Raw genomic sequence first — 115343 nt, 5'->3', positions numbered from 1 at the left:
CAGCTCTTCTTCGGTCGCCTCGTTCCCGAGCGGTCGCTCGTGTTCTTCTACTGCAAGGAGGGGCAGCCGCTCGGCGATACGATCTCGCGCCTGGTCATGGGCGTCGGGCGCATCACGGCCATCGTGCCGCCGAAGTCCTACGATACCGCGAAGAAGAAGCCCTCGTACGGGATGTGGGACCGGTTGATCCAGCACTCGATCCGCCCTGACGGCGACGACGGCTTCTTGCTGCCGTACCACGACTACCTCGAGCCGACCGGCGATCCCGGCGAAGACGCCCGGCGGCTCACGCAGCTCAGGGAGATCGCCGTCCCTGCCGATCCCGCACACCTGCGGGTCTTTTCGTACGCGGCCGAGCTCGCGCCGGCCGACATCGCGCTCTCCACGCTTGTTCGATGCCTCGAAGCCGTACGCCGGATCCGGACGCACGGCATCGCGAAGGGTCCGTGGGAGCGCCGCGAGGAGTGGCTCAACGCTCAGATCGCGACGACCTGGAAGGACCGCGGCGCCTTTCCTGGGCTTGGACCCGCCCTCGAAGCGCTCGGGCTGCGCCTCGGAACGGCGCTCGCGCTCGAGCTCCTCTCCTCGAACGCGGTGGCGCGGGACGCGGATCCGTGGCCCGTCGTCGACGCGATCCTCCGGGGAAAGAAGAAGCCACCGCAGCGCGCCTACGCTCCCGACCTCGAGGCGGTTCGCGAGACCTGGACGAATCTCACCGACGAGCAGCGGGATCTGCTCCGGCTGCTCTCCCGGTTCGCGCTTACGCCCGCGCAGGCGAAGCGCTGGTACGATGTGGCCGAGCGGGCGCGAGGAACCACGGCCAAGGTCTCCGACCGAGAGATCCTCGAGAACCCCTACCGCATGAGCGAGGTCGATCTCGGAAGCTGGGACGACTCGCCCGTGTCCGTTGGCATGATCGATCGCGGCTTGCTCCCCGAGGCGACCATCGCCGCGAAGCATCCGGTGCCGGCGCCCTCAGCGGTGGGGTCACCCAACGATCCCCGGCGCATCCGGGCCGCCATGGTCGCGGTGCTGCGACGGGCGGCCGAGCAAGGCGACTCGCTCCTCGGTACCGCAGACGCACTCCAGGAGGTCGCCAAGGTGGATCTCGCACACCCGTGCGTTGTCGGGAGCAATTGGCCGGCAGCGAACCGCTCGGCGCTCCAGAACGTGATCGAGCTCGTCGATGTCGTGACCGACGACAGGGGCACATCGACCGCTGCCCTCCAGCTCACCGAGCTCAAGGGGCGCGAGGACCGTCTGCGGTCGACGCTGTCGAAACGGGCTGGCAAGCCGATCATGCCCGTGAAGGCGGACTGGAAGACGCTCCTCGTCGAGGCAATCACGGGCGCCGGCGGGAGCTTCGACCCCAAGAACGAACGCCACGCGCTGGCGATCGCCGAGCAGTCTAGCGCGCTCGCGCGTCTCACGTCGCGTCGTCTCAGCGTCCTCATCGGGCGCGCGGGCTCAGGGAAGACGTCGGTCCTGGGCGCACTGATGCTCTGCCCGCCGCTCGCCAAGGACGGGATCTTGTTCCTCGCCCCCACCGGCAAGGCCCGCGTCCGCCTCGCCAAGGCCACGAACGCCGAGGCAATGACGGTGGCGCAGTTCCTCCATCACCTCAAGCGCTACGACGGCGCCCGTCAGCGGCCACGCTTCGAGGGCAAAGAGAAGTACCGCCAGGAGAAGACGATCGTCATCGACGAGTGCTCGATGCTCACGATGGACGATCTCTTCGCCGTGCTCGAAGCTCTCGATCTCGCGCATGTGCAGCGGATCGTCCTCGTGGGCGATCCGAACCAGCTTCCGCCCATCGGTGTAGGGCGCCCGTTCGCGGATCTCGTCGCGTTCCTGGAGACGACGACCGCAGCGGCCGACGATGGAACGCCGCTCGGCGACGCGCTCGCTCGGCTCACCGTGGAGGTGCGTACGCTGGCATCGTCGAGCGAGCCGTCGGACACGCTGCGGCTCGCATCGTGGTTCACCAGGGAGCCGCAGCCCATCGACGCCGACCGCGTCCTCGGCGATCTCGAAGCGGGCACGCCGTTCAACGACCTCGAGGTGGTGCTCTGGAAGACGCCCGACGAGCTGCGGGCGAAGCTGCTCGAGGCCTTCGCGCGACACCTCGGCGTGAAGGACGCGAGCGACGTCGCCGGCTTCGACGGAGCGCTGGGCCTCAACGACAAGGGGAGGGTCCCGTTCGACAAGCCCGACGGCTCGGAGCGGTGGCAGATCCTCTCCCCGGTACGCATGCACCCCCACGGGGTGCATGACCTGAACCGGTGGATCCAGCGGCAGTTTCGCGCGAAGGAGCTCGACGCCGCCGTGAGGCGGTGGGCCCCGAGCCTCGGCGACGAGAACATCGTGGCGAAGGACAAGGTTATCCAGACCGTGAACCAGCGGCGCAAGGCGTACGACTGGAAGGAGCGGAACGCCTGCGAGCTCGACATCGCGAACGGGGAGATGGGGCTCGTCAGCAAGGTGAAGGACAACCTCAAGGTGGCCTTCGCCGGCCGTCCGAACGTCACGTTCGATTACTGGCCCAGCCAGTTCGGCGACGGCCGCGCGCCGCTCGAGCTCGCCTACGCGCTCACGGTCCACAAGGCCCAGGGCAGCGAGTTCAAGAAGGTGTTCGTCGTCCTGCCTAAGGGCTCACGTCTTCTCACGCGCGAGCTCGTCTACACCGCGCTCACGCGCTCGCGCGAGCGGCTGGTGCTCCTCGTCGAGGGGAACGACGCGACGACGCTGTTCGATCTCACCCGCCCGGAGCGCTCCGAGACGGCGCGACGCAACACCAACCTTTTCCAGGGCGCAGTCCGCCAGGGCGCGGACGAGGTGCCCTACGCCGAGCACCTCATCCACCGGACCGCGAAGGGCCACCTTGTGCGCAGCAAGTCCGAGCTCGTCATCGCCAACATCCTGTACGAGCTCGATGTCGACTACCACTACGAGCGCGCCTACGACGGCCAGGCCGAGGCACGTCGCGTCCGCCCGGACTTCTCGTTCATCATGCCCGACGGCGACCTCGTGATCTGGGAGCACCTCGGCATGCTCGACCGCGAGGACTACCGCCGCGGGTGGGACTGGAAGCGCAACTTCTACGAGCGAAACGGGTTCGTGCTGGGGAAGACGCTGTTCACGTCGCAGGAAGGCGAGCGGGGCGCGCTCGATACGCTCGCCCTGAAAGAGATAGCGCGCACCATCAAGAAGCTCCTCGAGTAAGGCCATGGATGCGGAAGAGAGAGCGCAGGTTGAGCAGGTGCTGGCGCGCATCTCGCGCGAGGACTGGGACGGGTTCCTCGCGAGCGACGAGGGCGCGCGGGTGGGCGAGCGGCTCGACGCCGTGCGGGCGGCGCTCCGTGGATCGGGGAACCTGTCGCCCGGAGCACCCTCGCGTCCGATCGCCGAGGTCGTCGATCTCCTGGGCCACCGGCTGCTGTCCGACGGCGCGACCGGGCCGTGGCTCCGGGAGAAGATCCTCCAGAACCTGTCGACGACGAGATACAAGAAGCTCGAGGCCCTCTACCGCGAGGTCGGAGGACGGCGCGCGGCGCCGCTGCACGGCAACATGACGCAGCAGGGCGCAGGCTCGCGCGTGATGGCAGGCTACTGGCACCAGGGCAGCACCTGGGCACGCCGCTTCTGCGAGATCACCGGACTGCCCGAGCTGCTCGCGAAGTGCCGATCGAACCCCCTGCCCGACGACGAGGAGGTCGTGCCGGTCGAACCGTTGCCGCCGCTGCACGACTTCCAGATCGAGGTGTACGCCGCCATCCGGAAGATGCTCCTTGGCGGCACCGGGGAAACGGCGTTGCTGTCGCTCCCCACCGGGGCCGGCAAGACCCGCGTGGCCGTGGAGGCGATCTGCGATCACCTCGCCGAGGAGCGGCAGCGGTGCAATGTCGTGCTCTGGATCGCGCAGACTGACGAGCTCCAGCGGCAGGCGTGGGAGTGCTTCCGGCAAGTCTGGCAGGTGCCGCCGCAGCGCGTGGGGAAGATCATCCGTAGAACGCCGCCGCTCAGCATCGTGCGGCTCTGGGGTGGGCGCGATCCGGATTCGATCGAGATCGGCGACGAGCCCACCGTGCTGGTCGCAGGCATCGATCAACTCGCGAGCTGGGTGGACAACATGCCGGACTTCTTTGAGAGCTTCCCGACCCGGCGGCTCGCGTGCGCCGTCGTGGATGAAGCTCACTCGCTCATCACGCACACGCAGCGCGAAGTGCTCGTAGCGCTTGGGCTTTGCGCGAAGCGTGAATGGCGTGCGCTGCAGGGAGCGGCCCCCGTCATCGGCTTGTCCGCGACGCCGTGGCGCTCGGACGACGAGGAGAGCGCGACGCTCCAGCGGTACTTCCAGAAGCAGCTCCTACGCCCTGACTCGCTCGGCCAGAAACCGATCCAGGCCCTCCAGCGGCGGGGGATCCTCGCTCAGGTCAACGCGGAGCGCCTCCGCGTTGAGGGGACCCGCGCGATGACGGACGCTCAGCTTCGCCGCTTCGAGCAGTTCAGGGACCTTCCCGGCGATTACGTCGCGCAGCTCGGGCTCGAGCACGACCGCAACGCCCGGATCCTCAAGCGCCTCGGCCGGCTCCCGAAGCGCCGGCACGCGCTCGTCTTCGCGTGCTCCGTCGCGCACGCGGAGGTCCTCGCCGTCGCCCTGAACCGCGCCCTTGACGACGACTGCGCCGCGGTGGTGACCGGGCAGACGCCGAGAGCCGAGCGCGCTGCTGTCATCGAGCGCTTCCGTGACGGTGACGGCCTGCGATTCCTCTGCAACGTCGGCGTGCTGACGACGGGCTTCGACGCTCCTCGCGCGGACGTGGTCTGCATCACGCGGCCGACGACGAGCGCGTTGCGGTACGAGCAGATGGTCGGTCGCGGCCTGCGCGGCCCAGAGAACGGGGGGACGGCAGAGTGCCTCGTCGTCGACGTGCAGGACGATGGGCTACCGGAGGGCATCCAGAGCTACAGCCGCGTCGCCCATCTGTGGGATGGGTGATGCATGCCGCTCCCCGGGACAGGACCGGAGAGAGCCCATGACAAGGTTCAATGTGCCGAGCGCTGACACGGAGTCATCAGCACCGACCGTATGGCGGTACCACCTGCTCGAGGATGCAGCGAGGCAGGTGGTGCTCTTTCAGTCAGCAACCCGAACATGCCGGACTCCTCGGGATTTAACCGTGACTTATCCTACACTACTGGGAGCAGACGATGCGACGACCCGTTGCCGCCGTGATTGGAAGCACTCGCGCGACGGCCGACCAGCTCGAGCTTGCCCACAAGCTCGGGACGGCTCTCGTCGACCAAGGATTCCGGGTGCTCACCGGCGGGCTCGGCGGCGTCATGGCCGCGGCGCTCCGGGGCGCGCGCTCGTCGGCGCGTTACCAGTCCGGAGATACCATCGCCATCCTCCCCACGTACCGGGCGGGCGACGCGAGCGACGCCGCGGACGTCGCGATCTGCACGGGGATGAACCACGCCCGCAATGCCGTGCTGATAGCATCCTCTGACGTGGTGCTCGCGGTCGGGGGGCGGACCGGTACACTGGGAGAGCTCGCGCTCGCATGGGAGCTCGGGCGACCCATCGTCTGCGTTGGCAGCTCGGAAGGATGGGCAACGCGTCTCGCCGGCGAGACGCTAGATGACCGGCGCGGCGATCGCGTGCACGGCCCCCTGGCACCTCGCGATGCAGCGCAGCTCGCCCTGACCCTCGCCGAGGCGATCGTTCCTCCGCCCTCGTTCGTATGACGGGCCAGCTCGCGGTCCTCTGCTACCACCGGGTGCTGCCGGATGCGGACCGCACCGGTGATGGGTGGCCGTACTTTTCCCGCGGGACGGCCGTCTCGCTCAGCAGCTTCGCGCGCCAGGTGGAGCAGCTCATGCAGCACGTCACGCTCGTGGGCGAGGCGGCAGTCTCCGCCTGGGCCGACGGTCGCACGGAGCTCGATGTCCCTTCCGTCTGGATCACCTTCGACGACGGCTATGCAGATGTCGTCGAGCACGCAGCGCCGGTGCTCGCAGCGGTGGACGTTGCGGCGAGCGTCTTCGTCACCACGTGCACGCTCGCGACGCCGCCTCGGGCGCTGCCCGCAGATCGCTGGTACTCGGCGCTCGCTCGCGCACGGAGGCGCCGGGGCACGCTCGTGGTGGGTGGGCACCGCTGGGAGTTCGATCTCGACCGTTCCGACGATCGGGCGCGGCTCGTCGATGGTCCCGAGCGGCGGCGTTGCCTCCTGGCTCCCGAGGAGGAGCGGGATGCGATCCTCGCCACGCTGGGCGAGGCGCTGGACGCGCCAGCCGAGCCCTCGCGGCGGTTGTACCTACTGGCCGAAGAGCTTCGTGGCCTCGTGCGGCAAAGCTGGTCGATCGGAGCCCACGGCGCGACGCACAGGCCGTTTCCGGTGCTGGATGCTCCAGCACTCACGGCCGAGCTCGACGACGCGGACCAGGTCTTCGCTCGGCATGGCTTTCCGAAACCGACGACCCTCGCTTACCCCGATGCAGCGTGGAGCGAGGGGTCCGAAGGAGTCGTCGCGGCGCACGGTTACCGTCTCGGCCTTCTCCTCGGCAACCAGGTGACCCCGCGCCAGCCGCTGCGGATCTGCAGGTTCGTGGTGCCGGACGAGCCTCGCTGGGTGGAGCAGACGCTGCTGCCAGCGCTCGGGAGACGTGGATGAGCGCCGCATGGCATCGCGAAGCGGAGTGGCTCGACCGCGTCGGGCGCTGGGTTGCCCTCCACCCCGTGTCCGGAACCGCGTCGGCCTTGGAGGTGGCGACCGAGGTTCACGCTGAGCTGCGCGGTCTCGGCTTCGCCGTGGAAGAGCTGCGGCGCCCCGGGCGTGCTTCACTGCTCATCGCGCGACGTCCCGCGCCGATCGGGATCCCGACGATCGGGCTCTACGGCCACTACGACGTCGAACCCGTGCACGAAAGCTGGCACGGCGACGCGCTGCAGCTCCGGGTCGCCGCGGGGCGCGCCTACGGGCGTGGCATCGCGGACAACCTCGGACCGCTTGCACAGCGTCTCCTGGCGGCGCGAGACGTGCGATCCTGGCCCGGCGTGCTCTGGGTGATCGAGGGAGAGGAAGAGACGGGCTCGCCTGTGCTCGCCGGGCATCTTGCCGCCCTGCGAGAGGACGTGGCGGTGTGGCTCGACGAGACCGGCTACTTCGAGGCCCCGGAACGGCAGCGCATCCTGGCGTTCCGATCGGACAAGCGCCTCGATGATCTTTGCCGCCGCTGGCGGGAGCTCTCCCGCGAGGAATCGGTCTCGGTGGTGCTCGACGCCCGCGCGCTGAACCGCGCCTCAGCGACATCTGCCGGGTCCGTCAGCTCGCTCTTTGGCGAGCGGCCCTATGCGGCCTTCGGGCCCAACGACGCGCGCTCGAACGTCCACAGCGCCGACGAGTCGCTGCCGCTCGCCACGCTCGCGCTGACGGCGCGCCAGCTCGTCGCGACGCTGGAGCACATGGCCTCCGGGGAGCAGTCATGAAGGTCATCGCGTTCCATGTCCAGCACGACGCGGGGCTCGCCGTGGCCCACGACGGCGTGCTCGAGCTCGCACTCGAGCTGGAAAGGTTGTTCGAGGAGCGGTACTTCGCGAGCGCGTGGGATACGGAGATCTTCCGGACGCAGTGGCGGCGGGCGATCGAGGTCGCCGTACGAGCGACGGGGATCGAGCGCTTCGACATGGCCGTGACGAGCTGGGTGATGCCCTCGCTCCGCCGCATCCTCGCCGAGTTGGTCTCGGCCGAGCGCTGGGTAACCGTCGACCATCACCGCGCCCATGCCCTGCACGGGATCCACGACGCGCCCTTTCGGCGCGCCCTCGTCATGTCCTTCGACGGTGGCGGGAACGACGGCACGTGCAACCTGTTCCGCGCGTACGACCGGGCTCTCACGCACCTTCGCCGCGTACCGCTGAACCTCGGCACCCCGTACCGGTTGCTCGCCACCGCCATGCCCGAGGTCACGGGACGGCGCCCTCAGCCGCGCGCCGGGCACCTCTCCCTCGCTGGCAAGCTGATGGCCTATGCGGCCTTGGGGCGCATCCGCGAGGCGTGGCTCGGCCCGGTCGAGGATTACTACCTGAACTTCCAGGAGCCCTTGCAGGCCCTCTACTCGCTCGGCGAGCAGCTCGGCCTGGAGCTCGAGGCCGATGCGGTCGCCGAGGACGAGGCGCGCGATCTCGCGGCGACGAGTCAGGCAGTGTTCGAGAAGCTCGTGCTCCGGATCCTCCAAGAGCATCTCGCGGAGCACGACGAGGGGATCGTGCTCACGGGCGGGTGCGCGCTCAATGTGCGGGCCAATGAGCTCGTCCGCCGGATGTTCGGCCGCCCGGTCCATGTGCCTCCCGCGCCCAACGATGCGGGGATCGCGACCGGCGCGCTGTGGTCCGTCGAGCCGCCGTCAGCGCCGCCGGACGTGTTCGCGGGGCCATGGCTCGTCATGGACGTGGGCGAGGGCGAGCTCGTGCGGCGCGGTGCCGTGCGGACCGGCGTCGAGGCGATCGCGTCGCTGCTGCGCCGCGGCGCCGTGATCGGCGTCGCCCACGGCCGCGCCGAGCTGGGACCACGAGCGCTCGGTCACCGCTCGCTGCTGGCGCTGCCCGGCTCTCGAGAGGTGAAAGAGCGGATCAACGCCCGCATTAAGTCGCGGGAGTGGTACCGGCCCTTGGCCCCGGCCGTCGCGGCGGCGCGGGCAGGAGAGTTCCTCCTGGATGCAGCCCCCTCGCCCTACATGTCCTTTGCCGTCGAGATGCGCCCCGAGGCGCTCGTCCGCTTCCCTGCCGCAGCGCACCTCGACGGTACGGCGCGGGCGCAGATCGTCGCGCCAGAGACTTTCCTGGGGCGGTTGCTCGAAGCGCTCGAGCAGCAGGGTGAGCCGCCCATCGTGCTGAACACGTCCTTCAACACGAAGGGTCGTCCCCTCCTCCAGCGCGCCAGCGCGGCGCTCGACGCGCTCGACGAGACGCACCTGGACTTCGCCTGGATCGAGGGCTGGTTGGTGCCGTGCGACGCGGCAACCATGCAACGGTTCGCAGGAGGAGTGCTCCCGTGACCCAGCGACCGCGCCTCCTCTGCGACGCCAACCCGATGGCCTACGGGTCGAGCTCGGCGCTCCTGGCCATCCTGGAGCACGCCGACGTCGAGGCGGTCGCGCTGGTGCGCGACGTCACGGCCGAGCTGCTCGGCGCCGACCCGGCGATCGCGCGCACCATCGCGGTCGACGTGAAGGATCCCGACGCCGTGGCGAGAGCGCTCGAAGGAGAGCGCTTCGACGCGGCGCTCGTGGTCTCGAACCTGGCCAACATCGAGGTCTACCGCCGGTGCGGGCTGCCGATCTTCTTCGTGGATATCCTGTACTGGTACAGCGCACGCAAGGACCATGCGGTGTGGACGGCTGCGCAGCGCGGCTACGCGCAGGTGTTCCCCGGTGTCCGTGAGCGAGTCGAAGCCCTGCCGCCAGCCCTGCGACCGGTTGTGGTCGGCCCCTTGATCCGGACCTTGCCACCGCGTTCGAAGACGCCGCAGGGCACCCTGATCAATCTGGGCGGGGTGCGCTCGCGCTTCATCGATCCTGGCCGGGCGCCGATGTTCCTCGAGTGGGTCGCCCGCATCCTGCACGAGGTGGAACCGCTGCTACCTCCCGGACCGATCCTCATCGCCGCCGGGAACGATGCCTGCGCCGTGCTTGGTCCCATCCTGCCGCCGCGCGCGAAGGCCATGAGCCTGCCGCAGCCGGCGTACCTGCAGGCGCTGGCCGACGCCGCGCTGTTCCTGACCGCCCCCGGACTCAACGCAGTCTTCGAGGCGCTCTGGCTCGACGTTCCTGTCGTGTTCCTTCCCCCGCAGAACGCCACGCAGGTGCTCCAGCTCGCTCGCTACGAGGCCGTGGAGCTTGTCCCGCCTGGCATCAACCTCCCGGGCCTGGTCCCCGCGCTGGATCTGCCCGAGCGGATCGATGACGAAGGCGCCTACACCGAACGGGTGCTCGCGGCGCTCCGGACGGCCTTGCGCTCCGGCGCGGTGCTGGAGGCGGCCGCACGCCACGTCGCAATGCAGATCCGCGAGGTCGCCTCTCGCGAGGCCGCCCGGCGCCGATTCCGTTCATCGCTGGGCGCGCCGGGCGGGGCGGCCATCGCGAGCGACATCCACGGCTTCTGGCGCGAGCGCGCTCCTTGAGCGACCTGATCGACGCCGCCGTCATCGTGCCCACCACTGGGCGCCGGCCCGTCTTGCTGCGGAGGGCGCTCGCGTCGGTGCTCGCTCAGTCCCTCAGACCACGCGAGATCCTCGTGATCGTCGACGCGGCGGAGGACGCCGTGCCCGGTCTGGCCGCGCAGATCGCGGGGCTCCCCTGCACCGTCCTGGCGGTGGGGGAATCACGAGGCGCTGGAGCCACGCGCAACCACGGGGCCCGCGTGGCGCGCACCCACCATCTGTGCTTCCTCGATGACGACGATGTCTGGAAGCAAGGCTATCTCACCGCGGTCTTCGCGGACGGACCGGGCTTCGATCTCGCGCTGACCGCCTTCGAGAAGCACAACCGCGACGGGGTGCGGCCCGAAAAGGTTCCCCCGGAGACGCTTGATGCGGGGGTGTTCCTGGTGGCCAACCCCGGTCTGCGGGGCAGCAACCTCGTCGTCACGCGGGAGCTCTTCTGGGCAGCCGGGGGCTTCTCCGAGAGCCTGCCGTCGTTCAACGACATGGACTTCGGCCTCCGCCTCGTCGCAGCGCAACCGCGCCGTTATCGGCGAATCCTCACACCCTTGGTCGAGTACCACGCCCACGACGGGGAGCGCCTGTCCCGTCGCGGAGCACAGGCCATCCCGCCCGGGCTCGAAGGGTTCCTGCAGCTGCATGGGCCGAGGATGGATCATCGGCAGGAGGCTGCGTTCCGTGCGCGCGCGATCGACCTCTGGGGTGTAGACCCCTGGGCCCCGGCGGCGCTGGAGCGGCGGCTGAACCAGGCGCTCGCCACGGGCACCATCGCGGCGCACTTCCCAGGGCTGCTGCATGCCGCAGAGACGGCCCTGATCGAGGCCACGTGCCGCAGCGACACGGAGGTCGACGAACGGCAAGCGTTCATCGACGGCCTGTGCGAGGCGTTCGAGCGAGATGGCGCTGCGCCGAGGCTTCGGTCCCTGCGCATCGTCGTCATCACGACGGACACGGCTGGGAGCGTGGCAGGGCTCCTCGCGTCGCTTCAGCACGCGCTCGAGCGTTCACTCTGGCGGGCCAGCGCAGGCGGGCCACTCGTCGAGCTGCTTTTCGTTCGCAACGACCGCGATCCCGAAGTCGACGACGAGCACGGTGCCACGCTGCGGACGTGGACCGACCCTAGGATCGTGGTCGCCGAGGTTCATGTACCGAGGTCGTCCCGCCCGCTCTCCCTGTGCGAGGCCAGGGCCTTCGCGTTTCGGGCCGCGCGCGAATGCGGATGGGAGCCATCCCCCGAGGCGCCCGTGTGGTCCCTCGACGAGGATTTCCGCTTCGAGGTCCTGGTTCCCTCGATCGAGCGCGGCTTCCGGCGCATCGCCGGAGGCGCGCTGCTGCATCGGCTCGAGCTCCTGGCGCTGCGTTGCGGCTCGAGCGGCATCGATGCGCTCGTCGGCGGCAACAGCGGGGCGGCGCCCGTGCCTGCGCTCGGCCTGCTCCGGCGGCAGCTCTTCGATCTGACGTCGACGCAGGCTCCAGGGGTTCAGACCTCAGAGACGGGGCGGAGGCTCGCGGCCTGGCTGCGACGGCGTGATCCCTACTACGATCTGACGACGGATCAGAGCGAAGAGATCTGGATGCCCCTGCGCGTGGCGTGGTGGCGTGCGTCGGGCGCGTGGGTGTGGGACGAGGTGGTCGAACGTCTCATGCTCGGGTTGCCGGTGACGCGGCCGGCGCCGCCGTCGCTCGACGAGATGCCTCCGACCGCATGGGGGCACCTCGATGCAGCGACGGTCGCGGGCGGCAACACGGTGCTCTTGACGCCGCGGGTGCTGCGGCCGGAGGCGTTTGTCCAGGTTCGGTGGGGCTCGGTACGATCACGGCGAGGCGACACCACGTGGTGCATCAACTGCCGGAGGAGCGGGGCGATGATCGCACGCGCATCCATCCCGCTGCTTCACGAGCGGACGCCACGACGGGGCACACCGGCACGCGAGGCCACGGTGCGCGACGCGGTGGCCGATGCGCTTGGGGTCGGCCTCTACGAGACGCTCGGCACTCTGGGGCGCGCTGAGGAGGAGGCGACCAGGCGCGGCGCAAGATGGCGACTGGCTGCCGTGATCGAGAACCTTGCCGCCGCTACGACTCATCTGGAAACGCCGGGGCATCCCATCCCACCGGAACCCCGCACGAGGCTGCTCGCGTTCTTGCGCGACGTTGCGGGCGCCCTGACGGGTGTGCGGCTGGACGAGATTGAGCTCAGCGATGCTCGGAGTCAGTAGCGGAGCTCCCCCTACGGCTGCAGACAGGATCACGGGCGCAGGTTTCGAGAATTCCGTACAATCGGACGAGCAGACGCTTACCTAGCTCTCCGCGAACCGACCGAGCGTGCACCTCGGACGCCGCGCAGCACCACGCGCCGACGTCCTGGTACTGTTCTTGAGCGTAAGGTGGCAGGGGCGACGGTGGTCCACCGACTCCTGTCACGACTATTCTGGCGGCGACCGAAGCCCTGCGAGGTGAACATGGCGACGACCGGAGAGCGATTTGGGAAGGTTCGGCGCGAGCACGTGGAGAAGGCATGCCGAGAGCTCACGGCGAGCGGGGCGTCGACGGGCGGCGGGTCCTATTTCGTCCGCTTCGACGGCCGCGACCTGCCGGCCAAGCGGGTCCTACGCGACGCCTACCGTCACGCCAACGAGCGGGAGATCGAAGCGAAGGCCTTCAGCGGCGGCCAGTTCACGGCACGCATATTGCAGAGACTCGGTTTTGAAGTAGTCGTCCGCTGATCATTCGATCAGATCATTCAGGCGCTCTATGTCCTCGCGGTCGAGGTCCTGTAATTTCCAGAGTTCGCAAAGCTGACCCAGACCGACTCCTTCGAGACAGTGCGGTTTTCAGTGCCACGTTCCGAAGCCGAGTGGCTTGATCGTGCACAAGAGCGGGTGTTGACGGTCAGACTGATTGATGGCGTCGCGCGCCGGCTGGCGGATGACCATTACCGTCTTGCGCGGCCCTTAGGCGCGGCCATGTGCCTCCTCCATCAAGGATGGTTGAGCGAGATGTCGGCCTGAAACCATAGTGCGACTGATCCCGAACAACGCGGGCTTCGGTCTGCGACGCGGGCGGAGATCGCCTCGCCGAGCATCATCCCGTGCCCGCCTCGACCCGAACCGACATTGGGCCTTGGGCCCACGGCGCCCCGCGCCAGCAGCGCGGTCGACCCCGACGAGAGCCGCAAGAGGCCATGCCCGCTGAGAGCTCGGTCGCGGCACCAACCCCAGCCGTGGTGCTGTCACTTACCCAGACGAGGTGCCACATGAAGGTCGGAAGCTCATTACGATTTCCTCTCCGAATTTCTACCTTCACATCCAGATAAGCCTCATTTACCCAGCCCGGACGCCTCAGAAGCGACCCTGAATCCTTACGCTCAGGGAATAATTTTCCAAGTATGCCAACTGATCGCTCCCGCCGGGTCTTGACGTCGCATGACGCTGCGGGATAGGTTGCACCGGAACCTGACGGTTCGTGACAGCTGTTACGCCCTGCAACCTGAACACACGAACAGCATGAGCTTCGTGCTCGACGGAACTACCTATTTTTCTGCCGCCGAGGTAGTCCGCGACATTGGCGTGGCTCGCCAGACTCTCTGGCGTTGGAGACAAGACGGGAAGATTCCGGCAGGTCGGCGCTATCGAGAACATCAGGTAGTGTTTACAGCCGAGGAATTTGCCGCGATACGTGAATTCGCGCACCGAATTGAGCCCATCAACGATGCACCTCCCAACCAGTTGAGATTGTTCAGTGGTCGGCGTGCCCAACGCTGAGGAGGGACTATGTCGAGTGAACCGAAAGCTGTTGTACTTCTGAGCGGCGGACTTGATTCCACGACTACCCTGGCCATCGCGCAGAGCGAGGGGTACCACGTTCATGCCCTCACGTTTCGTTATGGCCAGCGCCACGAGGGCGAAATCGAAGCCGCGCGCCGTGTTGCGCAACGCTTGGGCGTCGCTCAACACGTTGTTGCACAGATCGACCTTCGGACGTTCGGCGGCTCAGCGCTCACAAGCGACATAGCAGTGCCTAAGGGGCGCTCTCTCGATGCTATCGGCACCGGCATCCCTATAACCTACGTCCCTGCCAGGAACACGATCTTCCTGTCGTTCGCCCTCGCATGGGCCGAAGTTCTAGACGCGAGCAACATCTTCCTCGGCGTCAACGCCCTCGACTACAGCGGGTACCCAGACTGCCGTCCAGAATATATCGAGGCCTTCGAGCGGATGGCAAATCTCGCAACGAAGGCAGGTGTCGAAGGTCGGCAGCAGCTCAAGATCCATACCCCGCTGATCCTCCTGACCAAGGCGCAGATCATCCAGCGTGGTTTGGCACTCGGCGTTGAGTATGGGCTGACGCTCACCTGTTACGACCCATCTGCTCAAGGCGAGGCGTGTGGGCGGTGCGATGCCTGCCTCTTGCGCCTGAAGGGTTTCGCGGAGAGCGGACTCGCGGACCCAGCTCCCTACCGCGTCGACGCGCGTGCACTCGCATGACTTACTCAGTCAAAGAGATTTTCTATACCCTGCAGGGTGAGGGAGCCCAAGCTGGCCGGCCTGCCGTCTTTTGCCGCTTCACGGGGTGCAATCTTTGGACAGGGCGCGAGGAGGATCGCCAGCGAGCCATTTGTCGCTTCTGCGATACAGACTTCGTGGGCATGGATGGACCGGGCGGCGGAAAGTTCCAAACCGCCCGAGACCTCGCCCAAGCCGTCGCGAACGTCTGGCCTCATAATCCTGCCCATGTCGGCCCGCGTTACATCGTCTGTACAGGTGGCGAACCGCTCCTTCAACTCGACGACGCACTTGTCGAGGCGTTCCATGCCGAGGGGTTCGAGGTCGCGATCGAGACCAATGGAACCCAGCTCCCGCCAAGGGGGATCGACTGGACGTGCGTGAGCCCCAAGGCAGGTACTGACCTGCTGCTTCGCTCCGGGGATGAGTTGAAACTCGTATTTCCTCAGGAGGGCGCTGAGCCTCACGTCTTCGAATACCTCGATTTCTCGCGCTTCTATCTGCAGCCGATGGATGGCCTGTTGCGGCAACGAAACACCGAACTCGCGCTCCGCTACTGCTTGGAGCATCCGCAGTGGCGGCTCAGCCTTCAAACGCACAAGATGCTCGGTATCCCCTGAGAGGGTGACGAATGGAGATTTTCAAAGAGTTCACCTTCGAAGCTGCGCATCGGTTGCCGAACGTGCCACCCGGTCATAAGTGCAGCCGGCTGCACGGGCACTCCTTCCGCTGCGAGATCCACGTGCGCGGAGACGTAGGGCCGGAGACGGGCTGGGTGCTGGATTTCGCGGACATCAAGGCCGCGTTCGAGCCTGTGCACAAGGTCCTCGATCATAATTTTCTCAACGAGATCGAAGGTTTATCAAATCCGACGAGCGAGAATCTTGCGAGGTGGATCTGGGCGCAACTCGCCCCGTCGCTGCCGGGGATCTCGGCTGTCGTCGTTCGAGAGACATGCACCTCCGGCTGCATTTATCGAGGAGAGGGGTGAGATGGAGGACGTGCAAGGCCGCCGTGATGCACGCGGCATCCCCATCAACCAGGCTGGAGTCAGCGATCTCGCTTACCCGATCGTGGTGCTCGATCGTGCCCGCGAGCGGCAGCACACCATCGCAAAAATATCAATGTCCGTAGGGCTGCCCCATGACTTCAAGGGGACCCACATGAGCCGCTTCATCGAGGTGCTCGAGGAGCACCGCGGTGAGGTGACGGTGCGCACCCTGCCGCGGATCCTGCGCGCCCTGCGCGAACGGCTGCATGCAGAGACCGCACAGATGAAGGTCGTGTTTCCCTATTTCCTTGAGCGGCGCGCCCCGGTGAGCGGCGCCTGCGGCCTGATCGACTACGAGTGCTCACTCACCGGCGAGACGAGCGGCACGAGCGAAGACTTCGTGCTCGGCGTCCGAGTGCCAGTCACGACCCTCTGCCCCTGCAGCAAGGCCATCAGCGACTACGGCGCGCACAACCAGCGGACCTACGTGACCATTGAGGTCCGTGGGACGTCGCCTATGTCCGACTCGTCGAACTTCATCTGGATCGAGGAGCTCGTCGAGGTCGCCGAGTCATCGGCGTCGGCCCCCGTGTACCCCCTCCTGAAGCGTCCGGACGAGCGCCACGTGACCATGCAGGCTTACGACAACCCGGCGTTCGTCGAGGATGTCGTGCGCGAGGTGGCGCTGAAGCTACAGGAGGATCCGCGCGTTGCCTGGTTCAGGGTGCACGCGAAGAGCGACGAAAGTATCCACAACCACAGCGCGTTCGCGCAGGTCGAGCAGGCGCGGGTCAGCAGGCGGGAGCCGCCGCGCCCTCCCCTTGGCAGGGATCCGGCAGAGGTGTAGCGTGCCGCGCCATTTCGGGCAGAATCCAAGGTGATCGTGACTCGTCCCATCGTCCAGATTGTCGCCGGTTGCACCGATCGGAAGCGGCTTCCGATCCCGGCCGATCTGCGCCTTCGCGCCGTCCGCGCGAAGCGGCCGGGGGACCTCTTCGGTGCGTGGTGGCGCGCGCTCGAGCAGCACAACTCGCGGGCAGTTCCGGCGGTCGATCTCTACGGCGGCGATCATTGGACCGTGGTCCGTGACCTGCCGCGCGTTGCACACGATGCGGGACTCGATGCCCGCCTGTGGGTGGCGTCCGCTGGGTACGGACTCGTGCCCGCGGAGGCGCACCTCCGCGCGTACGGCGCGACGTTCACGTCCGGCCACCCCGACTCCATCGCGGAAGGCGGCGCGGGCGATGAGATCGCGCGCCGCTGGTGGCATTCGCTGGCCGGGCGGCCGGGGCCGCACCGGACCGCACCCCGGACGCTGGCGGATCTGGCGCTGGCGTCTGCGGGTGCGAAGCTGCTCGTCGTGGCCTCGCCCCGCTACGTCCGCGCGGTGGCGGACGACTTAGTGCAAGCCGTGTCCGCGCTGCGGGATCGGGACGACCTGCTCATCGTCTCCGGAGATCCAGGGGCTTCCCACGAAACGCTGCGCCGGAACTGGATCCCATCTGTCGCGTCCCTGCAGACGACGGTCGGCGGGAGCCGACTCTCCCTTCATGCACGCATCGCCCGGCGCATCCTCGAGGAAGCCGCTCGACGCGGGATCGCCGCCACCACGGTACGAGATCGCTTCATCGATCTAGCCCGCGCGGCGCCGCCTCCTCAGCAGTACGATCGAACCCCACTCGACGACGAGGCCGTTCGCAGCTTCGTAGCCCAGAACCTTCGAAGCAATCCGGCGGCCACGCACACGCAGTTGCTCAGGGCCCTCCGTGACAGCGGGCGCGCATGCGAACAGTCACGGTTCAGGCAACTTTTTCTCCAGGTAAAGGAACGTTGATGGCGCGCGCCGCGAAGAAGACGACCGCCCACAAGGGGATCATCCGCCGTGCGGTGATCCGTCGCAGAGCACTGCGCATCATGCAGGACCCAGAGCGACCTCTCTATCTCTTCAGCCTCCGCGCTGAAGAGATACTGAAGATCGCGGACATCTCGCGCATCGCACGCGACGCTCAAGGCGAGTTGCTCGGCTACCAACGCCCCGAGGTACGCCAGCACATCCGGAACATCCAGGCCTATCTCGACGGCCGCCAAGGCGGCATGCTGTTCCCGAACTCGATCATCCTGTCCCTCTCCTCGTCCGTACGCTTTCAGCGAGAGCGCGGCCCCGAGGCCGATGACGGCCTCGCCCATGCAGGGACCATCGTGATCCCGATCCCAGGCATCGACGACCCAAAGCCCGCCTGGATCGTCGACGGCCAGCAGCGTGCGATGGCCCTTTCCCGGAGCCAGCGCAACGATTTCCCCGTCGCTGTCAACGCCTTCGTCGCCGACGATATCGCCACGCAGCGAGAGCAATTCCTTCTAGTAAACAGCACCAAGCCGCTGCCACGCGGACTCATCACTGAACTCCTTCCGGACATCGACACGACTCTGCCGGCGAACCTCGCCATCCGGCGTGCCCCCGCAGTCCTCTGCGACCTTCTGAATCGAGATCCGAAATCTCCCTTTTTCGGCCTGATTCGCCGGGCTTCGTCGACGAAGGCGGCGCGAAAGACCGAGGTGCTCGCTGATACGTCTGTCATGCAAATCCTGCAGGAGAGCCTCACAACCCCCTCCGGCTGTCTGTTCGCCTACCGCAACGTGGCCACCGCGCAGACTGACTTCACCGGCATCCGAAAGCTCCTGCTCATTTACTGGAGTGCTGTACGGGACACCTTCCCCGACGCCTGGGGGCAGCCGCCGACCCAGAGCCGCCTGATGCACAGCGCCGGATTGCGTGCGATGGGCCGCTTGATGGACCGGGTGATGGGATCCATCGACATCGACGCTTCCGACGCGCGGCGGCGCGTGCTCCGTGAGCTTGCACCGCTCACCCGCGTCTGTTGCTGGACGTCGGGCTCCTGGAGCGACCTTGGACTGCGGTGGAATGAGGTCCAGAACGTGCCCGCGCACGTCCGCAGTCTGACAGATTTCTTGCTTCGGACCTACCATGATCGAGTGGGGGTGGCGCGGTGAAGTACTTCCTGCCTGACAGCCAGGACCTGGTCGATCCGAGCTTTGACTTCGAGCGGGAGCGAAGGTCCGCGACGCGCCTGCGCCAGCGCGACGACCTCTACGCCCACGAGATTTTCGCGGAGCGGGTGCTCGACGGCATCCTGGTCTCGAAGGGCATCGTCGACGGCTCCGAAAACTCCGGGGGGCGCTACACGCTGGCGCAGCGCCACCGCCTCCTCCGCGTCGGGGCGCGCGAGTTCTTCCGCATCGATCGGAAAGACAACATGCCCATCGCAACGATGGGTGACTGCGGAGCCTTCACGTATGTCAAGGATCAGGTGCCGCCGTACACTGTCGACGAGGTGATCCGATTCTACGTTGATTGCGGCTTCGACTACGGCATCTCAGTCGATCATGTGATTCTGGCGTACAGCACTGAGTGGGACAAGCCGGGCGCCAAGGTGCCGGACGAACTGCGCGAGCGACAGGAAATCACGCTTGAGCTCGCGCAGGAGTTCTTCACACGATGGAAGAACGATCGCCTCCCGTTCCAACCGCTCGGCGTCGCGCAGGGCTGGAGCCCGCGCTCTTACGCACGGGCCGCCCAGCAGCTCCAGAAAATGGGATATCGCCACGTCGCAGTCGGCGGGATGGTTCCCCTCAAGACGCCGGAGATCCTGGCTGGGCTCGAGGCTATCGACGGCGTACGGCGCAAGGATACCCGGCTTCACCTCCTCGGGGTCACACGCACTGAGCAAATGCAGGCCTTCGCGAAAATGGGCGTCGAGAGCTTCGACAGCACCTCGCCGCTTCGGCAGGCATTCAAAGACGATAAGGATAACTATTACACGATGGACCGCACGTATGTCGCTGTGCGTGTCCCCCAAGTGGAGGGGAACCCGAAGCTCCAAAAGCGGATCTCGTCGGGCAACGTGCCGCAGGGAAAGGCCCGCGAGCTCGAGCGTGCCTGTCTCGACGGGATGCGGCGACTCGATGCGGGCGAGGTCAAGGTCGAGGTCGTACTCGACGCCCTCCAGCGATACGACGAGCTGTGCGGCGTTCCGTCGAGCCATCGCGATGTGTATCGCGAGGTGCTTACCGATCGCCCCTGGACGCAATGCCACTGCGACGTCTGCCGCGAGCTCGGCCATCATGTGATCCTGTTCCGTGGCGCGGAGCGGAACCGTCGCCGCGGTTTCCATAATACGTGGGTGTTCTACCGAAAACTCGCGCGGGAGCTCGGCGGTGGCGTCGCCGAGACCACCGCGCGAGAGTCTCCAGGCGGACGTCGCGTGTCCGCCTCTGAGGTATTCTCATGACGACCGAGCTGTGTTTCCCAGCCATCGAGGTGCGCCAGTCGCCTGAGCGCACCCTCTACACCTTCGCGGTGGACGCTAAGCTGGTCCCGAAATTCGCGACGGTGTCCCGCATCCGGCGGAAAGACGGAGACGAGCTCCAGGGCTACCAGCGGCCGGAAGTCCTGGCGCACATCGAGGAGATCCGAGCCTACGTGGAGAGCGAGTCTCCTATGATCCCGAACGCCGTGGTACTGGCGTTCGACTCTCGGGTTCGCTTCGAGCCGCATGCAGGCCCATGCAGCCCCTACGCTCGCCCGGGGACGCTCTTCATCCCGGTCGATGATGAGGCACCTGAGGAGGAGCGGCCCGGCTTTATCGTCGACGGTCAGCAGCGCCTCGCAGCCATCCGGGATGCGACCGTCGATTCATTTCCCATTTGCGTGAGCGCGTTCGTGACGGACGATGTGCGTGAGCAAACGGAGCAGTTCATCCTCGTCAACTCGACGAAGCCGCTCCCGAAGGGGCTCATTTATGAGTTGCTTCCTGGGACCGATACCGCTCTCCCGACGCTCCTCCAGCGCCGGAGGCTACCTGCCTTTCTCATGACGCGGCTGAATCAGGACAAGACCTCTCCTTTCCACGGGATGATCCACACAGTGACGAATCCGTCGGGCACCATCAAGGACAACTCGGTCCTCAAGATGCTGGAGAACAGCCTGAGCGACGGGGTCCTCTACCGCCTACGGGACGGGAGCGGAAGCGAGGTGGATACGGACACCATGCTCGGCGTCCTCTTCGCGTTCTGGAGCGCGGTCAAAGAGGTGTTCGGAGAAGCGTGGGGGCAGCCCCCCAAAAAGTCGCGCCTGATGCATGGCGCCGGGGTCGTGAGCCTCGGGTTTCTAATGGACACGATCTCGGAGCGGTACCGCAGAAAAGGGCTGCCGACCAAAGCAATGTTCGCGAAGGACCTGAGGCCGCTCAAGCCACTCTGTCGCTGGACCGATGGGTACTGGGATTTCGGGCCCGGGCAGCAGCGGAAGTGGAACGAGGTCCAGAACACGACCAAGGACATCCAGATGCTGACCAACTACCTCGTGGTGCAGTATAAATCGCTGGTCTGGAACCGCCCGGGGGCGCCCACAGGGCGTCAGTTGGCTCTCACGACCACTCATTGAGCACAGTCGTAGGACTCTAATCACACAGCTTGACGCGTGCCGAACCCAGCGCGGGTCAGGACGACGATGAAGAGGTCTTATGAAGGTGGTCGCGGATTGCCTCCAGAATACTGGCGCTTCCTCGTCCGCACGCATAAAGCGTTACACTTGTTCGGGAACGGTTCGCCTCGATGAAGTCCGTTGCGGCGTGTTTTGCGACCGCGGCTGCGACGACGAACAGGTCGGCCGTGCTCGCTGCGGTGCGCAACGCCGGCGAACCGCCGACTTTGTCGTGGAAGCAGTGCACAGTGGCGTCGGCGCACAACGCTTGAAGCGTCGACTTCACGCGCCGCAGCACGGATTCCTGCAGAGAGTACACGGCGATTCGGGCACCCCGGAGTGCGGACCAGCATGAGCCTTCCTCCCGAGCCGCGTCGTTCGCGTCTATCCGAGGAACGGCATCAGCAACCCCGAGTTCGTCAGCAAGGTTCCGGAGGAGCGTCCAGTGCGCCGCGTCGATGCGGCGGTACCAGCGTTGGAAGAGCCCGGCGACCTGGATGATGAAGTGCTGTCGAGCCGCCGGATCCAGGCACGGCACGGTGACTAGCAGATCGGCCACTTCGAGCGCGAGATCCGCGCTGGAGGGACTACCGATGGCTTCGATTGCCCGCATGAGCTGCGATATGATTTCACGGTAATCGGCCACAGTGAGGCCGAGCTGGAGCTTGGCGTCAGCCACGCGCACGAGGGCACGCAATTGAGCAATCGAAACGTGGTCATCCACCGCGAGAAGGAGGAACAAGCTATCGTAGACGGGGGCGAGGCGAGTGTCTGGACCTTCGGATAAGAAGAACTCCAGTAAATACGGAAGCGCGTCGCGGAGCGCGGCCTGCCCCCATTCAGGGAGTTCGGCGAGGAGAAGTTCGGCCGTGTACTCAACCTGCTCCGGATCCGCTGCGAAGTGGGCGAAGCTCCACTCGCGGCCGGCAGCGTCGGCAATCGCCACGGCGGTCCGCCAGCGTTCCGCTGCCTGAAGGCCGCGAAGCCAAGCGGGCCACGAGGAAGGCACCTCGCACGACGGTTGCGAGACGACCGTAGTCGTAGGGGGCGCGGACGGCGGGGATGCGGCAGATGCGGCGAGTGCGCCGTGGATCCGCGAGAGAACTGCGTTGTGGTCAAGGCGCTCGCGCTCCGACGTTGAGAGATCTTCGACGGCGGCCAGAGCCACTCGCGTAGTCGCAAGCGTCCCTATCTCCCACGCGCAGCGCAGTAGCAGGGCGCATCGTTCGAAGGACGGAGGAAGAGCGAGCGCGCTCTCATACGCGCCGTCGACGTCGCCGTGGGCGAACACGTCGCGCGCGTACTGCAACGCTCCGGCGACGATCGACGCGGGGGCGCGACCCGGTAGGAGCGCGGCGATCGAAGCGAGGTACGCTCTAGTGGGCGCACTCTCGGGCTGCGCGCTCAGAATGGTGTCCACGAGCTCCGGACGAGGCGGATCCGACGCAATGGCGAGGAGGAGGAAGCTCGCTTCGACCTCGTGGCCGGAGAGACCCGCCCGTGCTCGGTACAGCCCGCGGAACCGCGGCAGCACCTCAGCGCGGAAGCGCTGGACGGCCCCGACTGGGTACGCCCGCATCTCGAACTCGTGCAGCAACCCGTTATAGACGGCTTGCACGAGCGCCTCGGTGACGCGTCGCGGGCGTCTCAATTCGACTAGGACGCCGAGTTCCGGCAATGCAAGGATCGCGTCCCACATGCCAAGCGAAGCGAGCCGCCGAACCTCGAGGAAGAGGAGGTTCGCTGTATCGAGACGCCCGGTCGAACGGAGCTCCGCGATGTGCTCGGAGGCGGCCGCGCCGTCATGCGACAGCAAGGCGTACTCGAAATCGCGCAAGATGCGTCCGGTCGCACGTAACCGCTGACCGTGGCGGCTCGGCCGCTCCGCCCGGAGACGGAGGACGAGGCGCAGCCGCTCGCGCGCCGCGGTGAAGAGTCGTTCATCGGGCACCTCAAGGCGAAAAGCGTTGGACCCACAGCGATCGAGCACCGCGGCTTCAACCGGATCCCGCGCGTCGAGGAAGGTGGGGCGACCTTCGAAGTCCGAGTACGAGGGTCCGAGGAACGCGCGTAACTCGTTGCGGGCGATGCGTGCGACATGCGTTGATGCACAGAGCACGTACCAGGCGACGCTCCCGTCGTCGCGCACACGGGGCAGAATCACCATCTCCGGGTCCCGCCCCAGCTCTTCCAGGAACGGGCCCAGCCGTTCGTACACCTCGGCCGGGAGCGTCTTGCGCTGGATCGCCTCCCAGCGCAGCCGATTGCCGGGCCCAAAGAACTGATGCTCGAAGCTCACGGCCGTCCTCCGTACTCGCCGAGGAACATCATCCGGAGCGCCTCGACCTGTTCGCGCTCGGTCTGGAACACGAGCATCTCGGTCAGGTTCTCGATGCCGTTGAACGTCAGGTTCATTGAACCGGCGAGAGAGTACCGATCACCCACAATACCCTTGGCGTGGAGGTCGGAGCGCTCCAGCGATGTCAGGCGCCGATCGCTCGACCGACTGCCGGGACCGTGCTCCAGGGCCTCGAACACTTGGCGGTTGCCGAGGTCGGGGCGGGTAGCAATCACCACCTCCGTGCCTCGATACAGCAGATTGCGCAGCACACGGCTCAATCGCACTTCGTCGAACGGGAAGTCGGGCCCGAGGTGCTGGAAGGCGCCGGTGGTGTTGTCGATCACCGGTACGTCCCGTAGCCACGGCGACACGATCCACAGGCACCGGCTCGGCGCGAGGAGTTCAGCGGTGAAGATGGACTGCAGCAACTCGCGCACGGCATTGCGTGGGGCGGCGGCGGTCTGCAGTAGTTGCCGCGGAGGAAAGCTCATTGAATGGCCTCCGGCAGCTCAATCGAGGTGATCAGCCGCTCGCCCTCACGCCTCACGCCCGTGACACGCGGATGCACGAGCAGTGTATCGGCGTCGATGGGCTCGCACGCGAGCCGGAGCAGCGCCTCCGCGAGGCGCGCCGGTTGCTCCGCCGCCGTGACGAGTTCGGCGGATCCGCTTCCGAGAAGAGCCTGTGCGAGGCCTTCGAACCAGGGCCCGTCGTCCAGCTCCACCACCGGCGGAGAGCGTCGCAGCGCGGCGAGGACTAGCAGGCGATCGCACTCCGGGATGCTCGCGAACGGGTGATGGGCCCGGAGGCTCTCTGCGCGCACCTGCGCGCCGCGCGGCCAGAGCATCCCCATCAGCACCCCGTAGCGCCACGCGGCCCGCATCCGATCCGAGCTGTCTGGAGGAGCAACCTGGAGAGCTTGCTCGAGTGCGTCGTCGTGGCTTCTGGCAAACGCGAAGACCCTCGCGTCCACGTCGACCCCGAGCAGTACTTCCGCATGGTGCCAATCGCGGACACAGGCGGCGAGGAACGAGTCGGTGCGAGCGTTCGAGCCAGGCCGAAGCAAGCGCGCATGGAGCGATACGAGCAGCGTCGGCGTCGGCGCCACACCGCATCGTGACAGCTCCATCCGCAGTTCGTCGAGGGCGCGCGCGCTCGCGTCGTGGGTCCTCGCGCCTCGAACCGCTGCGAAGATGGGGTGCAAGGGGTGCTGCCCCGGGGATCCCGCCCACGCGACGATCCGAGCGAGCTCGTCGCCTACGTGCTCGAGATCGGACGCACCGAGCGTCGCTTCAAGCAACCGGAGGTAGTGTCTCGGATCCGCGGCGTAGTGCGTCAGGAACTCCTCCACGAAGCCGCCGCCGCCGATGATCGCCTCCGTGAGCCACAGCTCGTCGGTACTGTCGTCCGCGGTAACGGACGGTCGGGGGCGAGCGTCAAGATCGAGGATCAGGGTGCCAGGATCCATGCGCGGGCACAGGTCATAGGCGGCCTCCACCATGGCTGCGCCGAGCGTCGCTTTAAATCGTGCCTGCAGCCAAGGCTCCCATCGGTCATCGATGGGGGCCCACAGCACACTCGCGGCTTCGTGGAGTGCCTCCCGCGTTGTCGAGAGGGCGATGATGTCGAGCAGTTCCTGTAGCCGACGCGGCCGGGCGCCCGGGCCCGCCCCATCGCTCTCGCCGTCATCGTCATCGTCGGCTTCACCGTCTTCCGGCGCCCACTGCAGGATGGTCTCGATCACTTCGGCGACCGACGTCCGCGACGTCCCGTCGTGCACCGCAGCCTCCGCATCCGCGAGGCCCGTCCCCGAGAGCAGTGCTTCGGCGGTCACCGTCGAAAGGTAGGCCTGCGAGAGCCAGTCACGCTGAAACGTGTTCGCGACCCCGTCGAGGTTGGTCGCCGCACGCACGAGTTCGCGGAAGCGCGCGGGTCGCAGCCCGCGAACGAGGCGCACGTCGGCACGGCACTGCTCATGGAGTCGTGGCGGGTACCGGAAGCGAACCTCGATCGCGTCCACGTCGGCGACCAGTCCCAGCGCGGCGGGCTGGGTGCCGCCTCCTGGCGCCTCGCACACGAAACGCAGTCTGCGCTCCAGGGAGGGGGATCCTCGCCGCGCGATCGACGCGCGCGCGCCGGTCGCGAACCGGCGGAGCTCGATCGGGAGCCCAAGATGATGCGTGTGGAAGCGCAGGGGCTGGATGATCGCGCTCCACGACGATGCTGCTGGCAGATCCACCTCGTGGCCTTTCCCGGCCGGTACGATCTCTGCGCGCCAATCGAGAAACGCGTTCGACGATACTTGGATGTCCGCTGGCGGCACTGTCACGTCGAGAGCATGAGGGCGGAACACCGGAACCTGAACGACGTGGGCGCGCTCCTGGTACGAGAACACGCCGAGGTCATGTCGATCCTCACGAGGGCACACGCGATCGATGGACACGTCGTTGCCGCGATCGGGGCTCACCCAGTAGCGCTGAAAGGCGTGAAGGACTCCGAAGCGGCGCGACACGCGTCCCGGCGCGAACTCGCGAAGCGCCTGCGCTAGCGGCATCGGCTCTTCTCGCGCGGGTGTCCTCCCGTGGGCGGGGAGACGCACGGTGACTTCTGGGAGGTTGAGATCGCTGAATAGCGCGCGGGGCACGAACTCGGGAAGCGGCGCATTCCGCGAGTGGCGCTCGGGTCCGCTGCCATCCGCGCGCTTCCAGTTGCGCTCGAGCCGGCGGAGGAGTGTAGGCACAGCCTCGGTGAGCAGCGCCCGCGGCGGCTCCCAGAGCAGCGCCGTGACCGTGTCCGGATCCACGTCGAGGGCCCGAGCCATGAAATTGGTAAACGCGGTCCGCTGCTCGGGCTGGTCGAGGAGCAAACGCAGCAGCTCTGCGTACCGCCGCTGCCGCTCGCGCAGTTGCGTCTCGCGCGAGTCGGCCGGCTGAGCGAGATCGGTCCACGGTTCCGGTGAGTGGCCCTGAGGCAACCCGCGCGCGAGCCAGTCGAGCAGCGCATAGGTCGCCTGCATACGCAGCACGACGCGGTTGCCGAGCGGCAGGCGCCGCGGCGGCAGCGCCGGTGAGAAGGTCCGCTCATAGGCCTGGTACGCGCTGCGATCGCGGCCGTAATCGGAGAGGACGACCACCGTCCATGGGCGCATATCGCGGCGGCGACCGGCGCGACCCTTCCGCTGCATGAAGGCCGCGGCGCTGTGGGGCGCCTTATGCTGAAGCACGGCGCCGACGTCGGGGTCGTCGAAGCCGACCTCGAGCGCAGAGGTCGCGATGACCGTCTCGGCGGTCGCGTCCACCCCCGCATCCTGTGAGCTCGTGCGGCCGACGCGAGCGCGCGCGCCGGGGGCGAGTGTGTGGCCGGCGTCCTCTGCCAGTGTCCAGTTTTGCCCTGCGTCGAGGCGCTCCCGTGCGCCCGGCAGCGTGGATGCGCGCAGGTTTGCGAGCGAGCCACCGGGGCGCTGCGGGTTGGGCCGGCCGAACGGATCCCACCCCTCGGCGTCGAGCAGGCTATGGAATAGTCGGTTCGTGACATCGAGGTTGTCGGTGAACGCGAAGACGCGGCTTCCGAAGTATGGCTGCCGCCGCTGCGGGGCGAGCACGCGCCGGAGCAGCAACGCCGTCTGGATCGATGTGGAGAGTAGGCTCGTCCCCGACGCCGGATCGCCACGGAGGGCGAGCATGTACTCCATGCCTTGCGGGCGGAGTTCGCCAGGGTGCGGGGAAATTTCCGCTACATCGCCGCGCCCGACGCCGACCAGATCGGCGAAGAAGCTGGGCGCCTCTGCCAAGGTCGCGGAGAGCCCCACAAAGTGGGGCTTGTTGTCGGCGAGACGGCGCCACCGCCGCAGGAGCAGGGCAACGTGAGCGCCATGCACTCCCTCGTAGGTGTGCGCCTCGTCAAGGAGTACCAGATTTAAACGTCGCTCCGGGGCCACACCGACGCCGAACAGATGCCGGTAGCGTGCCGAGGACATGCGCTGGTTTAGCATCTCCGTCGTCGCAAAGAGCACATCGGGGGGCTCGTCGAGCATGCGCTCGCGGGTCAGCCGGATCTCGTCCGGTGCGATCGACTCGTTGCAGGAGCCGGCGGTGCACACGAGAGACTCGACCCGTTGGCGAACGAGCGCCTCCGGCCACACCATCGGCTCGTTGCACCGCGGGCAACGTAGATACGGGCACTCAAACGCCCAGCCGTCTCGTAGCCTGAAGCGTCGCCACGAGGAGCGGTTCGCGCCGGTCGCATTCGTGAGCAATTGCGACCCCGACGTCGGAACGTCACCGTACAGCGCGCCGAGGACGAGCTTGCGCGTGTTGGCGGCCTGCAGCGCGGGCACGATGCGGCGTGCGTTCGCCATGGCCTCGCGGAACTGGTCTTTGAGGAGTTCGCTGCGCGGATAGATGGCGAGGCACTTGGTCCACGGGTCGCCGGAGAGCCGGGGCGCGATCGCCGCGTAGGCCGGGAGGTAGAACGCGAGGGTCTTCCCGCTGCCGGTGCCGGCGCACACGACCGTGCCGACGGAACGGCCGGTTCCCGTCGTACGGAGCACGCGCACCGAAGCTCGCACCTGGAATCCCGAGAGAGCGAGCTGCTCCGACGCGCCCGTGCGAAGCAATGCGCGCACCACGCCCTCCTGCAACGGAGTGAGCCGTACCTCGGACCGAAGTGTGGTGATCGCAGCGTCCGGGGCCACGTCGCGCTTCGGGTACTCACGCGCTCGCAGGAGGAGGCGGTAGTCGGCCACGAGATTAGGCGCCGATCGCCACGCTCCATGCCTCGGGTCGGGGAATATCTGACGCAGGCGCGCAAAGAGTCTCACCGCTTCGGCCATGCGGGTGCGATATCGATCGGACCCCGGCAGCTTCCACAGGAGGCGGCCGTCGGTGAGCGCATCGACGAGCTCCCACCCCGACGCATACCCCGGATCGACACCGCGACCAACGAGTTCCTCGAGGAACGCGTCCGCATGATGCTCGAGTTCGTGCTCTGCGAAGAAGCCATCGGTGAGACCCCACGCGAGAAGCGTGGCCTCACGTTGTTCCAGCCAATCAAGGAACTCAATCGCGTGTTCGTTCGGATTCATCGGAGTCCTTCGAGCGATCCGGTTAGTCGACGATGATCAGACGAACGTGCCCGAGCTGGCCGCCTTCTTCCAGCCAGGTGCGTACCTCCTCGGTGAGGCAGCCGAGCGGTGCTCCGTTCGCCTGGCGCGCCGCCTTGTAGAAGTCGAGCACCGCCTTCGGGAACTCTTTGGGGTCGAGTCCGTCGGTGAGCGTGCGCAGGGCGGCGCGCCGCGCGAGGAACTGCTCGATCTGGGTGCTCTTCGCCGCTCTGAGATCGATGCCCCGGAGCAACTCGTCGCGCTTGGCGCGGATCTCGCTGACCCTCACCTTGTAGGATGGGATGCGCTCGACGTGCTTTAGGAATGCCTCATCGACCGAGGGAATGCCGCTCTCGATCTCCTTGATGACCTTGTCGACCACCGCAGCCGTATCGCTGGCCACCTTCTCAAAGGCCCGCTTGAAATTCGCGTACTCCTTGCCCTCGTTGAAGGATCTCGGGTTCGTATCGAGCTTCCCGCGGAGGTTCGCAAGGTTCGCGAGCGCCTTCTTCGGATCGGGGAGGTGGCGCAGCGGCTCCGCTTCCTTCGGACCCAGCGTTGTTCCCCCGGACCGGAGCACATCGATCTTATCGAGCGCAGACGAGAGCGCTGTGCACGCCGCGCTAATGTCCTGCGCGCGTTCACGGAACTTCTCGGCGGTCTTGTCTGCCGACTTCAACTGCTCGTGCTCCTCGATGCGCCGGTGCAGCGTCCGACAGCGTTCAAGCAACGTCATCGCTCAGTCTCCGGAGCAGCTGCTCTGCCGTCTCGAGCTCGGACCGGACCGCGGATACTGCCTCGGCGACCGGATCGGTCCCGTACCTCGCCTCACTGTCCGCGATATCGGCGACTGCCGATCGCTCGAAGGTTTCAAATTCGGCGCGCAAGCCGTCGCATAGCCGCATGGTCGGGCCGTAGCCCCGGCTGAGGATCGCGAGCACTACGCCGCGCGGTGTCACGTCGTCGAGTCTGCCGGCATCGTCGAGCGCGGCCTTGACCTTCGCCTGGCGAAAGGATTCCACCTGTCGGAGCAGACCCTTCGTATCCACATCCTTCGCCAGACCGGCGGCGCGCGCTGCTTCGATGGTCTCTTTCATAGTGCGGACGAGGTCGTCCTTGTCGAAGTCGGCTCCGAGCCATCCGACGGTGCGCTGTCGCCACTCGGCGAGGTTCCGTTGCTCCTTGGGAATCGAGCTCGACAAGCGCCGGATCTCAGTATACGCGATCCTCAGCGGCGGAAACTCGGGAACGCCGCCGTCGCTCTTCGGGAGCGTGGCCGTCAACGTCCAGTGCCGAAGGGTGTCTTCCAGGAGAGGCTTGAGACGAAGAACGTCGACAGCATATACCGTGTCGCCGTTTCCCTGGCGAGACCCCACCAAATCGAGTAGGTGCTGGATCCACGAGCTCCTGGCGTGCGTATCGTCACCGCTCGGCTGGCGGTAGCGCGCAAGCGTCACCTGGAGCTCTTCCCATTCGGTCGGAGAAGCGTCGCGCGCCTGCGGCGCGGCTCCGGGCTCCGCACCATCCGGAGCGGGCGCGAAAAGCGCATTCAGCAGGGACACCGGATCGTCCTTGTCGGCGCCCTCGATGCCGAGCGCGCGCGTGCTGATCAGGAGACCTTGCACGAGCACCGGCGCGGGGTCCCAGGCGACCTTGAAATAGCGCTCGCGGAGGGCCGCGCGCACGCGGGGCACCAGCTTGCTGACGAGCGCGCCGTACCTGGCGAGATCTTCCTCGGCACCGTCGTAGTCCCAGCTGCCCTTGTACACGCGATGATGGCGAATGATTGCCATGAGAGCCCCTTTGATGCGGGCGCTCGAGCCCTCGGAGGCGAGGTCCTGCTCGGTGCACACGGCCGCCATCGCGTCCTCCGCGGTCCGCCCCTCGCCTCCGCCCGAGCGCGGAAGGAAGAGCAGTTCGTGCCGGCTGTCGGCCGTAATCTTGAGCGGCCGGAACTGGACCCAGTTCCATTCGACGGCACCGCTCACAGCGGCGAAGACCCACTTGCGCAGCTCGTTCGCGTCCTCCTGCGAGAGGAAGGTGCCACTGCGCCACTTCTCGAGGAGCGTGTCCCAGTGAGCGACGAGGCGGTCCTCCTGCGATTGCGTCCGCAGCGGCGGCGGGGGCGGCGGGGGCGGCGGGGGCGGCAGAGGCGCCTCCGATCCGCGACGGCGTGGCTCGACGACTACGGGCTTGCGATCGACCTCGAGTGCTTTGGAATCCAGGTTGAAGGCCGTGAGGACGCGCGGCTCGATCTTCGCCAGATGCGCGACGGACGTCGGAAGCCCGCCCCAGTACGCGAGGCAGCGCAGGCAACGGTCGAACTGGTCTTGCTCGACGTGGCGCTCGATGTACTGCGTCACGTTGCCACTTACGCGTGTCGTCGGCGCTCCGAAGCTCGCTGGCGGAAACTCGCCACGCTCGAAGAGTTCGCGCTGGCCGAGTACTTTGTTCAGGATGTTCTGGATGACGTAGCGGGGGTTGTGGACCACGCGTCCGTCTTTCACGCAACCTTCGTGTGCGAGCTGACGGATGGCCTCACGATTCAATGGAAAGAGCTCGTAACCGTCCGGCGAGCTTCCGAACGCGTTCACCGTCATGCGCGTCTCCGGCTCGACGTTCGCCAGGAAGCGCGGAATCCAGTCGCGCGAGTTACCCTGATCTGATTGTCGCGCGTCGTAGTCGCGCTGGATCGTCTGCTGTCCGAGCCGGGCCGCATTCAGGTATGCGCCAACCAGGCGCTCGATTCGTGCTAGGATTTGCTCCTCGGTGCCGGGTTCATCGAGGATCCGGTATTCCACGTTGGCGCGGGTGAGCACCGTGTCCGTGTCCATGTAGCCGGTCGTGTACGCGAGTGCTGTGCGTATCGTGCACAGCTCCTGACGGCCGTCCCGCACCGCCTCCTTGATCACCACCTGGAGCAACTGCTTCTGCAGGCCGGAGAGCGTCGCGAAGTCCTCCACGAGGAGGACGAGCTCCTTCTTCTCGCGGAGGAGATCGCGCCGGACAGCGTCGAAGAGGTCGGAGACCGTGGGATCGAGGCGCAGCAAGCGCTGCTTGGCGTCGTCGAGCGCGAGGTTCAGAATCCGAGTTGCATCGGAACGCCGGTCGTCGCGGTCCAGCTGTGTCAAAGCCCTCTGCTCATGCCGTCCGAGCATGCCGGTGTCGGGGAGGTGCTTGAAGTCGAGATCGTCGGGCGTGAAGAGATGCTTTCGATCGTCGTCGCGGCCCGCCTCGCGCCCCACGGTTAGCTGCTCGACGAGCTTCTTTACAACACCGTCGTCTCCGGCCGCCGTGCGTACGAAGTGCCGCTCGCGCAAGAACTGATTGCGCAGGAGGGTCGGGAGCATGTCGCGCCCGCAGTACGCGACGCACTTCTTGGCCCCGGCGTCGGTCGGATCTTCAAGGAGTCGCAGACGCGCCTTCTCGCCCATCTCCTCGATCGTGTGGGCCAGCATCTCGCAAAGGAGGCCGGCGGCCTCGACCGCATCGAGCTCCTGCTGCGCACGCTCGAGCTCGCGGCGGTACCGCTCGTACGCCGGTGAGCGGAGCTCGTTGAGCAGGAGGCCGAGCACTCCGCGCAGGCTCATGCCTTTCGGGATCCGAATGACGACGCGACGGTCGGCGCCGGGGCTCGACTGGACCTGCACGTCGAGCCAGCGGATCACGTGCGACTTACCCACTCCCGAGCTGCCGACGATGGGCACGATCATGCGGCCGTCCGGGAGGTCATCGTCGAGGAACGCGCGCAATAGTTCGTGCTCGTCGCACTCGCCGCCGCTCCCCGCCTGGCCACCAATGACGCGACGCTGGAAGTGCATGGTCTGATGGACCGCGAGGGACACCGCCGTGCTCGATGCCTCGGCGTCGGTCTTCACGCAAGCGACGACGTCGTCACGGCGCGGCCAGAAGCGGAGCAGCTCGTTCGTGGGAGTCATGCTCCCTCCATCCGCACGACGTGGCTGAAACGGTTGAGCTCGGTCCCGCGCCGGCCGAGCAGCACTCGCGTGGGAGCGTCGGAGCGCGTCTCGAGGCGAATCACGCCTGCAGCATCGCAGTTAAGGAGGGCCGCGGTGAGGCTCGGCGAGAGCTCGTGAGCCGCGAACGCGCGCCAGGGATGCTCGATGCGCGCCTCCAGGGCCACTCGGTACCGCCCGCCGTCGACTACTGGCAGCGCTTGCGCCAGGCGGGTGAGAAACACCTCCTGTCCTAGCGCGCGGTCGCCGGCGAAGACATCGTCGAGCACGTTGCGCACGGCAAACGCCGGGTCGAACACGAGCCGCTGCCCGGGCGACGCGAGGCCCAAGAATGGAGCCCAATCGGCCAATCCATCCCATCGGGTGTCGTTTATGATGGGGCGCGGCGTGACGCCCTGCTCGTTCTGGAGAGCCTCGGCCGCTTTCCAGTTTGGCTCCATCGTGTAGATGTCTTGCGCGAGAATCCACGCCGCGGCGCGCGTGAAGTCGGAGGCCAAGGACTGCTCCTCGTTGTATTCGCCGTTGCCCGCTCCCATGAATTCCGGATTATTTTTGGGCGTGAGCACAATGTGGAGCAAGGAAGCGCGAAATCGGTCGATGTCGTCCGCATCTAGCGCGGCGACTGAGGAGCACAGGTGGACACGTCCGTCGTGCTCCTCGAAGAGACCGAGTTGCTTCCAGCGGAGCAGCGTCTTACGGGCCATCTTGGGCCGCGGGCCGGCGACCGATGCCGGGGCGCAGAGGGCGAGGAGGCGGTCCTCGGGCTGTGGACCGTAAGCGACGAGTGCGCGCCTCAGCGCGACGAGAACGCTCAACAGACCATCGTTGGTGCGATTCAGGATGCTCATATTTCGATCCTCGCGAGAAGATCGTTCCAATCGAGGTGTCGCTCAACATCGAGAAGCGCCCGTGTAGGGTGTCGTGGATCGCGCGCGTGGCGCGGCAGGACGAGGATGTGGATCGGGCGATGAATCTGCATCGAGGCAGCGATGGATGTGACGTTGGCGCCGCGCGCTCCGACCACGGTCAGGCGTGGGACGGGCAGTTCCGGAGCATGCGGGTCGTAGTCCGAGGATGCAGGGGACACGCGCAACAGGAAGCGGAGCGGCGAGTAGTCGACGAGCTGATCCCATGTGTCGTCGTCGACCATATCTCCAGGCAGTGCCAGTTCGATGATGCCGCCGATGATGAGGTGTCGGAGGAGAGCTCTCACCTGCCCATGCCATTTGCGTTCGGCGCGCGTGCCGTCCGGCGGGTCATAAAAAATCCAACATCGGCCAGCGTGATCGCAGCATGGATCAAGCGCCCTCGATAGGGACGGTGAGATGGAAGCCACGGTCGGGCGCATCGACGTCACCTCCGGATCGGCGGACACGTAATGGACGATCCCGGCGCTCCGCGTCACCGGACAGCTGCCCCGTAGGCGAGGTGGGATAACGCCCAGGTCCGCGAGCGTGTAGGCATCGCGGAACACGTCGTTGAGCGGTCGGGTCAACGAACGCAGCTCCGCGACAGCCTGGTAGCTTCTCTGGTCGGCGCGACGTAGAGCGGCGCGAACACCCGCGACCGCGGTGTCCCAATGGGCCTGGTCCGAGTGGCGGACGTCGCGGAGCCGCACGGCGATCTCGCGGCGGAATCGCTGGATGGCCTCGTTCCGCCTACGCTCGAAGGCATGGTCGTCCTCGTCCTCCGCCCGTTCGAGTGCGGGCAGTTCGTGCGCCGCGAACTCGAGTAGGCCGGCGTGTGCCATGAGGACTAAAGTGCGGAGGTTCCATGATGCGTTGTAGTCGCTCGCGCTATCGATGCCCGACGGCAATGCATCCAGCGAGAGGACGTAGACCTCGTCGCCCATGTGGCGTCGGGGCGCCCACATGCTCTCCCAACGCTCGAACGCTCGTTCGACACTGAGGAGCTTCTCCTCGGCGATGCTTTTCGCAGTGGCATCGTCTCGGGGACTGCTCACCAGGAGCGCGACCGATGCGTTCCCGTCACGGCCGGCCCGTCCTACCTCCTGGTAGTAGCGATCGATTGTCTCGGGCAGGCAGGCGTGGACGATGGAGCGCACGTCCGTCTGATCGATCCCGAGCCCGAAGGCCGACGTCGCCACGATGATATCCACCCCGCGCTTCCGCCACTCGCGGAGGATCCGTTCCCCCGCGTCGCCGTCGAGATCGCCGCCGCGCACGAGTTGCACGCGACGGAAGCCGGCGTCCTTGAGCAGCTTGAACCAGCGCTCGGCGTGTTTGCGCAGGGTCGAGTAAAGGATGAGGGGGCGCGGCAAGTGCCGGACGGCCTCCAGTACTCGCTCCTCCCGCTCGACCTCGCTCGAGGCCATGCTCAGCAGGAATCCCGGCTCGGGCCGGAGCGCCGCCTCCGAAATCATGTGCATCTTGCCGCGACCGAATAGCAGGTCCAGCGTTGCGAAGGTCTCGGTTGTCAGCGTAGCGGTGAGCAGGAGCGTACGGGGCCGGAACTCGAAAGGAGAGACGGAGAGCAGGGCATCTCGAAGCCCAGCCAGGCTCTGGAACTCCGGGCGGAACTGCTGGCCCCACTGGGCTACCATGTGCACCTCGTCGACGACGATGTACCGCAGCCGCCCGCGCCTCGCAGCTTCGAAGAGCGGTGCGCGGAGCGCGCCGAGCGCAGCTTCGGGGGAGGTGAACAGGATGGGCAGCGAACCCGTTCGCACACCGGCGCGGATGGCAGCTTTGGTCTCTTGGTCGAGGCCGCCATGATAACAGAACGCCCCCCCCGCGTCCGCTGGACGCCGTTCGAGCAGCGCGCCGAAGCGTTCCGCTTGGTCCAGGGCGAGGGCGACCGTAGGCACGACGACGAGCGTGAGACCGCCCTGGGAGGCCCAGGTGAGCGCTGGCAACTGGAAGGCAAGCGTCTTTCCGGCGCCCGTCGGGAGGTTCGCCACCAGCGTGGAGCCCGCGGGCATGAGGAACGCCGCACGGACAGCCTCGCGCTGCCCCGGCGACGCATACGTCGTATACCCGGTCAGCGCGGCGACACGCGGATCCGAGGGCACCTGGCGGACGCGGCGCCGCGGCACCTCGCGCAGCGCCGCCTCCACGACGGACGCGGCGCCGCGATCGAGCCACCCAGGTGTCCACGCGCGAGCACGTACGAACGTGTGCGTCCTGTTCACGGGGGTCGCCTCGCACCCAAACCGCGCCCACGTCGCCTCGCTAGGCCAGCCTGCTCCACGCGGAACACGCAGGTCGGGCACCGGCTCCGCCGTCAAGCTGCATCGAAGGATGCCCTGGCGGATCAGACCGGCGATGTCAGCATCACCAACGGCGCCCGGATCGGCTCGTAGCGTTGCGAGCGCGCCGGCCAGCCGGCACAGGAGCGAATCGTCGGACACGACAGCGGCCTCCGAGTGTTCGGAGAGGACGAGTTGCTGCAGCGCGCGGAAGGGCGATATCATGGCGCTTCCAGATGTAGGACAGACGATGCAAGATACACGGCACCGACCGCGTCGAGCCGCACCAACGGCGTAGTGACGCCTGCTGCGAGCGCCCTGATGAGTTGGCGCTCGAGCTCGATGGCGGCCTCTTCGGAGGCGCGCGCGGCACCGGAGAGCCGGGCGATCCGGCTGTGCAGTTGATCCTCCACCGCGACCCCCGCGACCCGCACGCGCGCCGCCGCGGTCTGGCAGCGCTCCACGAAGCCTGGCGTCCCACGCAGCGCCCGCTCCGCGGCGGTCCGAGCGCGCACGCAGAGCTCTCCCCAGTCAGTGACGGGTACCGCGGCATCAACTGCGCTCCACCGGTCGGGGCGCAGGTTGAGGTCCCTCCCACCCTTCGTGAGCGCCTGGTACGGGCGCTCGAGGTGGTCGAGCACGCGCGGGTCTCGCACCTCGGCGAGCATGACGTCGAGCCATATCGAACGGTACTCCACGGGGAACGTTTCGTCGGCGCGCCGCCGGAGCGCCTCGGGCGCCGAGTCGGTCCCTGCGAGGACGGCCCTAGCGAGTGAGACATCGGCCTCGACGACGAAATCGAAACGGAAGAACAGCGCCGGCGCGCCGCTCCAGCCGGGCACGTGACGCCACATCGCGAACGCCGCTCCCCGATCGTCAGCGCGCACGAGCGACTCCGTCGCGTCGACGAGCGGATGTCCGATCCGCATCAGCCCGACGCCCTCGTCCTGGGCCACGGCTCGCACGAACGTGCATGGTTTCAGAGGCACCTCGCTGCGAGAGCGCGTACCGCCCGCCTCTCGATCGAGACAGCGATCGAACCGATCCAGCACCTCGAGCAACGGCAGCAACGTGGGTCGGTGCAGGGAGTAGGCGTACCGTATCGGATTCTCATCCCCGTCGGAGCGCACGTTGAACTGAAGGCAGCGGACCATCCACTCGTCGAACGCCTGTCGTCCCTCTGTGTCGACGGCTTCGTCGACGCGCTGCAGCGTCTCGAAGAAAACGCGATGGACGTCGGGATCGATTTCGAAGGAATCGATCAGCTCCTGCTGTCGGATACGGCGGAGCTCGGCGTCGACACCGGCGCCCGGATCGCGCAGGCGCGCAGCCTCCGCGTCGATCGCTGCTGGCCCGTCGGCAACGAAGCGGTCACGCATGCGAGCCGAGGAGTCAAGGAGGACATACTGGAGCGGAGCCACGGAGCGGTGGAAGATCCGCACAGACTCGGACAGGTATGCGACCCACTCCCGCTCGTATGGGTACGTGGATGAGAAGATCACATTGCGCAGCCGTCCGTGGGCTGCGATCCGATCCACGCGGCCGATCCGCTGCTCAATGCGGGTGGGCTCGAGCGGCAGATCATAGTGTACGACGGCGGCGCCAACGCGCTGGAGGTTCAACCCCTCCTCCGCGCTTGCATCGCAGACAAGAACGCGGACGGTTGACTCCTCACAGAACGAGCTCCCTGCCCCCGTCGTGTGTTGGCGCAGGACTGCAGCGGCTCCAAGCATCGCGCCGAGGCTTCTCGAGACCTGCTCCGCGACCTCGACGTCGTCGACGAACACGATGACCTTGCGGATCGCTGGGTTATCGTGCATCCACGAGGCCAGCCTTGAGACCCTCGCGTCGTCCCCAGTGCAGTCTGCAATGAGGCGCCTCCGCTCACGGAGCAGAGCCTCTTCGTCGGCGAAAGCCCACGGAGCGCTGAGCACCTCGAGCCGGCGCATCGAGAGTGGCGGCGGGCGATTTCGGGCGCGTAGCGCGAGGCGCGCATCGATGCAGCGAAGGAGCACCCTGGGATGAGAGAGCGCCGCCTCCACCCATACGGCGAGCAGCTGTGATTGCTCGGGCCGACAATCGCCCGCATCGTGCGCTGACGGCAGCGCGAGTCGCCAGGTCTCTACGAAATCGAATGCCTCGTTGCGTGCCTGATCTTGGCCGTCGATCTGGGTGACACCTCTGCGCTGCGGTAGGTGGTCCCTGATGCGAGGATCATCCCGGCGTGTTCGGAGCAATCGCCGGTGCAGGCGGTAGGTCTCCGTAACGTGTGTGCGCAACGTTTGCAGCGCGCGTGCCCGACCGCCGTTGGAGATGCTCGCGACGAGATGGCGTCGAACCTCGCCACATAGCTGGAGAAGCCGCGGATCGTCTACGAAGAGCTTCTCCAGCTGATCCAGCGCATCCTCAACGAAGAGATCGCTGGCCTCATCGCCCAAATCCGCGAGCGCCTCTGCGACTGTCTGGCGCCCCTGGACACGCAACCTGAACGCGCTCCGATCCTCTAGCGGATATGCATCGGGATCGAGCAGGTGCAACATCGCCAGGAAGCCGTCCTCATGGTCGAGTACCGGCGTGCCCGAAAGAAGCAGCACGCGCGGCACATGCCGTACGAGATGGCGGAGCGCATCGTAGTCCGCCCGCTCGCGAGCGTGAGAGGAAAACGCGCGAACGGCGCAGCGATGTGCTTCGTCAACGACGATCATGGTGGTTCCGATGACATCGCGAGATTGGTCCAACAGCAACTCTTCCGCGATGACGGAGATCCGGGCGTCGTCCTCTGACAGGAAGAATTTCTCCGCGAGCTCGGCCCGCCACTGACTCACTAAATGCCGCGGCACGATTATCAGTACCTTCGCGTCGTCCGGACGTTCGATGACGTGCTGGCGAACGAGCGCGCACGCCTGGATGGTCTTGCCGAGTCCGACCTCGTCAGCCAAGAGGTAGCGTTGGACCGGATCCGCGAGGATGCGGCGAACCGTCGTGATCTGGTGCTCGAGTAACTCTACGGCGGCGGACGCGATGCCCATGAGCCCGCCGAAAGCCGCGCGCTGCGATGCGAGGTGACGGACAAGCCGGGCGCGTCCGTCGTAGAAGAGAGGCGTGTCCGTGATGCGCGCGGCCAGGTAATCGAGGGGATCGTTGATCGGTCGGGACCACCGCAGGTAGAGCTGCGACCGAGGCACGAGGACATCGCTGTCGTTAGGGAAGCGAACGGGGTAGTGTTCCTCCCGCTTGCGTAGCGCCGCGGCGCTCACCGGTGCCCCGGTCACACGCCCCATGCGCCACGTACCGCGCTCCTCGTCGAACCAATAGACACGCGTCTGAACCGAGAGCTCGACGGGGCGGACACGCGCAGAAGGGACCCTCTCGGAGTGCAGAGCGGGTCCAGCAGGCGACGCGAAGTACTCAACCTCCGCCGCTCCATCGCTCACCGCGATGAGCTTCCCGATGCCGTCGCGACTCCTGTCAACGCACACGAACATGCCGGCCACCAATCCCGGAGGCATGCTCAACCGGCCTCTTCGGCGCTGACGTAGACCGGCATGCGTCCACTGGGTGGCAGCCGACGCCCGTGATCGTAGCGTCGAGGGATCCTGCAGCAAGCACCCCTGTAAGACCACACCACTTCGACCGTGTGCAACCTCGACAGGCCTATTGGCAGAGCAAAGATGGTTTGGGGTGGCTGCATCAACGTCATGGCGGCGCGAGAGACCTGAACCCTATGGTGATGGAGGAAACCACACAGCCGCGAGACGGACAAGTCGATCCGCCATCCGACGCAGACGGTTGCCGAGGCGCCACGGTCACCCATCAGGCAACGCAGGACGCGAGCATTGCGCTTCGCGTCATTACAACAAATTTCAATAAAGTTGATGGGATAAGAACGATGGATGAGAACTTTCTCACAAGAGCGTCGCACCCATGAAGAACCCCAAGTTCCTCATCAAGACGCTGCGCGTTGCAGCTGCCATCCTCACGATGATCGCGCAGCCCATCCTGGCCTACATGGGCTGAACAGTCGCACTTCCCGCCGGAGCCTCGCCGAACCTGCGGCTTGTCTTCCTTTGCATCCTCGTCATTACCGCGCCCGCTCGGGCGCTAGGAGTCCTCATGATGCCCACGAAGATCTCGAGCGACATGCCCTCGAAACCTGGCCAGACCGTGCCGTACATCATCCGCGTGCTCACCGCGGACGCGACGAAGAAGGGCGCCGCCGCCGCCGTCGCCGGCCTCCTGGTCGCGGCCGTGTCGGAGGCGATCTGGCCGCCGCGGTGAGCGAGCTGATCGGCGAGGCCTTGCTGGAGCTGATCCGGCAGGGCCTGCCGCAGCGCGTGCCGACGGCTGCGGAGCTGCTCGACTGGCTCCGGGAGGCGGCAACCCCGCCCACGGGTGTCGAGCTCTTCAGCGCCGACGGCGCAGCGTTCACCGGCATCGTGATCGTCGACCGGAACCGGCCGGTCTTCGTGCTCGCGGCGCGACAGGCCCCGGCACCGCGAGTCTACATGGGCCCGTCCATCTCGCCCGGCCCGCCGCGCCACGATTCCCCGTACGGCCAGCGCTCCCTGTTCAACGAGGACGACGAGCCCTACTGGCGGGACGGCCATGCCGACTGGCCGCGGTGAGGCCGACCTCGGCGCCGGGCACCCGGGCGTGCACCTCGGGGACGCCCTCGCCGCGCCCGAGGCCGAGTTGCTCCGCGCTGTCCTGCGCAGCGGGTGCCTCGCGGACCGCCTCGCCCGCGCCCCTGGCGGCTGGCGAGACCTGAGCGAGCACGAGCTGGAGCAGCTCCGGCTCACGCGGTCCCAGCGCGACGCGGTTCTGGCGCTGCAGCAGCTCGTCTGCAGCTGCTACCCGTCGTTGCCGAAGCACAGGTTTTCGTGCTCGGCGGACATCGCCCGCGTGTACGCCGAACGCCTGGGCGGGCTCGTCCACGAGGTGATGCTTGGCGTCGCGCTCAACGGCCGGAACGAGTTCATGGCCGAGATCGAGCTGGCACGTGGCGGGAGGCACGGCGCCGCGCTCACCGTCGCCGATGCGCTGCGGCCGGTCATCCGTACCGGCGCCAGCGCGTTCGTCCTCGTGCACAACCACCCGGGCGGGGATCCGATGCCCAGCCCGGAGGACATCGCGCTCACGACGGCGATGAAGCAGGCTGCTGACCTCGTGAGCATTCCTCTGGTCGATCACATCATCATTGGAGGTCGCGGCGGAGGATTCAGCTCCATGCTCGATCTCTGCATCATCCAGTAAGAAGACTGCCGACAGACCGTACCGACTGCATCATCGATGCCGTGCTCGGTCTACAGCGGCGCTGACGATTCATCACATTACAAGTTCACATTCCTCAGGGCGCCCGTTGGCACGAGCTCTCGTGCTCCGGGCGCCTTTCCATTTTCGAAGAAAAGGAACATCTCATGCGCGTCAACGGTCGTACGCTCCGCCCCTCGACCCTGGCCGAGCGCCGTCTCCTCTTGTCGCTCGGCACCGCCTCCCTGCGCGTGCCGCGCAGCATGAATCCGTTCGCCGTCGCCCGGCGGCTGCGCCGCGCCGCGCTGGGCAACAGCCCCGATCACGAGTTCGCCCGCGACCTGGTGAAGGCGAAGAAGCGGCCCGACCAACTGCCGGTTCCCTCGCCGGATCTGGATCTTCCGGAGCCCACGAACCCCGACGAGGGCGCGATCGTCCATGGCCGGGCGGCGTAGCGGCCTGGCAAGGCTTGAGCGCGTTCTTCGCGCGCTCGAGCCCGGGTCGCACAACATCGGGGATTACGTCGCCGAGCACGACGAGGAACTCGCGGTTCTGCTCGGCGTCGATGCCAACGAGCTCCGGGCACTGGCCGGCCAGCCCGACGAGGAAGCCGCTCCCCGGGTTCGCGCGCTCCTCCAGCACCGAGCTGAAGCCCGCACGCTGCGTCATCAGGCTGCCCGTCGCGATGCCGTCTTGGCGGCAGCGCAGCGGCTTGCCATGACGGCAATCTGGCGGGAAAGCACGGCGCTGCTGGAGTCGAACGTCCTCCTCGGCGACCTGCTCGCCGAGGTGACGATCCAGCACATCAGTCTGGTGAGTCGTGCCTTCGCGGTACACCTGCCTCGCAAGAAGCTGGTCGAGGTCGCAGAGGTTCTTCCGAGGCAGTTCGCTGATCTGGTGAGCTGGGTGGACCGGACCGGACTCCACTTTCGATGGCGCCAGGGGCGTGGCGGGCTGAGCCTCTACTCGCAGGTGGTGCCAGCCAGCGAGTCCGCCCACGTCCTCCACGTCAGCATCCCGGCTCCTGTCCTCAGGAAGCACCGACCAGCTCCAGCTTCCCCGGGACGCCGAAGCCAAGACGCCGCGCGTCCGAGCCCCACGAACGCAGCGCCTGCTGCGGCTCGTAGCACAGGATGGCTCGCCGAGGCGCTCACTGAAGCTGCTTTCTCGGCCTAGCAATCATCGCGGCCCATCGTCCTTTCGGGGGACCGCTGCTCTGGGCAGCGTGCGGGTCGATCCGCGCAGCGCCCGCTTCTTCTCCGCCGCCATACACACACTCTCTCCATGACAAGGAGTCCACACCATGAACAGCGTACCGGCGACGCTCGAGCGCGCCCAGCGGCGACTCGCCGCCGCGGGAGGTCGCCACATCGGCGATCTCATCTCCTGGAACACCGACCGGATCGATGTGACGCGCGACGCCGTTCGCCGCGTCTTCGCGACTGAGGGGCTCGGCCACCTCATCCCGAATATGGAACCGGCCACCGCGCTCTCGCGGGCCGCAGCCGAGGTGAAGCGCCCGGCCGGCATCCTCGTCCGGCCCTTCGCGCGGCCCAAGGGCGACACGAGCGCCGCGATCGGCGTCTACGTGCAGAAGACCCGCGAGGGCGAGGCCGGCGACGAGTACGTCTGCGGCGCTCGCAGCCGGGTCGACCGGCACACGGGCACCATCGTGGGCCTGCCGCCCGACGGCGCACCCTCGATCGCCGAGGCCCTCGCGCACGCCGAGGCCATGGCTGCACACGGAAACCACCTCGTCGCGCACGCCGAGACGCGGGACATCTCCTTCGCCATGGTGGCGACGGCCAAGGCGCTCTCCGGCGTGCCGCTGCGGGACCGAGGCGGGTTCTACCTACTGCCGCCCTCCACCTGCGGTGCATGGCTTCGGCTCCGGCCGGGGCTCGAGCAGCTCGGCGTGAAGCCGATTCGGATCGAGATGCACGACGCGCCCGACAACGTCGCGGTCGCCAGGGCGGCAGCACAGGGCGCGCTGGAGGCGGACGTCGCGGAGCTCATCGCCGACCTAGACAAGGCGGCGTCGGAGGGCATGCGTCAGAACGCGCTCGCGCGGCGGGTCGAACTCTGCAAAGAGCTCACGGCCAAGGCCGAGCTCTACCGCGGCGTCTTGGCCGGTGTCGCCGACCGAATCACCGCGCGGGTCAAAGAGCTCCAGCACAGCTTCCAGCTGCAGCTCGACGGCGGAGATGGCGTGTCGTTCACCATCCCCGTGGTCAACGACTGAGAACGCCGAGTTCACCAAAGGGGACGCCTCGCCGTGGGTGACGCCGCGGTGAGGCACCGGCGCAGCATGTCCGCTGCGCAGATACACGAGGTGATGATGAAGTCGACAACCAACAACTCGGTCGATGTGGCCTCTGTGCGGCATAGGTTCCGGACCGTGCGTGACAGCTTGCTTGCCGCTTTCCGGGAGCGCGAGAACGCCGTCGAGTGCATCCTGCTCGCTGCCCTCTCGGGTAATCACGCGCTGCTCGTGGGTCCTCCGGGCACGGCGAAGAGCGCCTTGTTCTTCGGGTTCCTGTCCTGCTTCCCCGACGCGCGGAAGTTCCAGACGCTGGTCACCAAGTTCGGGACCGAGGACGAGTACTTTGGGCCGGTGAAGCTCAGCGCCCTGAAGAACGACCTCTGGGAGCGTAACCTCGACGGTCGGCTCGCCGGGGTCGAGTGCGCGTTCCTCGACGAGGTGTTCAAGGGGTCCGACTCGGTGCTCAATGCCTTTCTGTCGGCGATGAACGAGCGGCTCTACAAGGACCGGACCATCCCGCTACGGATGCTCGTTGGCGCCTCGAACGAGCTGCCTGAGGAGGAGAACCTGGCGGCGGTCTACGACCGCTTCCTGCTGCGGGACCTGGTCGAGTACGTGCAGGCGGACGCGACCTGGATGCAGCTCGTCGCGACGCCGCCGGCCTACACGGCCTCGGCCCAGATCAAGCTCGTCGAATGGGATGCGGCGCGGGCGGACGTGGGCTGCGTGACGCTGCCCGAGCGCATCGTGCAGGAGCTCCTCCGGATCCGGAACGAGCTCAAGGTCAACGGGATCGTCGTATCCGACCGGCGCTGGATCGCACTCACCCGCGTGCTCCGTGCCGCCGCCTGGCTCGACGACTGCGCCGAGGTCGAGCTGGACCACCTCGCCGTGCTCCGGTACGGGCTCTGGCAGAAGCCTGACGATCGCGCTCGCGTCGTCGCCGTGCTCGACACGGTGGACCGGAGCGCGGTGGCGAAGGCGATCACCGTCGTGGACGAGGCCCTGCGCGCCTACGCCCATCGGCCCACGGAGGCGGCGGCCTACCTGGAGGCGCTCCCCAAGCTCGCCGCCGACATCACCGACGCGGCCAAGCGGGTGCAGGAGCAGCTCAAGGAGGGCGTGTCCCGCCGGGCGCAGGCGCGCATTCAGCCGAAGCTCGACGAGCTGAAGAAGGTCCATGACGCGCTCAAGGCCGACCTGGCGAAGCGCTACGCCCTCTAGGAGATCGCGATGGGGACCTTCCTCCAGGCTCGGCGCGCCCACCGCGCCGTGGCGGTCGCAGCGGACCAGGACGCCGCGATCGCCGGGGACATCTGGAACGCGATCGTCGGGGCAGGGAGCGAGCCGCTCGCGGGCTCCTTCGCCGAGGCGGTGCAGGACACTGCGCCGGTGGAGCACGCCGCGCTGCTCGCGTCCGACGACGTGGCGGCGGCATACGCCTTCGAGCGGCTGTGGGGCTGCCTCCCGGCCCTGCCCCCAAGGGCGTCGCCCTTCGAGCTGCGCGGCATCGCCCGGGAGACGTGGGCAGCCTTCGATGCGCACGCCCGGCGCACCGAGCATCTTGCCGGGGGATTCGGCTGGGACGTCAGCGCGGCGTGGACCCACGCCCGCGACGTCGAGCTTGCCCACGGGGACCTCCACCAGGTCGAGCGCATCGCTCGCCTCGCTGGGCGCATGTACGCGGCGCTGCGAGGGGCCCGGGCCAGCCGGGTCCACGGCGTGCCCGCAGAGGTCTACTCGGTCGAGCAGGGCAACGACGTGTCCCGTCTGCTGCCGGCCGAGCAGGTGCTGCTCATGGAGCCCGTCCTGGAGACGGTCGTCCTGGAGCGGATCGCCTCCAGGCGGGCAGCCCAGTACGCCGTGCGTGGCGAAGCGATGAAGTCGAAGGGGCCGCTCGTGATCGCGCTCGACGAGTCCGGGAGCATGCACGCGGCGCGCAACGAGTGGGCGAAAGCCGCGACCGTCGCGCTCTGCCGCGTCGCCTTCGATGAGAAGCGGCCGGTCGCCGTGGTCCACTACTCGACCTCCATCGTGGTCCAGGCCATCAAGCCCGGCGACACGCAGGCCGTGCTGCGGATGGTGCGCCACTTCCTCGGAGGAGGAACGGCCATCGGCCTCGCGCTCGGCATGGCCGTGCAGCAGGTCCGGCAGCTCGCCCGGCGGGGCCATCAGGGCGCCGACGTCATCCTCGTCACCGACGGCGTGGACGGGAACCAGGCGGCTCAGGAAGCAGCCCTCCGCGAGGGCCTGGCGCTCGGGGTGCGGCTCTGGACCGTGGCCATCGAGTGCGAGGTGGCCGAGACCTCACCCCTCCGGGCCAAGGCCGCGCACTACGTGCGCCTCGGCGGCGCAGAGCTCGCGAACGGCGAAAGTGTCTCTCTCCTGGCCGGCGCCACGTAATCCCAACGGAGGAAAACAAAATGCCGGACAACGACGAGCTCGAGTTCGAGGTCATCGAGGCGTACACGCGCGCCCAGGCCATCGCGGATGGCACCCTGATGGACGTGACGCCAACGGCCCGGGAGATGGGTATCAAGCTGCCCGTCGCCGTGACGCACTCCGTCTGGAACCGCTACGTGATGCTGACTCCGGCTGCGCAGCGGGCCCACAACGACGAGCGCGGCCGATTGTGGGATGTGCTCTGGATGTTCCGCGCGGCAGCTCAGCGCGCACCGGAAGCAAACGAGATCATCTTCTCGCTGTACGTGGTTACCGACTCAGCCAAGCCTTCGCTGGTGGAGCTCAAGGCGGTCTGCGGTCCCGGCGACAACGCCGAGCCCGTGATCACCATCATGCTGCCGGGAGAGGATTAAGACTACGCAGCTTCGAGCCGGTCCCGGTGCTGCATTCCGACCGCTCCCGCAGATCTCGCGTGTTGCCAGCTCTTCCCCCGGTGCAGCAGCGCGCTCATCTCCGTCTGAAGTAGTGCAGCCCGCGGCGACTGCAATCGCCCGGGCTGCGTGGCCGAAACCTCGCACCACGAGGTCCCGACATGCTGACTGTAATCCGCCCGCGCTCCGCGGGCCAAGGGAGCGGTGCGCCTTCGCGCCGGCACCCTCGCTCCCATTCGCCTTCCCTGACCGACACCGAAACGACCCGACTGCCCGCCGCACCCCGCAACCTGCCGCGGGGGCTGTACGGTTCCCGCTTCTGCTCCTCCGGCAGCATGGACGTCCGCGCGCGAAGTAGCCGGCACACCGTCGCCGGCACGCACCGGTCGCCGTCAGCCATGGCCAGACACGCCGCCCAGGCGGCCAGCACCACGGCACACAGCCGGTGGAGCGCCCCCGGAGCGGCTGATGGCCAACGCACCTCCGTGAGGGATGGGTGAGGCGCGAGCGCAAGGGGGCCCGCCGCCCGCCCGCCACGCCACATCCCCCGGCCCGACCGAGCATCACGGCCGTCATGGCGGAGCGGGCCTTCATCGTGGCCACGCTCATCTCCTGCGGCGTTCCCGCGCGCGACAGCGCCGACGTCGCGCAGGCGGTCGTGCTGGGCGCGTGGGAGGCCATCGAGGCCGACCGGTATCGTCCCGACCCGGCTGCAAACGCGCGGCAGGTGCTTCGCCGCTGGCTCCGCGGTGTCGCTTGGCGGCAGGCGACGCACTACCTCGAGAGCGCGTACGTGCGTCACGAGGTCCTGCACCACGAGCCGCTCGGTCCTCTGCGCCACGTCGTGGCTCTGAATCTCGAGGCGCAACTCCAGGCGCGCGCCGAGATGGAGGCGCTCCTCGCGCTCTGGCAGATGCCGCTCTGGGCGCGCGAGGTGCTCGCCCTGGCGGCTCTGGGTCACGGGGGCACCGAGATCGCGAGCGTGCTGCACCTGCACCACGGAACCGCCGTCAGCCGGCTTCGCCGGGCTCGCAAGCTGCTCGCGCGCATGCGTAAGCGAAAGGGGGGCCGATGAACCTCGGGGATCCCAAGCACTGCATGAGTGTCGCGTTCACCGGCAAGCCAGTCACACGGTACGTATCTCCCCACGACATCGAGGGCTATTTGGAGTCAAAGGGCTACCAGTCGGCGCTCTCGGAAGAGCGCGACTGGCCCAGAGACATCCCCTGCGCCTGGTCGCCGCTCAGCTAGCCGGATCCGCGCGCCCCGCCGATCCGCATGCATCCACACATCGTGCGGGGACCACGGCTGTGCTCGCAGCCGATGGAGAAGGTCATCGAGGTCATCGCGCACAACGAGGGACCCACGCCCGGCGAGGTGCTGCGCGAAATCGCCGTGCACTCTCAGCTGGAGCGCGGCGGGTAGCCTCCTCCGCCCCGCTATCACGACGCACACCGTGCCCTCTCTTCTGGAGGCAATCCACCATGACAGCGACTCGCCAGTACCCGGCGGACGACGATACATGGGACGGCCGTACCGAACGACCCCCACCGAACGACGCCATCCGATTCGACGATGCCAGCTACATGCACAAGTGGATCACGGCGCTTCGGGAGCAAGTGGACCAAGGCCTGAACGCCGCCGAAGATGCCACGCGCCCCGTCCAGGAGCGCGTTCTCTCCCGACACGAGGCGCGCCGCCGCATCGAGAAGGCGACGGAGACCATCTACAACCTGCTCGACGCTGCGAAGCGCGACCTCCCCTGACGACCGCAGACGCAAGGGCGCCCGCCTGCGCAGCCCCTGTCTGCTGCGGCGCGCTCTCCCGTCTCGACGACACCCTCACCAGCAAAGGACCTTCACCATGAACACTCACGTCAGCAAGGCTCGCGCCGTCCAGTCCGTGGTCGGTGCCATCGAGAAGCAATTCGGAAAGGGAGCCCTCATGTCCCTCGGAAGTGGTGACTGCATCCCCGAGATCCGCGTCATCCGCACTGGCTCGCTCGCGCTCGACACCGCTCTCGGCATCGGCGGCTACCCGCGCGGCCGCGTCGTCGAGATCTACGGCCCGGAGTCGTCCGGCAAGACCACCCTCACGCTGCACGCCATGCGCGAAGCCCAGCGGACGGGTGGTGTCGCGGCGTTCATCGACGCCGAGCACGCGTTCGACGTCACCTACGCGCGTGCGATCGGCGTCGACACCGACCGGCTCCTCGTCTCCCAGCCGGACAGCGGCGAGCAGGCGCTCGAGATCGCCGAGATGCTGACCCGCTCCTCGGCTGTCGACATCATCGTCATCGACTCGGTTGCCGCGCTCACGCCGAGGGCCGAGATCGAGGGCGACATGGGCGACCAGCACCTCGGTCTCCAGGCACGGCTGATGAGCCAGGCACTCCGCAAGCTAACGGGCATCGCGCACCGGACCGAGACCACCCTGATCTTCATCAACCAGCTCCGCCACAAGATCGGCGTCGTCTTCGGCAGCCCCGAGACGACCACGGGCGGCAACGCGCTGAAGTTCTACGCGAGCGTGCGCCTCGACGTGCGCCGGGTCGGGACCGTGAAGGCGGGCGAGGACACGGTCGGAGCCCGCACGCGGGTCAAGATCGTCAAGAACAAGCTGGCGCCGCCCTTCAAGGAGGCGGAGTTCGACATCCGCTGGGGCAAGGGGATCGACGCCGCCGGCGACCTCGTCGATCACGGCCTCACGACCGGGGTGATCCAGAAGAACGGCGCGCACCTGGCCTTCCGCGGCGAGCACATCGGCCACGGGCGCGATCGAGCTCGTGAGGCGCTGCTCGCGAACGGAACGCTGGCCGCCGCTGTGCGCGCCGGCGTCGAGGCGGCTGGGCACGAGCCCCAGGCTCGCCAGCGGGTCGAAGCCGCGGGGACCTGAGCCCTCAGCGGCGACGACCAAGAGCAGGTGGACAGCCCGCGGCGCTCCCCGGCGGGCTGTCTCCCCGGCCCCGAGATCCACCCGCAGTCATCGTCCCACGCGAGCGGGTTTCAGCCGGGTGACTGCACCTCGCTGGAGTTCCCCCGCGACGGCTGCCAATCCCGTCGCGCGGCGCAGGCCGCGCTTTCCCATCAGCAACCGAGGAGAAATCATGCTCCAGAGGTGCTCGACGCGCTCGATCTCGAGGATGACCGGGTGCGCCTCTTCATCGTGCATCGAGACAAGAGCGGCGCAACAGCGGTGGATCGGGTCGGGTACAGCGACGTGCTCGCCAGGTGCGCGGAAAGGGGGATGACGCTCTCGCGGCTGTGGCTGTCAGGTGCGCTCGGCGGGATGCACAACATGTGAGGTCAGTCGTCGCAGCAAGCGTCAACGCAAGTTCAGAGCACGCGCGGGGATAAGAAACGTGAAGGAGGACGACCATGAAAATTCTGCGTCGCGTCATCCAACTCGTGCTCGACATCAATAAGATCCAGGCCGAAGCCGTGTTCAAGGTGTACGGTCGATTCGGTCTCTACCGGCGGCTGTACATCGCTTGTGGCTTCCCCGAGGGCACCGCAAAGCGGCTCGAGGAGCGGCTGCTCGCGCTCGGCCACGAGGGCGTGGCGGAGCAGCACGAGATCCTGTGCCGGTTCGTGCGGGGTGACATCGGCGTTGTGCAGCTCTTCGAGGAGCTGACTCAGTGGTTCTCAGACTACATGGAGAACTGCCAAGCCGCCGCAATGGACGAGCTGCACGCCGCTGCCTGATTCCAGGCGCGGGGAGCAGGAGGACGGGCGGAGCCTCGCCGTTCTCCTTCTTTAGCACCTCCTTCGGAAGCCTGTCGCCCCGACCCCAGCGCCCCCGAAGTCAACGCGGCTGAACAGGCGGTCGAAGACAGCTCTCCGCTCCTCACGATCCACCACCGCGCGATGGCCCAGGCGCCTGCGGCCAGCAGCAGGAGGTTGATGTCCGCGACCGCTGTCCCGATCCTCTTGCGGTGTCCCAGAAGGTCGTCCTGGCGCGGCCACATTCCGAGCGTGCCGGCGCACGATGACATCCGTGGGCACGCCGCGATGGTGTGCATCCGCCGATTCCTGGGCCAGCACGCCACCGTGGCTTTGGCCGACGGGGACCGCAAGCACGTCGCCTGTACGAGCTAACTGTGACCAATCGCCAATGCGGAGATGCTTGATGTTTGGAAGGCCGGCCTCCGCTCTCGCTTCCCCTGATGAAGCGGACCCCCTCGGCGATGCGCGGCCCGCACCACGAGCCCGAGCTGAGCCGGTGCGTCGCGTATTTCACTGCACTGGCGAGGGCGAAGCCCTCGGCCCAGGAGAGCGAGGTCGCCCATGTCTTCGCTCCGCGGATCGCCAAGAAGCTGGTCCGCAGGAGCGACGATGGCCACGCGTGCCCGTCGTGGTAGCCGGAGCAGTCGGCATCCATGAGCTCGGTCGACGCCTGGCACCGCGCGGAGCTCTTGTGCAGCGACGTGCCCCCGCTCAAGCCGACGTACCCCCCGGCAGAGGGAGGCCGCGCGGCCTCGCCGATGGCATGGCGAAGCGCCGGCACCCTCCTGGCATGCGCAACGCAACGCGAGGCACAAGCGCCGCGCGCCGAACGTGCTCCTTGCAGACAGCATTGCGACTCCTGTTACATTGCGCCCGTGATCAGCGATCCCTTCGAGCTCCACGCCGGGGCGTTCACGCCCGCGGACCTGCGCGTTGTCTCGTTCCGCGGGCGTGAGGCGCTCTCCGAGCTGTTCTCGTTCCAGCTCGTCGTGCAAGCCACCCCTGAGCTTGAGGGCCGCGACGCCGAGCTGCTCGGCAGCCTCGCCGCCTTCGTCCTGCGCGATGGGCGCGGGGCCGAACGCCGCATCGAAGCGCTCGTCGACCAGGTGCGCGCGGATGCCACGTTCATCGCGCGGACCGGCCCGACCTGGCACTTGCGCCTCGTTCCCCCGCTCGCGCTCCTCCGGCGCCGGACTACGAGCCGCATCTTCCAGGACGAGACCGTGCCGCAGATCCTCCAGCACGTCCTTGCCGCGGCCTCCATCCCGGCCGAGCTCCGCCTCTCGCGGACGTACGCGGTCCGCAGCTACTGTGTGCAGTACCGCGAGAGCGATCTCGCGTTCGTGCGGCGGCTCGCTGCCGAGGAGGGGATCGCGTTCTGCTTCGCGAACGCGCCGCCAGGAACCGTGGGAACCCGCGCCCCCGTGATCTTCCTCGACGACCCCGCACACTACCCCGCAGCGTTCGGTATCGAGTCCGGCGCCCTCGTCCTGCGTCCTGAGGAGGGCCTCATGCCGACAGGGCGGGAGATCATCTCCTTCGGTCTGCAGCGATCCATCAAGCCAAGCTCGGTACACCTCAGGGACTATGACTTCCGCCGGCCAAACCTGGTCCTGAGCGAGCGGGTCGGGCCCAAGGCGGGCGGGCCGCCACCGCTCGAGGTGTACCAGCACCACGCTGACTACGACACGCCGGATGTCACATCCGATCGCGCGCGGGTGTTCCTGGAGCAGGCCCAGCGCCGAGCGGTCGTGGGCAACGGCGAAAGCTGGGTACGCGAACTCGCGCCGGGACGTCGCTTCGATCTCAGCGCCGAGGCCTCCCCCGGGGTCGAGGGAGCCTACGCCGTGACCCGTGTCATCCACGAGGGCCATACACCCGAGCTGTCGGGGCGACCCGCGGAGCGCACCTACCGCAACCGGTTCGAGTGCATCCCCGCGACGGCGCTGCTCCGACCGCGGGCGCCCAAACGCAAGCCGAGGCAGGTCCTCGAGACGGCGGTGGTCACCGGGCCGGCAGGGCACGAGGTTCACACCGACGAGCACGCGCGCGTCAAGGTGCAGTTCCACTGGGATCTCGCGGGGCAGCGTAACGAGAAGAGCTCGGCCTGGCTGCGTGTCGCGCAGAGCTGGGCGGGCGCGTCGTTCGGCGCGCAGTTCGTGCCGCGCGTGGGCATGGAGGTGCTGGTCGGCTTTCTCGGCGGGGACACCGACTGCCCGGTCGTGCTCGGGTGCCTGTACAACGCCACGCATCCGCCGCCCTTCCAGCTCTCTGGGGAGAAGCTCAGGAGCGGCCTCCGGACCCAGAGCTCACCAGCTGCCGCCGGCTCCAACGAGCTCAGCTTCGACGATACCGCCGGCGACGAGCAGATCTACGTGCATGCGCAGCGCGACCTCGACGAGCGGATCGAGCGGCGCCGGACGACGCTCATCGGTGAGGACGAACAGACCGACGTGCGCGGCAACCAGCACAATCACGTCGCTGGTGAGCGACGCGAGCGTATCGGAGGAAGCCGGCGGGGCAGCGTCGGCGGCGATCACGAGGAACGGGTTCAAGGCCACCAGACCGTGCGCGTGGACCGCGACCAGACGAACGAGATCGGAGGGAGTCGGCGGCTCGTCGTGGGCGGCGTATCCAAGGAGGTTTTCATGGATGATGCAGCCACGCTCTGCCAGGACACCTACACGCTCCACGTGGAGCGTCAGGCGGCAGTGACCGTCGGCTCTCGCGGTGATTCGTCCCGGAGCGACTTCTACGTGTTCGGCGATCACACGACCGGAGCCGCGGGCAGCCTCGTACTCACGGCGAGCCGCTCGCTCACGCTACAATGTGGCGACAGCATCATCGCCCTCACGCCCGAGGGCGTGAAGATCGGCGGCAACGCGCTCGCGATGGCCGGAGCGAACGGGGCGAGCATCAAGGGCAAGGGCCCGGCGCTCGATCTGGGCGAGGAGGCCGAGCTCGTCGCCAAGAAGATCCGGATCTTCTCCCCGAACGCCTCGCTCGATCTGGACGACGATGCGCACCTGCGCGGCAAGCTGGTCAAGCTCAACTGCGACTCGGCCGACCTGCTCTCCGGCGATGACAACGAGGAGCCGCCGAGGACCCGGCCGCTGCGGCTCAAGTTGTCGGACGTCGCGATGGTGCCGTACGCGGAAAAGACCTATCGCCTCACGGTCGACGGTCACGTCCACGAGGGAACCACGGGCCCGAACGGTGAGCTCGAGCTGGAGGTACCGGAAGCCGCAAGAAGCGCGGTGCTCGTCGTCTGGATCGAGAGCTACCCGGAGGGGCCACGTCAACAGTGGACCCTCAGCCTGCGCGAGAGCGCGCCGGCGGACTCGGTGCCAGGCGCATCGCTCAGGCTGCGCAACCTGGGCTACTACGAGGGGCCGCTCCGGGATGACATGGCCGAGCTACCCGAGGCAGCAGTGCACGCGCTCGTGGAGTTCCAGCGGGACCATGGCGTGGAAGAGACCGGCAAGCTCGACGCCGCGACCGTCGCCAAGCTGAGAGAGGCATATGGCCACTGAGGTCGCGATGCGGACGCGAAGGACGCAAACCAGGTCTTCTCGAGGTGTGTCATGAATTGGTCGGAAGGCGGAGGGGGCGCCGGCGGAGCGAGCGGGGGGAGCGATCCCCGGTTCGACGGTGCCGAGGGCGGACCGCAGGCGTTCAGTTATCAAGATCCTGACCCCCACGAGCCCGAGGCGCCGCCGCCCGAACAGCCGCCGGCCCCTCCTCCCCCGCCTCCGCCCCCGAGCACGTTACCCAAGGACCCGCCGCCGCCCGCTACCGCGGACGTCAGCCCAGGACCGGACAACCACATCTCGCAGGCGGCCGGCACGCCCTTCACGGACGCGCTGCCGAAGTGGGTCCTCGAGATCACGAAAACCGAAGACGTGGGAATCGAGGTCGAGTATCCCAAGGTCGGTAAAGAGCAAGGACCGAAAACCCAGCGGACCATTCGGTTCTACTGGTTCCGGTTCCTCGGCGTTGGCTTCCAGGACATCAGGGAGGTCAAGGGCGTCAATCGGGAGTTGCTGAAGAAGCTCCTACGCGCACAGGAAGATCTGTACCGGCAGTACCGCCAAGAGATGGGGGCCCCGGCGGACGACGCTGACGATCAGAAGAAGTTCAGGAACTGGTGCCGCACGAAGGAGCTCATTGGTGGCCAGGGAAAACGTGGAGGAGGGAACCACCGCGACGGCAGCGCCATCGACATCGAGTATACCGCCTCGCCCTGGGTACCGATCTACGGGGGCAAAGGCTCAACCGGGGAGAGACACAACGGCAGTAATGAGTGGAGCAGGATCAACGTCTGGGAGCCGTGCCTCGATGTGTACAGGCGCGCCGGACTGTTCTGCGATGGCCACGAACTGAAACCGCGCAAGGCGAACGACCCCTCGCGGTCCTACGACAGCTTCAAGGAGACCCACGACGCACTGGTACGTTACCTCGCATATCGCTATCCCAGAGGCGCGCAGGGCGATCTGACGGAGGCATCCGAGGACGAGTTTCTCGCCCGCGTGAAGGCGGAGAAAGACACCGTACTCAGGTCTTGCAAGCTCCTGCTGCGGAGCGACAGCGGTGAGCTCGTCGAGCAGAGCCCCTACGACGGGCAGGGAGGCGTGAACGAAGCGTTTCTTCGCAAGGCCTACGCGGAGATAGAGGCGGATCGCAAGACCATGCGGTACGGCATGGTCATCATGAAGCTCAAGGTCGTGAATAACAAGATCGACGAGGCCGCCACCAACTACAGAGAGCCCTGTCGGGGGTTCTTGATGCTCAAGAAAGAGGTTGTCCTCGCGTTGCTGAAGACCGGCCTTCGATGGGGAGGACAGGACTTCGGGGACATGATGCACTTTGACATGGGCTTCGAGATCATGAATGAGTTCTACGATGTCGCGGTTGCACACTGGGCATCGCAGCGGCTGAGCGCGTTGGGCTCGGAGGACGATCTTGCACTACAGAAGCTGAGGGATGCTTGCACCGCCGTCAAGAGCGCGGCAGAGGCCGCGGGACCGGCGGCGAATGAGGCGAGCCTGGCGGGCAACACGGCCAAGGAGGACGCCTGCCGGGCAGCGGTACGCACCGCCGATGCGGCGCTGAACAAGGTCTCGGCTGCGCGCGAGATCGTGAAGAAGGCGGCTTCAGGTAAGAACGTCTCGGAAGAAAAGAAGCAGAAGGCGCTGGACGCCGCGGACGCTGCGCTTGCAGCAGCCAGGAAGGCCGAAAGCGAGGCCAAACAAGCCGCCGCCTTGTAGATCACGTCGTACGCGCGCATAACAGGTGTGGAGCAAAGAGCATGAGACGTAAGATGGATCGTCCTGTTCTCCTTGGTGGCGTCGTCGCGCTCATCCTCGGCTGCGGACCGGCCGGACTGCCCTCCCGGCATGAGCCGTCCGTCCGGTCTTCTCGTCGTGCTACCGACACGCCAGTGGAGCAGCAAGGGCAATGTCCGCCGCTCGAGCGCGCACGGGTGGCCACCTTTGACTACGACCAGGGGTCGAAGGGGCGGCGCTGGCTCCTGCCTGAGGTTGTCGTGGATGTGGATCTATACAAGGAACTTCCAGAGCAAGATCCCGAGCAAACGCTCGACGAGGCTGGCGCCCGCGCACGCGGAGCGACGTCGACGAACGACCCGGTGTGGATACTGGGAGATGGGGTCCCGCCGTGCCGCATGACCCCGGGACCGTTCCTCCTGCTGCGCGAGGTGGGTGGGGGTGGACCGCGATATGAGCGGGTGGTGAGGGTGCTTGACGGTGCGTGTCCCAAGGAGGGCCGATCAGAGAGGGCAGTGGCTTTCCAGGAGGCCAATCCGCCATCCAGGTGCCACCTGCACAGTCAGCGAAGGATGGAAGAGCTCCCTCCTCCAGATGGGATCATCCCCCCAAAACCCTGCGAGCCGCCGGGGTGTGAGTACAAGAAGCTTGTACGAGGTGGGAGCGTCGGCAGGAGCACGGTGCTCGAGATCACCGCGACGTGGCTCCATCCAACGGAGGAGCATGAATGCTCCTGGGCGCACGATGACTTTTACGGCATCTTTGTTCAATCGACGCCCGGAACGCGCTTCGTCAAGCTCAATGACGTATGGGAACTCTTTGGCGTGCTCGCCGATGACCGAGGGCTCCGTGCCGTGATCGGTGATTCGATGTGGATCATGTCGTTCGTACCCATTGGACCCTCCGGGCAGCCAGAGAAGGTACTCCAGGTGAGGACGCAGCCGGCGCACGATGAGGAGCAGGTGTGGAATTCGCTGGCGCCCTACTGCGGTCCGTGAGCCGGTGGTTGCCGCGAGAGAAGGAGAAGCAAGGATGCCAGCGCATGGGCCGAAGGCGGGCAAGCCCGCGGCAAAGCAAGGGGACAAGGTCGTCGGCATCGACACGCACGTGGTGATGATGCCCTCGCCTGGCGGGCCGGTGCCCACGCCAACGCCGCTGCCGTTCAGCGGCACGTTGAGCGGCGATCTGAGCCGCGACGTGCTGATCGAAGGCAAACCGTCCGCGATCCAGGGCAGCACTGCGGCGAATGCGCCCGCGCATGTACCTCCAGGGGGCACGTTCCAGCGGCCGCCGTCGAATCAGGCTCGGGTCCAGGCGGGCAGCAAGACGGTGCTCATCAACAACAAGCCCGCCGCGCACCTCGGGGATCCGGCGATGACCTGCAGCGACCCGGCCGACGAGCCGAACGGGAGCGTGATCGCCTCCGGGACCGTGCTGGTCGGCGACTAGGGGCCGGGGGATGGCGGCAGCCACGAAGCCCGCAGCAGGGGCGCAGGAAGCGAGCGAAGGGATCTCGCTGGCGCAGTACGCGGCCGTCAGGGCGGCAGTGACGGAGGGATTCCCGCTCGCGGACGTGCTCGCGATCGACGGGCTCATGCCGCGTACATTCGTGCGGGCCGATCTTGCCTGGAAGCAGCGGCTTGCAGCCGAGCCGGAGCTGCTCGCGGCGTACGAGCAGGAGCTGGCACAGGCGGAGGACTGGCTGGATCGAAAGATCGAGCCGCTCGCGAACGACCCGGCCGCCTGGGCGAGCTTCCTTGCTGCCTTCGGGGCGCATCCGGCGCCGTTCGAGCTGCTGCAAGAGAACGACCTGGGCATGAACGACGTCGCGCGGCTCCGCCGCCGATGGGCGCGGCGCGCTGAAGAGGACGCGAAGGTCGGCGAACTTCTCAAGGACCTGCACGCGAAGCCCGGGAAGCTGGGGCCGCTCCGCGTCGACCCCAGGGTGCTGCGTCCGTCGAGGGTGGCCGAGGCGCGGGGATCGGCGAAGACGCCCGCAGATGAGCATTCTGCGGCGGTGCCACTGGGCGAGCCCAGGCTCGGCTTGGCCGAGTACGCTGCGCTCTGCGCGGAGCTGGATGCGCTGCCTCAGCAACGCGAACGGGTGCTGCGGCGCCACGGCCTGGCCGATGAGGAGATGCGGGCCGCGCTGGATCGGCGCTGGCAGGCCGCACTCGAGCGTGACGCGGCGCTGGCGAAGGACCTCGAGCGGCTCCAGGCGCATCACGCGCGTCGGCTGGAGATGCTCCTCGCCCGAGCGCGGGAGGTTGACGGTCTCGAGCGCTCGCCAGCATCTGTCGCCGCCTCGTCCGCGCCTGCCGCCTCGTCCTCCGGGGCGATCGCCGGCCCTGGGGCGCCCCTCATGACCCCGGCGGCGCTGCAAGGCACGGGGCCCCTGCTCGATGTCCCCCGAGGCGCGGTGGTCCCCTTCGTGCCCGTGCAAGGCGAGGTCGTGACCGTTAAGGCCGAGCCGAAGCCTCCTCGCGCCGCGGAGTCGCTCACCGGCACCGCCCCCTTGCCCGACATTCCGCGAGGGCCGGAGCTGCCGTTCCCTCAATCGGGTGCGGCGAAGGTGGTGAAGCGCCCGCCCCCTGTGATCGCGGAAACCGCACCGCTCGCTGACATTCCCCGCGGCCCCGCTCTCCCGTTCACGGCCGGAACATCGGGGGCTCCCGTGCCGTCCACACCGACAGCCCGGCCGCAGCAGCCGCGAGCCCCCCGGGAGGTCGCAGAGACGTCACCGTTGCAGGCTCCCCCTCGCGGCCCGGTGATCCCCTTCGCGGCAGCGGACCCCACGAGGCCTGCCGGAGCTCTGGCAGCATCGAAGCCCGCTCCGGCGGCCGCAGCAGACCTCCGGGAGACGTCGCTGAACCTCGCGATCCCCCGGGAGCTGCTGACGCAAACCGCGTCCACGCCGGCCCCGGTGACCGGAGCAGCCTCCCGGACCGCCAAGGTATCGCCTCGTTCCGCGCCGTCGAGCACGGCCGGGGACGGAGGTACAGCGCCCCCCTCCGAGCCGCTGGAGACGATCCTGCCGCTCGCGCGGTATGCCGCGCTCTGCGCGGAACTGGCCCTGTCCCCCGCCATGGCCGAGTCGATCTTCCAGCGCTACGGCCTGGGTTCCAGCGAGATGCGATCAGCGGTCGATGCGGCCTGGAGGGAGCGGCTCCGAGAGCACCCGGCGGAGTACGCGAGGTGGCAGGACATGTACCAGCGCTACTACGCGCACTTCGCCAGGCGAGGTGCGCCCCCGCGGTGAGCCGTCTCGAGCTCGCAATGCCTGACCGCCGGGAGGGAGGTTCACACAAGCGTCGTCCGCGGACCGTCATGGCTTGCCGACGAGCTGGAGCGAGGTGCGCGCCCCGGTGAATTCGGCGGATGCTGCCGCGAACTTCTGGGCGCTTTGCCCAGAAGTTCGCGATGGACGCCGGATCGTCGGGCGCTTCCTCGAAGATCTGCGCTGCCCAAACCCGGCCGGCTCGGGAGAGCGGATGTCCCCAGGTACCTCCACCAGCCGACGCCCAGGCCCTTCGCGAGGCCCACAGCCCCTGCATGTACGACGAGAGGCGGCTCGAAGCACGAGAGCACGAGACCATCGCCGAACCGACTGGCCGCACGCCGTCAGTCTGCAGGAGCTACCGGCTGCCTCCCGTGGCCCGTGGCCCGGCCCCGTTCACCTTCGCGAGCCGCTTCTCGTGCCGCTCGATCGCCTCGACGATCCTCGCCTTGCGCTCGCGCTCCGTGCGCCAGCGCCGTGGCTCCGGCAAACCGAGCCACCTAGCGAGCCGCTCCAATGCGGCGACGTCCGCACGGAAGAGACTTTCGCGGCTCAGACGGATCACGACGGTGACAGGATAACTCCGCGGCGCTCGCCGCGCCGGCACTTTGCTCCCCGCCCGTCCTGCATCCGCTGCACACCCTGCGCGCTCTCCGCCCTCCGGGCTCAGCCAACCGCGCGGCTCGCCTCGTAAGCCAGCAGGACGGGTGGCCGATCCCCTGCCCTGGTAGCTCGCTCTTGACCAGTTCGCATTATCCCCATGCGAGGGGCGCGACCGTCGCGCCTTTCGCCACCACGAGGCAATGAGCCGCGAAGCACGGGGATAAGAGCTGTGAAGGAGAGCTCCTTCACGGAGGTACTGCACCCATGAGCAACACCAAGTTCTTCATCAAGGCACTGCGCATCACGGCGGCCGTTCTGACGATGATCGCGCAGGTGATCCTCGCCTGCATGGGCTGAAGCCGGTCGCTTCGCGGGCCGATCCCTGAGCCCGCGTTTATCCATCATCCCCCAGTCTTGCCTCACCGCGCCCGCTTGGGCGCACAGGAGTCATCATGTCCAACGTGTCCACTTTCGGCCCTCAGAGCCCCGACGCCGCTGTCCCATACATTATCCGCGTGCTCACCGCGGACGCGACGAAGGAGGGCGCCGCCACGGCCGTCGCCGGCCTGCCTGAGGCGGCCAGCTCGGAGGCAATCTGGCCGTCGTCTTGGTGGAGCGCGTTTCCGGGCTTCGTCCTCGAAGAGACCGCCGCAGAGGCGTTCAAGCGCACGCGGAGCCCTCCCCCGTAAACCACAACCGGAGCAGCAGTCCAAGGCAGTGTGCGGAAGCTTCCGTGCGCCGTTTTGGTTTTTTCGGAGCCGTGACATGAAGCAGTTCAAGAACGCGCCGCGTGCCGACGCGCTTTCGGTGTCACTGAGCGGTCTGGACGCGCATCTCGTTCGCGTCGAGGCTACGATCACACAGCCGCCGGCCGCCTTCGAGATCACCGGCCTCAGCGAAGCGCGCCAGAGGGAGACCCGCGTCCGGGTGCTGGCCGCCCTGCAGGAGCTCAACGTGGATCTCCATCGGTATGGGGCCTCCGTCCGTGCTACGCCGGAGGAGGTCGCCAGGCGCGGAACATTCGACGTGCCGGTGGCCCTGACCATCCTCGCCGCTCTGGGGCAGCTCTCCACCGCGTCGTTGAAGGACACGGTGGTCCTCGGCGAGCTCGCGTTCGGCGGCACGATCCGGCCAGTGCGCGGCGTGCTCCTGGGCCTGCGCCGGGCCATCGCCCACGGCGTCACCCGGGCGATCGTCCCCAAGGGGAATGCCCGGGAGGCCGCCAGCGTGCCCGGGATCCGTGTATTTGTAGCCGACCAGTTGGTCGAGCTCGTGCGCTACGTCCGGGAGGGAGTGCCGCTGGAGAGCGCGGGAGAGCCGCCGCCCTTCCCCATCGCCCAGCGGCTCCGTCGGGCGTGCACGGCTGCAGGTCCGCGGTGGGGCTACTACCCCCCCGTTCGCCATCAGGGTGCTGCTCATCGGCCTCTCCGTCACCCGAGCGGAAAAACGACGTGATCATCCAGGCCATCGACAACGCGAGCGCCGAAACGATCGCGAAGAGAATCCGGCGGCGCCTGCGCGAGCAGAAGCGATGAGACAAGCACTCTTCGTCGCGGGGATCGCGATGAACGTACTGCACATCATCCGTATCGAGACGGCGCCGGGCGGCGCGGTACACCTCATCACGGAAGCGGGTGAACGCATCATCGTCCGACGCAGGGAGGACGATGCTTACAGCACCGCCCGCGTCGTCAGGACAATCGAAGAAGAAGTCGCCGATCGGCATCTGCTCACCGTCGAGGCTCTCCCGCGGCGCGGAGCGGAGCCGGCGCTCTTCTGAAGCATCAACCTGGTGCGCCTGGGGGGCTTCCCTCGGGCGCGCTTCCACACGCGCTGCTCCGCTGCGCGATGGGAGAGGTCCATGTTCACGGAGAAGAAGCCGGGCGCGCCGCGAGTCGCGCTCGTGGGCTGCTCGGCCTCGAAACTGCAGCACTCGGCGCCTGCGCGCGAGCTCTACACCTCGGCGCTCTTCCGGACCGCGTACGACTACGCCGAGAGGACCTGCGACGCGGTGCTCATCGTGTCCGCGTTCTACGGCGCAGTTGCACCGAAGGCGGTGATCGGCCCATATGAACGGAGCCTGCGCCTGTACAACAAGCGCGAGCGCGAGGACTGGGGCGTGCGCACGGTCGGGCAGCTCCTGCCGTCATTCAAGCTCCCGCCCCAGCTCGTGATCCTCGCCGGTACGCTGTACGCCAGCTCGCTCGCGCACGGAGCGCACTGGCACAACCTGCCACGGCCGGAGGAGCCCCTGCGCGGCATCGCCGGCTGCGGACTGCGGGTGAAGTGGCTCAGGGCGAACACCCCGGCCAACCGAACCGACGAGCGGACCTCGGGAGGTGCGCGATGACACCGAGAGCCCGAGCGAAGGAGCTCGCCACATTGGCGGAGCGGGTGCGGCAGCTCGCCGACAGCACGAACAAGTCCGAGGCGCTCCGGTGCACCGGGCCAGTCTCGTGCATCAAGAAAGAGCAGGCGAGGAAGTTCCGGAAGAACCTGCGCCCGCTCTGGACCTACGACACCGATCGGCTCTGCCAGGGCTGCCGGGCGCACTGGTACATCACCATGGCGTCGGTCGAGCTCGACTCGATCGAGGGCGCTGCGGCAGAACGAGCGCGCCCAACCCGCTCGCAGGGAGCGCGATGATCGAGGAAGCCCGGGTCATCGAGTTCGACACGTTCGACAACGCCGTGATGTACGCCCTCGAGCACTGCGAAAGACTCTGGCAGGGGACGACGACGGGCACGTTCTCTGGTTCAACCCGCGCGTAAGCATGTCCGTGATCCCGACCCATGCCCTCTTCAAGGGCTGCGGGTTCGTCGGGTCGTGGCGTGAGGCCATCGAGCGCCGCCATCAAGCGGCTGGCGCTCCACTGATCCGCGCTCCTGGTGGGCTCGAGGAACCTCGGGCCCGCCAGCTGGCGCGACAACTACAACAACGAGAGGTACGCGATGAAGAAGCCGTCGAAGAAGACGACCGGCGTCGCGAGACGCGTACTGCCCGTGGCCGGCGCCGCTGAGGCACCGCAGTCGGCCGGGCTCCCCACGAACGATCAACCGTCCGACCACTGGGTGCTGCCCGCCATCCGTGCCGTCCAGGCCAGACACGAGTACTACGTCGTGCTGGTCAAGCTGCGCGAGCTGCCCCGTCGCTTGGCGCCCATCGCGAAGATGCCGCTTGAGCTTCGGGTGCAGCAGGCGCTGAACATGGCGCGGGTGCCGAGAATCGCGGCTTACATCCTCGGCAACCCGAACGACTACACCCTCTCGTCCCTGGTCGGCGCCGTCGACGAGCTGCCCCGCTTCGAGCCGGTGGCCGACAAGTCGTGCACCGGCAGGCTCTACATCCCTCGCTCGATGCCGGTCACCCTCCTGGATGGCCAACACCGTCGGGCCGCGAGCGAGCAGGCCATCCGCGAGGACAGCGCCAAGATGGGGGGCGGTCTCGGCAGCGAGACGATCTCGGTAGTCTTCGATCTCGGTCGTCTTGTTCGTCGACGGCGGGTTCGCGAAGGCACAGCAGAAGTACGCTGACCTCCACCCTCGCTCTCGCTCCTCTAGGACCACTGGGACGAGTTCGCGAGCCTGGCGAAGGCGGCGGTGCACGAGGTCCCACTCTTCGCCAAGCTCACCGACAGACGCACCGCCCCGACGGCGCCTGCTCCGCTCAAGGTGCTCAAGGACGGCGATTCGCACCCCGTCGTTGCCGAGCTCCAGTACCTGCCGGACTCGCGCGACGCGAGCGTGGTGGAGATCGAGCGGTTCCTCGCCGAGCGCTGGCGCCAGCAGCTTGAAGAGGTTGCGCCGGGCGCCGGACGGTGAAGAGAAGTAGCGATCGATCGGCTCCGCGTCCGTCTCGCACTACCGAGCGCCTGGACGAGCACACCGCGGGGCCGATCTTCTTCTACCTCCGCGCTTGTAGTCTTCGATCTCAGCGGGCAAGCGGCTTATCTCGCGGAAGTAGAACAACGGACCCGAGCACTGCGGAACGCTGCGAGGGAACTACGCCTTGTCCTTCTCCGTGGTAGTTCGCGGTGGGCGCCGTGGACTCGATGACGATCTCCTCGATCTTGGGCAGACCCCGCACAAGAAGCGGGGCATCTTGGCCACCACCTTCGGGAGGCACTCCACCGGCGGGCCCTGAAGGACAACTTCTACGCGAAGATGTTCGGGCTGGCGCCGGTCATGAAGGCGGCGCCGTCAGGTACGTGTGGGTGGGTAACGCTGTCCGAGCCTGAGGCCCTACGCACCGCATTTTTTTGCAGTTAGGACACGGTGTTGAGTAGGGATCCATGGATCGGGTACAGATCACCCATACAGTTGAATTTACATAAAAATATCTACTCAACAGAGACTCCCAATAGAATGATTCCGACCCCTACGGCATCGATCCAGCTCCTCGTCGCTCGACCATCTCCCCCAGCGTTCGAGGCGCATGTCTTCCCGGTCCGTAAGAACACTTACCTCGAAGAACACTTACCTCGCCCCCTGGCGTTGTACTTGCCGTAACTTCCACCGTCCGAAGGCGCGCGGCGGTAGTCAAACTTCAGTGGGACGACCGTGAAGCACAAGAAGCCCAGCCACTACGCCCGGCGATCATCTCCTACTTCGCAGGACGAACGCGCCTCATCCTTTGCGAGATTCAGCAAGCTCGTCCCCGAGGGCGGCGGCGACCAGTGCTGGTATTGGTTGGGAGCGGCGAACGATCGCGGCTACGGCGTCTTCCGGATCGGCCGCCGCATCGTCATGGCCCACCGGCACATGTTCGAGATCGATCACGGCCGCCCTCCCGCCGGGATGGTCCTGCACTCGTGCAGCAAGAAGTCGTGCGTCAACCCGCAGCACTTGTATGAGGGGACGAAGCCCAAGCCGCACGACGCGGACGCATCGCGGCTCGAACAGCTCGATCGCGCTGCTCTTCTCCCGGCCTCGCCGCTGCGCGGCACCTCCGGGGTAAACAACCCGCGGGCTCAGCTCAACGAGGAGCAGGTCCGGAAGATCTGCACGCTGCTCGACCAGGGCGTGAGCCCGAGGATCATCGCCTTCGACTTCGGCGTGGACGCGAAGAGCATCCGGAACATCGACCAGGGCAAGACCTGGCGACATCTTCCAGAAGTAGCGCGGCGCGTGGACATGCCGCGGAGGCGGCGTCGCCGAGCATGGCGGCGGTACGGTCGCTGACGCTCGGGCATGTACCCCCACTCCGGGGGCGAAGGACAATGCCGTCCACCAGCGCGCCCAGGCTAGAAAAACAGGCCGCACCCATCTCCTCGGCTGATCCGTGCTGCACTGGCATCGACGAAGCGGGCGGACTTTGCGTACTCGTCGAGGCGACGTTCTCGGCGAGCTTCACGGAGCACCGTCCCGTGGACTACCTCGACCAGCTCCCGACGGGCGGCGTGCTCGTCGTCATCGGCTCGAGCGCCCGCCTTGAGGTGTCTTGCGTGAGCGGGTGCGAACTACGCGTCGGGCTCCATGTCGGCAGCCAGCGCCGGCAGCCAGCGGCTGGACCTCGGGCGTGCCAGGTCGCGGTGGACGTGGCGGACTTGTCCCTCCCTGTCTGCGCGGGTACCCAGGCCGGCGTGCAACACGCGGAGCACTTCCTGTCACGCCTCGATCGTCTGCCGCGCAACGAGGTGGATCTCGCGCTCGAACTCTACCGCGACCCCGAGCTGCTCCGCACTGTGCTCGACGCCACCACGCTGCCGGAGCGCGTGGAGCGGGTGGCGATCTCGCTCGACGATCCCGTGCAGGGCCCGTTCCTGGTCGTCACGCGCAGCGGTCACTTCGTCACGTGCCTCGGTCGGGGCATGCGGGCCGGAGACCTCCCCGTCGTGAAGCGCGGCGAGCTCGACGCGATCTCCCGGAAGGTCGCCCGGCTCCGCGAGAGGATGGACCTCGCGAAGCAGCTCGGCGGAGAGCGAGGGCACGCGCGCCTGCTGCGACGACTCCTCGTCGCGTCCGACTCGGTGAGCCGGGAGGACTTCCTCGCCGTCGCGGCCTGGGAACCGCTCCTCGGCCCGGTGTTCCTCGACCTCTACCTGGCCATGGGGCGGGAGCTCTCGCTGCAGGGGCCCATGCTCCGGACGCGTCGCAGCCGCCGGGCCCAGGACGAGGAGGTTCTGCACGCGTACTGGAATCTCCTGCACGCCGCGGGGCACATGGCCCTCTTGGGCGCGATCACCGCCGACCGAGAGCAGTACGTGTCGCTCACCGACCAGCACAAGGGAGCGCGGGCCGCGTTCAGCTATCCCCTCACCGGGACGGGCGTCGTCACGTTCATCCTCAAGGGCGCGTGGGCGGCGGCGCGCCTCGGCAAGCTCATGCTGCCCGACTACAAGCGGGCACTCGCGGAGGACGTGAGCTTCTTCGAGCTGCTCGACACGCTGTTCGCGCTCCTCGCGATCGGGACCCGGGCGAAGAACACCCGCGCCGAGATCGTGAAGGCGCTTCACGCGGCACCCAGCACCGCCCGGACGCCGCAGGCCAAGCGGATCCGGGAGGCGATGGGCCGCCAGGTGCAGCTCTGCTGCGAGATCACCGCCCAGCTCCTTGAAGCGCCCGCCGAGGAGCTCGAGGAGGTGGTCCGCCGCATCGGCGAGAGCTACTTCGATCCGGATGCCGAGCGGCTGGATGATCCGATCCAGGAAGAGCTCGTCCGTACGCTGCCGCTGATGTCCTGGACCGATGGAATCACGGACGGGAAGAAGCTGCTGGTATCGCTGCACCTCATCGCAGCCACGGCTCGCGGCACGCCGGAGCAGTTCTACCTGCCGGGCGAGCTCGCTGAGGCGCTACACCAGCCGTGGACACCGGCCAACACGTGGCTGGTGCTCAATCCGCTGCTGAAGGCGGAGCAGGCAGGGCGCAAGCCCGGCGCACACGTGGCGTCGATCGGGCGGCAAGATCCCTGCACTTGCGGCAGCGGACGGAAGTTCAAGAGGTGCTGCGGGAAGTAGGTGCCGCGTGTGACATGCGTCCTCGTGGCGGCGGCGGAGCGGGCTGCACGGGGTGAGGCGGGCACGACCGGGAGATGGACATCGCGCCGAGGAAGAGCGCGCCGTGTCGGCGGCGTTCACGGCACAGTGGCAGCCCGGCAGCTTGGCGTGCAGGCTCTCGCGAGGAGGTGCACCATGGTCACGCGAACCACGAAGAAACTAGCCGCGGCAAGGAGCACCGCGAAGAAGTCTGCTGCGAGCGAGCTCGTGGTAGCCCCCCGGCGCAGGCCAGCCCAAGGGACCAGGCCGAAGGTCGGCACCGCGCGCCTCAGGAAGCTCATCGAGGAGGCCACCGTCGATGCGTACAACGAGGAGGAGCAGCGCGTCGGTTTTCTTACGATGATCCAGGAGCACCTCGGGGTCCCCTTCGAGACGGACGTGCTCGGCGTGCCGGTTCAAGTCACTGGCGTCGACTTCAACGACGCGGACGAGATCGTCGCCATCTGCAAGCGCGGCGCGCTGGTGCAGCGCATTCCGGTGGTGGACCTGCCGCTGCCGAAGTCTCCCCCGGATGGGTTCGAGTGGATCGAGGCGTATCGCTTCTACCAGCGCGGTGGCGAATGACCTGAGCGCGGTGTTGGAACCCCCAACGGGAGAGCAACCGTGCTGCGCTTCATCGCGGCGGGCGGCGTCACACGGCTGCCGGCTGGTTGGCGGCTGAGGGCGGGACGGTAGACCGCGCCCATGACGTTCGACATCCATCGCCCCCTGACCAACAAGCAGGGCGAGCTCGACGAGGATGTTGCGGGGGAGTTCGAGGCCCTGCTCATGCAACGCCTTGCCGACTCGCCCGAGGCGAAACCGATCCTGGAGCGCACCGGCGGCCTGGGCTGGGCAGGCTCGGTGCTGGAATACGGCGGATCTATGAGGGCGTCACCGTCACGACGATGGGCAAACGGGAGCTCTCGCGCGTCCTGCTCGACGTCTTCCCCCGTAAGGTCTCCTGTGAGCCGTCATCGGCGCCAGAGATCGTCGAAGAGCTTCGGGCGTTCTGGTCGTTCGCGCGTCGCGAGTTCGGCCTGCCGAACGCGGACGAATGCCTCGCCATCCTCAACGAGGAGATGAGCCGGACCATGGAGCGCGAACTCGCCGACTCCAGGAACTTCGGCATGGCCAAGTCGTTCGTGATGGGCGGGATGGCGGCGGGCTTCGACATGACCACCGAGGAGGGTATGGGCGCGTTCATGCGCGTCTACAACACCAGCCTACCTGCCGTCGCGCGTGGGCCGGCTCCCGCGCCCGAACGGCTGCGCCCGCCGACGCAGACGGGGAGGAACAAGAAAAAGGCCCAGCGGAAGGCGCAGCGGGTCAGCCGCCGGAAGAGCCGTTAAACGCGCAGTCAAGCCGTCGGCTCGCCGAAAGGGTCGAGCAGAGCGGTCGATGTCGCTCGAAAAGGTGCGGCAGACGTTGACGCCGGCGCCGGAACGGGACTCGTTTCACCGCATGGCGACCTCGCCCCCCGCGAAATATTCACCTGTTACTGAGGGCGCCCGCGTCACATCATGAAGAAGTCGCGCTTCGCCGAGACACAGGGCCGGTACCTGGCCTTCCTGCGCGCCTACACGGCCGTCCACGGGCACGCGCCCTCCGAAGCGGAGATGCAGCAGTTCTTCCGGGTGAGCCCGCCGTCCGTGCACCGGATGATCCTCGCCTTGGAGCAGCGGGGGCTGATCACGCGGGAGCCCGGCGTGGCCCGCTCGATACGGGTGCTCGTCCCCGCGGCGGAGCTGCCGCCGCTCGACGGCGGCGAGCCGGGCCCACCTGGACGGAGCGTCGCCGACTCGACCGACGATCCTCGGGAGCGCGCGATGATCGTGGAGCAGATGGGGCGCGAGGTGGTGAAGGTCATGCTCGCGCGGGCGATCGATATCGGAATCGACGACGCGAACAGCTTGCCGATGATCGCCGCCGCGGCGGACGCGGTGAAGAAGATGGTTCGCGAGGCCGGCATCGCGTCTCGGAGCGCGCGGCTCGTGCGGGAGCGAGTGCTCGACATCGCTGAAAAGGAGTACCTGTGCCTGTGCAGCGAACAGGACGAAGAGGGGGATCCCGAGGAAGACGCGGCGAGGTTCCGGGAGCTGCTCGAGCCCGAGGACGGGCATGAATGAAGCGGGCGGGTGCGGTCAGCGCGCCGCACTACTTGAGCGGGTTGTACTCCTTGTGCTCACCGCCTGCGGGGTGTCAGCGGGGAGCACCGGGCAGGCAACGTTCGGCATCTGACGCACGCGTAGATCGTCGGGCCACTCCTTCCAGTCGCCGCCGTGCTTGTCCAGCTTCATCGGCCGGTTGTTCTCGAAGGGCGCAGAGCCGAGCTGCTTCAAGAAATAGGCGACCTTCTCGCGGCGGCACTCCTCGCGGAGCTACCGCGCCCACACCGCATCAAACGCCCGCGCCCGCCGCTGATTGAACTGCTCGAGCGACAGCGCCGTGCTCCTCGCTACGGGACCGCTCTCACCGCCCTGGATCACCCACGCGATGCCGTCCAGCTTGCCGGTCAGGGAGATCGGCGTGTGCTGCGGCTCGACCGACAGGAACCTCGTCGTGGTCTCGTCGGCCACGGCGCGGGAGTACTCCACACGGTCCACGGGTTGCCTCGTCGGTGCTCGACTGCGAGAGAGCGCGCTTCTCATCCGAGATGATGGACTGGGAAGGCCGCACGCCGAGCCGGTGGCCATCGAATCCATGGGTGCTCGAGCATCACCGCGCACCGGTATGCAGCGGGAGCCGAATAGCTGGCTGCCTGGAGGGCACCTTTCGTCTTCGTCGAACCGATCACCGCGGTCGCGCCATCGCCGCTCGGTTCGATACGAGACGCGACATGAGCTGCGCCAGGATTCCCTCGTCCTCCGGACTGTATTCGCCCGCGGGGATGCCCTCGTGGATAGACGGCACCGGTTCACTTTCCGGCGCGGAGAGCGTGGCCGCCAGACGGCGCTCCAGCTGCTCACGCGTGCGATCTCCAGCGCGCCGGAGCTCCGCCTGGATCATCTCGACCACCTCGATGCGTACCGCGACGGCGATGCCGCCTTCGGCTCCGACGAGGTACTTCGGCCGGATGTCGCCGTCGCCGATGAACAGCATCTGCGCCTGCTCGGCCAGCTCGTCGAGCACGACGACCCGGTGCTGAAGCCGCTCGATCTCCACGAGCAGCTCCTTCACCGACGTGGTCCTTTGCGCACGCCCGCTCACCTTCGATTGCTCACGGCGTCGGCGCCGTGATGGCGCCCTTGCCCGGGAGGTTTCTGTCGAGCTCGGGGTCGCCTCGGACGGGGTGCTCTCGGTGGTGGTCTCGGGCGGCTTCGTCATCGGGCTCGTACCTCCCGGAACTTCAAGGCCGCCTCGATCCGCGGGCGGAGCGCATCGAACCGATCGCGGTCACCGCGCACGATCTCCTCGGCGAGCACGCGAGCACGATCCAGTCCGGCCGAGGGGAGACCGTCACGTTGAAGCAACCGCAGGAGACGATCCTCTTCCCGTCCGCCGTGCTTCCACGCGGTCGTGCGCACCTCCCGCTGCTCCCGGGTCCGCCTCCGCGAGCAGATGGAGCAGCTGAGCCCGCCGTGGCCGTCGGCGTAGAGGATCTCCTTCGGTCGGCCGCAGGACGGGCACAGCACTGCGAGGTGGTCACCACGGCCGCTCCTCTTGCGCCCGAGCGACACCCGCTGCGCCGCCGGTACGCCTCCCGGCGGCGCCAGGACGCAGACGTCGACGTGGTTGACCTTCCAGATCTGGTCGCCCAGCACGCGCCGCACGTCCTCGATCCGCAGCTCGCCAAGTCGGGCAAGGGGCGCATCAAGTCTCATCGCGCCCTCCCTGAAGCTCGAGGAACCTGCGCTGGGCTCGGAGGGAGGTGGCGGTCGTGAGCACGTGCTCGACACGGCGTCCGATGGCACCCGCGACCTGGGTGACCTCGCGGAGCACCTTGCTGATGGCAAGCACCCCGCGCACGTCGCTGCTCACGGCTTCGCGGAGCTCGCGTGCCAGCTGCTCCTGCGCTTCGGACAGCTCGACGTAGATCGCGAGCTCGCGGCTGGCGACGTCGTACAGGAGCGTCTCGGCGGCGCTCGGGCGTGGGGCCGAGGCGAGCAAGAGCGCCCTGACCTCGTCCCGGCGCTGGGCGAAGGGATCGGCGGTGGGCGAGATCGTAGCCGGCGTCAGCCCCGAGGCGGTGCTCGCAGCAGGCTCGCCATGGGTGACGGTGCCGGACATGTTCCCCGGACCGCTGGCCGCATGGTTGGGCACCGCACGGCTCGAGAGCAAGGCTTCGAGAGCCGTATCAAGCCGACCCCGCTGCCCGCGCTCGGAAGGTTCCAACTTCGAGCGTGACGCGCCCTTGGTTCCGCGGCGCCTGTTCGGCGGTAGCCTCTGGCTCATCGTGATGATCCTCGCGGGCCCTGCCTGAGATTGTCGGTCATCGGGTCGAAGCGCCCTCACTGCGGGGGCATCGGCATGACGCGCCCCGCAGCTCGGTACTCAAGAGGTGATTCCTGCTCAGGGCGCCTGGGCAGCCGCGGCGTAGCGTCCCGTACGGTGGACCCGCTCGGCCGCGTCGGCGCATTTGTGGAGGATCTCGAGCGCCCTCGGATCGAGTGCAGGAGAAGCCGGTGTGATCGGTGCCGGCGGGCTCGGAGGAGCAGCGGGCGCAACCGCGGCCTCCACACCGTGGTCCATGCGGCTCGGAGGCGCCGCACGGCATCTCTCGAACGTCTCCGTGAGAGAGCCGCCTCCGCTCGCGTTCAGCCTCGCCACGGCCTCGGTGAGAGAGCCGCCTCCGCTCGCGTTCAGCCTCGCCACGGCCTCGGTGAGTGCGTGCAGGCCGATCGCCAGCTCGGCGGCCTTGGTGAGCGATTGGTCATACGCCACGAGCGGGATCTTCGTGCCCGTCGTGGGAGTCTTGGTCTCGATCTGTTCCATCGTCACTCCTCTTTCGTGGAAGACGCCTCAGCTGACAGCTTCAGCCGATGTCATTCGGCCACAATGATCCGCCGAAAGGGAAGAACCCCCCGGAGCACCACCGCGGCACCTACAACGAGGTGGGCCAGCGGTGTTCTGAAGCCGCCTTGTTTTCACGGCTGAATCGTCAGGTCGTTCTTCACGTTCTTGAACTACTTGCGGCACCGCCGGCCCGCGCTGCTCGGACCGAACGATGTGCATGAACGGGCCCAGACGGTGGCCGGTGTCGAGCGTCTCTTTCGCTAGCCTGAGCGCGATAAGCTTGCGCTCACTGGAGCCCCGGATCGTGCCACGCCCGTACGCGGCAGCACAGCTCGCAAGGTCCACGGGACCGACGCCCGAACGGGAGCCATCAAGGGGCGGCCGCGCGTAAGCTACGGCTCAAGCGCGATGAGCCCGAAGCGAGCCACACGGAAGAACAGGCGGGAGCGGTTCTCCAACAAGGAGAAGCTCCTCGCGCAGCTCCTTCCGCAGTGCGAGAGCGAGTACGAGAAGGCGTTCGGTCATCCCTGGAACGCCGGTCGCGTGGCTCGCGCCGAGGCCCTCACGCAGCGATGGAAGGTCGAGGCGGAAGCCTGGAGCGTGATGTACGAGTTCCGGAAGGCCGCGGCCAAGGCCCTGAAGTTCTTCGAGAGCGCTGGGCTCGAGTCGAGGTGGCCGGACTACGGGCTCTTCTACGCTTACAGGGTCAACAAGCTCGTGAAGCAGCGTCGCCGCTTCCTCCAGTCGCTCATGAACGATGTCCGGGAGGACTATGAGAGGCCGCCCGACAGGCGGCACTGGCTCGCCTGGACCATGAACTTCGCCAAGCCGAACGCGTTCGGGAAGCTGCCCGAGGATCTCCCCTACGGCCGGGAGCTCTCAAACCGCGAGCTCGCGATCCTGAGCATCCTGATGACCGACGGCGAGGAGGTCGACTTCACGACCGGCATGACCGTCGGCGGTGCGATCGAGCAGGAGTTGCGGCGGATGGCGAGGGCAGCGGAGCGGGCGCCGCTACGTCTGAAGAGGGTGAACTCGGGTTACGTGAGCGCGCCGCCCTCCGACGGAGAGGACAACGCGGGCGACGAGCCTGAGTAAGCCCTGCCGGGATCTGTGTGGCATCTCACGGAACAGTTCGCACGCGGACTGTTCCGTAGCTCGCGAACCCCCGGTCGCTAGCTTCGAGAGCATGAGCCAAGGGGCAAAGGATATCGGCCTTTCGGCCGAGGAACGGCGTACGCTGCACGCCCTCATCGAGGAGCTCGGCGAGCGCGCCGTCCTGGCCGAGCTGAGCGTGTCACGCCAAGCGCTGGGCCGGGCGCTCGCCGGCCTCAGCGTCCGCCGCGGCACCATCGCTCTCGTGCGCGCCGGCCTCGCCTCGCCGAACCTCCGCGCCAAGAGCGAGGAGCCTAAGGACGCGATCCACCTGGTCGGCAGCGCGGCGCCGCAGGGAGACGATTCGGTCACGACGAGCCAGGCGGAACGCTCGACGGGCTCGCGGAGGTCGCCGTGAGCAGCAACTCGTCCGCCAGCACCCTCCCGGGTCTGCGGGGCTGGGTCTGCATCAGGACCGCGGCCGAGTTCCTCGGCAAGTCGCCAGACGCGCTCCGCCGGAGCATCGAGCGCCACGTCGTCCGCGGCCCCGACGGCGCGCTGGAGGCGAACATCGACGGCGTCCGCGCCCGTAAGTTCTCGGGCCGCTGGCGCGTGAAGCTCAGCGCCGCGTGGCTCGCCGACGCCGGGAGCGACGACAAGAACGACGGCGCCCCATGTGCTACTTCTTCGCCTCGTCCCAGGCACGCGGTCCGGCCGGAAAGGAGCTGACCGGCATGACCGTGCGGCGAGACCGACGGCGCCCCAGGGGCCCCTGGATCATTGACTTTTCGTACAAGGACGCGCGCACCGGCGAGAAGAAGCGGTACTTCAGGAACGCTACCCTGCAGACTGCCGACGGTGCGCGGAAGGAAGAGCGGCGGCTGCTCGTCACCATCGCGGAGAAGGGCTACCTCCCCGATCAGGTGGACGAGGCGGAGCTCAAGCCGCCGAGGCCGGAGATGACCTTCGGCGAGGCCGTCGAGCTGTACAAGGCGACGCTCGCGCCGAAGCTCAAGCCCTCGACGCACATCGGGTACATGAAGAACGTCGACACGTACCTGCTGCCGCGCTTCGGATCGTGGCCGCTCAGCAAGATCGACAAGGCGGTAGTGACGGCGTTCGACCTCGAGCTCGCGCGGGAGAACCTCTCGGCGTCGACGCGGAACAACATCGTCATCCCGCTGCGCACGATCATCGGTAACGCGGTCGAGCTCGGCCACCACGACAAGAAGCCGGACTTCCCCAGGCTGAACCGGGTCAAGTCGAAGGTGTACGAGCCGCCCTCGCCCGAGATGGTCGACGCCGTGGTGGCCGCGGCGCCTCCGCACGTCCGTCCTGCGATCGCCCTCGCAGCCTACGCCGGCCTACGTGCCGGCGAGGTGCGCGGCCTCCGCTGGTGCGACGTGAACCTGGACACCGACCTGCTCGTCGTTCGGCAGGCCATCACCTGCGGCCAGGTCGTCGCGCCGAAGTCCGGGCACGAGCGGGGCATCCCGATCGCACCCGCGCTGAAGGAGATCCTCGTCGAGGCCAGCAAGAAGCCGCACAAGCCCACCGCCCCGGCGGCCCCCTCGAGCAAAGGGACGCCGTGGACCGAGGGCGGCCTGCGGCACGCCTTCAAGCGTGCGCTCGCTAAGGCGCAGGTGCCGGCCACCCGGCTCCACGCCCTGCGGCACTTCTTCATCACGGAGTGCTTCAAGGGCGGCGCCTCGGCTCCGACCGTGCAGCAGCTCGCCGGCCACCTGCACCTCTCGGTCACCCAGCGCTACGCGCACACCAACGACAACCTGAAGAAGGACGCGGTGCAGGTCTTCACGCGGCGGTCGGCGTAGCCTCGGCGTCGCCGTGTGAATGGCGTGTGAATGGACCCGCGAGGCTCACCAGGGAGCGCCCGAGCTCCTCGACGAAATCCTCAATGGTTTCAGCGGAGGAGAAGGGATTCGAACCCCTGGTTGAGTTGCCCCAACGGCGGTTTTCAAAACCGCTGCCTTCGACCGCTCGGCCACTCCTCCAAATACTCAGAACGACTTGCTTTTCTGCCTCTTCTACCGCCCCCTGTCAACGCCGCCCTGAGACCAGCACCCCTGCCCTGCTCCGGGCAGCCCCCTGCGCCCTCCAGTCCCGGCCCCGCCACTTCCGCCCCCACCGGCATCCCCCGCAGCCCCACCGCCCTCGCCCCCCGCCCTTACTTCTCCCTCCCAACCGCCGCCCCCGCCAGCGCCCCGGCGCCCTGCCCCCCCACCCCGCCCTTCATCACCTCCGCCAGCCACTTCCCCGCGCCCGCGCACGTCCCCGCCGCGCTGACCTCCCCTCCCCCACCTCCCCCGCGCCTCGCGTACGGCCCCGCGACGATCGCCACGTCGCTCCCTCGCGCCGTCCACGCGATCGGCCCGAGCGCCTCCCGCCGCCGGCACACCTTCCCGAAGCGCCGCTCGATCAGCTTCCCCGCCTCTGCCGCATCGGCCACGCTGTCGAACCGCAGCCGCCACGCGAGCGCGAACTCTCTCCGCGACGGGTCCTCCGGATCATCCCGCCGCACCACCGCGAATCGATCCCCGCCCCACCCCGCCGCCGCGCCGATCGCGGCATCGCGGTGCGCATACGCCGCGAACGCGATGCGCAGCGCCTGCTCGCCCATCACGTCGTCGAAGACGACGCGGAACCCCGGGCCCAGCGCCGCGGCCGTCGGGACCGCCACCGCGACGGCGGGCTCCCGCGCGGCGAGCTTCTCCGGATGGAGCAGCTGCTCGGTGGTCTCCGGCAGCGCGCGCCAGACCGCATCCACCGAAGCCCACCCGCCGTCGCGGCGCAGCGCCTGCACGAACGCGAAGCCGTCCGTGTACGGCGCGCCCAGCGACTCCTGCAGCACGAGCGGCGTGTCGCCCACGGACGACAGCGCCGTCGACATCGCCACGAGCCTCCGGAGCATCGCCTCGTCGACCTGGAAGGCCGAGCCGACCAGCACGTCGAACATCGCGCTCATCGCCTCGCCCTCGACGAGCGCGTGCGTGGCCGCCAGCCGATCGCTGTCGCCGAGCTTGAAATCGAGCAGGCTCCCCAGCGAGAAGCTCTGGTCCTGGAGCGCGTGAACGAGCTCGTGCGCCAGCGTCTCCTCCGCCTCGGCCTCGCTGAGATCGTCGACGAGGTACATCGTCGCGTCCTCCGGCTCGTAGAAGCCCGCGATGCGGCCCTCGAGCAGGCGGTACATCCCGGCGGTGAAGTCGTAGTCGGCCGGGATGAGCTCGAGGGCCGCGAGCACCTCGCGCTGGTGATCGAGCACGCCCTCGGGGATCTCTCGCTCCACGTGCGCGCGCACCCGCTCCAGGATCTGCCCGCGCGCGAGCACGCGGCTCCGCACATCGCGGCGCACCGGCAGGCCGCGCGCCTTCGCCACGCGCGCGAGCACGCGCGCGATCTCGCCGTCGGTCAGGCGAGCCGCGTCCTCGTCGAGCTCGCCCGCATCCACCGGGCCTGCGCCCCCGGCCGGTCCAGGCGCGGCTGACGCCGCAGGGCGCGCCGCAGCCGAGGCCTGCGCTCGCGGCGGCGCCGCAGGCGCGGCCGCCGGCGCGCACCCGACCAGCGCAGCCGCCCCGACCACCCCGACCAGCCCAACCCCCCCGACCGGCCCCGCCGCCGCGAGCCCCGCCACCGCCGCGAGCGCCGCGCCGCGCCAGCGGCCGCGCTTCGACGTCACGCCCATCGCGCACGCCGCGCCCATCCCACAGGGCCCCTGACCCGCCGCGGCAGCGTCCTCGACGCGCCGGGTCACGACGGCTCCCTGGCGGGCGCGCGGAGCGCGCCGATCGCCTCGGCGTAGCGCGCCACGCGCGCATCGAACGGCAGATCCTCGCCCGGCGCCACCGCGCCGAACACCGCCGAGCCCGCGACGAGCGCCCGCGCCCCGGCGGCGATGACCTGCCCGGCAGTCGACGGGGCGACGCCGCCGTCGACCTCGAGCGCGATGTCCAGGCCTGCCTGGTCGATCGTCTGGCGCAGGCTCCGCAACTTCGTGAGCGCCCCCGGGATGAACCGCTGGCCGCCGAACCCGGGGTTGACGCTCATCACCAGCACCAGGTCGAGTTCCGCCATCACGTGCCGGATCGACTCCTCCGGCGTGTGGGGGTTCAGCACGACGCCCGGGCTCGCGCCTGCGTCCCTGATCTGCTGGAGCGTCCGGTGCAGGTGAGGCGACACCTCGACGTGGACCGAGATGCGATCGGCGCCGGCGGCCGCGAACTCCGCGACGTAGCGCTCGGGCTCGACGATCATCAGGTGGACATCGAGGGGAAGACGCGTCGCGGCGCGAACCGCGCGAACGACGAGCGGCCCGATCGTGATGTTTGGCACAAACCGGCCATCCATCACGTCAACGTGGATCCAGTCGGCGCCAGCGGCCTCGGCGGCTCGTACTTCCTCCGCGAGACGACCGAAGTCAGCCGACAGGATCGACGGAGCGACGATGATTTTCTCGTGACGCACAGGGTAGCGCTAGCAGGCGTGACGCGCGGCGGCTAGCCGAGCATCCCACGAGCGCGCTTACGGGGAGGCCGGCGCGGCTGCTAGGCTGCGCAGGTCTTCGCGAAGCGTTCGTGTCGTGCGCGCGGACGCTGCAGATCGAAGGCTGGGGATCCGAACCGCTCGAGTGAGGTGATGCATGGAGACACGGCCGCTGACGAAGCCCGACTACGACCGGATCGTGGGCGAGATCGATCGGTGGTGGGCAGGCCCGACCAGCGCGCTCGCGCACCCGATCTTCTTCTACGAGCTCGGCAGGCTCGCGCGGGTCGTCGAGGATCGCGGGCTGCTCGTCGGCTTCCTGCTCGGGTTCAGGTGCCCGGACGCGGCGGTCGGGTACGTGCACCTCGTCGGCATTCACCCGGACTATCGCCGCCGCGGCGTCGGCAGGATGCTCTACGCGGCGTTCGAGGAGGACTGCCGCCGCGAGGGCTGCCGGCAGCTCAAGGCGATCACGACGTTGGGCAACGAGGGCTCGGTGCGCTTCCACGCCGCGGTCGGTTGGTCGGCGGCCGAGGTCGAGGACTACGCCGGGCCTGGGCGTCCGCGGATCGTGTTCACCAAGGACCTCTAGTGCGGCCTCTGGTGCAGATCGCGCGGAGCACGCTCGTGTTGCGGCGTCCGCTCTCGACGGGGTACATCTGCTCGGGACCGCGAGGTGGAGCGATGCGAGAAGGCGGGCATGTTCGCGACGTGGTGGTAGGCGGTGTCGGGTCAGCCGGCAGGACGGTCGCCGCGGGCGCCCTCGGTGCATCCACGTGAGCCATCACCCTTCGCTGATCACGCAGCTGCGCGAGATCGGGCTGTTCGGAGGCCTGGGCGATCACGTCCTCCAGGGCCTCGCCGACACCCTGGAGCTGCTCGATCTGGAGCCGGGCGCCGTCGCCTTTCGCGAGGGCGACAGCGGCCGCGAGATGTTCGTGCTGCTCTCGGGGGAGATGGAAGTGCTCAAGCGCTCGAAGCGCGACGTCGAGGCGCGCGTCGCGGTCCTCGGGCCGAACGACTGGTTCGGCGAGATGTCGATCCTCGACGTGATGCCTCGCTCGGCGACCGTCCGGGCGATCGCCCCGTCGCGCTTGCTGCGCGTCACCGCGCACGATCTCGACGCCCTCTACCGGCGCGATCTCAAGTCGTACACGCTGCTGGTGCTGAACATCGCGCGCGAGATGTCGCGCCGCCTTCGCGTGGCGGACAGCCTGCTCGCCGAGCTGGTAGCGAACATGCTCGACGAGTACGCGCGGCCGCGGCGACCCGCGATCTGAGCCGGCGCCGCCGCGTCAGTCGGCGCCAAGCGCTCTGCCCGCGGGCGCCGGGCCCACCCGGTCGCCTCAGCCGCCGTCTGGACCGATCGCTCCACCGCCCCCGGCGTCGCCGCCCGCGCCCCCGGCGTCGCCGCCTGCACCGCCTGCACCGCCGCTGCCGGCGCCGCCTTCGCCGCCTGCACCGCCGCTGCCGGCGCCGCCTTCGCCGCCCGCGCCGCCGCTGCCGGCGCCGCCTTCGCCGCCCGCGCCGCCTGCACCGCCGCTGCCGGCGCCGCCTTCGCCGCCCGCACCACCGTCGTCGGCTTTGCCCCCCGCGCCGCCCGCACCACCGCCGGCAGGGTTGGCCGGTTCGCCCCCCGTGCTGGTTGTATCGGTGCTGGTACCGGCCCCAGTCGAAGCGGCGCTGCTCGAACCGGGCGCGTCTGGCAGGAGGCCACCGCCGCCCGTGCCGTCGTTTTCGCCGGGATCGCCGGCGGCGACGCTCCCTCCTGCGCCGGTCGCGCCCACGTCGCCGCAATCCCCGCACCCGATGCCCCCCTCAGCGGGAGGCTCCGGTTGTGGATTGAACACACAGCCCGCGAGGACGACCCCGAAAACAAGGACGACAAGCTGGCGCATAAGCTCCCTCCTCATAGCACCCTGCGCATCTCCCTGCCCGCTTGTGCGGCGCCCTCGTCCGCGGGAATGCTGCGTCGAGCGCGATCCGTCGGCTGCTTCTCGCTCGCTCTTACCGCCGGGTCGACGCCGCCGTCAGGCCCGGGCCGCGTGCTCCTTCAGCCGCATTCCACCCCTCCAGCGCCCCCCACACCGCAGGGCTCGCCGCCCGCGCCGCCCGCGCCGCCCGCGCCGCCCTGGCCGCCCGTGCCGCCCTGGCCGCCCGTGCCGCCCTGGCCGCCCGTGCCGCCCTGGCCGCCCGCGCCGCCCTGACCGCCCGCGCCGCCCGCCGTGCCCCCATCGCCACCGCCGCCCGCGCCCGTGGTCTCCCCGCTGCCAGCGCTGGCCGCTACCGCTGTGTTGCCGGCGCCCGTGCCACCGGAACCTGAGGTGCCGACCCCCGCACCGGTCGACGACGACCCCGAGGGATAGGGATCCCTGTCATCGAGCGGCGGTTCAGGCTGCGGGTTGAACGAGCATCCAACCGCGAGGAGCAGGGTGAGGAACAGCAGGCTTCGCATGGCGGGTACGCCGAGTATGGCAATCAATATGCCACGTGAAAATGGCCGAAAAGCACTTCGATCGGTCCGCGGTCGACGCGGTGCTCAGGCACACTCTGGCACGCCGCTCGGGCGGTTGGATCCGGCACTTCCCTCCGCGCCACGGCCTGCACAGTCCGCTCGCTGCGGGTCCCCCTGGTGTCCACGGCGGCAGCTCGCGGTATCGTGCGGCGTGATTTCGGAAGACCTGGGGAACATCGCATCGCGGCTCGACGAGGTGCGGCGCCGGATAGCGAGCGCCGCCGCGCGTGCAGGGCGCGGGCCAGAGGAGGTCCGGCTCATCGCCGTGTCCAAGGGGAAGCCCGCGGGGGCCATCCGCGCCGCCTACGCCGCCGGGCAGCGCGATTTCGGCGAGAACTACGCGCAGGAGCTCGTCGAGAAGGCCGAGGCGCTCGCCGATCTCGACGGGCTCGTGTGGCACGCCATCGGCCAGCTCCAGAGGAACAAGGCGAAGCTCGTCGCGCGCGTCGCGCACGTCGTGCAGTCGGTCGACCGGGAGGAGCTCGCCGTGGAGCTCGATCGGCGCGCGGCGGCGCTCAACCGCACCCTCGACGTCCTGATCGAGGTGAACGTCGGCGGCGAAGCCTCGAAGGGCGGCTGCGCCCCCGGCGACTTCGCGCCGCTCCTCGCCGCGATCGCCCGGTGCGCGCACCTCCGGCCGATCGGCCTCATGACCATCGCGCCGTTCCTCGAGGACCCGAACGACGTCGCGCCGTTCTTCGCGCAGCTGCGCGCCCTGCGCGACGCGCACGGCGGCCGGGCCGTGCTGCCCGAGCTCTCGATGGGCATGTCGCACGATTTCGAGCCAGCCATCGCGCAAGGCGCGACGTGGGTCCGCGTCGGCACCGCCATCTTCGGGGCCCGCGGATGACGGCGACGTCCGCCGCGTCGCGCCTCGGCGCGGCCCTCCCTGGCGGTGGCGTCGCGCGCGGCGCCACGTTGGCTACGTGCGCGCTGCTCGCGCTCGCGTGCGGGCCGGGCGCGATGCCCGCGTCGGTGCGCCACCCGCTCGTCGGCAGCGCCGCGCCGGAGTTCCACGCGGAGTCCACAGCGGCGGTCACCGTCGGCGTGCCCGGCACGCGCAGGACGCGGGTCACCGTGATCGACTTCTGGGCGTCCTGGTGCGCGTCGTGCAGCCGGACCATGCCGGCGCTCGACCGGCTCTGGCGCGACCGCAAGGCGGACGGGGTGGCCGTGATCGGCGTGAACGTCGACGACTCGGAGGCCGCCGCGGAGGCCGCCGCGTACGAGCTCGGCGCGACGTTCCCCATCGTCGCGGATCTCGATCAGCGGCTCTCCGGGACCTACGGCGTCGCGCAGGTCCCCCTCACGTTCGTGGTCGACGGCGCGGGCACCGTGCGCTGGGTCGGGCACGATCCGGCGAGCGCGCGCCGCGCCGTCGAGGTCCTCCTCTCGGAGCGCCCCGCGGGCGCGCGGTCGGTCTTCGAATGAGCGCGCCCCGGGGCGGCGGCGGCGCGCGACGGCGGCCCGCGGGCGACGAGCCGACGCTCTTCGACGCCGCCCGGCAGCGGGAGCCGGAGCTCAGGGCCGCGGTGCCCCTCGCCGAGCGCATGCGCCCGCGCTCGCTCGAGGACATGATCGGCCAGGGCCACCTCCTCGGCGAGGGCAAGCTGCTCGCGCGCGCGATCGCGGCCGACCGGATCCCCTCCATGATCCTGTGGGGCCCGCCGGGCGCCGGAAAGACCACGCTGGCGCGCGTCGTCGCGCACACGACGAACGCCCGCTTCGTCCCCTTCAACGCCGTGCTGGGCGGCGTGCCGGAGCTCCGCGAGATCCTCGCCCAGGCGCGCACCGCGCGCTCCTACGAGGGCAAGCGGACGATCCTGTTCGTCGACGAGATCCACCGCTTCAACAAGGCCCAGCAGGACGCCTTCCTCCCGCACGTCGAGGACGGGACGATCACGCTGATCGGGGCGACCACCGAGAACCCCTCGTTCGCGGTCAACGCGCCGCTGCTCTCCCGGTGCAAGGTCTTCCGGCTCCAGGGCCTCGGCGCGTCAGAGCTCGTCGAGCTCCTGCGCCGCGCCCTCGAGTCGCCCGCCGGGCTCGCCGGCGCGATCGCCGCCGACGACGACGCGCTCTCGGCGATCGCGGCGCTCGCGCAGGGCGACGCGCGCAGGGCGCTCACCACGCTGGAGATCGCCGCGGACGAGGCGGGGCGCGCGGGCGCCCCCACGATCACGCGCGAGCTCATCGCCGGCGCGAGCGAGCACAAGACGCTGCTCTACGACAAGGCCGGCGAGGAGCACTACAACGTCATCAGCGCCTTCATCAAGTCGATGCGCGGCTCCGATCCCGACGCCGCCATCTACTGGCTGATGCGCATGATCGAGGCCGGCGACGACCCGCTCTTCCTGCTGCGCCGGATGATGATCTTCGCCTCCGAGGACATCGGCAACGCCGACCCGCGCGCGCTGGAGATCGCCGTCGCCGCGGACGCCGCGTTCCGGCGCATGGGGATGCCCGAGGGGCTCTATCCGATCACGCAGGCGGCGCTCTACCTCGCCACGGCCCCGAAATCGAACGCCTGCAAGACCGCCTGGCACGCGGCGCAGGCCGCCGTGCGCGAGCACGGCGCGCTCCCGGTCCCGCTCACGCTGCGCAACGCGGTCACGCGGCTGATGCGCGACGAGGGCTACGGCGAAGGCTACCGCTACGCGCACGACGAGCCGGGCGGCGTCGCGCGGGGCGAGGCCTACCTCCCCGAGCCGCTCGCGGGCAGCCGGTTCTACGAGCCGACCGATCGCGGCTACGAGCGGACCATCGGCGAGCGCCTCCGCCGGATCCGCGGCGAGGGGGAGGGCGAGGGCGGCTGAGGCGCGGCGCCGGCCGAGCCGTCACGCGTCGTCGTCGTCGCCGCCCGCGCCGGCGAGCGCCTGCTGGAGCTCGCTCAGCGCGTGCTGATCTCCCTTGCTGCGCGCGACCCCGATGCCGTCGGCCAGCCAGGCGCGCCCCTCGTCGAGGCGGCCTGCCTTCACCAGCATCGTCCCGCACATGAGGTACATCGGCACGTACGCCGGATCCATCGCCCGGAGCGCGCCGAACGTGGCGAGCGCGTCGTCGTGGCGGCCCTGGCCCGCGTACTCCAGCGCGAGCGCGTACCAGTGAAACGGATCCTTCGACCCATCCCGGGTCATCTTCTCGAGCATCAGCAGCCGCTTGCTCACGTCGCCTCCACAACCCCGATGAACGGCAGGTTCCGATAGCGCTCGGCCCAGTCGAGCCCGTAGCCGACCACGAATTTGTCCTCGATCGTGAAGCCCAGGTAGTCGATGGGCACCTCGACCCGCGCGCGCGCCGGCTTGTGCAGGAGCGCGCAGACCTTGACGCTGTTCGGCATCCTCGTGCGGAAGAGCTGGAGCAGGTGCGAGATCGTGAGGCCCGTATCCACGATGTCCTCGATGAGGAGGATGTCCTCGCCCTCGATCGGGCGGGTGAGGTCCTGCGTGATCTGGACGACGCCGGTCGAGGCCGTGCCCTCGCCGTAGCTGCGCACGCCGAGGAACTCGATGCGCACCGGCAGGTCGATGTGGCGCGCGATGTCGGCGGTGAACACGAAGCTCCCCTTGAGCACGGAGACGAGCACGAGCCGGCGCTCCGCGTACTCCCGGGTGATCTGCGCGCCGAGGTCGCGCACGCGAGCGCCGATCTGCTCGGCGGACAGGAGCGTCCGGACATTCGTCATGCCGCCCGCTAACATCGCGGCGCCCGCGCCACCAGCGCCCAGGCGGGCCCTCGGTCGCCGCGCGCTGCGATCCCGTGTCGTGCGGCGGACGTCGCGCGGTCGCTCTGCTGCTGCCCGGGTCGAAACTGGGTTAATCTCTGCGCCTCCCGCGATGCCGCTCCCTTCTCTGCCCGACGCGCCCCCGCACCTCACCTCGCGCACGCCCCTGGCCGTCCGCTTCTGCGAGACGGATCTCATGGGCATCGTCCACCACGCGAACTACGTCATCTACCTGGAGGCCGGCCGCATCGACTGGCTGAAGCGCCGCGGCCTCTCCTACGAGGAGATGGTGCGGCGCGACCTTCACCTCGCCGTCGCGGAGCTGCGGATCAAGTACCGCCAGGCCGCGCGGTTCGGCGACGACCTCGTGGTCGAGACGACCTGCCGCGAGGTCCAGCGGGTCACCGCGCGCTTCAGCTACCGGATCCTCCGGGGCGAGGACGTGATCTGCGACGGCGACATCCTCCTCGCGTGCCTGGGCTCGAACCTGACGCTGACGCGGATCCCGGACGACATCGTCCAGCTCCTGGCGAGCCCTGAGACGACGGCCGATCGCTAGGGCAGGGGACGCCGTCCTCGCTTCCGCCGCCCCGCTTCAGCCGCCGTCCGCCGCCCCGGCCTCGGCCCCGCTGCGCACGATGCGCGCCGGCATCTCGACCGTCTGAGGCGGCTCGATGCGCTCGCCGAGGAACGTGCGCCACTGGACGACGTAGCGCCCGCGCAGGGGCCCGATCACGTAGCGCTCGCTCGCCTGCGGCACGGCGACCGCGGGGATGCCGTCGACGAGCAGGTAGAGCAGCGCGTCGGTCTGGTTGACCGCGACGAACCCCTCGCCGGGCGCGCCCGGGTCGACGCTCCCGGGCAGCTGGAGCGGCGCTTCTCGGATGGCCGCGAGCTCGTCGCGCGTCAGGAAGACGCCGCCCTCCGCCGACGGGAGCCCGGCGGCGGCGTACGCGGCGCTCGGGGGCGGCATGAGCATGTCGGTCGAGATCAGGTCCGTTCGCCGGGCGACCGACGTGACCTCGAACGCGACGCCGCCGCCGCCTTGCCAGGCATAACTCGCGTAGAGCGGCACCTCGCCGGCCACGCACTCGGGCGACTTCGGATCCACGCCGAGGATCTCCAGCAGCGCCCGGCAGAGCAGCGGCCCCCCGTCGCCGGCCTCGGGGACCCTGCCGAGCTCGACGTACAGCGCGCCGAGGCTCCCGTGCACCTCGACCTTGCGGACGTCGATCTCGAGCCGCTTGCCGTCGCCGACCGGACGCGCCGGGCCCGTCGACAGCGGCGTCACGTCGACGCGCCGCTCGCCGAGGAGCGTGCGGAGCGCCCCCGGCGGCACGACCCGGTACTGGGTCAGGGACGGCCAGAGCAGCACCTCGCCGTACACGTCGTGGCGCGCGCGGAGCTCGGAGCCCGCGGGCAACGGGAGCGCGCGGGACGTGAACTGGACCCGCATCCGGCCCGTCTCCGCGAGCTCGACCTTCCACGTCAGCTCGGTGAGCTTCTGCGCCGCGTGGATCCCGGAGGTCGCCACCTCGGGCGCCTTGGGGGGCTGCGGCACGTCGCGGAAGCGGAAGGCCGCTTCGAGCAGGATGCCGGGGAGCTCGCGGGGCGAGAGCGCGTCGTCCGGCAGGGGGGTGGCGGGCGAGAGCGGCAGCGGCGACTGCGGGCTCGCCTCGGACATGATGAGCCGGCCGTAGTCGTCGGCGATGATCTTCGCGGTCTCCTCGGCGGCGGAGGCGTCGAGCAGGTCCGGCGTCTCGTTCGCGAGCGGCGCGGGGAGGATCCTCGCGTTCGGGCTCGCGCCGGCCTCCACAGGATCGACGGGCGGGTGGCGCGACGGCTCGCACCCGGCGGCGGCGAGCAGCAGGAAGGCCGCGGCGGCGCGCGCGGCGATCACGGCTCCAGCTCGAACGTGTGGATGACGCGCACGCGCGCGTCGAGCGGCGGCGGGTCGGGCGCGCACTGCGTGTCCAGGAAGACCGCGGTGCAGCGGGGATGGCAGCCCTGGAGCAGGTTGCAGTTGGCCGCCTCGTTGTCGAACACCGCGATGACCCGCCCGAGCCGCGAGAGCTGCGGCGCCACGCTCCGCTTGAACTCGGTGTCGGGCATCTCGAACCTCGGCTTCACGACGAGCTCCGTGCCGATGACCCCGATGGGGAAGCCGAGATCGCGCAGGCTCGCGAACGAGCCGAGCGCCATCTTCGGCAGGTCGCGGCCGGTGAGGTACACGAGGGTCGCCCCCGCCGCGTGGCAGTCGCGCGCGTACTGGCTCGCGCCCGGCACCTCGACGTCGTGCCGGATGTGCGGATCGTTGAAGAAGCGGGCCCTCCAGAAATCGAACGCGTGCAGGTGGAGCGCCTCGTCGTCGACGCCGAGCTGCCGCAGGTTGTCCTGGAACCCGTACACGATGCCGTCGGGCGACGCGCGCTCGAGGAGGGCGGCGGCGTGCGGGTGCTTGCGGCGCCACTCCTCCGCCAGCTCATGGAGGATCGCGACCACCCGCGGCCGGTTATCCATGAGGGTGCCGTCCAGATCGAAGACGATCACGGGGGGCCCCTCGGACCGATCGGCCGCGCGCTCGACGATGGATTTCAGGAGCCGCGTCCGCTCGAGCGGGACGAGGCGCTTCTCGTGAAACAGCGTGCTCAAGGTCGTCGCGCCGCGGAAACGCGCACCGTCCGCGCGGCTCCTCGGGCCGGAACCGTAGCGCGAACTCGCCCTCCCCAGAAGCGGCGGCGCCATCCCTCGCCGAGCGCTGCGATCCTGCGTAGATGTGCAGAAACATCCTACATTGTTGGCCTCTTCATTCCGCTCTTCGTAGGATTTTTCCAATCGGGACCCTCGAGGCTCCGAAGGAAGGCCCATGCAGAACCGCATCAAGACCGCTCTGGCCCTGGGGATGGCGATGACCGCCGTGGTGGGCTGCTCGAAGACCCCTCGCGATCGTCTGCAGGGGCGCTGGTATGGCGATGCCATCGAGAACGCTCCTGTGGAGCAGCTCACCAAGGCGACCGGATGGGTGAAGGGAACGGCGCTCGAGTTCAACGGCAGCAAGGTGACGGTGACCGTGCCCGCGGAGACGCCGCGCAGCGGCACCTTCAAGGTGACGAAGGCGGACGGCGATCAGGTGACCGTCGCTTTCCTCCGCCCCGAGGGCGGGCTCGATGAGGCGGCGTTCCGCTTCGCCACGGATCAGACGCTGCGCTGGGAGATCGGCGACGGCCGCGCCATCGTGCTGACGAAGGCGAAGAACTGAGCTCGTCCGGCGCCGCGGGCGCCCGGCCGGCTATCGCCGTACCCGCTCCCTCCGCACCCGCGTGAGCCACCGCGCCTCACCGCGATCGCCGTCCCGCGCGAGCAGCACCACGACGTCCTCCGAGAGCGGCCCGGTGAGCCGCCGCCGCGCTTCCTCGATGGAGCGCACCTCGACGCCGTTCACGGACAGGAGCCGATCGCCGGGCTCGATGCCGGCCTCCTCGGCCTCGCTCGCCGGGGGCACCGACACCACGGTCACGGTCCTTCGCTCCTCGCCGAGCGTCACCGCCAGGCTCCCTGCGCCCTTCGGGTCTCGCCGCGCGCCGTCCCCCGGCAGCGCGATCCTCACGCGCTCGGTCGTCCTGCCGGCCCGGACCTGCACCGGCTGCGACTCGGCGCGCCCGAGATCCGCGCTGTACGCCTCGATGACCGCCGTGCCCTCGGGCAGCCCGCCGAGCTGGAACCGCCCGTCGCGGTCGGTGGTCACGACGCCCGGCGGCAGCGGGCCGAGCGGCAGGTACGTCGGCACGCGGTCGCGCGCCACGCGGGCCCCCGCGACAGCGTCCCCGCGCTGATCGACGACCTGTCCGGCGACCTCTCCCGCCTCGGACAGGTCGATGCGCCCGAGGTCCGTCGGGCGATCGGGATCGCCGGCGATCGTCACCCGCAGCGTCGCCGGCGCGTACCCGTCGCGGCTCACCGTCACGCGGAACTGGCCCGGCGCGAGGTCGGTGAGCGTGAAGTCGCCCTCCGCGTCGCTCGTGGCGCGGCGCGGACCGGTCGTCGAGAACAGCGTGATCCGCGCGCCCTCGAGCCGCTCGCGCCCGCCGCGCCCGGTCACGGCGCCGGTCGCCTTGAGGGCGGCGCCCATCTCGAGCCGCAGCTCCTTCGGCGCGGCGTCGACCTGCTCGACGCGCGGGGACTTGCCGGAGCGCACGAGACTGATCCGGAGCGGCAAGCCGGCGGCGTCGGGCAGCAGCGCGTCGCCGTCGTCGTCCGTGAACAGCGTCTTGCGGAGCGGAACGGCCACGTCGAGCGAGAGCACGCGCACCTCCGCGCGATCGAGCGGGTAGCCGCGATCGTCGGTGACGTGGATGGCCACCGCCTCGCGCGCCTTCGGGAGGACGACCTCGATCTCCTTGCGATCGCGCTCCGGGACCTCGACGACGAGCCGCGCCACGACGTCGCCGGGCGACTCGGCCCGGGAGACCGAGACGAGCACCTCGTCGGGGACCGCGGCGAAGGCGAACGTGCCGTCGTCCGCGGAGTACGTCACCCGCTCGAGCGAGCCCGCGGTCGCGGCCAGCTCGACGCGCGCGCCGGCGACCGGCTTGCGATCCTGCTCGAGGACGCGGCCCTCGAGCAGGCCGCCCTGGCGCATCACCACGCGCACGCGGGCCTCGCCGCCCGGCTGCAGCGTCACGATCTCGCTGGGCGTCTCGACGTACTCCGGGTGCCGGACGATGGCGTGGACGCGCCCGGGGGTGACGGGCTCGGCCCGGAACGTGCCGTCGGCGCGCGTGACCCACGGCTCGCCCGAGCGCACCGAGGCGGCCGGCAGGACCGCGTCGCCATGCGGCAGGTCCGGGATGGGGCCCGGCATGACCCCGAGCTCGCCCGCGGGGATCAGCGGCGCCGGGCCGGGCAGGGCGCGCTCGAAGTGCTCGTCCCTGAACTCGGACATCGCGGTGGTCTCGTCGATGGGCATCCCCTCGGCGTCGGCGCCCACGATCTCGATCGTCGCGCCCGGGACCGGGTAGCCGCGATCGTCGACGACCTCGCCCACGAGCGCGCCGCCGCGGAGCAGGGGGATGCGCACCTCGGTGGCGCCCGCGTCGAGCTGCACGGCGTTCCTCGGCACGAAGCCGGCCGCCAGGGCCGAGGCGCTCGCGTACCCCGGCGCGATGGGCCCGAGCGTCACGGACCCGTCGTCGCCCGTGCGGCCGTGCAGCGGGAACGCCGACAGGCCCTGCTCGACGAGCACGACGTTCGCGGCCTTCACGGGCGGCGCGTCCTCGCCGTCGCCGTCGGTCACGAGGAGCCGCACGTGGCGGCCGGGCCCGAGGACGAGCTTCACCTCCTTGCCCTCGCCGCGCCTCACGGGCACGGCCAGCGCGGTCGCGCTCACGGCGGCGCCGCGCCGGGCCTTGAGGTCGTACACCCCGTCGCGGAGCCCGGCGATCCGCGCGGCGCCCGTCGCGTCGGTGGTCGTGCTGCGCGCCGGCCACAGCCCGGTGCCGGCGGCGAGCACGGTCGCGCCGTCGGCCGGCTGCCCCTCCGCGTCCACCACGCGGACCGTGAGGGCGCCGAGCCGATCCAGGCGGAGCCTGAGCGGCGCCGGCCCGGGCACGATGCCCGTCCGCACGGTGTCCTCGAAGCCGAGCGCCGACGCGCGGACGACGTAGGGCGCCGCCCCGAGCCGATCGAACCGCGCGCGGCCGCCTTCGGCTGTGGTCGCCACGAAGGGGAGGGGATCGGCGGTCGCGACCGTCACCTCGGCGCCGTCGATCGGGCGCTCGGCCTCGTCGACGACCAGCACGTCCAGCACCTTCGCGGGCCGCAGCACGAGCTCGACGGCGCGGGGGCCTGGCTCGAGCGCGACGCGGGTCGAGGCGCGGGCCCGCTCCGCGCCGTACGCCATGATCCAGGCCTCCCCGGACGGCAGCCCGGCGAAGCGAGCCTCGCCCGAGGGATCGGTCTTCAGCTCGCCCGCGAAGTAGGCGCGGTCCTCGCGCATGGCGAAGACGCGCACGGCGGCGTCCTTCAGCGGCCGCCCCTGCTCGTCGCGCACGGTGACGGTGAGCTCTGCCGCGCGCCCTTCCACCCACGCGGGCACCGGCGGCGCCGGGATCGGCGCCCGCGGCAGGAACCGCGGCCCCAGATCGCGCAGCGTGGTCGCGGCGAGGAAGCAGACCAGCGCGGCGATCGCGGCCAGGACGGCATCGAGCCGCGACCGGCGCCCGGCCCGGTCGACTTCCGCGGCGGGTTGCTTGTCCTGTTCCGCTGCGGGCTGCTTGTCCTGCTCGGCCACGGCCTGGATTTCTACTCCGGATCCGTGAAAACGCCGAACGTCCCGCCGCCGTTCCCGCGGCCGCGCCCGGATCCCGCGGCGCCGCGCCGGCGTCCCGAGATCAGGCCGGGCGGCCGCGGTGCAGCTCGATCACGGCCTGGATCTCCTCCTCGGACAGGATGTGATCCGTCGCCTTGGCCTTCGCCAGGATGGCGTCGACGAGCTCCTTCGAGGGCTCGATCTTCCGCTGCCGGAGCCAGTAGTTCACGTTGGAGGCCCCGGACATGTAGCCCACGCAGATCTCCTGCTTTCGCCCGAACATGCCGGCGGGGACGCCGGAGTAGATCCGGTCGGCCATCCAGGAGTCGCCCTTCGACTCGGCCTTGATGATGGCCGCCGCGTGCACGCCGGTCGCCGTGCGGAAGGCGTCCCGTCCGACCAGGGGATAATTGATGGGCACCTCCCAGCCGACCGCCTGCGCGGCCGTCGTGCAGTACTCGAGGAGGTGGGTGAGGTCCTGGTGCTCGAGGAGGCCGAGGAGCTTCATGTTGAGCAGGATGAGCTCCATCGCGGCGTTGCCGACCCGCTCGCCGATCCCGAGCGCGGTGCCGTGCACCCGGTCCGCGCCGAACTGGAGCGCCCAGATCGCGTTCTCGAGCGCGAGGCCGCGATCGTTGTGGCCGTGCCAGTCGATGCCGACCGACGCCCCGGCCCCCGCGACGATGGCCCGCGTGAAGTTGATGAGGTTGCGAACCCCGTCCGGCGTCGCGTGCCCGACGGTATCGCACAGGCACAGCCGGGACGCGCCGTGATCGATGGCGACCTTGAAGAGCGTCGCCAGCACCTCGGGGCGCGAGCGCGTCGTGTCCTCCGTGACGTAGGCGACGGGGAGCCCGGCCTTCACGCCCGCGTCGATCGCCGCGGCGCTCCGCTGCGCGATGAGGTCGACGTCCCACGCCTCCGCGAGCTGGCGGATCGGGCTCGATCCGATGAAGGCGTAGATCTCCACGGGGATCCCTGCGCGCTGGGAGATCTCGATCATCGGCGTGATGTCCGAGACGACCGTGCGGCCTGCGCAGGCGATGCGGAGCGGCAGGTTGTTGTCGGCCACCTCCCTGCACATCCGGAGCACGTCCTCGAACGCCCGTTGCGAGCTGCCGGGCAGGCCGACGTCGGCGATCTGGATACCGATCTTGGCCATCAGGTGGAGCAGCTTGAGCTTGCTCTCGATGTTCGGATCGGCGACCGAGGGGTTCTGCAGGCCGTCGCGCAGGGTCTCGTCGAAGAAGCCGATGTTCTCCGGGATGACCCGCCCGACGCGATCCACCTCGTTCCAGTCGTAGATCAGCTCGGTCGGGCGGATACCGGAGGCAGCGATCGCCATGCACCAGTATAGTGCGCCGCGCTCGACGCCGGGCCTGAAGCGAAGCTTTTCCGGGGCGCTCGTCGATGACGCACGGCGCAGGTGAAGGCGGGCGATCGGTCGCACGCTGCGGTGCGCTGGCCCTGCGCGCCCGGCAAGCCTAAGCTTGCGCCCACGACGATGTGGCAATCTCTACCTGAGTTCGGGACCGGCGTCCTTTACGCCATTCTGGTCACCGCGGCGTATACCTTCGCCGTCGGGCTCGCGTCAGCGCGCGGGCGGCCGCGGCTGCTCCAGGCCGCGCGGCTCGGCGCGTACGGCACGATCGCGCTGGTCGGCCTCGCGGTGCTCGTGCTGGCGTACGCCTTCGTCAGCCACGATTTCCGGATCGCCTACGTCGCGCAGTACAGCGACCGGTCCATGAGCACGCCGTACCTCATCGCCGCGCTCTGGGGCGGGCAGGACGGCTCGCTGCTCTGGTGGATGTTCCTGACCGCGCTCTTCTCGGGGGGCTGCGTCGTCTGGCTGCAGCGCCGGTATCTGGAGCTCCAGCCCTACGTCATCGCGACGCTGATGAGCGTCCTGATCTTCTTCGCGGCGCTGATGATCTTCGCGGTGAACCCGTTCCGGACGAGCGTGGCGGGCGCCCCGCTCGACGGCAACGGGCTGAACTTCCAGCTGCGCAACTTCTACATGATCATCCACCCGCCGAGCCTCTACATCGGCTTCACGAGCGCGGCGGTCCCGTTCGCGTTCGCGATCGCCGCGCTCGCCACGGGCCGGCTCGACAGCGAGTGGATCGTGGCGACGCGCAAGTGGATGCTCTTCTCCTGGCTGTTCCTCTCCATCGGCAACGTGCTCGGGATGCTGTGGGCTTACGAGGAGCTCGGCTGGGGCGGCCCGTGGGCCTGGGATCCGGTCGAGAACGCCGCGTTCCTCCCGTGGCTCACCGCGAGCGCCTACGTCCACTCGACGATGATCCAGGAGCGCCGCGGCATGCTGAAGGTGTGGAACGTCTCGCTCATCTGCGGGACGTTCTTCCTCACCATCTTCGGCACCTGGCTCACGCGCTCCGGCCTCATCGCGAGCGTCCACTCGTTCGCCCAGTCCGGCATCGGCATCTGGTTCGTCGGCTTCATGGCCGTGATCCTGGCCACGTGCACCGCGCTCATCGTCTACCGCCTGCCGCGGCTGCGCAGCGACGGGCAGTTCGAGTCGATGCTGTCGCGCGAGGCCGCGTTCCTCTTCAACAACTGGGGCCTCTTCAGCATCATGATCTTCATCGCGGTCGCGACGGTGTGGCCGCGCATCAGCGAGTGGCTGCTCGACCAGAAGTCGACGCTCGGGCCGACCTTCTACAACATGTGGCTGCCCCCGGTCGCGCTCGTGGTCTTCCTGCTCATGGGCGTCGCGCCGCTGCTCGGGTGGCGCAAGACGTCGCCGGAGCTCTTCCGGAAGAGCTTCCGCTGGCCGGTGCTGGTCACGGTCGTCACGGCGGCGCTCCACCTGACGCTCGGGAAGAGGGTGGGCTTCGCCCCGTTCGTCGCCGTGGACCCGATCTACCCCGGCCCGCTCGGCGACGCGCTGGCGAAGCTCGCGTCGACCTACCCGTTCTTCACGGTGGCCATCGCGTCGTTCAACGTCTCCGTGGTCGTGCAGGAGTTCGCCCGCGGCATCGCGGCGCGGCAGAAGCGGGCGAAAGAGCCGCTCTTCACCTCCTTCTACAACCTGATCGCCAGGTCGCGGCGCCGCTACGGCGGCTACATCGTGCACGTCGGCATCGCGGTGATGTTCCTCGGCTTCGCCGGCCGCGCGTGGGGCGTCGACAAGGAGATCAGCCTCCACCCGGGCGAGTCCGTGCAGGTCGAGGAGTACCACCTCACCTACGCGGGCCCGCGCATGGAGGTCGACAGCGAGAAGCGCATGGTCTTCGCCGACCTCGACGTCGAGCGCCACGGCGCGCCGGTCGGCCGGATCAGCCCGGCGAAGTTCATCTACAAGGCGTCCCCGGAGGCGCCGTCGACCGAGGTCGCGCGGCACATCACCGTCAAGAACGACCTCTACGTGATCATCGGGATGGCGAACCCCCAGACGAAGGTCGCTTCGTTCCAGATCCACGTGAACAACCTGATCTCGTTCATGTGGTTCGGCGCGGGCATCCTCATCCTGGGGGCCCTCGTCGCGATGTGGCCTGACATCACGCTCGAGGAGGCCGGCGCGTTCGGTTATGTGCGGGCGGCGGGGTCCGTCACCGCGTCCGTCGTGTTCGCCTTCCTGCTCGCCGGCGGCCCGTCGCAGGCCTACGGGCGCCCCGCCCGGGAGGGGCTCGGGCGGCCCGTCTTGGTCGCGCCGGCCGCGGCGGACGGCGACGTCCGCGCCCCGGGCGCCGGCGCTGCGGTTGATCCCGGGCGGGCGCCCGCGATCGGTGCCATGCTCCCGACCGCTGCCGAACCGAGGCAGCCGGCGTTCGAATGAGCCGCACACGAAGACTCATCCAAGGCATCACCCTCCTCGTCGCGGGCGCCCTCGCCCTCGTCGTCTTGCTGCGCGCGCCGGAGTTCGCCCACAGCCAGCAGCTCGGCGAGGGGATGCAGCGCTCGGGCGTCGTCGGCATCGCGAACGACATCGAGCGCAAGCTCTTCTGGAGCCTGATCTGCACGTGCGGCTGCCCGCGCGAGACCCTCGGGACGTGCACGTGCGGCACCGCGCACGAGCGCCGCGACCAGCTCCGCGCGGCGCTCGCGTCGGGGCTGTCGATCGAGGCCATCCAGGCCGCCTACGCCGAGCGCTACGGGGCGGAGGCGCTGGCCGTGCCGCCGAACAAGGGGAGCCAGCGGCTGCTCTACCTGCTCCCGCTCGGCGCCATCGTGGTCGGCGCGGGCATCGTCGTCGCGACGCTGCGCCGATGGAAGCGGCGCAGCGACGAGGCGGGCGCCGCCGGCCAGCAGCCGTCCCCGAAGGGCGTTGTCCCCGGCGCCCGTGACGATTACGACGACAAGCTCGACGAGGAGCTCAAGAGCCTGGACCGCGAAGACCGCGAATGAGCGCCGAACAGCCCGCCAAAAGCGCCACCTCGGCCACGGCCGACGAGACCATGATCCGGGGTACTGACTCGCCGCTGGAGCGGCAGATCGTGCACTACGCCCGCTTCGGGGCGCCGCTCGCGGCGCTCGTCGGCGCCGGCGTCGCGGGGCTCGTCGCCGGGCCGCCCGCGGCGATCCTCGTGCTCGCGGGCGGCGCGCTCGTCGCCGTCATCGCCATCTTCTGGGCGAGCCTCCGCGTGCTGATCGGGGAGACCCCGCTGAGCGGCGCCGACGCGTACGCGATCGGCGCGCCGCGCGCGGAGGAGGAGCAGAAGCAGGCTGTCCTGCGCGCGCTCAAGGACCTCGAGTTCGAGCGGAGCGTCGGGAAGATCAGCGACGAGGACTACGCCGAGCTCGTCGCGAAGTACCGCGCCGAGGCGAAGCGGCTCCTCCGCCTGCTGGACGCCGACGCGCAGCCGCGGCGCGAGCAGGTCGCGGCGCTCGTGACGAGGCACCTCCGGCGCGCCGGGCTCCAGGACGACGGCGCGCCCAGGGAGCCGGACGAGGCCGCGGCGACGGCGGAGCCCGCGGCGACGCAGGGCGTGGCGTGCGGGGAGTGCGGCACGCTGAACGACGAAGACGCTGTGTTTTGCAAGAAGTGCGGGACGAAGCGCGCGCTCGGCGCGCCTCAGGACGACCCGGCTGCGACGGACGACGCCGCGGCCAGCGTCGATGAGGATGAGAACGACGGCAGGAGGGCCTCGTGATGCGCTGGACCGGGTGCACCGCGCTCGCCGCGATCGCCTCGCTGAGCATCACCGCCGCGCAGGCGGTGCAGGCGCAGCCGGCGGCGTCGGCGCAGCCCACGGCGGACAAGGCCGCTCCAGCGCAGCCCGCAGCGGGGGCGGCGGACGCAGGCGCGCCCGACGCTGCGAGCGAGCTCCCTCCGGGGCATCCCGAGGTGGGGCAGGGGCTGCCTTCGGGCCATCCGCCGGTGGGGAAGCCTCCCGCGGCGGATGCGGCCTCCCGGCGCGCCTCGGAGCAGCTGACGGGCCTGTTCGATGCGCCCGATGACACCGTCCAGGAAGACACGGGGCTCCCGCCCGGCGTCCTCGTGCTCACCGTGCAGGACGCGGACGGGAACCCTGTCCCTCGCATCTCCGTCGACGTCGACATCTTGCAGAGCTCGGTGGCGAAGGGCGACTCGCGCGAGCGCATCAGCCGAGAGACGGACGACGCGGGCACGGTCCGGCTCGAGAACCTCGCGATCGCCGGCGGCACGAGCTACGGCATCTCGGTCACGCGCGACGGCGGCACGTTCTCGATCCCGCATTTCGGGCTCAGCGCCGAGGCCGGAAAGCGGGCCGTGCTCCACATCTACGATGCCACGCCGAACGTGAGCGGCCTGATGGTCGGGACGCAGGGCATCGTCTACCTCCAGCTCCGGCAAGACGCGATCTCGGTGGAGCAGCTGTTCCAGGTCTTCAACCTCGGCCGCGTCGCCTGGCTGCCCAACGAGACGTTCGCGCTCCCGCGCGACTACAAGGCCTTCAACAAGACCGAAGGCATGGGCGAGGAGATGCGCTTCGACGAGGTCAAGGGCACCGGCGTGGCGCTGCGCGGCACCGTGAGCCCTGGCCGGCACGAAGGGCAGTTCCGCTGGCAGGTCCCGCTCCATGACGAAGAGCGCCAGACGATCCGCATCGAGCTGCCGCCGCGCATCGCCCAGATGCGGGTGATGGCCGAGGCGTCGAAATCGATGACGCTGACCGTCGCCGGCTTCCCCGCGGCCCAGCGCACCCAGAACCGCGACGGGAAGAAGATCCTGATCACCGAGATGGCGGGCACCCGCACGGAGGGCGGGATGAAGGTCATCGAGATCACGCTCGGCGGTCTGCCGACGCCGGGCGTGGGCCGGTGGATCGCGCTGGTGCTGGCCGGCGCGGCCGTGATCGGCGGGGCCGCGCTGAACCTGGTCCGGCGGCGCGACCAGGACCGCGGGCCCGACGACGAGGAGCGGCGGGAGCTGCTCGAGGCGCGGAACGCGCTGCTCGACGAGTTCGTCGAGCTCGAGCGCGCGCGGAAGCGGGGCGACGTCGGCCCGAAGACGTACGATCGCGTCCGTGCGGCGCTCCTCGACGCGCTCGCGCGCATCGTGGCCATGATCGAGGCCAGGCCGGCGCGCGGGAAGGCCGCCGGCGCGCGCGAGGCGGCCGGCGCGCTCAAGGCCGACGCCGCTGGATCGCCGCGCTCCTGAGGGGTGAGGGCAGCACCGGACGTCGGGCGGATGCCGGGGTGGAAGGCCGGCCTCGCCGCGGGCGCGGCCCTCCTGATCGGCGCCGTCGTCGCGCTCGCGCTCCATCGCGCGGAGCCGCCGGCGCGCTGCGCGCCGGGGATGGTCGCGCTCGGCCCGCGGTGCTGCGGCGAAGGCCAGCGCCTCGATGACGCCGGCCGCTGCGCAGGCGCGCCGAGGCGATGCGGCGCCGGCCTCACGGTGACCGCCGCTGGCTGCGTCGCGCCGGGCGCGGCCGTCCGCATCGCCGCCGGGACGCTGCGCCTCGGACCAAGCGACTGGGAGGCGCAGGGCATCGTCGACCCGCGCGCGGTGTTCGTCCCGGCGTTCTCGCTCGACGCGTTCGAGATCACCGAGCAACGCTACGCCGCTTGCGCCGAGGCCGGCGCGTGCGCCCCGCTCCCGCTGCGCGGCGAGCCCGGGGTCCCCGTCACGGGCGTCACCCTGGCCGAGTCGGCTCGGTATTGCGCCTTCGCGGGCGGGGCGCTCCCCTCGCGTGATCAGCTCGCCTTCGCCGCGGCGGGCGACGCGGGCCGGCGGTACCCGTGGGGAGACACCGGCGCGGTCTGCCGGCGGGCCGCCTTCGGTCTGCGAGCGGGCCCGTGCGGCTGGGGCGCGACGGGCCCCGAGCTCGCCGGCTCGCGCCCCGACGGCGCCGCCGTGCACGCGGGCGGCCGGGTGTTCGATCTGGCCGGCAATGTTGCCGAGTGGGCCGCCCCTGATCCGCTCGAGGGCGATTTCTCGGGAATTCACGGCGGATCATGGACGGATGGGGCCGCGACGGCGCTCCGCACCTGGAATCGTCGCCTTGTCCCGATATCCGTCCGAGCGCCGGATCTCGGCTTCCGGTGTGTCTATCCACCGTAGCGTGCGCGAGCGCGCCCCGCGCTGCGGCGGGGCGGGTGGGAGAGGGGAGGGGGTGGGGAATGGGGTGGGGGAGGGGGACAAGACCCATGGCGTGGGGGGGAACAAAACCGCCCCTTTCCGACCGCAAAACAATCCGGAAACGCGCTCCGGCGGCGCCGGATGGAGTTAGAGTCCCGAGTCCCAATGGCTGTCGCGCTTCTCTCGATCGGGACCGAGCTCACCCGCGGCGAGATCATCAACACCAACGAGGCCTGGCTCGCTGCCGAGCTCACCGCAGCGGGCTTCACGGTCAGCGAGTCCAGCACCGTCGACGATGACGTCGATCGCATCGTCGCCGCGGTCCGCCAGCTCGCGAGCGCGCACCGGCTGGTGATCGCCACCGGCGGCCTCGGCCCCACGACCGACGACCTCACCGCGAAGGCCGCGGCGCGCGCGATGGGCAGCGACCTCGTGCGCGACGAGAGCACGCTGCTCTCCATTCGCCGGCGCGTCGAGAGCCGGGGCAAGACGATGAACGCGGGCCACGAGAAGCAGGCCGAGGTCCCCGCCGGGTCGGAGATCCTGCCGAACTCGTCCGGCAGCGCGCCCGGCTTCGGCATCCACCTTGGCGATTCGACGGTGTTCTTCCTCCCGGGTGTGCCGCGGGAGATGAAGAGCATGTTCGCCGAGCAGGTGCTGCCGCGCGTGCGGCCGGCCGCGCCGAACAACACCTTTCAGGTCCGCCTCCGCACCTACGGCCTCCCCGAGTCCACGCTGGGCGAGCTCCTGAAGGGCGTGGAGGAGGCCTATCCCGGCATCACGCTCGGCTACCGCGTGCACTACCCGGAGGTCGACGTGAAGGTCCACGCCCGCGCCGCCACGCAGTCGATGGCGCACGAGCTGGCCTTGAAGGCGACGGCCGATGTCCGTGAGCGGCTCGGCACCGCCGTGTACGGGGAGGGGGGCGACGCCTTCCCGGAGATGGTCGGGCGTTCCGTGCGCGCCCGTGGCTGGAGGCTCGCCGTGTCGGAGTCGTGCACCGGCGGCCTGATCTCCCACCTGCTCACCAGCTATCCGGCGAGCGACTACCTCGTTGGCGCCGCGGTCACCTACGCGAACAGCGCCAAGACGCGGCTGCTCGGCGTCGCGGAGGACACCCTGCGCGGCCACGGCGCGGTGTCGGCCGAGGTCGCCGCCGAGATGGCGCAGGGCGTCCGCCGCCTCTGCGAGGTCGACGTCGCCATCTCCGTGACGGGCATCGCCGGCCCGACGGGCGGCACGGCGACCAAGCCGGTGGGCCTCTGCTACTGGGCTGTGTCGCACCCCGGCGGCCTCGTCGTGCGCGACCGCGTGTTCTCGGGGGATCGCGAGGAGGTCCAGCTCGGCGCGGCCTACGCCGTCCTGGACCTCCTCCGCCGCGTCGCCGGCAATCTTCCCGAGCGCTGACGCAGGCCGAGCGTTGACGCAGGCCGAGCGCTGACGCAGGCCGAGCGCTGACGCAGGCTGGCGAGCGTCAGTTCGGCGCCGCGCGCGTGAAGGTGAGCCCTCCGGCCCCGCGCTCGATCCGCACCGTGTCTCCCTGCTTGAACTCGCCCCCGAGGATCCGCTTCGCGAGCTCGTCCTCGATGCTCCGCTGGATGGCGCGCTTCAGCGGCCTCGCGCCGTACTGCGGATCCCACCCCTGCTCGATGAGGTAGCCCTTCGCCTCCGACGAGATGGTGAACAGCAGCCCGCGTCGATCCAGGCGCCTTCGCAGCAGCTCGAGCTGGATATCGACGATCTGCTCCATCTGCTCGCGCGCCAGCCGCCGGAACACGATGAGATCGTCGAGGCGATTCAAGAACTCCGGGCGGAAGTGCTTCCGCACCTCCTCGATCACGGCCCTCCTCACGAGCTCGGCCTTCTCGTCCGCCGGCAGGTTCGCTCGCTCCTCGATCGCCGCGGCCGCCGGCGTCCCGAGGTTCGACGTCAGGATGATGATCGTGTTCTTGAAATCGACCGTGTGCCCCTGACCGTCGGTCAGGCGTCCATCGTCGAGCACCTGGAGGAGCGTGTTCCAGATGTCCGGATGGGCCTTCTCGATCTCGTCGAACAGCACCACGCTGTACGGCCGCCGGCGCACCGGCTCCGTGAGCTGGCCTCCCTCCTCGTAGCCGACGTACCCGGGCGGCGCGCCGATCAGGCGGGCCACCGCGTGGCGCTCCCCGTACTCGCTCATATCGAGCCGCACCATGGCCCGCTCGTCGTCGAAGAGGATCTCGGCGAGCGCGCGCGCGAGCTCGGTCTTGCCGACGCCGGTCGGCCCGAGGAACAGGAACGATCCGATCGGCCTGCGCTCGTCGCCGAGCCCGGCCCTCGAGCGCCGGATGGCGTTCGACACCGCGCGGAGCGCGTCTTCCTGCCCGACGACGCGCCGGCGCAGCTCCTCCTCGAGGCGCAGCAGCTTCTGCATCTCGCTCTCGAGCATCTTGGAGACGGGGATCCCGGTCCATTTCGAGACGACCGCGGCGATGTCCTCGTCGGTGACCTCCTCCTTCAGGTAGCTCTGCTTCGACTGCACCTGGGAGAGCGTGGCGCGGATCGACTCGAGCTTCTTCTCGATCTCCGGGATCTTGCCGTAATGGATCTCCGCGGCGCGCCCGAGGTCGCCGGCGCGCTTCAGCCGCTCCTCCTCGAGCCGGAGCTCCTCGATCTGCGGCTTGAGCCGGCGCAGCTCGGAGATGAGCTCCTTCTCGCGCATCCACTGCGCCCGCATCGCGTCGCGCTGGCCCTGGAGGTCGGCGATCTCGCGCCGCACCTCGTCGAGGCGGACCTTGCTCGCCTTGTCGCTCTCGCGCTTGAGCGCCTGCTCTTCCATCTGCAGCTTGAGCAGATCGCGCTCGACCTGATCGATCGGCGTGGGCAGGCTGTCGATCTCCATGCGGATCTTCGACGCCGCCTCGTCGACCAGATCGATCGCCTTGTCGGGCAAGAACCGCTCGGTGATGTACCGGTTCGACAGGACGGCGGCCCCGACGAGCGCCGCGTCCTGGATGCGGATCCCGTGGTGGACCTCGTACTTCTCCTTGAGGCCTCGCAGGATGGCGATCGTGTCCTCGACGCTCGGCTGCGTGACGAGCACCTGCTGGAACCGCCGCTCCAGCGCCGCGTCCTTCTCGATCCGCTTGCGGTACTCGTCGAGGGTGGTCGCGCCGATGCACCGGAGCTCGCCGCGCGCGAGCGCCGGCTTCAGCATGTTGGCCGCGTCCATGGCGCCCTCGGCCGCGCCAGCGCCCACCAGCGTGTGGAGCTCGTCGATGAACAGGATGATGCGGCCGTTCGAGCCCTCGATCTCCTTGAGCACGGCCTTCAGCCGGTCCTCGAACTCCCCGCGGAACTTCGAGCCTGCGACCATGGCGGCGAGATCGAGCGCCGCGAGGGTCTTGTCCTTGAGCGACTCCGGCACATCGCCCGCGACGATGCGCTGCGCGATGCCCTCGACGATCGCCGTCTTGCCGACGCCGGGCTCGCCGATGAGCACCGGATTGTTCTTGGTGCGCCGCGAGAGCACCTGGATGACGCGCCGGATCTCCTCGTCTCGGCCGATCACCGGATCGATCTTGCCCTGTCGAGCGAGCTTCGTGAGATCCCGTGTGTACTTCTCGAGCGCCTGGAACTTCCCTTCCGGGTCCCGGTCCGTCACGCGCTGATTGCCGCGCACGGCCGCGAGCGACGAGAGGAGCTTGTCGTACGAGAGCCCCGCTCGCTCGAAGATCGATTGGATCTCCTTGTCGGCCTTGATGCCGGCGAGCAGGACGTGCTCTGTCGAGATGTACTCGTCCTTGAGCGCCTTCGCCTCGTCCTCGGCCTTCTGCAGGACCGTGAGCGCGCGCCTCGACAGGTTCGGCTCGGCGCCGCCGCTGACGCGAGGATAGGTGTCGATCTTCGCGTCGAGGAGGCGCAGCACGCCTGCGGGATCGGCGCCTGCCTTCTGCACCAGAGGCGCGCCGACGCCGCCGTCCTGGCTGACGATCGCCCGCACAAGGTGCTCGGGATAGAGCTCGGGGTTTCCCCGACGGCTGCCGAAATCGACAGCGTCTCGTATGGCCTCTTGGGCCTTCGTCGTCATTCGCTCGATTTTCATGGCCCCTCGAAGCTAAGGCGGGTGACCCGCCTAGCAAGGGGACGGTCAGGCAAGCGGCTTGCCAAAAATGCTGAAGCGCGCTGAAGCGCGCTGAAGCGCGCTGAAGGCCGCTGAGGGGACGCCGAAGAGGCGCTGAAGGGAAGCCGAGCGAGCGGGGCAGGTGAGCGATGCAGCGGCAGCGCCGTGTCAACCCCCGACCGTGCGCCTCGAGCGGGGGGTTCGACGCCCCGCACGCCCCCGCACGCCCGGGCGCGGCGCCGAGGCGCCCCCGCCCCCGGGGCGCAGGCGCCGCGCGGGGCGCGCAGGAGCCGCGCCCCGGCGACGCGGGAGGCGTGGGGCTCAGATATCGAGGTTCTTCACGTTGAGCGCGTTCTGCTCGATGAAGTTGCGCCGCGGCTCGACCTGATCCCCCATCAGGATCGTGAAGAGCTCGTCCGTCTTCACCGCATCGTCGATGCGGACCTGGAGGAGAGTCCGAGCGTCCGGGTTCATCGTCGTCTCCCAGAGCTCGTCGGCGTTCATCTCGCCAAGGCCCTTGTAACGGCTGATCGAGATGCCCTTCTTGCCGCGGTCCTCGATGTAGTCGACGAGCGACTCTCCGTTCTCGATGGTCTCCTCGCCGCTCGAGGTGCGCGCCCGGTACGGGGGCGCGCCGATGGACCGGAGGTCCTGCTCGATCGACCAGGCTTCCTGGTACTCCGGCGAGTTCACCAGATCCCAGTCGATGACGCTCTTTCGCGCGCTCGCGCCCGGGCGCGGCACGACCTCGATCCGGCTCGTCCCGTGCTCCGTGTCCCGGGGCGTCGACAGCGTGAGGGGGAACAGGTCCGGATAGCGCTGCTTCAGGTAGGCGCGGAGCTCGTCGGCGGCCGCGGCGACCTTCTTGGTCTCGCGCAGGTCGTCGCGCCCGAGCCCGCTGGACCGCAGCAGCGCCGCCACGATCCGCGCGTCACAGCGCTTGTCGATGTTGGAGAGCACGGCGCGGAACCGCTTGAGCCGCTGCGCCAGCCGGTAGAGCGGCTGGCCCGCGATGCCCGTCTGGGCGCCGCTGGCGACGATCTCGAGCCCGTCCACGGCGTTGCCCACGAGGAACTCGTCCAGGGCGCCCTGGTCCTTCAGGTACAGGTCCCGCTTGCCCTTGCGCACGCGGTAGAGCGGCGGCTGCGCGATGAACAGGTACCCCTTCTCCATGATCTCCGGCATCTGCCGGAAGAAGAAGGTCAGCAGCAGCGTGCGGATGTGGGAGCCGTCGACGTCGGCGTCCGTCATCAGGATGATCTTCTGGTAGCGGAGCTTGTCGATCTCGAAGCCGCCGGCGTCGTTGATCCCGCAGCCGAGGGCGGTGATCAGCGTGCCGACCTCGGCGGAGCTCAGCATGCGGTCGAGCCGCGCGCGCTCGACGTTCAGGATCTTCCCCTTCAGCGGCAGGATCGCCTGGAAGTGCCGGTCGCGCCCCATCTTGGCGCTGCCGCCGGCGCTCTCGCCCTCGACGATGTAGATCTCGCTCTTCTCCGGGTCCTTGGACTGGCAGTCGGCGAGCTTGCCCGAGAGCGAGGTCACGTCGAGCGAGCCCTTGCGGATCACCTCGCGCGCCTTGCGGGCCGCCTCGCGCGCCTTCGCCGCGACGACCGCCTTCTCGATGATCTTCTTCGCGCTCTGGGGGTTCTCTTCGAAGTACTGCCCGAGCTTGTCGCTGACGGCGGCCTCGACGATGCCCTTGACCTCGCTCGACACGAGCTTGGATTTCGTCTGCGAGTCGAACGACGGGTCCGGGTGCTTGATGCTGAGCACGCACGTCAGGCCCTCACGCGCGTCCTCGCCCTGCAGGCCCTGCTTCAGCTCCTTGAAGAGGTTGTGCGCGCTCCCGTAGCTGTTGATCGTCTTCGTGAGCGCGGCGCGGAGCCCTGTGAGGTGGGTGCCGCCATCCCTGTTGTGGACGTTGTTCGTGTAACAGAAGATGGCTTCCGTATAGGAGCCGTTCCACTGCAGCGCGACCTCCACGCCCACCGGCGGAGTCGTGGCGCTGCCGCGGCCGTTCGCGCCGTCGCCTGCGGCGCCGACCTCGTGCTGCGACACGAAGCTGATCACGTCGTCGTGAATCGGCTCCTTGGTCTTGTTGAGCAGCGACACGAACTCGGAGATGCCCCCCTTGTACTCGTAGATCTCCGCTCTCCCGTCGGGGCGCTGGTCGTGGAGGTGGATGACGAGCCCGGCGTTCAGGAACGCGAGCTCGCGCAGGCGGCTCGCGAGGATGTCGAAGCTGAACTCGACCGTGCTGAAGACGACCGGATCGGGCTTGAAGGTGAGCTTCGTCCCCGTCTTGTCCGTCACGCCGATCCCCTTGAGCGGCGCCTTCGGCACGCCCCGGGCGTACTCCTGAAACCAGAGCTTTCCTTCGCGCTTGATCTCGAGCTTCAGCCACTCGGAGACGGCGTTCACGGCGCTCACGCCGACGCCGTGCAGGCCCGCAGAGACCTTGTAGCTGGAGTTGTCGAACTTGCCGCCGGCGTGGAGGACGGTCATGACGACCTCTGCCGCGCTCACGCCCTTGGCGTGCATTCCGACCGGGATCCCGCGGCCGTTGTCCTCGATCGACACCGAGCCGTCGAAGTGGACGGTGACCCTGATCTCCGTGCAGGCGCCGGCGAGGTGCTCGTCGACCGCGTTGTCGATGGCCTCCCAGACCAGGTGGTGGAGCCCCGATCCGTCGTGCACATCGCCGATGTACATGCCGGGTCGCTTTCGCACCGCTTCAAGGCCTTCGAGCGCCGTGATGCTGTGGGCGTCATACGACGCCTTGGTGAGGTCGGTCGGCTGGCTCAGGGTGGGTTCCGTCATCTCGGTCCTGGTGGCGCGCCCGCCGCCTCTCACCGGGGGCGCAGAGCGGCGGAGGCCGCTCGGATTGCCGGAGTTCTTGCAGTGGAGGGGCCGGCTCGATGGCAGCTCGTCTGGTGAGACCCGGGCGCCGCGGCCGCGGCGCCGGATCGATTCCGGGGCCATGAGCGTTCACGCGCGGACCGCTCGTCGATGCCCCGTAAAGACTGCGGAAATGTAGCCGAAATCAGGGGCTCGGGCAAGCGTTTCGCCGGGCCCGGAAGGCTCGTAACACCGTATTTTCGGTGCCCGTCGCGGGCGCGTCCGGAGCATCCCAACTCGCGCGCTCCGGGACCGGGATCAACGCGTTTGACGGCGGTCGGGGCGCCGTCGGCCGGCGTTCGACACGCGCGCCGCGCGCCGCGGCGTCAGGCAGCCGGCGCGCCCGCGACGAACGTCAGCCGACAGCGCCGCTTTCGACGTGGAAATCGCGCCGCTCCGAGGAAGGTACGCCCGGCGTGACGATGAGCTCGCGCCGCGTGGTCGTCAGGAATACCTGTCCGCGCGCCATTCCGAGGAACATGAACAGCGCCGCGGTCCGGTCGGGATCGAGCTCGCTCGACACGTCGTCGAGCAAAAGGATGGGCTCTACGCCCCGGACGGAAGCGATGGCAGCGGTCTCTGCTGCTTTGAGCGCGAGCGTGAGGGCCCTGTGCTGGCCCTGGGAGGCGATCACGCGGGCGGGGTGGCCATCGAGCTCGAGCAGCAGGTCGTCTCGGTGGGGGCCGTAGCCCGCGCTCGGCCGGTGCGCGTCGCGGCGGCGCTGCTCGCGCAGCGCCTCGCGCGCCTGCTCGGCGTCGCCGCTGCCGCCCGGCGTGTACCGCGCGGCCAGGGTCAGGTCGGGCGCGGCGATGCGGGCGAAGGCGTGCGTGAGCTCCGGCGCCAGCGCCTGGACGGCGGCCTCGCGGGCGCGGGTCAGCGCCGCGCCATGGAGGGCGCACAGCGCCTCGAACGCGTCCAGCTCGGCGCTCGCCTGGGCCTGCGCGCCCCCGCCGCGGTGGAGCAGCTCGTGGCGCGCGCGGAGCGCCTGCGCGTAGCGGGCCCGGTGGTCGGCGCTCTGCGGGTCCATGAAGAGCGCCAGGCGATCGAGCAGCGTGCGCCGCGCGCTCGCGGGCCCGGTGGACAGCGCGAGCTCCTCCGCGTGGAAGGCGACGACCGGCGATCGCGTCGCGAAGCTCGCCAGGCTCGGGGGCCGGTTGCCGTCGATCCGCACGACGCACCGCTTGTTCTCCACGGCGGCGGTCTGCTCGCGCGCGAGCGGCTGCAGCGCGTCCCGGCGCTCGACGAAGCGCGCCCGCGCGCTCGCGATGGGGGCGCCGTGGCGGACCAGCTCGGCCAGCCGGTGGGTGCGGAAGCTCCTCGAGGTCGCGGCGAAGTAGATCGCCTCGAGCAGGCTCGTCTTGCCCTGCCCGTTGTTGCCGGCGATCACGTTGATGCGCGGCGCGGGCTCCACGTCGACGCGGCCGAGGTTCCGGAACTCGCGGACGTGGAGCCGCTCGAGGAGGAGGCTCGGGGAGGGCCCCTCGGGCTCGTCGGAGGGCGCGCTCAAATCCGCATCGGCATGATGACGGCGACGTAGCTCTGCTGGTTCGACTCGCTGCCGGGCCGGATCACGGCGGGGTCGAGCTCGCCGGAGATGCCGAGGATGACCTCCTCGTCGTCGATCGAGGCGAGCACGTCGAGGAAGTACTTCGCGTTGAAGCCGATGGTGACCTCGGGGCCGCTGTAGTCGACGGCCACCTCGTCGAAGCCGGCGCCGGTGTCGGGGCTCTCGCTGGTGATCCGGAGCGTCCCCGGCGCGATCGACAGCTTGACGCCGCCGGTGCGGTCGTTGGCGGCGAGCGCGATGGCGCGGAGGGCCTCGGCGAACGCGACGCGGGGGGCGCGGACCGAGCGCTCGGTGACCGACGGGATGACCTGCTGGTAGGGCGGGAACTGCGCGTCGACGAGCTTCACCGAGAACTGCATCCCGGCGATGTTGAAGAAGGCGTTCGGCCCGCTCTGGGTGATGGCGACCATCGGGGTCTCCTTCTCGGCGCGCGCCTCCTCGGCGAGGCGGCGGAGCTCCGTGATGGCCTTGAGCGGGATGAGCATGGTGGCCGTCGCGGAGCTGCCCGACACGGTCGCCTCCATCTTGGAGAGGCGATGGCCGTCGGTGGTCACCATCCTGACGCGATCGCCGGCCCACTCGAACAGGGCGCTGTTCACGTGGGCGCGGGTCTCGTCGGTGGAGATCGAGAAGTGGGTCCGGGTGATCAGGAGCGCGAGCTGCTCGACGGGGAGCTCCAGCGAGGGCGCGTCCACCGCCGGGGCGGGCAGCTGCGGGAACTCCGAGCCGGGGAGCCCGGGGAGCGTGTAGCGCCGGGGCGATCCCACGGCCTTGAGCGACGTGTGCGCGCCCTCGGTGGTGGTGATCTGGATCGGGCCATCGGGCATGGCCTTCACGCGCTCCAGCAGGTCCCTGGCCGGGACGGCGACGGTGCCGCCGGTCTTGATGTCGGCGTGGGTCTGGCCGGTGACGCCGAGGTACAGGTCGGTCGCGGCGACGCGGACCGCGTTGCCCTCGGCGGCGAGCAGGACGTTGGCGAGCGCGGGCATCGCGCTCTTCTTGTCCGCCACGCCTTGGCAGCGCGCGACGAGGCGAAGCAGATCTTTCTTGGGGATCACAAGGTCCATAGCCGACTCCGGAGCTGCTCCCTTTAGCAGGGTTATCGCCCGGGGGTGCGCTGGAAATGAGCGCTCGCGTGACCTTGCGCAACGCCTCTTCTTTCCATGAAATAGATAGATAAAGACATCGTCTTCGTCGTAGGCGCTGTGGAGGGCGGGGATAACTCAGAATGTGCAACGAATCCAATGAGTTAGAGGCGGACCCCCTGGGGTAAATGGACCGTCCTCAGGGGTAGGTGGACAGGGGAGAGCTGGCGGATGGCCGATCTCCCCCGTTTTTCCCCCAGGGTTGTCGGCGGGGTTATCCCCAAGGATCCCCCAGGGGGCGTGCGGGGTGATGTGGATCCGGGCGCCGCCTGCGCGCTCTTCCCCGATGCGCTGTGCAGTTCCGAGCAGCACCTGGATGGAGTATTTCAAATTGTACGGACTTGAGTTCGGTGCGGTGTATCCACTGCGGTAGCCACCACGATCTCGCGGTGGTCGTGTGTCCGGCGACCGGGCTGGTCGTCGCTCCGAGCGATCCGCCGCCCTCCCGCCCGGGCGCTCGCGCTGGCGTGGCTCCGTTGCCGGCGATCCGTCGGCCATCCGCGCATCCTTCGTCGAGGGTGGCGCCGCCGTTGCTGAGGTGGCCGGCGGGCGTGGCGCCGAGCTCATCGGTGCACGGGGCGCTGACGCCGGGTGCGGAGCAGCGGGCTTTCGCGTCACGCGCTCCGTCGTCTGCCGTGGCGGGCTCGCGGACGCCGGCGTGGCCCGGGAGCCGCGGCGTGAGCCCGACCTCTTCCGGGCGCTCGCTGCTCGGCCACGTGATCGGCGACAAGTACGCGGTCACCGCCATCATCGGGGAGGGCGGCATGGGCGCTGTGTACGAGGCGGAGCACCTCCAGATCGGGCGGCTGGTCGCTGTCAAGGTGATGCATCCGCGGGACACCCAGAAGCGCGAGGCCATCTCGAGGCTGGAGCACGAGGCGCGGGTCGCCGGGCGGATCGGTCATCCCAACATCTGTGAAGTGTACGACATGGGATGGCTCCCTGACGGCAGCCCCTACCTCGTGATGGAGCGTCTCCACGGGGAGACGCTGGCGCAGCGGATCGAGCGCTGTGGTGTCGTTCCGCCGAACGAGCTCGTCGACATCATGCTTCAGGTGCTCTCGGCGCTGGTGACGGCGCATGATCGCGGGGTCGTCCACCGTGATCTGAAGCCGGAGAACATCTTCCTCTCGGAGCGCGCCGGCATGTTGCCGGTGGCCAAGCTGCTCGATTTCGGCATCTCCCAGGCCTCGGGCATGGATGGGGCGATGACGGATCTGACCCGCACCGGCATGGTGATGGGCACGCCGTATTACATGGCGCCCGAGCAGGCACGGGGGGACGTGGAGCTTGACCGCCGGCTCGATCTGTGGGCTGCGGGCGTGATCCTGTACGAGGCGCTGACAGGCCAGCGTCCGTTCGTCGCCCGCAACCACAATGCGTTGCTCGTCCAGATCCTCACGCTGTGGCACCGGCCGATGACGGAGCTCGATCCGACGATTCCGCCCGGCCTCTCGCGCCTCGTGGATCGCGCCCTGGCGAAGGCGCGGGATGAACGATTCCAGAGCGCGCGGGAGTTCCTGGAAGGGCTGCGGCGGTTCAAGAACCAGGTCCCGGTGTCACAGAAGCGCCGGCTGGAGCGTGCTGTCGTTCAGGATGTCATCGACGAACGGCCCGATGGGGGCGCTGTGCGCAGACCGAGCGAGCCGGTCGCGGAGACGGACGACGGGCAGTCTCGAGACGATGAGTCGGAAGATCGACCGACGATCCCGTCGTTGAGCCCGCTCGAAGCGGAAGCGGAGCTCTCCGACGATTCCGAGGCGACTGTCGTTGATCCGCCGGCGTTCCCGGAGGACATCACCACGGTCGTTCTGGGCGAAGGTCGCGCTCGAGGCGGCGACGAGAGCTGACGGGAACGCGAGCGCAGGAGCGAGGTGAGCGCTGTGAGGACGATCGAGCGCGTGGTGGCCCGTGGCGTCGTGAAGACCTACGGCCCGACGGCGGCGTTGCGTGGGGTGAACGCGACGATCGAGGCAGCGCGATTGACGCTCATCGAGGGGGCGAACGGGTCGGGCAAGTCGACGCTGCTGGGGATCCTCGGGACCGTGATCCGTCCCACGTCGGGCGCGGTGAGCTACGAGCCGCTCGGCGACGATGCCGCGATGGCGCGCGGGACCATCGGGTGGCTGTCCCATGAGTCGCTGGCGTACCCGGACCTCTCCGGTCGGCAGAACGTCGAGCTGGCGGCCGGCTTCCACGGGCTCGACGCGCACGAGGCCTGGCGTCATGCAGAGGAGCGCTTCGAGCTCGGGAGCTTCGCGCTGAGGCCGCTTCGCACGTGTTCGCGCGGCCAGCGACAACGGATCGCGCTCGCGAGAGCCCTGGTGCACCAGCCTTCGCTGGTGCTGCTGGATGAGCCGACCACGGGCCTCGACCGGGCAGGGGTGGCGCGGCTGCTCGCGGTCGTGGACGCGGAGGTGGCGCGAGGCGCCGCCGTGGTCGTGGTGTCCCACGAGCCGGAGGTCTTCCGGGAGCGTGCGGCCGCCCGTCTGGTGCTGGAGCGGGGTCGCGTCGTCACCGGCGCTTCCTGAACCAGGTGCTCGGGTCCGGTAGCCCGGCCTGATCGCTCACGACCTCGGGGCTGCTCACCCCTTGAACGTGACGACGTCTCGCTACGACAGCGCGAGACGCGCCAGGGCGACCTGCGCCGCGGCGAGCGACGCCGGCGCGGTTGGAGCGGCGCGCGGCATCACGACAGCGCCGGCAGCGATGCCGAGCGCGGCGAGCTCCCCCGCGTTCGTGCCGGTGGACGCATCGGGCACTGTCGGCGGGTTGAGCACGATCACGGCTGGCGGAAGATCAGGGGCGAACGCGCGGAGGGCGAGCGTGCAGCAAGCGATCTCGTGAAGGATGCCCAGCCGGTCGAGACCGACCAGCACGACGGCATCGGGGGAGAGCGCGCGCACGAGGTCCGCGTTCGTCAGTCCTGGTCCGAGCGGGGAGAGGAGCGCGCCGGCGCTCTCCACGATCGCGAGGGGAGCGGACTGCCTGTCGACCCACGCGGCGGCGACGTCCAGCGAGACGGCGTGTCCGCAACGGCGCGCTGCCAGGTGAGGGGAGATCGGTTCGGCGAAGCGGTACGGTGCTGGCTCGGGCTGGACCGAGCTGACGAGCGCCAGCTGCTCGGCGTCGGTCGTCGTGGTGCCGTCGATGCCCGATTCGATGGGCTTCAGGCCGCAGACCTTGTCGCCGCGAGCTGCCAGCGCTGCGACCAGCGCGACCGACACGTGCGTCTTGCCCACCCCGGTCCCGGTTCCGACCACCACGACCCGGATCCGTCCTGTTTCACGTGAAACAGGATGTCCGCTCATCGCATCGCCTCCCGGAATCCTGCGAGGGCGCGCTCGACGTCCGCCTCGGAGAGCGACGCGTTCGCCACGATACGGAGCCGCGACGTACCCGCCGGCACCGTCGGCGGCCGGATCGCCTGGACGAGGACGCCCTCGCTCGCGAGGCGACGAGACATCTCGACCGCGGCCCCCGGCGACTTCAGAAGCCAGGGCAGGATCGGACTCGACGAGCCAGGAAGCAGCTCGGCTCCCAGCGCCAGCAGACCGGAGCGAAGCCGGCGGGTGATCATCGCCAGACGCGCCCGAGCCGGGTCGTCCGCGGCGGCGCGCCGGACCCGCTCCACCGCGGCGAGCGCCAGCACGGGGCTGATGCCGGTCGAGTAAACGAAGCTCCTGGCGCGGTTCCACAGGTAGGTTCGCAGCGTCGAGGAGCCCGCGACGAAGGCGCCGTGGAGCCCGAGCGACTTGCCGAGCGTGCCGATGAGCACGTCGGGGCGAACCCCGGCCTCGGCGCAGAGGCCAGCCCCGCGCGGTCCGAAGACGCCGAGGGCGTGCGCCTCGTCCACGATCAACGCGGCATCGTGCCGATCGCAGAGCTCACGGAGGCGGCGGAGGTCGGGGGCGTCGCCATCCATGCTGAAGAGCGATTCGGTCACCACCCACCGGCGGCGCGCGCCCCCGGCCCGCACGAGGGCGCTCTCCACCGCCTCCACGTCGACATGGCCCACCACCTCGACCGTCGCCCCCGAAAGACGACACCCGTCGATGAGCGACGCGTGGTTCAGCGCGTCCGACACGACGACATCTCCCGGCCTGGCCAGCGCAGCGACTGTGCCGACGTTCGCCGCATACCCCGAGGAGAACAGCAGCGCCGCTTCCACGCGCAGCCATGCGGCGATCTCCCGCTCGGCCATCAGGTGGGCCTCGTGGGTCCCGCTGACCAGCCGGGACGCCCCCGCGCCGCTCGCGGCTCCGACCTCGGAAGGCAAGGCGAGCCCGGCGTAGCCGAGGTAGTCGTTCGAGCACAGGACCAGCAGCCGGGCGGAAGCCGGGGCAGCAGGAGGCGTGCGCAGCAAGCCCGCGCGCTCCATCTCGGAGAGCTCGTCCTGAAGATGGCGAAGGGCGTTCGCGCCTCCAGGCGTCGGGGCGAGGGCCTGGAAAGCTTCATCGATGGGTGCAGGCATGCCATCTCCAGTCAGCGGCAGGGGCGCTCAGCGGCACCCAGCCAGGTACGGCCACTCCAGCTCAGCGCGTGCTGTCGTTCGCTCCGCTGGACGAGGGCGACTCGGGACCGGCGCCGAGGACCGCGTCGACCCGCTGCAGGATACGGCCAAAGGCATCCCGCGCGCGCCCCGCGATCACCGACGCCCGGGTCCGCTCCTGCTCGAGATCGTGCGCGAGCGCGATGGCGGCGAGCAACATGGCCTGGGGGGTCACGGCACGGCCGGCGGGCACAACGGCAGCGAGCTTCTGGTCGACGACCGCGGCGAGCCGCTGGAGCTCTTCGTCGCTCGCGGACGTCACCACGCGGTAGGTCTGACCTCCTACCCGTAGCTGCACTGTGCGTCGCGCCATTGCCCCCGGACGCTACCATGAACGCTCGCAGGCGCGCAGGGCGGGCTGCGCGCCGAGAACGGAGCGGCTCACCCGCGACGGATGCGACGCACGCGACACACGCGACATACCGAACACGAGCTCCGGAGACCTCACGCAGGGCAGAAGCTCCGTGCAGCAGAATTCAGGCGCGCTACCCGCCAGCGCCCTGTAGCATCGCTCCATCATGGCCACCGCGGGCCGCCCAGCTGCCTTGGTTGCCGCGCTGTTCGGAGCCGTTCTCCTCCACGGCACAGCCCGCGCCGAGCCCCAGGCGAGCGCCGGCGTCACCGTCGGCGTTGCCGGCGTCGGCCTCGATCGGCAGCTGTGGGACGCGACGGTCTTCCACGTCGGGCTGCGCGGGGATGTCCTGTTCGGCCGCGCTGCCAACGACGACTTCGGCGTCGGTCCCTACGTCGAGGTGCTCACCCACGCGTTCGATGAGATCCAGACCGGCGCGGGCGTCTCCGTGCTCGCGCCCGTCCACGACTCGTTCCCTCTGGTCCTCTCCACCGGCGCCTACGGCCGGTGGAGCGACGACGCCCGCGGCGTGGAGCCAGGGATCGCCGCCGCCATCTTCTGGGGTGGACGCAGCTACAACTTCCACTCGCGCTACGGGATGAGCACAGGGCTGCTCGCCCAGGGGCGGTTCGGGCTCGGCCGCTCGAAGGAGACCGCGGTCGTCCTCGCGGCGCAGCTCGATCTCGCGCTGCTCGCCCTTCCGTTCGTCTACCTCTTCGAGGCTGCGAAAGGGCCGTCGCCCGAAGCAGCCCCCGTGCACCGCGCCAGACCGGCGCGGTGACGGCGGCTCGGGCCGGGGCCTGCGGGGAGCGCTCTACAGGCCGAAGCTCGCGATGTGTTCGGCGCAGGTCCGACCGAGGTCACGACAGTCCTGTGGGCCCCGGGCGCCAGGGCAGGAGCCCTCGAGCTCCTTGGCGTCCTCGCACTCCTCGTCCGCGGAGCTGGAGCAGCACTTCGGCTCCGACGTGTCGACGCACCGGCTGCAGCCGAAGCAGACCCGGACGGGGTAGGTCCACTCCGTGGTCTCGACCTCCTGGCCGCCCAGCGTCCTGCCGCGCAACACCACCGTCGCCCACACCTGGATATCGCGCCGGGGCCGCGCGGCCTGCCTGCGCAAGGTGTCCATCGTGGCGCCGTCGATCAGGAGGACCTCGGTGCAGTTGTAGCCGGGGTCGCCGGACGAGCCTGGGTCGACCGTGCCGGTGATCGGAACGACGTAGCCCGGCGTCACGTCGTTGCCCTCGATGTCGGCGACACGGACCTCGGCCTCGTAGAGCTGGACGCGGGACGTCTCCGTCCGGAGGACGTCGGGGTCGCCGCGCTCCACGATCTGGTTGCCCACCAGGAGCAGCGCGCTGTGGCTGCCCGCATACGCCGAGTCCACCGCGTCCTCGCTCCAGAACGGTTCACTGGGGCCGCAGCTCACGCTGCAGTCCCCCGTCTCTGCCATCCGCATGCGGATGAACAGGCTGCTCTCGTTGTCGGCGCATGCAGACCCGAGCAGGCCACCCGACGTCGCGAGCAGCGCGAGCGCGCACAACCTCCTCGCGAGGCTGGGCGTTGCGTTCACGGACCCTTCTCCTTCATCAGTCATGTCCAACGCCTCCACCGCGGAAATGAACATCAGCAGCGAACAACGAGCGCCGCGGATGCAAGTCGACCTGCCGGATCGTACTGCGCGAGCCGACCCACGGCCGGGGCGAAAAGAGTAGCGGGTCAGGCCGCTGACCGGCAAATTCGCGATGGCCCTCGCCGTCCGAAGAGCGACGTCACCGGGCCTCGCGGGGACCACGCGTGAGCTCCAGATACGCTACGATGCCGCCGGCCAGATGAGCAAACCCGAGGAGAGCGGCGCCGTCGGCGACTGGAGTCGCCTCGCGATCACCGAGCGCGCCGAAGGCGTCCGCATCTCGGTCCAGGTGCGCCCGAAGTCGTCGCGCTCGGCCATCGTCGGGGTGCGCGAGGGCGCGCTCGACGTGGCGTTGACCGCGCCGCCCGTGGAGGGCGCCGCCAACGCGGAGCTCGTCAAGCTGCTCTCGCGCGCGCTCGACGTGCGCCGGAGCGATGTCCAGATCGCCCTCGGCGCGAGCGGCAGGAGCAAGGTCGTCGCCGTCCGCGGGCTCAAGGAAGCCGAGGCGCGAAAGCGGCTCGCCGAGGCGAAGCGATGAAGGAAAACGTCGTCCGGTTCGAGAAGTGGGAAGGTCTTGGCAACGACTTCATCCTGGTCGAGGCGGTCCCGATGACCGCCGAGGCGGCGCGGCGCCTCTGCGACAGGCGGTTCGGCATCGGCGCCGACGGCGTGCTCGTGATCGAGCGCGAGCCGCCACGCATGCAGGTCTGGAACGCCGACGGGAGCCGCCCCGAGATGTGCGGCAACGGGATCCGCTGCGTCGCGGCCTACCTCGTCTCCCGCGGGACCCCCCAGAAGGCGGTCACCATCGCGACCGACGCCGGCGACAAGCGGTGCGAGGTCACGCGGGCGGGCGATCGCTTCGACGTGCTCGTCGGCATGGGCCGGGCCCGCATGGGCGAGACGCTCGTCGTCACAGCGCTCGGCGCGGAGCACCGGTTCGCCTGCGTCGACGTCGGCAACCCGCACGCGGTGACGTTCGACCCCTACACCGAGGACGCGATCGACGAGCTCGGGCCGATCGTCGCGACCACGCCGGCCGAGGGCATCAACGTCGAGTTCTGCCGCGTTCGACCGGCCGACCCCGGCGAGGCCGCGCGCATCGACGTGACCGTCTGGGAGCGCGGGGTGGGCCGCACGCTGGCGTGCGGCACCGGCGCCTGCGCCGTGGCGGCCGCGGCGTGCGCGCAGGGCCGCGCCCCGTACGGAGCACCTCTCCGCGTGGCGCTGCCGGGCGGCTCGCTGCGCATCACCGTCGCCCCCGGATCCCTGGAGCTGCTCATGCAAGGCCCGGCGCGCCGGGCGTTCTCGGGCGAGGTGGTGATCGCGTGACCGCCTCGCCCGAGGGGGTCTGGGGTCCTGGCCGGGCGCCGGCCCGCGAGTTCTCGCTCAAGGTGCTCGCCGTCATCGCCGACGAGGCGACCCGCACGCTGTTCTCGCGGGTCATCACGTCCGATGAGCTGATGCTCGCCGGCGATCTCGCCGAGGGGATCGTCCTCGCCGAGACCGCCGCGCCCGACGTCGCCTTCATCGATGTCGGGCTCGGGGACGGGGCCGGCCTCGCCATGGTCCACCACCTGAAAGCCCTCGCGTCCGAGGCCACCGTCTTCGCGCTGGCGACGAGGGCGGAGCTGGAGGCGGGCGCCCATGCGGTCGCCCTCGGCGGCGCCGGGCTCTTCCTGCTGCCGCTCGGCGGAGACGAGGTGCTGAACGCGGTCGGCTCGGTGCGCCTGCGCTTCGCCGAGCGGGCCCTCCGGGTGCAGCTCGAGCAGGAAGCCGCGCGCAGCGCGCGCGCTGCCGGGTGGATCGCCCGCGTGGCCGAGCTCGCCGATGCGCGCGACCGCAACGCGGCGGCCCAGCAGCTCGCCGAGGTGTTCGTCGAGGCGACGGGCGCGGCGGCGGCCGCCGTCTACCTGGCCGCCGGGGAGCGCTCCAGCGAGCTGGTCCGCGCCGCGGCGACGGGGCCGCTCGACCGCGCGCCCGCCTACGGGACCGAGACCGACATCCTCGATTTCGCCCGGCGCGAGCAGCTCATCGTCGTCCCGCTGGCGCTCCGCAGGCTCGCCGCGGGGCACCTCCTTCTCCAGAAGGAGCCCGGCCGCAGCTCCGCGTTCCCCTCGGTCAGGCGCCCGGACAGCGCGGCCTCGACCCCGCGGCGCGCCCCGCTCCTCGACGGCCTCGTCAAGCTGCTCGCCACGCAGGCGACGACGGCGCTCGCCCTCCTCGGCGAACGCGAGCGCTCCGCGGGCGGCGCCGCGATGAAGGATCCGGCGTCGAGCGCCTACTCGTTCGCCTACTACGTCGACGTCGCCGGCCGGGAGATCGACAAGGCCAGGCGGTACGGCCGCCGGTTCACGATCGCGACCATCGTGATCGAGCCGGATGCGGCGGCCGCGCCGGAGCGCCCGGGCGACCT

The 115343-nt window shown here is 69.1% G+C and carries 107 protein-coding genes and 1 tRNA gene (2 of these 108 only partly in view); 74 read left to right on the top strand and 34 right to left on the bottom strand.

All coding sequences use genetic code 11. The annotated features are described in order from the left end of the window. The 18 genes from WMF27_RS41460 to dbpB (WMF27_RS41375) all read left to right on the top strand — a co-directional run. Positions 1-3222, top strand: partial view of an AAA family ATPase gene (locus tag WMF27_RS41460; protein WP_437763372.1) — the 3' portion only. The gene continues 468 nt to the left of window position 1, outside the view; only the last 3222 of its 3690 coding nucleotides appear in the window; its start codon lies off the left edge, out of view; it ends in the stop codon at positions 3220-3222. Between the two features lie 4 nt (positions 3223-3226). Further along, positions 3227-4999, top strand: a complete 1773-nt coding sequence (locus tag WMF27_RS41455) for a DEAD/DEAH box helicase (protein WP_437763373.1) — start codon at positions 3227-3229, stop codon at positions 4997-4999. Positions 5000-5211: 212 nt separating this feature from the next. Continuing rightward, positions 5212-5748 (top strand): TIGR00725 family protein, encoded by a 537-nt coding sequence (locus WMF27_RS41450; protein ID WP_437763374.1) that lies wholly within the window; start codon positions 5212-5214, stop codon positions 5746-5748. Then, positions 5745-6677: a polysaccharide deacetylase family protein gene (locus WMF27_RS41445; protein ID WP_437763375.1), complete on the top strand. Its 933-nt coding sequence runs from the start codon at positions 5745-5747 to the stop codon at positions 6675-6677. The genes WMF27_RS41450 and WMF27_RS41445 overlap by 4 nt, the downstream gene beginning before the upstream one ends. Then, positions 6674-7492 (top strand): M20/M25/M40 family metallo-hydrolase, encoded by an 819-nt coding sequence (locus WMF27_RS41440; RefSeq protein WP_437763376.1) that lies wholly within the window; start codon positions 6674-6676, stop codon positions 7490-7492. Before WMF27_RS41445 ends, WMF27_RS41440 begins: the two co-directional genes overlap by 4 nt. After that, positions 7489-9060: a carbamoyltransferase C-terminal domain-containing protein gene (locus tag WMF27_RS41435; RefSeq protein ID WP_437763377.1), complete on the top strand. Its 1572-nt coding sequence runs from the start codon at positions 7489-7491 to the stop codon at positions 9058-9060. The genes WMF27_RS41440 and WMF27_RS41435 overlap by 4 nt, the downstream gene beginning before the upstream one ends. Further along, positions 9057-10184, top strand: coding sequence for a hypothetical protein (locus WMF27_RS41430; protein ID WP_437763378.1), 1128 nt, complete (start codon positions 9057-9059; stop codon positions 10182-10184). Before WMF27_RS41435 ends, WMF27_RS41430 begins: the two co-directional genes overlap by 4 nt. After that, positions 10181-12442 carry a glycosyltransferase family 2 protein gene (locus WMF27_RS41425; protein WP_437763379.1) on the top strand — a complete coding sequence of 754 codons (2262 nt, stop codon included), beginning with the start codon at positions 10181-10183 and terminating at the stop codon, positions 12440-12442. Before WMF27_RS41430 ends, WMF27_RS41425 begins: the two co-directional genes overlap by 4 nt. A 243-nt stretch (positions 12443-12685) precedes the next feature. Continuing rightward, on the top strand, positions 12686-12949 hold the full coding sequence (locus WMF27_RS41420; protein ID WP_437763380.1) for a hypothetical protein: 264 nt from the start codon (positions 12686-12688) through the stop codon (positions 12947-12949). Between the two features lie 780 nt (positions 12950-13729). Then, complete coding sequence (locus tag WMF27_RS41415; protein ID WP_437763381.1) at positions 13730-13987, top strand: helix-turn-helix transcriptional regulator; 258 nt, start codon at positions 13730-13732, stop codon at positions 13985-13987. Between the two features lie 9 nt (positions 13988-13996). Further along, positions 13997-14710, top strand: a complete 714-nt coding sequence (gene queC / locus WMF27_RS41410; protein ID WP_437763382.1) for a 7-cyano-7-deazaguanine synthase QueC — start codon at positions 13997-13999, stop codon at positions 14708-14710. After that, a complete protein-coding gene (queE, locus tag WMF27_RS41405) occupies positions 14707-15348 on the top strand; it encodes a 7-carboxy-7-deazaguanine synthase (RefSeq protein WP_437763383.1) in 642 nt (213 codons plus the stop codon). Before queC ends, queE begins: the two co-directional genes overlap by 4 nt. Before the next feature lie 11 nt (positions 15349-15359). After that, entirely contained in the window at positions 15360-15719 is a 360-nt protein-coding gene (gene queD, locus WMF27_RS41400) for a 6-carboxytetrahydropterin synthase QueD (RefSeq protein ID WP_437277885.1), read from the top strand. Between the two features lies 1 nt (position 15720). Further along, positions 15721-16566 (top strand): GTP cyclohydrolase FolE2, encoded by an 846-nt coding sequence (gene folE2, locus WMF27_RS41395; RefSeq protein ID WP_437763384.1) that lies wholly within the window; start codon positions 15721-15723, stop codon positions 16564-16566. A 36-nt stretch (positions 16567-16602) separates the two neighbouring features. Beyond that, positions 16603-17553, top strand: coding sequence for a hypothetical protein (locus tag WMF27_RS41390; protein ID WP_437763385.1), 951 nt, complete (start codon positions 16603-16605; stop codon positions 17551-17553). Then, positions 17553-18731: a DGQHR domain-containing protein DpdB gene (gene dbpB, locus WMF27_RS41385; RefSeq protein ID WP_437763386.1), complete on the top strand. Its 1179-nt coding sequence runs from the start codon at positions 17553-17555 to the stop codon at positions 18729-18731. The genes WMF27_RS41390 and dbpB (WMF27_RS41385) overlap by 1 nt, the downstream gene beginning before the upstream one ends. After that, positions 18728-20029, top strand: coding sequence for a tRNA-guanine transglycosylase DpdA (dpdA, locus tag WMF27_RS41380; protein ID WP_437763387.1), 1302 nt, complete (start codon positions 18728-18730; stop codon positions 20027-20029). The genes dbpB (WMF27_RS41385) and dpdA overlap by 4 nt, the downstream gene beginning before the upstream one ends. Further along, entirely contained in the window at positions 20026-21183 is a 1158-nt protein-coding gene (dbpB, locus tag WMF27_RS41375) for a DGQHR domain-containing protein DpdB (protein ID WP_437763388.1), read from the top strand. Before dpdA ends, dbpB (WMF27_RS41375) begins: the two co-directional genes overlap by 4 nt. 55 nt (positions 21184-21238) lie before the next feature. On the opposite strand, the gene dpdD is transcribed toward dbpB (WMF27_RS41375), so the two are convergent. From dpdD to dpdE, 8 genes are read right to left on the bottom strand one after another with little or no spacing between them, the layout of a single operon-like run. Then, positions 21239-23521, bottom strand: coding sequence for a protein DpdD (gene dpdD, locus WMF27_RS41370; protein ID WP_437763389.1), 2283 nt, complete (start codon positions 23519-23521; stop codon positions 21239-21241). Continuing rightward, on the bottom strand, positions 23518-24054 hold the full coding sequence (gene dpdK / locus WMF27_RS41365; protein WP_437763390.1) for a phospholipase D-like domain-containing protein DpdK: 537 nt from the start codon (positions 24052-24054) through the stop codon (positions 23518-23520). Before dpdK ends, dpdD begins: the two co-directional genes overlap by 4 nt. Next, the gene (gene dpdJ / locus WMF27_RS41360; RefSeq protein WP_437763391.1) at positions 24051-28646 is read right to left on the bottom strand and encodes a protein DpdJ; all 4596 of its coding nucleotides are present in this window, start codon (positions 28644-28646) and stop codon (positions 24051-24053) included. Before dpdJ ends, dpdK begins: the two co-directional genes overlap by 4 nt. Before the next feature lie 22 nt (positions 28647-28668). Next, positions 28669-29400, bottom strand: coding sequence for a hypothetical protein (locus tag WMF27_RS41355; RefSeq protein WP_437763392.1), 732 nt, complete (start codon positions 29398-29400; stop codon positions 28669-28671). After that, positions 29387-32602 (bottom strand): protein DpdH, encoded by a 3216-nt coding sequence (gene dpdH, locus WMF27_RS41350; protein WP_437763393.1) that lies wholly within the window; start codon positions 32600-32602, stop codon positions 29387-29389. Before dpdH ends, WMF27_RS41355 begins: the two co-directional genes overlap by 14 nt. Next, the gene (gene dpdG, locus WMF27_RS41345) at positions 32599-33489 is read right to left on the bottom strand and encodes a protein DpdG (protein WP_437763394.1); all 891 of its coding nucleotides are present in this window, start codon (positions 33487-33489) and stop codon (positions 32599-32601) included. The genes dpdH and dpdG overlap by 4 nt, the downstream gene beginning before the upstream one ends. Next, on the bottom strand, positions 33486-36074 hold the full coding sequence (gene dpdF / locus WMF27_RS41340; RefSeq protein ID WP_437763395.1) for a protein DpdF: 2589 nt from the start codon (positions 36072-36074) through the stop codon (positions 33486-33488). Before dpdF ends, dpdG begins: the two co-directional genes overlap by 4 nt. After that, positions 36071-39334, bottom strand: a complete 3264-nt coding sequence (gene dpdE, locus WMF27_RS41335) for a protein DpdE (protein ID WP_437763396.1) — start codon at positions 39332-39334, stop codon at positions 36071-36073. Before dpdE ends, dpdF begins: the two co-directional genes overlap by 4 nt. Before the next feature lie 628 nt (positions 39335-39962). Between dpdE and WMF27_RS41330 the strand changes: the two genes are divergently transcribed. From WMF27_RS41330 to WMF27_RS41235, 20 genes are all read left to right on the top strand, one after another. Beyond that, on the top strand, positions 39963-40127 hold the full coding sequence (locus WMF27_RS41330) for a hypothetical protein (RefSeq protein ID WP_437763397.1): 165 nt from the start codon (positions 39963-39965) through the stop codon (positions 40125-40127). Continuing rightward, entirely contained in the window at positions 40124-40474 is a 351-nt protein-coding gene (locus tag WMF27_RS41325) for a hypothetical protein (protein ID WP_437763398.1), read from the top strand. The genes WMF27_RS41330 and WMF27_RS41325 overlap by 4 nt, the downstream gene beginning before the upstream one ends. Further along, positions 40455-41102, top strand: coding sequence for a JAB domain-containing protein (locus WMF27_RS41320; RefSeq protein ID WP_437763399.1), 648 nt, complete (start codon positions 40455-40457; stop codon positions 41100-41102). Before WMF27_RS41325 ends, WMF27_RS41320 begins: the two co-directional genes overlap by 20 nt. Before the next feature lie 164 nt (positions 41103-41266). Further along, on the top strand, positions 41267-41554 hold the full coding sequence (locus WMF27_RS41315) for a hypothetical protein (RefSeq protein WP_437763400.1): 288 nt from the start codon (positions 41267-41269) through the stop codon (positions 41552-41554). Continuing rightward, the gene (locus WMF27_RS41310; RefSeq protein WP_437763401.1) at positions 41538-42275 is read left to right on the top strand and encodes a hypothetical protein; all 738 of its coding nucleotides are present in this window, start codon (positions 41538-41540) and stop codon (positions 42273-42275) included. The genes WMF27_RS41315 and WMF27_RS41310 overlap by 17 nt, the downstream gene beginning before the upstream one ends. A 127-nt stretch (positions 42276-42402) precedes the next feature. Beyond that, positions 42403-43341, top strand: coding sequence for a hypothetical protein (locus tag WMF27_RS41305; protein WP_437763402.1), 939 nt, complete (start codon positions 42403-42405; stop codon positions 43339-43341). 156 nt (positions 43342-43497) lie between these two features. Next, a complete protein-coding gene (locus tag WMF27_RS41300; RefSeq protein ID WP_437763403.1) occupies positions 43498-44586 on the top strand; it encodes an AAA family ATPase in 1089 nt (362 codons plus the stop codon). Positions 44587-44595: 9 nt separating this feature from the next. After that, positions 44596-45765 carry a vWA domain-containing protein gene (locus tag WMF27_RS41295; protein WP_437763404.1) on the top strand — a complete coding sequence of 390 codons (1170 nt, stop codon included), beginning with the start codon at positions 44596-44598 and terminating at the stop codon, positions 45763-45765. Positions 45766-45785: 20 nt separating this feature from the next. After that, positions 45786-46178, top strand: coding sequence for a DUF6573 family protein (locus tag WMF27_RS41290; RefSeq protein ID WP_437763405.1), 393 nt, complete (start codon positions 45786-45788; stop codon positions 46176-46178). Between the two features lie 592 nt (positions 46179-46770). Further along, the gene (locus WMF27_RS41285) at positions 46771-47271 is read left to right on the top strand and encodes an RNA polymerase sigma factor (protein WP_437763406.1); all 501 of its coding nucleotides are present in this window, start codon (positions 46771-46773) and stop codon (positions 47269-47271) included. A gap of 409 nt (positions 47272-47680) precedes the next feature. Beyond that, on the top strand, positions 47681-47962 hold the full coding sequence (locus tag WMF27_RS41280) for a hypothetical protein (RefSeq protein ID WP_437763407.1): 282 nt from the start codon (positions 47681-47683) through the stop codon (positions 47960-47962). 97 nt (positions 47963-48059) lie between these two features. After that, positions 48060-49091 carry a recombinase RecA gene (recA, locus tag WMF27_RS41275; RefSeq protein WP_437763408.1) on the top strand — a complete coding sequence of 344 codons (1032 nt, stop codon included), beginning with the start codon at positions 48060-48062 and terminating at the stop codon, positions 49089-49091. Between the two features lie 222 nt (positions 49092-49313). Continuing rightward, the gene (locus tag WMF27_RS41270) at positions 49314-49499 is read left to right on the top strand and encodes a hypothetical protein (RefSeq protein WP_437763409.1); all 186 of its coding nucleotides are present in this window, start codon (positions 49314-49316) and stop codon (positions 49497-49499) included. Between the two features lie 74 nt (positions 49500-49573). After that, positions 49574-49900, top strand: a complete 327-nt coding sequence (locus WMF27_RS41265; protein WP_437763410.1) for a hypothetical protein — start codon at positions 49574-49576, stop codon at positions 49898-49900. 461 nt (positions 49901-50361) lie between these two features. Then, entirely contained in the window at positions 50362-50556 is a 195-nt protein-coding gene (locus WMF27_RS41260) for a hypothetical protein (RefSeq protein ID WP_437763411.1), read from the top strand. Positions 50557-50796: 240 nt separating this feature from the next. Further along, entirely contained in the window at positions 50797-53454 is a 2658-nt protein-coding gene (tssI, locus tag WMF27_RS41255; RefSeq protein ID WP_437763412.1) for a type VI secretion system tip protein TssI/VgrG, read from the top strand. Between the two features lie 51 nt (positions 53455-53505). Continuing rightward, positions 53506-55188, top strand: a complete 1683-nt coding sequence (locus WMF27_RS41250; RefSeq protein WP_437763413.1) for a hypothetical protein — start codon at positions 53506-53508, stop codon at positions 55186-55188. A 215-nt stretch (positions 55189-55403) separates the two neighbouring features. Beyond that, on the top strand, positions 55404-56204 hold the full coding sequence (locus WMF27_RS41245) for a hypothetical protein (protein ID WP_437943479.1): 801 nt from the start codon (positions 55404-55406) through the stop codon (positions 56202-56204). 34 nt (positions 56205-56238) lie between these two features. After that, positions 56239-56655: a PAAR domain-containing protein gene (locus tag WMF27_RS41240; RefSeq protein ID WP_437763415.1), complete on the top strand. Its 417-nt coding sequence runs from the start codon at positions 56239-56241 to the stop codon at positions 56653-56655. A gap of 10 nt (positions 56656-56665) precedes the next feature. Next, positions 56666-58465, top strand: a complete 1800-nt coding sequence (locus tag WMF27_RS41235; RefSeq protein ID WP_437763416.1) for a hypothetical protein — start codon at positions 56666-56668, stop codon at positions 58463-58465. A gap of 376 nt (positions 58466-58841) precedes the next feature. On the opposite strand, the gene WMF27_RS41230 is transcribed toward WMF27_RS41235, so the two are convergent. Further along, a complete protein-coding gene (locus tag WMF27_RS41230) occupies positions 58842-58973 on the bottom strand; it encodes a hypothetical protein (protein WP_437763417.1) in 132 nt (43 codons plus the stop codon). Between the two features lie 565 nt (positions 58974-59538). Between WMF27_RS41230 and WMF27_RS41225 the strand changes: the two genes are divergently transcribed. From WMF27_RS41225 to WMF27_RS41165, 13 genes are all read left to right on the top strand, one after another. Beyond that, on the top strand, positions 59539-59775 hold the full coding sequence (locus WMF27_RS41225) for a hypothetical protein (protein WP_437763418.1): 237 nt from the start codon (positions 59539-59541) through the stop codon (positions 59773-59775). Positions 59776-59851: 76 nt separating this feature from the next. Next, a complete protein-coding gene (locus tag WMF27_RS41220) occupies positions 59852-60541 on the top strand; it encodes a magnesium chelatase domain-containing protein (protein WP_437763419.1) in 690 nt (229 codons plus the stop codon). Further along, the gene (locus WMF27_RS41215) at positions 60495-60866 is read left to right on the top strand and encodes a hypothetical protein (protein ID WP_437763420.1); all 372 of its coding nucleotides are present in this window, start codon (positions 60495-60497) and stop codon (positions 60864-60866) included. The genes WMF27_RS41220 and WMF27_RS41215 overlap by 47 nt, the downstream gene beginning before the upstream one ends. A gap of 81 nt (positions 60867-60947) precedes the next feature. Then, on the top strand, positions 60948-61436 hold the full coding sequence (locus WMF27_RS41210; protein ID WP_437763421.1) for a DUF6884 domain-containing protein: 489 nt from the start codon (positions 60948-60950) through the stop codon (positions 61434-61436). After that, positions 61433-61732: a hypothetical protein gene (locus WMF27_RS41205; RefSeq protein WP_437763422.1), complete on the top strand. Its 300-nt coding sequence runs from the start codon at positions 61433-61435 to the stop codon at positions 61730-61732. The genes WMF27_RS41210 and WMF27_RS41205 overlap by 4 nt, the downstream gene beginning before the upstream one ends. Next, positions 61729-61857, top strand: coding sequence for a hypothetical protein (locus WMF27_RS41200; protein ID WP_437763423.1), 129 nt, complete (start codon positions 61729-61731; stop codon positions 61855-61857). The genes WMF27_RS41205 and WMF27_RS41200 overlap by 4 nt, the downstream gene beginning before the upstream one ends. A gap of 180 nt (positions 61858-62037) precedes the next feature. Beyond that, complete coding sequence (locus WMF27_RS41195; RefSeq protein ID WP_437763424.1) at positions 62038-62619, top strand: DNA sulfur modification protein DndB; 582 nt, start codon at positions 62038-62040, stop codon at positions 62617-62619. 66 nt (positions 62620-62685) lie between these two features. Continuing rightward, positions 62686-62907, top strand: a complete 222-nt coding sequence (locus tag WMF27_RS41190; RefSeq protein ID WP_437763425.1) for a hypothetical protein — start codon at positions 62686-62688, stop codon at positions 62905-62907. A gap of 738 nt (positions 62908-63645) precedes the next feature. After that, entirely contained in the window at positions 63646-64266 is a 621-nt protein-coding gene (locus WMF27_RS41185) for an HNH endonuclease (RefSeq protein WP_437763426.1), read from the top strand. 185 nt (positions 64267-64451) lie between these two features. After that, complete coding sequence (locus WMF27_RS41180) at positions 64452-66044, top strand: YecA family protein (protein ID WP_437763427.1); 1593 nt, start codon at positions 64452-64454, stop codon at positions 66042-66044. Positions 66045-66218: 174 nt separating this feature from the next. Continuing rightward, positions 66219-66647 carry a calcium-binding protein gene (locus WMF27_RS41175; RefSeq protein ID WP_437763428.1) on the top strand — a complete coding sequence of 143 codons (429 nt, stop codon included), beginning with the start codon at positions 66219-66221 and terminating at the stop codon, positions 66645-66647. A gap of 323 nt (positions 66648-66970) precedes the next feature. Beyond that, on the top strand, positions 66971-67414 hold the full coding sequence (locus WMF27_RS41170; RefSeq protein ID WP_437763429.1) for a hypothetical protein: 444 nt from the start codon (positions 66971-66973) through the stop codon (positions 67412-67414). A 171-nt stretch (positions 67415-67585) separates the two neighbouring features. Further along, complete coding sequence (locus WMF27_RS41165) at positions 67586-68191, top strand: LexA family protein (protein WP_437763430.1); 606 nt, start codon at positions 67586-67588, stop codon at positions 68189-68191. A gap of 15 nt (positions 68192-68206) precedes the next feature. Here the strand turns inward: WMF27_RS41165 and WMF27_RS41160 are convergent, their stop codons facing one another. The 6 genes from WMF27_RS41160 to WMF27_RS41135 form a co-directional block, all read right to left on the bottom strand. Then, a complete protein-coding gene (locus WMF27_RS41160; protein WP_437763431.1) occupies positions 68207-68404 on the bottom strand; it encodes a hypothetical protein in 198 nt (65 codons plus the stop codon). A gap of 39 nt (positions 68405-68443) precedes the next feature. Further along, positions 68444-68668 carry a DUF5131 family protein gene (locus tag WMF27_RS41155; protein ID WP_437763432.1) on the bottom strand — a complete coding sequence of 75 codons (225 nt, stop codon included), beginning with the start codon at positions 68666-68668 and terminating at the stop codon, positions 68444-68446. A 187-nt stretch (positions 68669-68855) separates the two neighbouring features. Next, complete coding sequence (locus tag WMF27_RS41150) at positions 68856-69242, bottom strand: hypothetical protein (RefSeq protein WP_437763433.1); 387 nt, start codon at positions 69240-69242, stop codon at positions 68856-68858. A gap of 143 nt (positions 69243-69385) precedes the next feature. After that, complete coding sequence (locus tag WMF27_RS41145) at positions 69386-69886, bottom strand: hypothetical protein (protein WP_437763434.1); 501 nt, start codon at positions 69884-69886, stop codon at positions 69386-69388. Further along, positions 69876-70343 carry a hypothetical protein gene (locus tag WMF27_RS41140; RefSeq protein ID WP_437943478.1) on the bottom strand — a complete coding sequence of 156 codons (468 nt, stop codon included), beginning with the start codon at positions 70341-70343 and terminating at the stop codon, positions 69876-69878. The genes WMF27_RS41145 and WMF27_RS41140 overlap by 11 nt, the downstream gene beginning before the upstream one ends. A 231-nt stretch (positions 70344-70574) precedes the next feature. After that, complete coding sequence (locus WMF27_RS41135; RefSeq protein WP_437763436.1) at positions 70575-70997, bottom strand: hypothetical protein; 423 nt, start codon at positions 70995-70997, stop codon at positions 70575-70577. Between the two features lie 429 nt (positions 70998-71426). Here WMF27_RS41135 and WMF27_RS41130 point away from each other — a divergent pair, with 429 nt between their 5' ends. From WMF27_RS41130 to WMF27_RS41115, 4 genes are all read left to right on the top strand, one after another. Next, positions 71427-72116, top strand: a complete 690-nt coding sequence (locus tag WMF27_RS41130; RefSeq protein ID WP_437769998.1) for a hypothetical protein — start codon at positions 71427-71429, stop codon at positions 72114-72116. A 91-nt stretch (positions 72117-72207) separates the two neighbouring features. Continuing rightward, a complete protein-coding gene (locus WMF27_RS41125) occupies positions 72208-72531 on the top strand; it encodes a hypothetical protein (protein WP_437763437.1) in 324 nt (107 codons plus the stop codon). Beyond that, positions 72528-72842 carry a hypothetical protein gene (locus WMF27_RS41120; RefSeq protein ID WP_437763438.1) on the top strand — a complete coding sequence of 105 codons (315 nt, stop codon included), beginning with the start codon at positions 72528-72530 and terminating at the stop codon, positions 72840-72842. Before WMF27_RS41125 ends, WMF27_RS41120 begins: the two co-directional genes overlap by 4 nt. A gap of 5 nt (positions 72843-72847) precedes the next feature. Next, positions 72848-73945, top strand: a complete 1098-nt coding sequence (locus WMF27_RS41115; RefSeq protein ID WP_437763439.1) for a tyrosine-type recombinase/integrase — start codon at positions 72848-72850, stop codon at positions 73943-73945. A gap of 93 nt (positions 73946-74038) precedes the next feature. On the opposite strand, the gene WMF27_RS41110 is transcribed toward WMF27_RS41115, so the two are convergent. The 3 genes from WMF27_RS41110 to rpe form a co-directional block, all read right to left on the bottom strand. Continuing rightward, a tRNA-Ser gene (locus WMF27_RS41110) sits at positions 74039-74125 on the bottom strand. Positions 74126-74298: 173 nt separating this feature from the next. Continuing rightward, a complete protein-coding gene (locus WMF27_RS41105) occupies positions 74299-75882 on the bottom strand; it encodes a hypothetical protein (protein ID WP_437763440.1) in 1584 nt (527 codons plus the stop codon). Beyond that, positions 75879-76592: a ribulose-phosphate 3-epimerase gene (gene rpe, locus WMF27_RS41100; RefSeq protein WP_437763441.1), complete on the bottom strand. Its 714-nt coding sequence runs from the start codon at positions 76590-76592 to the stop codon at positions 75879-75881. Before rpe ends, WMF27_RS41105 begins: the two co-directional genes overlap by 4 nt. 175 nt (positions 76593-76767) lie before the next feature. On the opposite strand from rpe, the gene WMF27_RS41095 reads away from it, so the two are divergent. Both WMF27_RS41095 and WMF27_RS41090 read left to right on the top strand, forming a co-directional pair. Then, positions 76768-77202: a GNAT family N-acetyltransferase gene (locus WMF27_RS41095; RefSeq protein WP_012240797.1), complete on the top strand. Its 435-nt coding sequence runs from the start codon at positions 76768-76770 to the stop codon at positions 77200-77202. Positions 77203-77386: 184 nt separating this feature from the next. Beyond that, on the top strand, positions 77387-77890 hold the full coding sequence (locus tag WMF27_RS41090) for a cyclic nucleotide-binding domain-containing protein (RefSeq protein WP_437763442.1): 504 nt from the start codon (positions 77387-77389) through the stop codon (positions 77888-77890). Positions 77891-77956: 66 nt separating this feature from the next. Here the strand turns inward: WMF27_RS41090 and WMF27_RS41085 are convergent, their stop codons facing one another. Together WMF27_RS41085 and WMF27_RS41080 are read right to left on the bottom strand one after the other, a co-directional pair. Then, the gene (locus WMF27_RS41085) at positions 77957-78508 is read right to left on the bottom strand and encodes a hypothetical protein (RefSeq protein WP_437763443.1); all 552 of its coding nucleotides are present in this window, start codon (positions 78506-78508) and stop codon (positions 77957-77959) included. A gap of 155 nt (positions 78509-78663) precedes the next feature. Next, the gene (locus tag WMF27_RS41080; RefSeq protein ID WP_437763444.1) at positions 78664-79065 is read right to left on the bottom strand and encodes a hypothetical protein; all 402 of its coding nucleotides are present in this window, start codon (positions 79063-79065) and stop codon (positions 78664-78666) included. A 211-nt stretch (positions 79066-79276) separates the two neighbouring features. On the opposite strand from WMF27_RS41080, the gene WMF27_RS41075 reads away from it, so the two are divergent. Genes WMF27_RS41075 through WMF27_RS41065 form a run of 3 tightly spaced genes read left to right on the top strand, consistent with a single transcriptional unit; the run spans position 79277 to position 81941 of the window. Continuing rightward, positions 79277-79975, top strand: coding sequence for a YggS family pyridoxal phosphate-dependent enzyme (locus tag WMF27_RS41075; RefSeq protein WP_437763445.1), 699 nt, complete (start codon positions 79277-79279; stop codon positions 79973-79975). Further along, positions 79972-80556 carry a TlpA family protein disulfide reductase gene (locus WMF27_RS41070; RefSeq protein WP_437763446.1) on the top strand — a complete coding sequence of 195 codons (585 nt, stop codon included), beginning with the start codon at positions 79972-79974 and terminating at the stop codon, positions 80554-80556. The genes WMF27_RS41075 and WMF27_RS41070 overlap by 4 nt, the downstream gene beginning before the upstream one ends. Continuing rightward, positions 80553-81941, top strand: a complete 1389-nt coding sequence (locus WMF27_RS41065; RefSeq protein WP_437763447.1) for a replication-associated recombination protein A — start codon at positions 80553-80555, stop codon at positions 81939-81941. The genes WMF27_RS41070 and WMF27_RS41065 overlap by 4 nt, the downstream gene beginning before the upstream one ends. Before the next feature lie 21 nt (positions 81942-81962). Here WMF27_RS41065 and WMF27_RS41060 read toward each other — a convergent pair whose 3' ends face one another. Continuing rightward, complete coding sequence (locus WMF27_RS41060) at positions 81963-82292, bottom strand: tetratricopeptide repeat protein (RefSeq protein ID WP_437763448.1); 330 nt, start codon at positions 82290-82292, stop codon at positions 81963-81965. Further along, complete coding sequence (gene hpt, locus WMF27_RS41055; protein ID WP_437763449.1) at positions 82289-82810, bottom strand: hypoxanthine phosphoribosyltransferase; 522 nt, start codon at positions 82808-82810, stop codon at positions 82289-82291. Before hpt ends, WMF27_RS41060 begins: the two co-directional genes overlap by 4 nt. Positions 82811-82961: 151 nt before the next feature. Here hpt and WMF27_RS41050 point away from each other — a divergent pair, with 151 nt between their 5' ends. Then, positions 82962-83408, top strand: coding sequence for an acyl-CoA thioesterase (locus WMF27_RS41050; RefSeq protein WP_437295991.1), 447 nt, complete (start codon positions 82962-82964; stop codon positions 83406-83408). Positions 83409-83444: 36 nt separating this feature from the next. On the opposite strand, the gene WMF27_RS41045 is transcribed toward WMF27_RS41050, so the two are convergent. Both WMF27_RS41045 and WMF27_RS41040 read right to left on the bottom strand, forming a co-directional pair. Further along, positions 83445-84749 carry a hypothetical protein gene (locus WMF27_RS41045; protein ID WP_437943477.1) on the bottom strand — a complete coding sequence of 435 codons (1305 nt, stop codon included), beginning with the start codon at positions 84747-84749 and terminating at the stop codon, positions 83445-83447. Continuing rightward, positions 84746-85501, bottom strand: a complete 756-nt coding sequence (locus WMF27_RS41040) for an HAD family hydrolase (protein ID WP_437763451.1) — start codon at positions 85499-85501, stop codon at positions 84746-84748. The genes WMF27_RS41045 and WMF27_RS41040 overlap by 4 nt, the downstream gene beginning before the upstream one ends. A 214-nt stretch (positions 85502-85715) precedes the next feature. Between WMF27_RS41040 and WMF27_RS41035 the strand changes: the two genes are divergently transcribed. After that, positions 85716-86108: a hypothetical protein gene (locus tag WMF27_RS41035; RefSeq protein WP_437763452.1), complete on the top strand. Its 393-nt coding sequence runs from the start codon at positions 85716-85718 to the stop codon at positions 86106-86108. Positions 86109-86138: 30 nt separating this feature from the next. Here WMF27_RS41035 and WMF27_RS41030 read toward each other — a convergent pair whose 3' ends face one another. Both WMF27_RS41030 and WMF27_RS41025 read right to left on the bottom strand, forming a co-directional pair. Continuing rightward, positions 86139-89138, bottom strand: a complete 3000-nt coding sequence (locus WMF27_RS41030; protein WP_437763453.1) for a carboxypeptidase regulatory-like domain-containing protein — start codon at positions 89136-89138, stop codon at positions 86139-86141. A 100-nt stretch (positions 89139-89238) separates the two neighbouring features. After that, the gene (locus WMF27_RS41025) at positions 89239-90501 is read right to left on the bottom strand and encodes a LeuA family protein (RefSeq protein ID WP_437763454.1); all 1263 of its coding nucleotides are present in this window, start codon (positions 90499-90501) and stop codon (positions 89239-89241) included. 159 nt (positions 90502-90660) lie between these two features. On the opposite strand from WMF27_RS41025, the gene WMF27_RS41020 reads away from it, so the two are divergent. The 6 genes from WMF27_RS41020 to WMF27_RS40995 all read left to right on the top strand — a co-directional run bounded on the left by WMF27_RS41020 (position 90661) and on the right by WMF27_RS40995 (position 98088). Further along, entirely contained in the window at positions 90661-92955 is a 2295-nt protein-coding gene (locus WMF27_RS41020) for a heme lyase CcmF/NrfE family subunit (RefSeq protein WP_437763455.1), read from the top strand. Further along, positions 92952-93524 (top strand): cytochrome c-type biogenesis protein, encoded by a 573-nt coding sequence (locus WMF27_RS41015; RefSeq protein ID WP_437763456.1) that lies wholly within the window; start codon positions 92952-92954, stop codon positions 93522-93524. The genes WMF27_RS41020 and WMF27_RS41015 overlap by 4 nt, the downstream gene beginning before the upstream one ends. A 50-nt stretch (positions 93525-93574) precedes the next feature. Continuing rightward, on the top strand, positions 93575-94270 hold the full coding sequence (locus tag WMF27_RS41010; protein WP_437763457.1) for a hypothetical protein: 696 nt from the start codon (positions 93575-93577) through the stop codon (positions 94268-94270). Beyond that, positions 94267-95760: a carboxypeptidase-like regulatory domain-containing protein gene (locus WMF27_RS41005; RefSeq protein ID WP_437763458.1), complete on the top strand. Its 1494-nt coding sequence runs from the start codon at positions 94267-94269 to the stop codon at positions 95758-95760. Before WMF27_RS41010 ends, WMF27_RS41005 begins: the two co-directional genes overlap by 4 nt. 30 nt (positions 95761-95790) lie before the next feature. Further along, entirely contained in the window at positions 95791-96663 is an 873-nt protein-coding gene (locus tag WMF27_RS41000) for a formylglycine-generating enzyme family protein (RefSeq protein WP_437943476.1), read from the top strand. Between the two features lie 183 nt (positions 96664-96846). Then, a complete protein-coding gene (locus WMF27_RS40995) occupies positions 96847-98088 on the top strand; it encodes a CinA family nicotinamide mononucleotide deamidase-related protein (RefSeq protein ID WP_437763460.1) in 1242 nt (413 codons plus the stop codon). A gap of 67 nt (positions 98089-98155) precedes the next feature. Here the strand turns inward: WMF27_RS40995 and clpB are convergent, their stop codons facing one another. From clpB to dnaN, 4 genes are all read right to left on the bottom strand, one after another. Continuing rightward, entirely contained in the window at positions 98156-100765 is a 2610-nt protein-coding gene (gene clpB / locus WMF27_RS40990) for an ATP-dependent chaperone ClpB (RefSeq protein WP_437763461.1), read from the bottom strand. Positions 100766-101104: 339 nt separating this feature from the next. Next, positions 101105-103603 (bottom strand): DNA topoisomerase (ATP-hydrolyzing) subunit B, encoded by a 2499-nt coding sequence (gene gyrB / locus WMF27_RS40985; protein WP_437763462.1) that lies wholly within the window; start codon positions 103601-103603, stop codon positions 101105-101107. A 433-nt stretch (positions 103604-104036) separates the two neighbouring features. Then, the gene (recF, locus tag WMF27_RS40980) at positions 104037-105188 is read right to left on the bottom strand and encodes a DNA replication/repair protein RecF (protein WP_437763463.1); all 1152 of its coding nucleotides are present in this window, start codon (positions 105186-105188) and stop codon (positions 104037-104039) included. Further along, on the bottom strand, positions 105185-106315 hold the full coding sequence (dnaN, locus tag WMF27_RS40975; RefSeq protein WP_012240773.1) for a DNA polymerase III subunit beta: 1131 nt from the start codon (positions 106313-106315) through the stop codon (positions 105185-105187). The genes recF and dnaN overlap by 4 nt, the downstream gene beginning before the upstream one ends. 755 nt (positions 106316-107070) lie before the next feature. Here dnaN and WMF27_RS40970 point away from each other — a divergent pair. Both WMF27_RS40970 and WMF27_RS40965 read left to right on the top strand, forming a co-directional pair. Then, a complete protein-coding gene (locus WMF27_RS40970; RefSeq protein ID WP_437763464.1) occupies positions 107071-108243 on the top strand; it encodes a serine/threonine-protein kinase in 1173 nt (390 codons plus the stop codon). Positions 108244-108267: 24 nt separating this feature from the next. Next, entirely contained in the window at positions 108268-108924 is a 657-nt protein-coding gene (locus tag WMF27_RS40965; protein WP_437763465.1) for an ATP-binding cassette domain-containing protein, read from the top strand. An 81-nt stretch (positions 108925-109005) separates the two neighbouring features. On the opposite strand, the gene bioD is transcribed toward WMF27_RS40965, so the two are convergent. The 3 genes from bioD to zapA form a co-directional block, all read right to left on the bottom strand. Next, the gene (gene bioD / locus WMF27_RS40960) at positions 109006-109659 is read right to left on the bottom strand and encodes an ATP-dependent dethiobiotin synthetase BioD (protein WP_437763466.1); all 654 of its coding nucleotides are present in this window, start codon (positions 109657-109659) and stop codon (positions 109006-109008) included. A gap of 41 nt (positions 109660-109700) precedes the next feature. Continuing rightward, positions 109701-110867, bottom strand: a complete 1167-nt coding sequence (locus WMF27_RS40955) for an aminotransferase class I/II-fold pyridoxal phosphate-dependent enzyme (RefSeq protein WP_437763467.1) — start codon at positions 110865-110867, stop codon at positions 109701-109703. Positions 110868-110928: 61 nt separating this feature from the next. Next, complete coding sequence (gene zapA / locus WMF27_RS40950) at positions 110929-111258, bottom strand: cell division protein ZapA (protein ID WP_437763468.1); 330 nt, start codon at positions 111256-111258, stop codon at positions 110929-110931. Positions 111259-111463: 205 nt separating this feature from the next. Between zapA and WMF27_RS40945 the strand changes: the two genes are divergently transcribed. Then, entirely contained in the window at positions 111464-112078 is a 615-nt protein-coding gene (locus WMF27_RS40945) for a hypothetical protein (protein WP_437763469.1), read from the top strand. Between the two features lie 33 nt (positions 112079-112111). Here the strand turns inward: WMF27_RS40945 and WMF27_RS40940 are convergent, their stop codons facing one another. Further along, positions 112112-112867, bottom strand: a complete 756-nt coding sequence (locus WMF27_RS40940) for a hypothetical protein (protein ID WP_437763470.1) — start codon at positions 112865-112867, stop codon at positions 112112-112114. A gap of 259 nt (positions 112868-113126) precedes the next feature. Between WMF27_RS40940 and WMF27_RS40935 the strand changes: the two genes are divergently transcribed. The 3 genes in view from WMF27_RS40935 to WMF27_RS40925 are tightly spaced (each overlapping or abutting the next) and all read left to right on the top strand, a layout consistent with a single transcriptional unit that may run on beyond the window. After that, positions 113127-113465, top strand: a complete 339-nt coding sequence (locus WMF27_RS40935) for a DUF167 domain-containing protein (protein ID WP_437763471.1) — start codon at positions 113127-113129, stop codon at positions 113463-113465. Beyond that, a complete protein-coding gene (dapF, locus tag WMF27_RS40930; protein WP_437763472.1) occupies positions 113462-114259 on the top strand; it encodes a diaminopimelate epimerase in 798 nt (265 codons plus the stop codon). The genes WMF27_RS40935 and dapF overlap by 4 nt, the downstream gene beginning before the upstream one ends. Next, positions 114256-115343: the 5' portion of a diguanylate cyclase domain-containing protein gene (locus tag WMF27_RS40925; protein ID WP_437763473.1), read on the top strand. The gene runs 799 nt beyond the window's last position; 1088 of the gene's 1887 nt are visible here — the first part of the coding sequence; it begins with the start codon at positions 114256-114258; the stop codon falls past the right edge of the window. Before dapF ends, WMF27_RS40925 begins: the two co-directional genes overlap by 4 nt.

Source organism: Sorangium sp. So ce281, assembly GCF_051527395.1.
Classification (GTDB): domain Bacteria; phylum Myxococcota_A; class Polyangia; order Polyangiales; family Polyangiaceae; genus Sorangium; species Sorangium cellulosum_B.
The sequence above is the reverse complement of the archived record's forward strand: the minus strand, read 5'-3'. Positions and strand labels throughout refer to the sequence as shown.

What these genes read in the sequence shown, in the direction of transcription:
- WMF27_RS41295 (WP_437763404.1), top strand. Translation starts at nt 44,596, where the DNA reads ATGGGGACCTTCCTCCAGGCTCGGCGCGCCCACCGCGCCGTGGCGGTC.
- WMF27_RS41435 (WP_437763377.1), top strand. Translation starts at nt 7,489, where the DNA reads ATGAAGGTCATCGCGTTCCATGTCCAGCACGACGCGGGGCTCGCCGTG.
- WMF27_RS41015 (WP_437763456.1), top strand. Translation starts at nt 92,952, where the DNA reads ATGAGCCGCACACGAAGACTCATCCAAGGCATCACCCTCCTCGTCGCG.
- dpdK (WP_437763390.1), bottom strand. Translation starts at nt 24,054, where the DNA reads ATGAGCTTTCCTCCGCGGCAACTACTGCAGACCGCCGCCGCCCCACGC.
- dpdE (WP_437763396.1), bottom strand. Translation starts at nt 39,334, where the DNA reads ATGTTCGTGTGCGTTGACAGGAGTCGCGACGGCATCGGGAAGCTCATC.
- WMF27_RS41315 (WP_437763400.1), top strand. Translation starts at nt 41,267, where the DNA reads ATGCGCGTCAACGGTCGTACGCTCCGCCCCTCGACCCTGGCCGAGCGC.
- WMF27_RS41260 (WP_437763411.1), top strand. Translation starts at nt 50,362, where the DNA reads ATGAAGCGGACCCCCTCGGCGATGCGCGGCCCGCACCACGAGCCCGAG.
- hpt (WP_437763449.1), bottom strand. Translation starts at nt 82,810, where the DNA reads ATGACGAATGTCCGGACGCTCCTGTCCGCCGAGCAGATCGGCGCTCGC.
- WMF27_RS41145 (WP_437763434.1), bottom strand. Translation starts at nt 69,886, where the DNA reads ATGAGACTTGATGCGCCCCTTGCCCGACTTGGCGAGCTGCGGATCGAG.
- WMF27_RS40945 (WP_437763469.1), top strand. Translation starts at nt 111,464, where the DNA reads ATGGCCACCGCGGGCCGCCCAGCTGCCTTGGTTGCCGCGCTGTTCGGA.
- WMF27_RS41050 (WP_437295991.1), top strand. Translation starts at nt 82,962, where the DNA reads ATGCCGCTCCCTTCTCTGCCCGACGCGCCCCCGCACCTCACCTCGCGC.
- WMF27_RS41225 (WP_437763418.1), top strand. Translation starts at nt 59,539, where the DNA reads ATGTCCAACGTGTCCACTTTCGGCCCTCAGAGCCCCGACGCCGCTGTC.
- WMF27_RS41010 (WP_437763457.1), top strand. Translation starts at nt 93,575, where the DNA reads ATGATCCGGGGTACTGACTCGCCGCTGGAGCGGCAGATCGTGCACTAC.
- WMF27_RS41095 (WP_012240797.1), top strand. Translation starts at nt 76,768, where the DNA reads ATGGAGACACGGCCGCTGACGAAGCCCGACTACGACCGGATCGTGGGC.
- WMF27_RS41440 (WP_437763376.1), top strand. Translation starts at nt 6,674, where the DNA reads ATGAGCGCCGCATGGCATCGCGAAGCGGAGTGGCTCGACCGCGTCGGG.
- dnaN (WP_012240773.1), bottom strand. Translation starts at nt 106,315, where the DNA reads ATGGACCTTGTGATCCCCAAGAAAGATCTGCTTCGCCTCGTCGCGCGC.
- WMF27_RS41115 (WP_437763439.1), top strand. Translation starts at nt 72,848, where the DNA reads ATGACCGTGCGGCGAGACCGACGGCGCCCCAGGGGCCCCTGGATCATT.
- WMF27_RS40935 (WP_437763471.1), top strand. Translation starts at nt 113,127, where the DNA reads ATGAGCAAACCCGAGGAGAGCGGCGCCGTCGGCGACTGGAGTCGCCTC.
- WMF27_RS41210 (WP_437763421.1), top strand. Translation starts at nt 60,948, where the DNA reads ATGTTCACGGAGAAGAAGCCGGGCGCGCCGCGAGTCGCGCTCGTGGGC.
- WMF27_RS41280 (WP_437763407.1), top strand. Translation starts at nt 47,681, where the DNA reads ATGACAGCGACTCGCCAGTACCCGGCGGACGACGATACATGGGACGGC.
- dpdG (WP_437763394.1), bottom strand. Translation starts at nt 33,489, where the DNA reads ATGAGCATCCTGAATCGCACCAACGATGGTCTGTTGAGCGTTCTCGTC.
- WMF27_RS41200 (WP_437763423.1), top strand. Translation starts at nt 61,729, where the DNA reads ATGATCGAGGAAGCCCGGGTCATCGAGTTCGACACGTTCGACAACGCC.
- WMF27_RS41220 (WP_437763419.1), top strand. Translation starts at nt 59,852, where the DNA reads ATGAAGCAGTTCAAGAACGCGCCGCGTGCCGACGCGCTTTCGGTGTCA.
- WMF27_RS41020 (WP_437763455.1), top strand. Translation starts at nt 90,661, where the DNA reads ATGTGGCAATCTCTACCTGAGTTCGGGACCGGCGTCCTTTACGCCATT.
- WMF27_RS40995 (WP_437763460.1), top strand. Translation starts at nt 96,847, where the DNA reads ATGGCTGTCGCGCTTCTCTCGATCGGGACCGAGCTCACCCGCGGCGAG.
- clpB (WP_437763461.1), bottom strand. Translation starts at nt 100,765, where the DNA reads ATGAAAATCGAGCGAATGACGACGAAGGCCCAAGAGGCCATACGAGAC.
- WMF27_RS41070 (WP_437763446.1), top strand. Translation starts at nt 79,972, where the DNA reads ATGACGGCGACGTCCGCCGCGTCGCGCCTCGGCGCGGCCCTCCCTGGC.
- WMF27_RS41320 (WP_437763399.1), top strand. Translation starts at nt 40,455, where the DNA reads ATGCCGACTGGCCGCGGTGAGGCCGACCTCGGCGCCGGGCACCCGGGC.
- gyrB (WP_437763462.1), bottom strand. Translation starts at nt 103,603, where the DNA reads ATGACGGAACCCACCCTGAGCCAGCCGACCGACCTCACCAAGGCGTCG.
- dpdJ (WP_437763391.1), bottom strand. Translation starts at nt 28,646, where the DNA reads ATGAATCCGAACGAACACGCGATTGAGTTCCTTGATTGGCTGGAACAA.
- WMF27_RS41355 (WP_437763392.1), bottom strand. Translation starts at nt 29,400, where the DNA reads ATGACGTTGCTTGAACGCTGTCGGACGCTGCACCGGCGCATCGAGGAG.
- WMF27_RS41080 (WP_437763444.1), bottom strand. Translation starts at nt 79,065, where the DNA reads ATGCGAAGCCTGCTGTTCCTCACCCTGCTCCTCGCGGTTGGATGCTCG.
- WMF27_RS41305 (WP_437763402.1), top strand. Translation starts at nt 42,403, where the DNA reads ATGAACAGCGTACCGGCGACGCTCGAGCGCGCCCAGCGGCGACTCGCC.
- WMF27_RS41445 (WP_437763375.1), top strand. Translation starts at nt 5,745, where the DNA reads ATGACGGGCCAGCTCGCGGTCCTCTGCTACCACCGGGTGCTGCCGGAT.
- WMF27_RS41025 (WP_437763454.1), bottom strand. Translation starts at nt 90,501, where the DNA reads ATGGCGATCGCTGCCTCCGGTATCCGCCCGACCGAGCTGATCTACGAC.
- WMF27_RS41065 (WP_437763447.1), top strand. Translation starts at nt 80,553, where the DNA reads ATGAGCGCGCCCCGGGGCGGCGGCGGCGCGCGACGGCGGCCCGCGGGC.
- WMF27_RS41450 (WP_437763374.1), top strand. Translation starts at nt 5,212, where the DNA reads ATGCGACGACCCGTTGCCGCCGTGATTGGAAGCACTCGCGCGACGGCC.
- WMF27_RS41330 (WP_437763397.1), top strand. Translation starts at nt 39,963, where the DNA reads ATGATGCCCACGAAGATCTCGAGCGACATGCCCTCGAAACCTGGCCAG.
- WMF27_RS41420 (WP_437763380.1), top strand. Translation starts at nt 12,686, where the DNA reads ATGGCGACGACCGGAGAGCGATTTGGGAAGGTTCGGCGCGAGCACGTG.
- WMF27_RS41310 (WP_437763401.1), top strand. Translation starts at nt 41,538, where the DNA reads ATGGCCGGGCGGCGTAGCGGCCTGGCAAGGCTTGAGCGCGTTCTTCGC.
- WMF27_RS41165 (WP_437763430.1), top strand. Translation starts at nt 67,586, where the DNA reads ATGAAGAAGTCGCGCTTCGCCGAGACACAGGGCCGGTACCTGGCCTTC.
- recA (WP_437763408.1), top strand. Translation starts at nt 48,060, where the DNA reads ATGAACACTCACGTCAGCAAGGCTCGCGCCGTCCAGTCCGTGGTCGGT.
- WMF27_RS41085 (WP_437763443.1), bottom strand. Translation starts at nt 78,508, where the DNA reads ATGCGCCAGCTTGTCGTCCTTGTTTTCGGGGTCGTCCTCGCGGGCTGT.
- WMF27_RS41455 (WP_437763373.1), top strand. Translation starts at nt 3,227, where the DNA reads ATGGATGCGGAAGAGAGAGCGCAGGTTGAGCAGGTGCTGGCGCGCATC.
- WMF27_RS41000 (WP_437943476.1), top strand. Translation starts at nt 95,791, where the DNA reads ATGCCGGGGTGGAAGGCCGGCCTCGCCGCGGGCGCGGCCCTCCTGATC.
- folE2 (WP_437763384.1), top strand. Translation starts at nt 15,721, where the DNA reads ATGGAGGACGTGCAAGGCCGCCGTGATGCACGCGGCATCCCCATCAAC.
- WMF27_RS41170 (WP_437763429.1), top strand. Translation starts at nt 66,971, where the DNA reads ATGGGCAAACGGGAGCTCTCGCGCGTCCTGCTCGACGTCTTCCCCCGT.
- dbpB (WP_437763388.1), top strand. Translation starts at nt 20,026, where the DNA reads ATGACGACCGAGCTGTGTTTCCCAGCCATCGAGGTGCGCCAGTCGCCT.
- dapF (WP_437763472.1), top strand. Translation starts at nt 113,462, where the DNA reads ATGAAGGAAAACGTCGTCCGGTTCGAGAAGTGGGAAGGTCTTGGCAAC.
- queD (WP_437277885.1), top strand. Translation starts at nt 15,360, where the DNA reads ATGGAGATTTTCAAAGAGTTCACCTTCGAAGCTGCGCATCGGTTGCCG.
- WMF27_RS41130 (WP_437769998.1), top strand. Translation starts at nt 71,427, where the DNA reads ATGAGCCCGAAGCGAGCCACACGGAAGAACAGGCGGGAGCGGTTCTCC.
- dpdH (WP_437763393.1), bottom strand. Translation starts at nt 32,602, where the DNA reads ATGACTCCCACGAACGAGCTGCTCCGCTTCTGGCCGCGCCGTGACGAC.
- WMF27_RS41125 (WP_437763437.1), top strand. Translation starts at nt 72,208, where the DNA reads ATGAGCCAAGGGGCAAAGGATATCGGCCTTTCGGCCGAGGAACGGCGT.
- WMF27_RS41235 (WP_437763416.1), top strand. Translation starts at nt 56,666, where the DNA reads ATGGCGGCAGCCACGAAGCCCGCAGCAGGGGCGCAGGAAGCGAGCGAA.
- WMF27_RS40955 (WP_437763467.1), bottom strand. Translation starts at nt 110,867, where the DNA reads ATGCCTGCACCCATCGATGAAGCTTTCCAGGCCCTCGCCCCGACGCCT.
- WMF27_RS41265 (WP_437763410.1), top strand. Translation starts at nt 49,574, where the DNA reads ATGAAAATTCTGCGTCGCGTCATCCAACTCGTGCTCGACATCAATAAG.
- queE (WP_437763383.1), top strand. Translation starts at nt 14,707, where the DNA reads ATGACTTACTCAGTCAAAGAGATTTTCTATACCCTGCAGGGTGAGGGA.
- WMF27_RS41240 (WP_437763415.1), top strand. Translation starts at nt 56,239, where the DNA reads ATGCCAGCGCATGGGCCGAAGGCGGGCAAGCCCGCGGCAAAGCAAGGG.
- WMF27_RS41290 (WP_437763405.1), top strand. Translation starts at nt 45,786, where the DNA reads ATGCCGGACAACGACGAGCTCGAGTTCGAGGTCATCGAGGCGTACACG.
- WMF27_RS41205 (WP_437763422.1), top strand. Translation starts at nt 61,433, where the DNA reads ATGACACCGAGAGCCCGAGCGAAGGAGCTCGCCACATTGGCGGAGCGG.
- dpdF (WP_437763395.1), bottom strand. Translation starts at nt 36,074, where the DNA reads ATGATATCGCCCTTCCGCGCGCTGCAGCAACTCGTCCTCTCCGAACAC.
- WMF27_RS41035 (WP_437763452.1), top strand. Translation starts at nt 85,716, where the DNA reads ATGCAGAACCGCATCAAGACCGCTCTGGCCCTGGGGATGGCGATGACC.
- WMF27_RS41250 (WP_437763413.1), top strand. Translation starts at nt 53,506, where the DNA reads ATGAATTGGTCGGAAGGCGGAGGGGGCGCCGGCGGAGCGAGCGGGGGG.
- zapA (WP_437763468.1), bottom strand. Translation starts at nt 111,258, where the DNA reads ATGGCGCGACGCACAGTGCAGCTACGGGTAGGAGGTCAGACCTACCGC.
- WMF27_RS41175 (WP_437763428.1), top strand. Translation starts at nt 66,219, where the DNA reads ATGGTCACGCGAACCACGAAGAAACTAGCCGCGGCAAGGAGCACCGCG.
- WMF27_RS41285 (WP_437763406.1), top strand. Translation starts at nt 46,771, where the DNA reads ATGGCGGAGCGGGCCTTCATCGTGGCCACGCTCATCTCCTGCGGCGTT.
- WMF27_RS41415 (WP_437763381.1), top strand. Translation starts at nt 13,730, where the DNA reads ATGAGCTTCGTGCTCGACGGAACTACCTATTTTTCTGCCGCCGAGGTA.
- dbpB (WP_437763386.1), top strand. Translation starts at nt 17,553, where the DNA reads ATGGCGCGCGCCGCGAAGAAGACGACCGCCCACAAGGGGATCATCCGC.
- WMF27_RS41195 (WP_437763424.1), top strand. Translation starts at nt 62,038, where the DNA reads ATGAAGAAGCCGTCGAAGAAGACGACCGGCGTCGCGAGACGCGTACTG.
- queC (WP_437763382.1), top strand. Translation starts at nt 13,997, where the DNA reads ATGTCGAGTGAACCGAAAGCTGTTGTACTTCTGAGCGGCGGACTTGAT.
- WMF27_RS41135 (WP_437763436.1), bottom strand. Translation starts at nt 70,997, where the DNA reads ATGGAACAGATCGAGACCAAGACTCCCACGACGGGCACGAAGATCCCG.